This is a genomic window from Pseudomonas sp. MYb13, assembly GCF_002980075.1.
Taxonomy (GTDB): Bacteria; Pseudomonadota; Gammaproteobacteria; order Pseudomonadales; family Pseudomonadaceae; genus Aquipseudomonas; species Aquipseudomonas lurida.
This window is the reverse complement of record NZ_PCQI01000007.1, coordinates 1-114,532: the sequence shown is the minus strand read 5'-3', so window position 1 is coordinate 114,532 and position 114,532 is coordinate 1. Positions and strand designations below refer to the sequence as shown.

Below are 114,532 nucleotides of genomic sequence, written 5' to 3'. Positions count from 1 at the left end.
ATTACCGGCCTCAAGATCCTGCGCTCTGATGTGCATATCGATCTGTTGATCACCGATGTGGGCCTGCCCGGCGGGATGAACGGTCGCCAGATGGCCGACGCGGGCCGGGAAATGCGGCCCACGCTGAAAACCCTCTTCATCACCGGCTATGCCGAAAGCACCATCATCGGCGACAACAGCCTCGGTCCGGGCATGCAGGTGTTGACCAAACCGTTTGCGATAGACACCTTGACGGCGCGGGTAAGGGAGTTGATCGAGTCGTGACTATCCGCCCTGTTTAGCTGCAGGATGAAAAGACATTTAGGTACCCTGCTCAACGCTTATCTCACCAGCAACGCCTCGTGGATCTCAATCACTGGTACCCCCGTCTCCTTGCGCGCAGTGTCCAACCAGGCTCGGGTACCGGCGATGTCGAAAATCTGCCCCTGGTCCATCAATGCAAGAATCAGCTCGTCCGAGATGCGATAACGCCCGCAGTCCGGACAGTCTCGTTCTTCCCACGGGCCGTTGCACATCACGCGATCAGCAGCTGCCACACAGATCAGGCAATTCATCTCGATCACCCTTTTATTGGTGTAAACGGTTTGGCCCAGGCGATTCGAGACTGCCTGGGCCACCGCGCATCACTTGCTGTCGTCCGCCTTGCCTTCTTGCATCTGCACAGACGACTGGGTTCCACTGGTGTTGTCTTTGGTGGTGTTATCGGCGCTGTCAAAGCATCCATGCAGCATGAATACACTGCACAACCCCAGGCACATCCATAACGTTTTCATGATCGTTCACCTGCTGACGATAGTGTTCATTGCGCGATCCAGAGACAAGACGAAAAGGAATTTTCGTCAGCGCATGGTTTATCTGGCCAAGGGAACCCACCGGACGTTCAAGAAATCCGCTTCAAGGCTGACCAGCGGTATGAGGAGGCTCACACGCGGATCGCATTGGGATTTTGCCTGTGCTTGATGAGGAGGTGATTCACTGTGCACGCCTGACAGCAGGGCAAGCGCATTCCAATTATTGCATCGCTTCAAACTCGCGGTGACGGGGCGCACCGCTCACCTGAATGGAACGATACGGCGCCAGGGGCTCTCTATTCAAAAGACCGCCAACAGCCGGAATGAACGCAGCGCGTTTGCCGGAGAATCAATGCGGATACGTCCGCCCCTCATCCATATAAGGCCAGCCATCATGTCCTATGATTATCAGGGTATCGCCAGTGTCATCACTGCATCTCGCCACCTGGGAACACGCTCGGATGAATGCCTTAACGACTCGGTAAACATCCAACTGACCAGCAGCGGCAAGCCGACGATTGCGCGTTTGAATTTCGACACGCCACTTCAGTGGCCCGCCCACCCCAACTTTGTCGCGGTCAACCTGCCGGACGGTTCATCGGTAGGTGGGGTGATCGCCGAAATTGAAAAATCGACCGAGGGTCCTGGCTGGGTAACGTTTACCGTAGATGACTGACGCTTCAAGCCGGCTTGCCGCTGCTCGACACCTGACCGCGACCTCTTGGAGCCCCTTCTTCGGGGCTCTTTTTATTCCCCTCTGCGCGGCAAGCGCTGGGGCCATCAAGCATAGTCAAGCGGAGCTGTCTTCGTCAGCCTAAAACCCGTGTTTTGACAGCAAAAACACCTGTAAAAAAATATTTCACGCAGGCCCAAACCGCTTTCTACACTCACCTTAAAGGCCCCTGTTTAGCTTGCTCCAGACACCCAGGCAGGATCGCGCCCGCCCCACATAATCAGTAGTTTTTTCGCAACAGAGGACGAGGCTCATGCCATCAAGCAAAGGGGTTTCACAGCTGATTTGTGTGTTGTGGTCGAGGCGCAGGCTGCGCGTCCTCTCGGATGAGGAAGCACGCTTGGTCGAGCACTTTCGCGCACTGTCAGAAGCTGATCGCGTGGCCATGCGCTATTTGACCTGCGCCTTCAAGGAGATGTACCGATTTTGACAGGCGCATGTTTACTCACCGCCACGCGGACGATTGACGCCAGCGTGGCGAAGACCTCCTTCGCAGGTCGTCTGATTTGACCCACTCGGCAAGACCCATCCCACACCCCTGCACAGTATTACTGACAGACTTTTCCGAAAAACCCAACGGTCATGAAAAATGACAAGCCAATTCGTACGATAAACGCTATGTCCTTAGGTGTCTGGGCAAGAAGCCCATCGTTTTATCCACCTCATAAAGGACGAGGCTCATGCCAACCACCCCATTTACACCCTCACTGCGTACCGCCTCCACTACCTGCCTGCGCCCCCGCCAGCTCAATCGAGAGGAGGAGCGCCTGGTCCGCCACTACCGCTCATTGTCAATCGAGGATCGAAGTGCCGTACGTTGCCTGCTGTTCGCGGTATTCGCGAGTACGTCGAACGCCATCACCAGCAGGAATTAACGCCGAGACAAAGCTGGCGCAGGTTCAGCCACGCGCTGGACCTGTTATCGCAGCAGGGTGCCCGCAGCTCGCTGGCGCAGTCGTGCAAGGCGTCGCTGCGGATATCACAACGCTGAGTTTCAACAAGCTCGCCTGGGAAAACCTCAAGGTACGTGAGCCAAGCATGACGAAGATTCCGCACCGATGGCCACAGCCGCAACACGACACCCGCTTAAAATAAACATATACGCGAGCCACCTTAAACCATTAAACGTCTTTACTCCTGGCGATTAATTCCAGGACAGGCACTACTTTGATAGCCTTACTTTCCAACACTACAACTGCCGACCGCGCCGCCCCACGAGAAAAACATGAATAAAACGCAATAAACTAAACCTCGAGATGCCCATGTTTATTCAACGTACGATGCCAGGCACTTGCTGCGCTCTCTCAACCCCACTTACGACGAAACAGGTCTAATACTGCGCACCATGAACGACCGTCAATTAAACGAGCTGTTTACTGCATGACCCCTCAGGCACCCACCGCACTTAAACAATATCAAGATGACACCAATACACATTAGTGCGTAAAACAGATACAGATAACCAACGACAACTTTTTTCCACTACCACCTTTCGAATACTCAAGAACTTTCCTACTCTAATTAGAGAGACAACCCTCAACTCAACCAGAACTTTATGTACAAGGATAAATGCCATGGGATGGCGGCCTGCCAGTCAAGCGAATTGCCCAGAATCAAACCCAAACCACGACAAGATTTTCGAGTCGTTTCAACTCGGTGCCGCCGAACTCGGTTATGAATATTGCTCCATCCTCCTGCTGTCGAGCGATACGCCATCCGCCCCCCCACTGTTCTCGAAGAGCAGCTTTCCGGACATTTGGAACCAGCACTTCAGGCAGCACTACGACTACCAAAACAATCCCGTCGTCAGTCATTGCAAGACGTCTGTCTTGCCGATGCTTTGGTCATGGTCACTCTTCAACCCATTGCCCAGGCTGTGGGAGGATCTTTGCCTGTTTGGACTGCAGCATGGCTTCTCTCAAGCAGTGCATGACCCTCATGGCCTCACCGGCATCTTCTGTTTCGCCCGCAAATTGCCGGCGATCCATCCCGAGGATTTTTACGAAAAAGCGGGGTTGATGCTGTGGTTGACCCATAAAATCCATGCCCTGCTTGCCGAGAGCCTGTTCGTTGCCCCCCCGTTGGTCAGCTTGACCGCCAAGGAACTTGAAGTGCTGCGATGGACCGCAGAAGGCAAGACTGCTGAAGAAATTGCCATCATCCTGTCGCTCACCGCACGCACTGTCGGTTTTCATATGCACAGGATCATGTGCAAACTCGGGGTCCGAAACAAAACGGCGGCGGTCATACAGGCCACTAGGCGAAAGCTGCTCTGAAAACCACCTGAGTCATGCCTGCGATTCCGCAAAGGCTACGACAGCGGCAGCTTCTCAGGCGTATGCCGCAGAGCGGCGGTCACCGAAGAAAAAAAACACCAACGGTGTGCATCCGTTTTGCTGCCCTGCGCGTACATTCATTACCCTCATCCGGAGGGCAGAAGAACCCAGGAGATGCATCATGCAAACCTTTCTTCAACGAATCGCAGCAGCGGCCTGCTTCGCCGCCGTTTGTGTCACTGCCACCACCAGTTTTGCCGCCGATACCGTGATGGTCGGGGGGGCCGCGATGTACCCCAGCAAGACCATTGTGGAAAACGCGGTGAATTCAAAAGACCACACCACGCTCGTTGCAGCAGTCAAGGCAGCCGGACTGGTGGACACGCTGAACAGCAAAGGCCCGTTCACTGTGTTTGCTCCGACCAACGAAGCCTTTGCAAAATTGCCGGCCGGCACGGTCGATACACTGGTGAAACCCGAGCACAAGGCCGACCTGACGAAAATCCTGACCTATCATGTGGTACCGGGCACGCATACGTCGGCACAACTGATGGCCGAGGCCAAGAAGAACGGCGGCACGCTCATGTTGAAAACGGTTCAAGGTGAGTCGCTGACGATCAAATTGCATGAGGGCAAACTCTGGGTGATCGACGCAAAAGGCGGCAAGACCGGTATCAGCATTGCCGATGTGATGCAGTCCAACGGGGTCATCCATGTGGTCGACGCGGTGCTGATGCCGTAATGCGCGCCTCTCCCGGCAAACCAGGTGCGCCGGGAGAGGCCGTTGCCCACTATGCCTTTGCTCTATCCTGGGCATAGAAAAAACAACATCATAATGATGGCACTGTCTGATACCTTGTCGTGGGATCACAAGTACTCTGAGGATTATCATGGGCAAAGGCGCACCTATTCCGCCGAATGAAATTGAACGGCTAAAAGAGGTCGCGAAATTTTGTCCAACTGACAGCGATCACGATGATGTCTTCGATAAAATCGTTGAGATGGTCTCTGCTCATTACAACGCTCCGATAGCACTGATTTCCATCGTCGATGTACACCGGCAATGGTTCAAGGCGGGCGTGGGGCTCAACGATACCCAGACGCCTAGAGAGGTCTCTTTTTGCGCCTACTCGACGTTGGACAACACCCAGTTGGAGGTGTTGGACGCCACGCTCGATACGCGCTTTGACGACAACCCGTTGGTCACGGGGCCGCCGTATATTCGTTATTACGCAGGCGCCCCACTGATCACGGAAGATGGTTTTACCCTGGGAAGTCTCTGCATCATTGACACCGTCTCCCGCCCCGCGATGAGCCCGCGTGATAGTGCAATGCTCAACGGCTTCGCCGAGTTGGTGATGAAGCGCATACAGGGCGTGCGGTCGCGCAACTTTGTAGACCAACCCACAGGGCTATTCAATCGACTCAGGCTTGAGGAGGATATACGTCAAGCATTGAAGCTCAAACACGCGTGCCATGTGTACGCAGTCGATATTATCTCGCCAAAGTTTCTCAATGATATTGTAAAGGCCCTCGGTTATAGCTTTGCGGGGGACTTGATTCTGGCGATCAAATCGCGCTTGCAATCATTACTGCCCGCCCAGTGTTTACTTTATAAAATAAGCCCGACGCGATTTGGCTTCCTCCTTGAAGAGGATCAAACGACCGAGCCGGTCTGCGAACGTATTCTCAATGACTTCAAAAAGCCGGTTGAATGCCACGGCATCCCCATCCTCATGCAAGTGGGGATTGGTGTCCTGCCTATCCATGATTCCGGCCAGCAGGATTGGCTCCGACTGGTGGTGAGCGCGGCGGATGAGGCGCGTGACCGCAAGCTCGGATGGTCGCTCTATGAGCCCCATTTTGACGCCGCTCAACAACGTGCCTTTAGGCTCTTGAGTTCGTTGCCAGAGGCGGTCAACTCTAATGAGCAGTTCAGCCTGGTCTATCAACCCAAAATCAAACTGCCCTCAGGAGAGTGTCATTCGGTAGAAGCGTTGATACGTTGGACTCATCCATTGCTCGGCACCGTCAGTCCTGCCGAATTTATTCCATTGGCTGAAAAGACGGCGCTGATACCCTCCGTTGGCTTATGGGTACTCAACGCGATTATCCAGCAAGCCCTTGTTTGGAGAGCACAAGGCTTGCGTTTGCGGATCGCGATGAACATTACCGTCAGTGATCTGGAAAGCCCCGACTTCGTAGACGCGATGATTCATGAAATTCAGCACTACGGCCTGGACCCGGCCGGCTTTGAACTTGAATTTACCGAAAGCATGCTGATGACCCACCCTGAAGAAGTAATCCGGCAACTTGAGCGTGTTCGTCAGATGGGCATAGAGGTTGCCGTTGACGATTTCGGCACGGGCTACAGTAATTGGGCATATTTGAAAGAGCTCCCCGCCAACACCGTCAAGATTGACCAGTCCCTGATCAGCGGGCTGGGCACCAACCAAAATGACAAGCAGCTGGTTAAAACCCTCATCGGCCTGGCCAAGGGGCTCGGCTACCGAGTCGTCGCCGAAGGCGTAGAAAGCAAAGAAATCCTGGACCTTTTAATCGCGTGGGGGTGTTCTGAAGCCCAGGGCTACTTAATTGCAAAGCCTATGAACCCCACGGATCTGCAGGCCTGGATGGGACAAGGGAGCCAAGGCGAAGGGTTGGCATGATCCTGGAGAATGCATGCCTTGAATCATTTGTAGGATGCGTCGTTCGCCCATCGTCACCTGCCGGTCGCCAGCGGCAACATCGCGACCCGCCGCATCAGCCCTTTGAGCGCCTGCGCTCAACCTTCAGGCGGCAGCGTAATAGCAGGGCTGCCATCACGTCCGGTCTCTTGGAGTGTCGGCGCATCCAGGGTGCGCACGGCAATCCGTTGAGTGGGTTGGCAACCGGTTGAGCAGGCACCACAACCGCTGTTGCACCCTCCGGCCTTGGCCGGTGCCAAGCGTCGCCACACACTGATCACCGCGCCAACCAGCAGCACGGCGATTACAGCGTATTGAGCCATGAGTCCCAGTGTCATAAGGCGGCCTCAGCTATTCGATAAGTGATAAACGCGAGCGCATACGCGACGGCAAACATGTAGCTGAACGCCAAGGCGACCTGCCCCCAACTGGCGGTCTCCTTGCGGATCACCGCCAGGGTGGACATGCATTGCGGCGCGAACGCGAACCACATCATCAGGGCTAACGCGCTGGCCAGCGGTACCTGGGCGGCCAGCGTTTGGGTCAGCGACGTGAGATCGTCGCCGTTGGCCACGGCATACACCGTGGCCAAGGTCGCGACAGCGGTTTCGCGTGCGGCGAAGGCCGGAATCAGCGCCAGTGTGATTTGCCAGTTGAAGCCCAACGGCGCAAACAGATGCTGGAGCGTGGCCCCCAGGTAACCGGCAAAGCTGTAATCAATCGCCGGGTTGGTTGCGCCCACCGGTGGGTTCGGAAAGTTCGAGATGAACCACATGATCACCGTGAGCGCGAGAATGACGCCCGTCAGTTTCTTGAGAAACAAGTAACCACGCTCCCACAACATCACGATCAGGTCACGTGCGCGCGGCAGGCGGTAGGCCGGCAGTTCCATCATCAGCATGGGTTGCTGCTGGGTGGTCGGCCTGAAGCGCTTGCACACCCAGCCGACAGCCATGGCGCCGAGAATGCCCACGCCGTACAAACCCAGCAACACCAAACCCTGAAGGCCGAACACGCCGCCGACACGGATGTCTGGAATTACCGCACCGATCAACAGGGCATAGACCGGCAGTCGCGCCGAACAGGTCATCAGCGGCGCCACCAGTATGGTGGTGAGCCGATCATATCGATCACTGATACTGCGCGCCGCGATGATGCCTGGAATCGCACAGGCAAAACTCGACAGCAGCGGAATGAACGAACGACCCGTCAAGCCGACGGCACGCATCGGTCGATCCAGAATGAAGGCGGCCCGCGGCAGATAGCCAGACTCTTCCAGGATGAAGATGAAAAAGAACAGCACCAGGATCTCGGGCATGAACCCCAGTACGGTACCCAGCCCGCTGATCAACCCATCGCAGATCAGCCCGCGCAACGGCCCCTCTGGCAAATAGGCGCCTGCCAGCACGGACAGCGCGCTGAAACTGTCACCGATCCAGTCCGTGACGGGTTTACCGATCAGGTAAACGCCCTGGAACACCAGAAACATGATGGTGACCAGTGCCAACGGCCCTACCACCGGGTGAATCAACCATCGATCAAGCGCATCGACACGCTCATCGGACAGGTGAGGCGTTTTCACACATGCCTCGAGGATGTCACGCACGCGCGCATGTAAGTCGGCGCCCTGCTCCGGGGCTGGCGCCGGCTGGATGTCATCGCAGCCATCCACCGCCTTCAGCAACGCGGCGGCGCCATCGCGGCGAACGGCGACCGTCTCTATCACCGGCATCCCGAGCTCGCTAGAGAGCCGAGCGGTATCGATACGAATACTGCGGCGACGCGCAGCGTCAGCCATGTTCAGGACCAGGACCGCCGGTAATCCCAGGCGTTGCAGCTCCAGTACGAAGCGCAGGTGCAAGCGCAGATTGGTGGCATCGACCACGCACAGCAACAACTCGGGGCGCTCCTCGCCGGGGTACGAGCCCTGCAGCACGTTCAAGGTGACCTGTTCGTCCTGGCTAACGCAGGCCAGGCTGTAAGTCCCCGGCAGGTCCAGCACTCTGAATGTGCGCCCGCTGGCCGTACGTGCCACCCCCTCCTTGCGCTCCACCGTCGCACCGGCATAGTTGGCAACCTTTTGCCTGGCGCCGGTCAGCAGATTGAACAGCGCGGTCTTTCCACAGTTCGGATTACCCACCAAGGCTAAACGCAAGGTCGCCATTCAAGCGCTCACTTCGACGAAGATCATGTGGGCTTCGTTGCGGCGCAGCGCAAACCGACTGCCGCCCACTTGGATAAGCACCGGATCACCGCCCCAAGGTGCCCGCGCGACCACCGTAACCGGCTCACCCGGGACGAAGCCGATGTCTTGTAGGCGCTGGCTCAGCGGATCGGCGTTGCCGGTGCCTTCAACATGGGTTACGCAAGCTTTTTGGCGGCGAGGCAGGTCACACAAACGCATAGTGGCATCCAACGAAGATGGTAATGATTTCTGTTTGAGCGATGCTAGGTGCCGGACAGTCCAGTTACAAGCAGATGAAAATATCTTCATTTTCAGCGTGTCTGGCTGGGGTAAGAAGTGTTTGAGAGAGGGGGCGGTGCCGCCATGGTCTCGACATTTGGAGTCAAGACCGCTGGCTATCCGAGTTCAATCAAGAACGGCACACATGGTCGACGCAGGCAGCAACCTGACCGGATTGCCAGGATGTCAGTGGATTAGCGCAGATACGAAAAAAGACGCTGATGCGTCTATTCCTTAAATTTCAGGCAAAAAAAAGCCACTCTATTGAGTGGCTTTTTCTTTGTGTTTGGAGCGGGAAACGAGACTCGAACTCGCGACCCCGACCTTGGCAAGGTCGTGCTCTACCAACTGAGCTATTCCCGCGTCTTGGTGATGCGCATTCTATAGAATTATCAGAACCCGTCAACCCCTTGATTCAAAAAAGTTTTATTTCTTTTCCACGGTGGTGCGCAGATGCGGCCAGGCGGCGCGCAGATACTGGAGCATGGACCACAAAGTCAGGCCGGCGGCGATAAGCAGCAAGGCGTAGCCCAGCAGGACCCAGAAGGTGAAGTCCGACGGGTTGGCCAGAAGGATGACCAGCGCAAGCATTTGCGCAGCGGTTTTCCACTTGCCCATGTTGGAGACAGCGACATGGGCGCGGGCGCCGATTTCGGCCATCCATTCGCGCAGGGCCGAGACGACGATCTCGCGGCCGATGATCACCGCGGCTGGCAGGGTCAGCCACAGGTTGCCGTGTTCCTGCACCAGCAAGACCAGCGCCACGGCCACCATCAGCTTGTCGGCCACCGGGTCCAGGAACGCACCGAACGGCGTGCTCTGTTCCAGGCGGCGGGCCAGGTAGCCGTCGAGCCAGTCGGTGGCGGCCGCGAAGGCGAACACGGAACTTGAGGCCGCGTAGCTCCATTCGTACGGCAAATAGAACAACAAAATGAAAATCGGGATAAGCAGGACGCGTAGAACGGTGATCAGATTAGGGATATTCATCGGCACAACTGGCTACGAGGTGGAAAGGCATTCTATTCGCTATGCAGATTCGCATAAATCAACTCAGCGAGCTTTTTACTGATACCGGGTGCTTTGGCTATTTCGTCAATGCTGGCACGGGACAGCTCCTGCAAGCCACCAAAATGTTTAAGCAAGTCGCGACGCCGCGTCGGTCCGACCCCCGCCACCCCTTCCAGGGTTGAGGTTCGTCGGGTTTTGCCACGACGGGCGCGGTGGCCGGTAATGGCGAAACGGTGGGCTTCGTCGCGGATCTGCTGAATCAGGTGCAGTGCAGGTGAGTCGCCCTTCAAGGTGAACTCATGGGCGGCATCATTCAAGTACAACGTCTCGAAACCAGCCTTGCGCGTAGCGCCCTTGGCCACGCCGAGCAGGATCAGGTCGGGCACCGCCAGTTCGTTGAGCACGTCGCGGGCCATGGACAACTGGCCCTTGCCACCGTCCACCAGCAGGATATCTGGCAGCTTGCCCTCGCCGTCCTTCAACTTGCTGAAACGCCGCGTCAGGGCCTGGTGCATGGCCGCGTAGTCATCGCCAGCGGTGACGCCTTCGATGTTATAGCGCCGGTAATCGGATTTGATCGGCCCTTCCGGCCCGAACACCACGCAGGACGCCACCGTGGCCTCACCGCTGGAGTGGCTGATGTCGTAGCACTCGAGGCGCTGCGGCGGTTCATCCAGGTTGAGCACTTCGGCCAGGGCGTCGAAGCGTGCGGCGACGTGCTGTCGATTGGCAAGGCGTGCGCTCAGCGCCTGTTCGGCATTGGTCACGGCCAACTGCTGCCAGCGCGCGCGGGTACCCCGTACGCGATGGCTGATGTCCAGCTCGCGGCCGCGCAGTTCATGGATCGCTTCGATCAGGGTGGGGAAGTCTTCATGCACCACGTTGACGATCAGTTCCGACGGCAGGTCGCGCTCGGGGCTGCTGACGTAGTATTGGCCAAGGAAGGCTGCCATGACTTCGGCCACCTCCTCATCGATACCCGTCTGCGGAAAGAAATTCTTGCTACCCAGCACCCGCCCACCGCGCACGCTGATCAGGTGCACACAAGCGCCGCCCGGGTTGACGAAGGCCGCGATCACATCCACGTCGCCGCTGCCGCCCTCCATGCTCTGCTGATCCTGCACGCGGCGCAGCAGGGAGATCTGGTCGCGCAGCTCGGCGGCGCGCTCGAAGTCCAAGGTGCTGGCGGCCTGCTCCATGGCGCCGGAGAGTTCGTCAGTAAGCGCATTGCTGCGCCCTTCGAGGAACATCACCGAGTGGCGCACATCCTCGGCGTATTCGGCCGGCTCGACCAGGCCCACGCAGGGCGCCTTGCAGCGCTTGATCTGGTATTGCAGGCACGGCCGCGTGCGGTTCTTGTAGAAGCTGTCTTCGCACTGACGCACAAAAAAGGTCTTCTGCAGCAGGCTCAGGCTTTCGCGGATTGCGCCGGCGCTGGGATAGGGACCGAAATACTTGCCCTTCTGCTTCTTCGCGCCCCGGTGAATACTCAGGCGTGGGAATTGGCCGTCAGATAAAAACACGTAGGGGTAGGATTTATCGTCACGCAGCAGGATGTTGTAGGGCGGCCGCCATTCCTTGATCAGCGTCTGCTCAAGCAGCAGTGCTTCGGTTTCATTGGCGGTGATGGTGGTTTCGACCTGAGCGATACGCCCCACCAGCGCTGCGGTCTTGGGCGCAAGACCGCTCTTGCGAAAGTAACTCGCCAGGCGGTTCTTCAGGTTCTTGGCTTTGCCCACGTACAGAAGGCGTGCCTCGCTGTCGAACATGCGGTACACGCCAGGGCGGCCACTGCAGGTCGAGAGGAAGGCACTTGGATCAAACGGTGTGGTCATGTCAGGCGCTGGCGTCCACCATGCCGTGGCGCACTGCGAGCAGGGTCAATTCAACATCACTGCTGATGGCGAGCTTCTCGAAAATGCGATAGCGGTAGGTGTTGACGGTCTTGGGCGACAGGCACAGCTTGTCGGAGATCGTCTGCACCTTCTGGCAACCGACGATCATCAGGGCGATCTGGATTTCCCGCTCCGACAGCGCATCGAACGGCGAGTCGCTGGTGGGCTGGAATGACTTGATGGCCAATTGCTGGGCAATCTGCGGGCTGATGTACCGCTGGCCAGCAAACACCAGGCGAATGGCTTGCACCATCTCGGCCAGGCCTGCGCCCTTGGTCAGGTAACCGGCCGCACCCGCCTGCAACAGGCGTGTCGGAAACGGGTCTTCTTCACACACCGTCACCACCACGACCTTGATGTCCGGATGGCTGCGCAACAGTTTGGTCGTGGCGCCAAGACCGCCGATACCGGGCATCTTGACGTCCATCAGCACCACATCGGGTTTCAACTCCCGGGCCTTGATCAGGGACTCTTCCCCGGACTCGGCCTGGCCGACTACTTGCAGGCCATCGATGTCAGCCAGCATTCGTGTAATGCCTGTACGAACGAGATCATGGTCATCGACTACTAGCACCCTAATCAAGCAGACACCTCGCGATATGGTCTTATAGGTTGCTGAACACCTTAGCAAAAAACCAAGGCGCAGACCTAGCTGCAAGCGTCATATATATAGAGTTTGAACACACAGTAGCCGTCCACCGAGCGGTGAACGGCTGTAATTGTTGGGCAGCGGGTCAGGAATCCTGGGGCTGCGACTTGGTTTTTCCGTTCTGTGCAGCGGAGTGTTCGGCCAGGGAAGACGTCAAGCGGCGAATCGCAGCCTGGTCTTCCTCGAACATCGCGCGGTAGTCACCCAGGACTTTTTCTTCGATATGGCTGAGGTTTTCCAGTTGAATCGGCGTTGTCACACCGGTCAACACGTACAACACATCTACACCTCTTTTGGCGACACGCGACAAGTAGTCCGCTTTGGGCGCTCGCCCTCCGCTTTCGTATTTTCCTTGTGCGTTGGCTTCCACGCCTCCTATTTCACCGAAGACTTTCTGCGACAATCCGAGTCGCTCCCTTTCTTGCCTCAAACGCGAACCGATTCCACTCATTTGGATGTATGATCCTATTTGGCACACCCCGAGAGGTGACACACTCATCTCTTCGTTAAACAAACTTGAACGGTTTTGAACTATGCCCGGAATCCGTACTGCCGCACAAGCCAAGGCCTGGCTGGACCATCAAGGGAAGTCAGTTCAAGCGTTCGCTCGTGAACATGGCGTTGATCCGGCAACCACCTATCAAGTGCTCGCTGGGCGCAAAAAGGGACGGCGTGGAGAAGCCCACAAGGTGGCGGTCCTGTTGGGCATGAAAGAAGGGATCATCCTTGCTGAGGCTGGTAACCAGCATAACGTTCAGTAAGTCGTCTCCTGAAGGCAGTATGCGCTTATTAGCATCGGGTGCATGGTTTAGCTTGAATGGCGGCAAACACGCTCCATGCGCCAAAAGCACTCTTCTTCACCGACAATGCTAAAGCCGTGGCGCTGATAGAGCCGCCTGGCCGGATTGGTCTTGAACACGGTCAAGCGTAACAAGCCCTGGGCCTGGGCCTTGAGTGCCATCTGCTCCAACACCCAACTGCCTGCGCCCTGCCTGCGGCACGCTGGGATCATATGCAACTCGCGGATATAGAGCGCTCGGCTGTCACGGCTCAAACTGATGAAACCCATCACTGCGTCATCGTTGCAGACCAGCCAGTTCTCGCGCCCCGCCCAGGCGACGTCGAAACCATCGTTGGACCACACCAGACCGTATTGCAGGTAGTAGCGGGTCATGGCCTCAAAGGTCAGCGTCCGTGCGAACGGCAGGTCCTGGTCTGTCGCAGCGCGCAGGTGGAACGCCATTTAGACAGCTACCACTTGGCCAGCCCACTGCCCGTCCTCGCGACGGGCAATCACTAGCGCATCGCCAGCACCGGGGGCGGCGGCCAGCAAACCACCATCAGCCGTCCAGATAGCGCTACGACCGGCGCACACATACCCCCCCGATGGGCCGCCATGATTGGCCATCAACACCACCAGGCCATGCTCGGCCGCATAGCCCTGGAGCAACGCGCTGTCGGTGGCATAGCCGCCCTCGCTGATCAACACGCCGGCAGCGTAGACTGTGGCGCCGGCCTCAGCCGCCAGGCGCGGATGACTGGCATGGGCGAAGTCCGCACAGACCGCCAGCGCGATTCGGTCATGCCCCCACTCGAGGACCGCACCGCCCTGCCCCGGGACAAATGCCAGCTCTTCGCCAGGGTGCAGATGCTGTTTGGTGTAGACCGCCACGGAGCCATCCGCCGCCAGTACCAGCGCACCAATCAATACACCGGCCTCGGGCGCCAGGCGAATTGGCATTCCCACCACCGCCGTCAGCCGCAACTCCCGCGCCATTTCGCGCAAAGGCAACAGGACAGGGTCATCTGGCGCAATCGCCAACCCGGCTGCCAATGAAGGTTCATACCCAGTCAACGACAGCTCCGCAAACACCAGCAATTCCACACCTTGCTCGGCAGCCGCTCGCATGAACGCCAGGTGGCGTTCGATATTGGCCGGCAAGTCGCCCGCAATGGAAAGGGATTGAGCAGCAGCAAGGGTCAGGGCAGTCATGGTCGCGTCCAAGCAATCATCATCAAGTGGTTACAAGCATATCTCGCCCCATAGCAGTTGGTATCGGTGCGCGATAGAAATTACTGATTGAATCCTCCTGCATGCCTCTAGTAAGCTCCCCCCATCATTTGGAGACATACCATGTTGCAACTCACCCACACTCAGGTTTGCCCTGCTGCCAGCGCCACGCGCTCGGTATCGGCTACCCGCGTGACCGGTTCGAGCGCAGCTGTCAGCTTTTATTTTGGGTATTGGTTTAGCCACTGGCGCGCCTGATACCTGAAATCGGCGCCCACTACTCAAGGGGTCGCCTACCAGAGAAATCTAAACCCCCGGTCGGCTCCCCGACCGGGGGTTTTGTTTTTTCAGGCCCCTATCCATTTTGCGGAACACTTTAAGGACACACGACATGAACTACGCCACCTATTACCGCTACGACACCTCCACCGCATGGCGATTTAGCCAGCTCCGCTCGGGACAGCCTGCCGCCTCCGATCGGTCACCTATTGGTGGCAAGCCAACACACGTAGCCAATACGGCCAATTGTCGAACACCCCAGTAGGGCCAAGCGCGCGGGAACTGCCCGCCGCTTGCCCAGGAAGCCATGAACATGAATTCTGCCACCGCCGCTCTGCCCGTCTCCGCCCTGACCAGCGCCAATGAAGCCCTGACCCAGCGCCTGCCCAGCTCCCTTGAGCTCAAGCATCAGTTGCCTCTTAGCCCGTTCCTCAATGAGCAGGTCCATGCCCATCGCCAAGCCGTGCGCGCCATCCTCAATGGCCAAGACTCACGGTTGCTGGTGATTGTCGGCCCGTGCTCTATCCACGACCCGGAATCGGCCATGGAGTACGCACGCAACCTGAGAAAGCTCGCGCTGGAGGTCAGCGACCAGATGCTGCTGGTGATTCGCGCCTATGTCGAAAAACCGCGCACCACCATCGGTTGGAAAGGCCTGGCCTATGACCCGCACCTGGATGGCAGCGACGACATGGCCGCCGGCCTCACGCTGTCGCGCGAATTGATGCGCGAAATGCTGCGCCTGGGTCTGCCGGTCGCCACCGAGCTGCTGCAACCCATGGCCGCCGGCTACTTCGATGACCTGCTCAGTTGGGTCGCAATTGGCGCGCGCACCACCGAATCGCAGATCCACCGCGAGATGGCCAGCGGCCTGGGCATGCCCGTGGGCTTCAAGAACGGTACCGACGGCGGCGTGGCGATTGCCTGCGACGCGATGCGCTCGGCCGCCCACCCGCACCGCCACTTCGGCGTCGACAGCCAGGGCCATCCGGCGATCATCCAGACCCCGGGCAACGCTGACACGCACCTGGTGCTGCGCGGCGGTCACCGAGGGCCGAACTACGATGCACAGAGCGTGGCGCAGGTGAAACACGACCTGGCCAAGTCCAAGGTCGCGGCGCGGATCATGGTCGACTGCAGCCATGCCAACAGCGGCAAGGACCCATTGCGCCAACCGGCGGTGTTCAACGAGGTACTGGAACAGCGCCTGCAGGGCGACACCTCGCTGATCGGCATGATGCTCGAAAGCCACCTGTTCGAAGGCTGCCAGCCGTTGAGCGCGTCGATGAAATACGGCGTGTCGGTGACCGATGGCTGCCTGGGCTGGGATGGCACCGAGCAGTTGCTGCGCAGCGCAGCCGAGCGATTGCGGGAACAACACGACATCCCTGCGTGATGAACATCAACAGGTAGGCGCTGGCTTGCCGGCGCCTACACGTTGAACGTCGTGGGCTCAGGGAAGCGGATACAGCGCCTCATCGAACTGTGCCAGTTTCGGGAACACCAAAGGCTGCTCATCCGCCAGCCCTCGCAACCGCTGGTCATAACCCACCAGGAAGTCCTGTCGCGCATCTGCGCTGATGTAGGGCACATGCCACGCCACGAACGGCGCCAGCACGTCATAGCCGACATACGCCAGCGTGCCGCGCAGAATAGGCCGCAACATGTCTTCCAAGGGCCCGTGGACCGCGCCCTCACCAAACATGTGCTCGCGCCCGCCCAGGGTCACCGTCACCATCGCGCGCTTGCCGGCCAGCCCGCCTTGATCGTAGAAACGCTTGCCGCCATAACACACACCCGACACCAGTACCCGGTCGATCCAGCCCTTGAGCATCGCCGGTGCCGAAAACCAGAAGATCGGAAAGTTGAGGATCAACAGGTCAGCCCACAACAGTGTGTCCAACTCACCCTGGATATCCGCCGCGATTGACTGTTTCTTTACCCCCAGGCGTTGCTCCAGGGCATACACCAGGTAATCCGGATTTTCCCGCGACGAAAAGTCCGCCGCCGACGCCACCGGGTTCCACTGCATGGCGTACAAATCACTGACCTTTACCTCATGCCCCTGGCCCTCCAGCGTGGCAACCGCCTGATCGCGCAAGGCGGCAGTAAACGACTGCGGTTCAGGATGGGCGTGAACAATCAGAACCTTCATGTGCATACCTCAAACAGTGTGTGCGGCCGGTTGGGCCAGTGCATGATCGAACCCGTACGTCATCGTGTGGTTTTCGCCCATGGGCGTGTTCCTTCAAAGGTCAACAGGCACAGGCATGCCTGAGCTCGATCAAGGTCACACCATTGCGTCTGAACGCGTTGCGCAGGTCCACCTGCAATTCATCCAGGTTTCGGGGCTGGTTCACCGTGCAGCCGAACGCCTGGGCGAACAGGGCGAAATCCGGGTTGCGTGGCAACACGCCGAGGGGTTCGATGTCCAGGTTGAGCATGTCGTCGCGGATCTGGCCGAGGGCGTCGTTATTCCACAGCAGCACCACTAGCGGGCTGTCCAATTCCTCCACGGCGGTGGCCAGTTCCTGGGCGGTGTAGAGAAAACCGCCGTCGCCGACCAGCACCAGGCCCGGCCGCTGCGGCGCGCCGAACTTGGCGCCGATGCCTGCCGGCAGGCCATAGCCCAAGGTGCCGTAGCCGGTGGGGTGCAACCAGCTACGCGGGGCACGGCTGGGGTAGGCGTAGTTGCCGGTGTAGGCCAACTGGGTCATGTCGCTGCTGACAAACGCGTTGCTCGGAAGCTCGGCTTCGATGCGGTCGAGAATGGCTTGGTGAATGGACTGCAGCGGGCCGTGTCCCAACTCGACCGCCTGCAGCAATGCTGACACCTTCGCGATGGCGGCTTCTGCAGGGCGAGGCGTGGTCGGCAGGCGCTCCAGCAAAGCTTGGACCGTCTGCTCGGCATCGCCTTGCAACGCCACGGCACAGGGGTAGAAATCATTGAATTTGCGCGGGTCGATGTCTACCCGCAGCAAGTCGCCGCCCAGGGGCAAACGCTCGCGCCAATAGTCGGTGTCGGCCATTTCCGTGCCCACCGCGAGCACCACATCCGCTTCGCCGATCAGTTGCCAGCCAGGTTCAATGCACAGGGTGGAACCGGCATTCAACGGGTCATCGATCGGGAGCAGGCCCTTGCCGGCTACGCTGGTGAAAAACGGCGCCGCCAATTGCGTGCTCAAGCGCTGCAATACCTCGCCTGCCGCCAGCGCCCCACCGCCGGCGATGATCATTGGCCGCTTGGCGGCAGAGAGCTTGGCCGCGGCCTGGTCCAAGGCTTGCGCCGAGGGCAGGCCGCGACCCGGGCGACGCACCACTTCATGGCTCCAGTCACGCTTGACCGGTGCGGCCAACACGTCCAGCGGCACCGAGATGTGCACCGGGCGAGGTCGCTCGCTGTCGAACACCGCGTAGGCGCGGGCGACCAGTTCGGGCAAATCCTCGGTGCTCAGTGCTACGGCCGAAAACGCGGTGATGGGTGCGGTAATCGCGCGCTGGTCCTGGGTTTCATGCAGGCTGCCCCAGCCCTTGCCGAGACTTGCCGTGTGGTTCACGCTGGAGATCATCAACAGCGGGATCGAATCGGCGTAGGCCTGGCCGATGGCCGTTGCGGCATTGGTCACACCGGGGCCGGTGATCACGAAGCACACCCCGGGCTTGCCGCTCACCCGCGCATACCCATCGGCCATGAAACCAGCGCCTTGCTCATGGCGCGTGAGCACATGGCGAATGCCACTGCCGGGCAGGCCGCGATACAACTCCAACGTGTGGACGCCGGGGATACCAAACACCGTATCGACACCGTAATTGGCCAGCAACCGCACCAGGGCCTGGCCGCCGGTCATCGTTCTATCGTGCATGCTCATCTCCTAGACGGATCAATGCATCGACCGCGATGGCGCCCTGGGCATTGACCAACAATGGGTTCACATCCAGCTCCAGCAACTGCCCGGCATTGGCGCAGGCGTAATCGGCTACCGCTCGGATCGCCGCCACCAGTGCGTCCATATCCGCTACTGCTCGGCCGCGAAAACCTTGCAGCAACACGGCGCTGCGCAGGCTCAGCAAGGCATTGCGGATTGCGCTGTCGGTGGTGGGCAGCAACAGGCTGCGGCTGTCCTTGAGCAGTTCGACCAGGATACCGCCGGCGCCGATGACCAGCGCCAGGCCAAAATCGTTTTCGCGCTTGATGCCCACGATCAACTCCGCCAGCGGTGGCGCCGCCATGGACTCCAGCAGCAGTTGATCGAAGGCGACGTACGGCGCATGAGCGCCGATGTGTTCGCGCATCTGTTCAAGCGCAGCGCTGAGGGCCATGCCGTTTTGCAGGTTCAGCACCACCGCACCGGCTTCGGTTTTATGCGGCAATTGCGCGCTGACCGCTTTGAGCACCAAGGGATAGCCCAGCAGTTCTGCATCGCTGACCGCTCTTCCCGGTGTACTCAACACCCCGGCGGGCGTGGTCAGGCCGAACGCACGCAAGGCTTGCTTGGAGGCCCATTCATCAAGGGCCTCGCCGCCACCTTGCAGGCCGCGAGGGCACAGTGGCTGGAGAATCGATTCGCCCCGCTCCAGCAAGACCCGACGGGTGTTCTGGTAGCTGGCAATCCGTCCCCATGCGGCCAGCGCATCCTCCACGCCTTGCAACGCCGCGATGCCCTGGGCATGCAGGCGTTCACGGGCGGTGGCCGGCAACAGTTCGGGAAAAACCGAGGTGACAAACCCGCTCTTGCCATGGCGGTTGAGCGCGTCGCAGAACAGCTCCAGCAGCAGGTCGCACTCCTGGCGCTCTCCGGTGAACTCGGCCGGGTAATCCAGCACCAGCATCGCCGCATCGGCCTCGGTGCGAAGTACGGTGTCGAGCATGGCATCGAGGGCTTCACGTTCGCCCCAGATGGCGGTGGTGAAATCCAGCGGGTTGACCAGGTTGGCGTAGCTGGGCAACACCTGGGCCAGTTCACTGCGCTGGTCTTCATCCAGCGTGGGCAGGGCCAGATGATTGCGCTCGGCATAGTCGGCAATCAGCCCCGCATCCCCGCCGGAACAGGCCAACGCAATCAGGCTATTGCCCGCAGGGAGATTGCCACACGCCGCGGCTTTCAGGGTTTCGACAAAACTCACCGGCCCGCTCACGCGGATCACGCCCAGCCGCGCGAACAGGCTGTCGTACAGCGCATCGGAGCCGGACAGCGAACTGGTGTGACTCAACGCCAACTCGGCACCGATCTGCGACACGCCGGTTTTCAGCGCAATAATCGGAATGCCCTTCTCCAGCGCCTTGTGCGCCGCACGGGCAAACCCCGGCACATTCTTCAAGCCTTCCAGGTGCAGGCCGATGGCAGTGACGCGCGGCTCATCGAGCAGCACATCCATCAATTCGGCAACGCCCAGCTGTGCCTGGTTACCCACCGATGCCATATAGGCCACCGGCAGCGAACGGTCGCTCATCGACAGGTTATAGGCGAAGTTGCCGCTCTGGGTCAGCACCGCTACGCCCTTCTCCACCGCCTTGCCACCATGGGCTACCGGCCACAGCGCCGAGCTGTGCAGGTAGTCAAGCAGGCCGTAGCAGTTGGGGCCGAGCAAGGCCATGTCACCCGCTGCGTCTAACAGCTGCTGCTGCATGACGGCTCCGCTGGCACCGGTTTCGGCGAAACCCGAGGCGTAGCAAATGGCGCCGCCCGTGCCGATGGCAGCGAGTTCGGCGACGCAGGTCAAAGTGAGTTCACGGTTGGTGGCGATAAACACCGCATCTGGCCCGCAGGGCAAATCGGCCACGCTGCGCACGCAGGGAATACCGTCGAGGCTGTCATGCTGCGGATTGACCAGCCACAGCTGCCCGGCGAACCCGCCATCAGCGCAGCGCTTGAGCGCACGCGCCATGCTGCGCCCGCCGACGAAGGCCAGGTGCCGGGGCGCCAGCAGGCGCTTGAGGTTGTCGCCAATAGCCTGGGACATAAGCATTCTCCGCGCCGATCAGCGCAACAGCGGCCGCAACAATTCACGGGCGATGATATGACGCTGGATTTCCGATGTGCCTTCCCAGATCCGCTCGATCCGCGCGTTGCGCCAGATGCGTTCCACCGGCCCTTCATCCATCAAGCCCATGCCACCGAAGATCTGCACAGCCTCGTCGGCGACCTTGCCCAGGGTTTCACTGGCGAACAACTTGGCCATGCCGGCCTCGCCCTCGGTCATGCTGCCCTGGTCCATCTTCCAGGCGGTGTGCAGGGTCAGCAGTTCAGCCGCGCGGATCTGCGTGGCCATGTCCGCCAACTTGAAGCTCACGCCTTGATAAGTGCCGATGGGCTGGCCGAATTGCTTGCGGTCCGCCGCCCATTGCAGCGACACATCCAACGCACGCTGGGCCTGGCCGACGCAGTTAGCGGCAACCATCACACGGCCGGCGGTGAGCCAGGCGTTGGCCACGTCCCAGCCCTTGCCCACCTCGCCCAGCACCTTGGAGGCCGGCACGCGGCAGTCGTCGAAGAACATTTCATAGGTGTGGTAGCCACGGTTGCTGACGCACTTGGGGCCACGGCGAATGGTCATGCCAGGCGTGCCGCGATCGACGAGAAACGAGGTCACCGCATTGCGCTGCCGACCGTTGTGTTCGTAGGTATCGGTGACCGCGAACACGATGGCGAAATCGGCGTGCCCGGCATGGCTGATAAAGTGCTTGCTGCCATTGATCACGAAGTCATCGCCACTGCGCACTGCGCGGGTCTTGATGGCATTGGCATCGGAACCGGCGCCGGGTTCGGTGAGGGCAAAACAGTCGACTTTCCTGCCCTGCACACACGGCAACAGGTAATCGCCAACCTGTGATCCCGTACACGCCATGAGGATCTTGGACGGCCGCGCGACAAACACATGCAGCGCCCATGAGACCTTGGACAATTCCCGCTCGATCAGGGCCTGGGACAGGTAATCCAGGCCACCGCCACCCACCTCTTCCGGCATGTTGAACGCATAGAAACCCGCGGCAATCGCCTTGTCGCGAATCTGCGCAGCCAACTCGGGCGAGACCTCATCGGCACGGTCCACCGCCTCCTCATGGGGCAACAATTCCTTGGCAACAAAACTGCGTACCGCGTCCACCAACATATCTTGCTCTTGGCTGAGTTGGAAATTCATGGCGCTACCTGTTCGAAGGTGTAGTTGTTATTTGCCGCAGAAATTCGGGAGGCGTTTTTCCATGGATGCACGCAGGGCTTCGGCGCCATCGGCACTGCGCCCGCACAACAGGCCAGCAGCCAGTTCGGCCTGCAGTTGCTCGGGCAGGCTGCGGTCGGCACCTTCACGAATCAGGGTCTTGGCCTGGGCAAAGGCGAAGGTCGGGCCGTTGGCCAGGCGGGCGGCGAGGTCCGTAGCCTGGGCGTGCAGTTGCTCATCGGCGACGACTTCACCGACCAGGCCGGCAGCCAGGGCACGGTCGGCGCTCCACAGTTCGTCGAGGAACAGCAGGCGCTTGGCCTGCTCACTGCCTATCAGGCGCGGCAGATGCCAGCTGGCACCGGCGTCTGGCGAGTAGGCCATGCTGGTGTAGCCGGCCTTGAAGCGCGCCGATTGGGCCGCGATACGCAGGTCGCAGCACAACGCCAGGTCCATGCCCGCGCCGACGGCAGTGCCATTGATCGCGGCAATCGTGGGCTTATCGAGGGTGTGCAGGCGGGTCATCAAGGCGTGGGCAGTGTCGGTCCAGCCGTAGGTTTCGAGGGCTCCACGGGCTTCGGCGTCGGCCCACTCCGCCAGGTCTGCACCGGCGCAGAAGCTGCGACCGTTGCCGGTCAATACCACCACGCGCACTGCCTCGTCAGCGCTGAAGGCATCGAGCAAGGTGTGCAGGTGCTTGAGGGTGGGAATGTCCAAGGCATTGCGCTGCGGGCCACGGTTGAGAGTGATCCAGGCAACGCCTGCTTGTACCTGACTGAGCACGGGCGAATCGGTCGTCATGGCTTCCTCGAATTATTTTATTTGGCTTGAGGGGTGCGACATGAGGCGATACTAAACAAGTGTTCAGTAAGAAGGCAATGAGCACCCTGCAAATATTTTCAGAAGGGAAAATGCCGGCCTGGACGTTACGCCCAGGCGGACCGGGACAAATCAGGGTTTGACTTGAAAACGCTGGCGACCGCCCGCCTGCAGGCCGTCCACCCAGGCCTCGCAGATCTGGATGCCCTGCTCGGGCGTGAACGTGCCGGGGTTGAGCCCCGACTCCAGCCACAATCCATCGAGCAATGCGCTCAAGCCGATGGCGGCGAGGTCGGCGTCGAAGTGCTTCCAGCCCTCCTGCACGGCCATGTCGGTCAGGGCTGAACGCATGATGGTGCGGTACTCGCCGTAGGAGTGCTCGTGCGCCAGGTTGATCGCCGGAGCCGTCTTCACGGCACCCCAGAACACCAGCCAGGCGTCCAACAGGTGCGGGTCTAGCAATTCGGCGGAAAACGAGCCACGGAACAACGCCGACAGGCGCTCCCGAGGGTTCGGCGGCGCCTTGGCCATGGTCTCGCGCAGCAGGCTCATGACCTGGTCGGTGATGGTGCGATAGGCCTCGGCCACCAACTCGTCCTTGCCCGAATAGTGGTGGCTGATCAGCCCCACGGACACCCCGGCCTCGGCGCTGATCTTGCGGATCGACGCGCCTTGGAACCCATCACGCTTGAGGCACGTCAGCGTAGCCTGGACCAGCGTGGCCTTGCGCTCTTGCGGCTCCATCCTGGAAAAACGGGATTCCTGGGTCATGCGGCGGTTTCCTTGGGTTGAATCGGCAGCACGACTCTACATCAGTCACGATACACCGGCGACACCCGATCCAGCGTTCGCAACATCGCCGCCCAGGCCCGTTGCGTGGCGTCCACGTAACCACGTTGTGGGTGGGTGAGCGACACTTTCTGCTGGAGCCGGGCGACAGTTTCAGCGTAGCCCGCTGTTTGGAACGCCGACTCAGGATTGTGGGTGCAGCTCGATATTGCCAAGCAGAAAAACGGCACCCGGTAGGGTGTCCTGCTGCAGGAGAATATCGCCTGCGCCACGCGCTTCGACTTTACCACCTGGCACGCGGGCCAAGGCTGCAGGCTCCAACGTCAGTCAACCTTCCAGTTCAACCCGGCGCGCACCCTCTGCCCGTCGTTCTTGGACCTTGGAATCGTAGGCATAGGTTTTCCGACAAGGATGGGAGTGGTCAGGCCGCCGGCCATTCGTGACCTGCGGTAAAGAGTCCTTTTCGGATTCGGCGGTTTTTCCGAAGGAACGACGGGCGGATACTCGACTCCATTGTTCACATCTCTTCAGGAGCTACTGATGTCTATCGCTACGCAAAACGTTCCGGCCTTTGGCCTCGGCACCTTCCGCCTGCAAGGCCAAGTGGTGATCGATTCCGTCAGCACCGGCCTGGAGCTGGGCTACCGCGTGATCGACACCGCGCAGATCTACGCGAACGAAGCAGACGTCGGCCAGGCCATTGCCGACAGTGGCATCCCGCGCGATGAGTTGTTCATCACCAGCAAGATCTGGATCGCCAACTTCGCCGAAGGCCAGTTGATCCCGAGCCTGCGCGAAAGCCTGCGCAAACTTAAAACCGACTATCTGGACTTGACCCTGATCCACTGGCCGTCACCGGAAGACCAGGTGCCTGTGGCCGAATTCATGGGCCAATTGATGGAAGCCAAGCGCCTGGGCCTGACCCGCCAGATCGGCATTTCCAACTTCACCGTCGACCTGATGAAACAGGCGATTGCAGCCGTTGGGGCCGAGCACATCGCCACCAACCAGATCGAACTGCACCCCTACCTGCAAAACCGCAAGGTCGTGGACTTTGCCACTGCCAACGGTATCCAGATCACGTCCTACATGACCCTGGCCTACGGCGAAGTGCTGAAGGACCCGGTGATCCAGCAAATCGCCGAACGCCATCAGGCCACCCCGGCGCAAGTGACGCTGGCCTGGGCCATGCAGTTGGGCTACGCGGTCATCCCATCGTCAACCAAACGCGCCAACCTGGAGAGTAACCTCAAGGCACTGCAACTGAGCTTGAGCGCTGCCGACATGGCGCAGATTGCCGAGCTGGAACGCGGCCATCGCCTGACAAGCCCCAAGGGTATCGCCCCCACGTGGGATTAAACCCGTGCCACAGGCGTGCGGGATAACTCCCGCAGCCACGGCAAGACCCGCAGGCCGGTGGAGGCTGCGGGTGGGTCGATGATGTCCATGAAGTGTTCCAGATTGACGTTGTCCGGCACGCCGGGCAACCGCACCCGCACCGCCGCCGTTGCGTCGGCGGGTGCGTGCGGGTCCAGGTCAAGGTGATCATAGACCAGCACATGGTGCGCCTCGGGCTGAGGCCCGACTGTGTGGACCGCCAGCCCTGCGTTGATGATCAACACGTCAAAGGGCTGGGCCGGGATGGCGGTGAGCAGCTGGACCTCTTCTAGGGTTTGCACCGGGACGATCCGGTAATAACCCAACCGGTTGAGCATTTTCTCGATGTGCAGGCGTTGCAGATGTTGCTCATCGGCAATCAGGATGGTCAGTGCTTTGTTTGGCATGGCGAACCCCTGGGCAGGCTGTGCTCGTCAGTGAGCGTCGCCCATTTTCCTGACATATCCCGAGGACAAAATCAGGCTTGTTCCCGTTCCATGTAGGAGTTCTCCCAAATCAACCGAATGGCTACCTACCCCAGTCAAGCCTGCTTGCAGTGCTGGCTCAGACCATGATGCAAACCTTCGATGGCCGCATCTAACGCCTCGACAGCAGCGGCGAGCGCAGCGTGGTCGCGCCCTTCACACACCCCCTCCAAGGTTTCGCAACAAACGACCAGCACCTGTGCCTTGACCATGTGGGCCCCGCCTTTGACACGATGGGCCAGGTCATGCAGCTTGGCGAAATCCATCTGCTCACGCAGTGCCGGCAGCAATAGGCGGTCCTCTACAAGGCTACTGAGCAAGGGTGCCAGCAACTCGTTGAGTGCGGTCTTCTCGCCCCCGGTCAATGTGATCAACACGCTCAAATCAAACAGCGGCTCGACTGGGTGTGCTGCAGAACTGACCGTGCGCGATGCCAACGCGGCCCGCAAATCATCGAGACCGGTCGGTTTGAACAGGCAACCATCCATGCCCGCCTGCCTGCAGCGCTCCGTCTCCTCCGGCTGGGCATTGGCGGTGAAACCCAACAACAGGCACGGCACCAGGCCACGCAGGCGCTCTTGGGCACGGATATCACGTGCCAATGTGTAGCCATCCATGGTGGGCATGTTGCTATCGGTGATCACCCCATCAAAATGCCCGGCCTGCCACAATGCAAAGCCCTCCGCGCCATCTTCGGCCGTGACGATGTGATGCCCCAGGAAGCTTAGCTGCCGAGCCAGGAGCAAGCGGTTGGCCGGGTAGTCATCGACCACCAGGAGGTTCAACGCCTGCGTCGGTGGAACACGTGGGACAGGCGAAGAAACCGGCGCCGCCGTGGTCAACGCCAGCGTCAAGGTCACGTCTACCCGCGTTCCCTTGTCCAGCACGCTGCTCAAGTGCAATTGACCGCCCATCATCTCGCACAGGTTGCGGCTGATCACCAACCCGAGGCCGGACCCACTGCGCGCCGACTGTTCGTTATTACTGCCCTGGATGAACGGGTTGAACAAACGCTGCTGATCTTCGGCACTGATGCCAATGCCCGTGTCCTCCACAGACAAACGCAGAGTCAAGTGGTCGCCGGCCAACGCCGCTGCACACTGGGCGCCCAAGCGTACCTGGCCGGTGGCGGTAAACTTGATGGCATTGCCAAGCAGATTGGACACCACCTGTTTGAAGCGCATGGGGTCGATCAGTACCGATCGGTCGGTCAGCGGGTCGAGATCGACGTGCAGCAACAGGCCCTTGTCCCGCGCCAGCCCCTCGAACACCCGGGCCACAGAGGCCAACAATTCGTGGAGATTGGCGGGTGCCAGGGTCAGTGACAGGTGGCCGGTTTCGATCCGCGCAATGTCCAGGATATCGCCAATCAGCTCCAGCATGCTCCGGGACGCCATCGACGCCACCTCCAGCGCGTCCTGATCGACGCGACCTTGCTCGGCGTTTTTCTGGGCCAACTCGATCATGCCGATCACCGCGTTCATGGGGGTCCGAATCTCGTGGCTCATGGTCGCCAGGAACGTGGTCTTGGCGCGGTTGGCGGCGTCTGCTTCTTCCTTGGCCTCCTGCAACTGGCCCAGCAGGCGCTGACGTTCGCTGACGTCCACCCAACCGGCAATCATGCCCACCACATTGCCGTTGCTGTCACGGTACGGCAGCATCCATTGGTAAATAGTCAGCACGCCGCCACCGGGTACTTTGAGTACTCGGTCCTGGATCCGTGGCTCACCGCGCTCCATCAGGCCCAGGTAGTCAGCATGAAAGGACTGGGCCTGGGGCGGGTTGCCGGTGTCAGTTTCCACCACCGTCCTGCCGATCACGTCCTCCAGCTTGAAGCCGAACACATCGAGGTAAGCGTTATTGCACGCCATCAAGCGGCCCTGGCGATCACGCACGTAGATGGGGTGGGGGGTGCCGTCGATCAGCACGCTCATAAACCGCATCTGGTCGCTCAAGGCGCGTTCGGCCTGGGCGCGCTTGTGAATCAGGTTGCGCAGGTAGAGCACCCAGCCCAGGGTGACCAACAGCAGCAGTGCTGCCACGCCAAAGCCTTGGAGGATCACGCTGCGATGACGGATCCAGTAGCTGTCCTCGATGATGATTTCACTGCGCCAGTGGTTGGTCAGTTCGTCCATTTCTTCAGGCGTTATGCTCAACAGCGCCTTCTCGAGGATCGAATACAGCTCCAGCTCGCTACGGTTGACGCCGAAGGCAATCCGCGCGGGCTCAGTGCCGACGGTACTGGTGATACGCAAGCGATCACGGTAATGGCGCGCAATCATGTAGCGCGCGCTGATCAGCGAAACAACGGTGGCATCGACACTGCCTTTGGCGACCAACTCCAGCGCTTCCTCAGGGTTCTCGACATCCACGAAGACGATACCCGGATAATCCCGCGCGACCTGCACGGCAAGGCTGTTGCCGCCGATAAACGCCAGGCGTTTCCCGGGCATATCCTCCAGGGTCACCAGCCGCTCATCGCCGGCGCGCGCGACCAGCACATAGGGGTTGGAGAGGTAGGGTCGGGTGAACCGGACTTTCTCGGAGCGTTCGACGCTGGGCGTGATCACCGCCATCATGTCGACTTGTCCAGTACCGACCTCGTCAATCTGGCGAAGCAACGAACTGCTCTGCATCACCTCGAACTTCAAGCCCGTGCGCAAGCTGATCCGCGACAGCACCTCGTCACTCAACCCGACGAACTGCCCTTGCTCATTGAAAAAGGACAGCGGCATGAACTTGTCGAGTGCCGCAACTTTTACCTTTGGGTGCTTCTCCAGCCAGCGCTGCTCATTGTCACTCAAGCGTAACCGGTCTGCCTCCAGGAAGCCGCTGTCGCCGGCGCTCCAGCGTCGCAGGATTTGCATCTGCTGGCTGGTCGGTATAACGGCCAGCGCCGCATTGATGATGTTCAGCAGGCGAAGGTTTTCCTTGGTGAAGGCGAACCCGAACGGGTTGACCTCCAATGCGGAAAAATCAGCCATGCGCACGTTATTGAGATGGTTCTTGTTGATCAGATAGCGGGCGCTGATGGCGTCGCCCAGGTAGACATCCGCCTGGCCGAACGCCACGGAACCAATGGCTTGGTGGGTCGAGCCATACAACAGCAAATGCGCCTTTGGGTAAAAGGTCTGGACAGCGTCGGGTTGCATGTAGTGATAGAGCATCGCGACGCGCTTGCCGGCGAGGTCGGCGCTCAATGAATGACTGTCACCCGCGCGCGTCACCAGCACGGGTTGATCGTTGGCGTAGGAACGGGACAGCACCAGTTGCTTGTCGGCCGCTTCATAGCCATTGGCCGACCCCACGAAGTCTACCTCGCCGAGCTTGAGCGCCTCGATGACCTCATCACGGGTGTCGTAGCGTCGAACCTCGACAGGTACATTCAGGATAAGGCTGATCAGCCACGTGTAGTCAGCCGTGATGCCTTCAAAATCATTATCGTTGCTAAGGTCGAAAGGTGCGTAGTCAGGCGCCGACACCCCCATCACCAACAGGCGCCGTTCACGCAACCAGCGCCAGTCGCTTTCATCAAGCTCCAGGCGTGGGTTTTCGAGCGTGGAGTGACCAAACAGCCGCAGGTTGTGTGGCTTATCCAGGGCCATCGCCACGCAAGGCAACAGCCCCATCAGCAAGATGGCCGTGAGACGCTTCAGCCGGGAGGTGGTCATTTCAAATCAGGTGGTTGCGCTGGGCGAACTTGGACAGGTGCACGACCGAGGACATCCGCAGTTTCTCCTTGAGCCGCGTCTTGTAAGTGCTGATGGTCTTGTGGCTCAACAGCATGTCCTCGGCAATTTCCTTGTTGCCAAGGCCCAAGGCCAGTTTTTGCAACACCGTCAGTTCGCGGTCTGACAATGAATCCACCAGTTCTTGCTCGGTGGTCTGCAAATCGTCGCGGCGCACAGAACTGGTCGCCACGCTGGGGAAGCAACTGTAACCGGACCTGATCGCCCTGATCGCCTTCTGCAACTCGTCAAGCTCACCCGTCTTGGCAACAAAGCCCATGGCCCCGGCGCGCATGCAGCGGGTGGAGAAGAACACGGCAAGGTAGGAGGTCAGCACCAGGATCTTGCAATGCAGTTCCAGCGCCTTGATCCGGCTGATCACCTCCAGCCCGCCGAGCTTGGGCATTGCCAGGTCGAGGATGACCAGATCCGGGCGCTCTTCACGCGCAATCTGCATGGCATCGGCGCCGTTACCTGCTTCAAAGATTTCAACGAAACCTTCCTGCTTCAATAGGTACTTCACAGTAGCGCGTATAAAAGGGTGATCATCCACAATTAAAGCTTTGCTCATAAGACTCCCCCAAGGGATCAGTACGCTTACATATCACACGGGACCTATCTACCTGTGAAAAGTGACAGTCCCGACAAACGGTACTGAATATTCTGCGCGACGCGCCAGGCAGCCAAGGTCCCTCCTTTTGATAAAGCACGGTAAACACATAGCGCTGCGCCCTTGTTTCTGAGGCGCAAGCGCGCAACCTTAACAACAGCGTGTCTAACCAAATGAAGGGATAGTCTTGAATGCCTGTAGGACTTTTCCTTGCAATAGCATAGTCAGCTTTGCTCGGAACATCGCCTGACAGCCGGGGACTACTCGGTGGTACTCGGGCTCCAGAATGCCTGCACCACCAGGGTCGACATTGAGATACGCGCCACCAGTGCGTCCAACTCGTCACCGTCGACCGAGGTCACGGCCAGGGTGGCTTCGATTTCCACCTCCTCCGTGCCGAAGGGGCGCACGTCGACATCGCTGGCCGGGTAGTTGCACCGTGCCAGTTCAGCCTCCAGCAAGGCCAGTACGGCTTTTTGCTGGGTACGCCGGGCGATCACATACAGGATGTTGGTGACCTCTGCCGACACCACATCCAGCGGCTGGCGGTTGATGTTATTGACGATTGGCCGCAGCAAGGTGTTGGCCGCGAGCACGAACAACGTGCCCAGCAGCGCTTCAAGGATCAGGTCGGCGCCCGCGCAGGCCCCCACCGCTGCCGACGCCCAGAGCGTGGCCGCCGTATTGAGCCCGCGCACATTGCCTTCTTCACGCATGATCACGCCGGCACCGAGAAAACCGATACCCGACACCACATACGCGACCACCCGCACCGCGCCTTCCGCGCCACCGAGACGATTGGCCATGTCGACGAAAATCGCCGCGCCCACCGCCACCAGCACGTTCGTCCGCAGGCCCGCCGTGCGCTGGCGGTACTGGCGCTCGAAACCGATCAGGCCACCGAGGATAAAGGCCGCGCTGAGGCTGACCAGCGTATCGATCAGGGAATTGAGGTTGATGTTGTCGATTGCTTGCATAAAAAATCTCCTTGGCCACTGCCTCTTCTGGGCGCTGGCTTGCCAGCAAGCCGGCGCCTGCAAGGGGCCTTGTTACTGCCAGCCAAACTTACGGATGTAGTAGCCCTTCACCGCCTGGGTCAGGGCCATGTACGCCAGCAGGATCACCGGCAGGAACACAAAGTACAGCGACGGCAGCGCCTGCAATTTGAAGTAATGCGCCAGCGGCCCCATCGGCAAGAAAATCCCCACGGCCATGATCACACCGGTCATCACCATCAACGGCATCGCCGCACGGCTCTGCAGGAACGGGATTTTCGGGGTGCGGATCATGTGCACGATCAGTGTCTGCGTCAGCAGCCCCACCACGAACCAGCCGGACTGGAACAGGGTCTGGTGGTCGGGGGTGTTGGCATCGAAGACATACCACATGAGTGCGAACGTGGTGATGTCAAAGATCGAACTGATCGGCCCGAAAAACAGCATGAATCGCCCCACGTCGCCGGGCTGCCAACGTTGCGGTTTGGCGAGCATCTCGGCATCGACGTTATCGAACGGAATCGCAATCTGCGAAATGTCGTACAGCAGGTTTTGCACCAACAGATGCATCGGCAGCATCGGCAAGAACGGGATAAACGCACTGGCCACCAGCACCGAGAACACGTTGCCGAAGTTGGAACTGGCGGTCATCTTGATGTACTTGAGCATGTTGGCGAAGGTGCGCCGGCCTTCCAGCACGCCCTCCTCCAGGATCATCAGGCTCTTTTCCAGCAGGATGATGTCGGCGGCTTCCTTGGCGATGTCCACCGCGCTGTCCACCGAAATGCCGATATCGGCGGTACGCAGCGCCGGCGCGTCATTGATGCCATCGCCCATGAACCCCACCACATGCCCATTGGCCTTGAGCAGGCGCACGATGCGCTCCTTATGGGACGGCGTCAGCTTGGCGAACACATTGGTGGTTTCCACGGCCGTGGCCAGTTCGGCATCGGTCATGTCCTCGATGTCGTTGCCCATCAGCAGGCCTTGTTGCTCCAGGCCCACTTCGCGGCAGATCTTGGCAGTCACCAGTTCGTTGTCACCGGTCAGCACTTTAACCGCGACGCCGTGGGCCTTGAGCGCCTTGAGAGCAGGCGCAGTGCTTTCCTTTGGCGGGTCAAGGAAGGCTACGTAGCCGATCAGTGTGAGGTTGTTCTCATCCGCCAGGCTGTAGGTGTCACGCCCTGGTGTCATCGGTTGCGCGGCCACGGCGACCACACGCAGGCCTTCTTCATTGAACGCAGCGGTGACCTGGCGAATACGAGCCAGCAGGTCTTCGGTCAACGCTTCGTTGACGTCGCCATGGCGCACGTTGTTGCACACCGACAGAATTTCTTCCACCGCCCCCTTGCAGATCAACAGGTGCGGCTGGCCTTGCTCGGCGACCACGACGGACATGCGGCGGCGATTGAAGTCGAATGGGATCTCATCGACCTTCTGGAAGGCGGTGCCGACCTTCAGCTCGCGATGCACCTCCACGTGCTCCAGCACCGCCACGTCCAGCAGGTTTTTCAGGCCTGTCTGGTAGTAGCTGTTGAGGTAGGCCATTTCCAATACGTCGTCGGACTCTTCACCCCACACGTCCACATGCCGCGCCAGGAAAATCCTGTCCTGGGTCAGGGTGCCGGTCTTGTCGGTGCACAGCACGTCCATGGCGCCGAAGTTCTGGATCGCGTCCAGGCGCTTGACGATGACTTTTTTGCGCGAGAGAAACACCGCGCCCTTGGCCAGCGTCGAGGTGACGATCATCGGCAGCATTTCCGGGGTCAGGCCCACGGCGATCGACAGGGCGAACAGCAGCGCTTCGGTCCAGTCCCCCTTGGTGAACCCGTTGATGAACAGCACCAGCGGCGCCATCACGAACATGAAGCGGATGAGCAACCAGCTGACCTTGTTGACGCCATGCTGGAACGAGGTCGTCGCACGATCGGTGGCGGTCACGCGCTGGGCCAGGGCGCCGAAATAGGTGCTGTTGCCGGTCGTCAGGATCACCGCCGTCGCGGCGCCGGACACCACGTTGGTGCCCATGAACAGGATGTTTTCCAGGTCCAGCGGGTTGCGGGTGTTGGCATCCTGCTGCTGGGCGAACTTCTCCACCGGCATCGATTCGCCGGTCATCGCCGCCTGGCTGACGAACAGGTCCTTGGCGCTGAGCACGCGGCAGTCGGCGGGGATCATGTCGCCTGCCGACAGGACGATCAGGTCGCCCGGCACCAATTGCTTGATCGGCAGTTCGATGCGCTTGGCTGCGTCACGACGCAGCACCGTGGCGGTGTTGCTCACCATGGCCTTGAGCGCATCGGCGGCCTTGTTCGATTTGGCCTCTTGCCAGAATCGCAGCAGCGTCGACAGCACCACCATGGAGAAAATCACGGTGGCGGCCTTCATGTCTTCGGTCAGCCAGGAGATCACCGCCAGCAAGGTCAGCAGCAGGTTGAACGGGTTCTTGTAGCAATGCCACAGGTGAACCCACCCTGGCAGCGGCTGCTCATGCTCGACTTCGTTGAGGCCGTATTGAACGCGAAGCGCATCGGCTTCCTGGGTGCTCAAGCCTTCGGAGTGGCTGCCCAGGGTGCCGAGCAATTGCACGCTACTGCTGTTGGCCGAGACCACCAGGGTTTGCGCCAGGGTCGGTGGTACTTCGCGGCTGACGCTGGCGTCGGCCACGGTGTCGAGCATCGCCAGGCGACGGAAATGCCGGGCGATGTGCCGGGTCCGCAGGAAGCCGGCGAAGAACTCTTTCAACAGAGTGAGGTTCATGGTGTTACTCCTGCGCGAGGAAACGCTCGTGCAGGTACCGCCGTGCGCACCGCGCCCGTTTTAAAGGCACAGCCGGCTTGGCCCGCCTGCCGTAAAAGGCAGGCGCGTCCGTAGCATCCCGAGGTGAGTCAGGTGCTGGTCAGCGTCGATGAGAGGGATTCGGGCAGGCGCCAGGATTGGCTGCTGCCGGGATGCCGCTTCTCGCGTTTAGTGGCGAGACAACGGCATCGAGAAAATGCGCGTTACCTTGCCAAGCCTGTGCCGGTTACCGAAACCGGCCGACTACTGTCGCTCGAACAAGTACCCACTGAGGGTCTCCGCTATTGATGAAAACGCGCGAAGCTTACGCCCCGATGACAGGAGAGTAAACCGTAGGAAAGTTTCCGTATGGGGAATAAGAAGAATCTTCAGGATGGGTTCAGGAAGACACGTCTGGGGGCCTGCAGCTGCTGTACAGCCGCGCTATGGCATCGCGGGTCGATCGCGCTCGACGCGCTGCAGGTACTCATCAAGTTGCTCACCGACCAGCGCCTTGACCTGAATCGACACCCTGTTCACCTGCCGGCCCATCGTAATGCCCTCACGGGTACGCACTTGCACATAGCCAAGCCTGGGCCAGAAGCGTTCGGCCTTGGTATTGCCGATGACCACCGTCAAGCGCAGCCATTGGGCCCCGTTGCGTACAGCCCACGCCTCAAGATCAGCATGCAGCTGCTGCGCCAACCCAGTGCCATGCAAACGCGCATCCACCAGCAACAGGCCGATATGCCAGACACCAACCGCCAGCACATCCGCCGCGATGTTCACCACCGCAACCAATTGATTGTCCAGGTCGCGGTAACCCAGCCAATACATCCGCCGGCAGGCCCACCCCGGGGGCAGTTGCCCCAGCAATTCCTCCCGCGCTTCAGTCGGCGTGGCTGGCTCACCGTTCACCGCGATGAAGTAATCTGGCGCCCGCTCAAAAAAACGCTGCAACTGGGCCTCATCGCGACCACCCAGCTCCTTGACCTGAATACCCGCAACGGAACATCTGGGCAATCCGCCTGAATCAACGTCCATGATGACCCCCTCTCAATCGTCTCGGGTCAGCACTTCCAACAGCTCAATCTCAAAACGCAGATTGCTATTGGGCTTGATATGCGCGCCCATCGACCGCTCGCCATATGCCAAATGCGCCGGTACGAACAGGGTGCGCACGCCGCCTACCTGCATGCCCATCAACCCCTGGTCCCAGCCCTTGATAACCCGTCCGGTGCCAATCACACACTGGAACGGCTTGCCCCGCTCCCAGGACGAGTCGAACACCGTGCCGTCTTCCAGGGTGCCGGTGTACTGGGTGGTGATCAGCGCGCCCTTGACCACAGTTTTGCCGGTACCCAGGCGGACGTCGGTGATCTGCAGCTCTTCGTTGCTCATGGGGTGCTCACTGAATACTTGAAGGTTGGCGTTTTCCCAGAATCAATCGGGTTTGGCAAGTAAAAAGCCCCGACCGCAGGACGGTCGGGGCTTGGTGGCTATCAAGGCGCGGGGCGTAGCCCCATAAACTCCTGCAAGGCATGGATCAACTGATACTGATAGACATACCGCTCACTCCTGAGCGGCTCCCAACGATCGACGAAAAAGCGCCCGGTTTCGTCCACTTGAATAGGTGTGGTAACGATCTCACCCGTGCGCGAACGATGAATGAGCAAGGTCTGGGCAGGCGTCGGTCGGTCAATCAGGAAGTAGCCGGTTTGAGTGAGGCGTGACCGATCCGCAGGCGTGAACGCGTCCGGTGGTTTGTGTCCGGCCACCGCAACGTCGAGCGCAAAGTCGCTGCGCAGTGCTACCCACTCATCGGGACGCATGGCTTTATGGGCCGTTTCCCACCGACCAGCCCGCAGGCCAACAGGCTGGCTGAGAGCCACATCGTTGACATGCAGGCTGATAGCACCCTGCATATTGGCCACTCCCGGAATACCCAGGTAGGTGTCGGTATGGCTGTTGCCCACCAACGCCGCCCAGCGATGAGGGCCATGTGCAAGCTGGTCCTGGGTAATGACTTCGTTGGCGAAGTAGCTGAACATTGTCGCGCGGGACTGCGCTTTGTTCTGCATGCCTTCGACGCGGTAACTGGCCAGGCAATCCAGCGCGTGGAGGCGGATCTTATATTTGGCGGCGGTTTCTATCAGCGCCGTATACGTGTGCGGGCCGTCGTAACCCAGCATATGCCCGCGGTCCTGTATCCGCAGGTAGTCCTTGAGTGCCCTGGACATCGGCGCTCCGCGATACAGGGCATCCAGGTCCGCTTGATGCAGGTCCGTGAACAGGTGTTCAACGTAGAGCGTCTTGACCTTCATGGCCTTCAGTTCCTTGATCAACAACGCTTTGCTGGACCGCCCGCTGTGCGCTTCGCCAATCAACACCCCGTTTGACTGTGCGTATGCGCGCTCGAAGAACTCACGCGCGGTCAGGCCAGGAGACAAAAGCGGCTGTACCGGCTTGGCCGGTGGCACGTAGTCTTTGAAGTGGGCGGTAGCAGCAGCATCAAGCTTTTCGCGGGTTTGCTGGAAGACGCTATAGGCCGGTCGAAGTTCTGGGTCACCTGGAAAGTAACGGGAATCCAGACCTTTCGCCGTATCTTTGAGCCTGATCACCGCATCACGCATTTCGGCGGGAATTTCAAACGCGCTATAGCTGTGCTGAGCCGCGGGTGCCAGCACCTGCGACGTGGACTTGGAGTAAGCGGTCTGTAGGCTAATCTTGAAGTCAGCCTTGGCCATGGAGTCGCCCGCAATAGCGCCAGGCGTGTCCTTCCAGACGCCTGTCGGCGAGCCGGCACCCACGTCCTCGACTCGCAAGCTGACAGTATTGTGCAACTCTGCCAAGCCAGGCACCTGGTCGTGAGTATTCATCCGGCGATGATCCACCAAGGCCACCCAACTGTCGTCGGGGCTGGCCGCCACGTCGTTGGCGATCACCTTGTGGGAGTAGAAATTACGCAAGCGGTTTTCACGTGGCGTCAGCACCGACGTGGCCCCTGCGGACAACGCGTCATCCAGGAAGTAGGACGTGGACGCGTCCAGCGCCTTGACCTCGATGCCGTGCTCGCGCGCCGCCAGCACCAGTGCTCGGTAGGAATAGGGGCTGTCTGCGGGGGTCGCCATGGCCTTGTCGACTGCCTTGAGGTGCTGGTCGATGGTCTTGGATACCTTGGCGGTTTTCAGTTTATCCAGCTTGGCGCGGAATACGTCGGCAGGCAGGAACTCGATATACAGGCGCCGCACGCCTTGCTCATACAGGGTTCGCATCTGCTGGATCAACAGCTGCTTGCTGGCGATGGAGTCAACGCTCGCCCCGACGATCAACCCTTTGCTTTCGCTAAGCAGCCGCTGCAGCACGACCGGCGCCAGGGTATTACTGTCAAAGCTCAACACATCGGCACGCGGGACGAGCGGCGCCAGGGCATCGAAGTGGGCTTTCGCATCCAGGGCCAGGTTGGCCACCGCCTCGGCGTAGGGCTCTCGCAAGTGGGAGAGATTTTTGGCGATGACGCTCCTGCCACTGTCCGCCCCAAAATTATCGGCGATGCCCGCAACGGACGTCGCCACTGCGTTGGGGCTCACCACGTATTCAAGGTCTTTCAACAGTGCCGGTGGGGCTTCGTAGCGCTGCAATGGCGCCGCGACGACGGGGAGCTTTTCATATTTGGGCGCACCGCCCGTGACGCCGCTGCGCACCCAACGGCCTTGGGTATCCCGAATCGCCAGCCGTCCGGTGGACTGCCAACGCCCGGTCAGCGGGTCATGCCTCAATAGCAGGAAACGCCCGAGGGCGTCAGGCTGTTTGGTGGTCCACAACGCCTGGCCCTGGAACAACACGGCCTGCAGATCATCGATGGCAGTTGCCGGGGTGTGCAATTGCCTGACCAACGACAGCGCCTGTTCCTGCGATGCCGTGTGCAACAGCGGACGCATCGGCTTGCCCCAGGGCATGCTGAGCGCCGGGCGCAAATCGGTAAATACCGCGCCAGCGCTATTGAGCAGGTAGCCAAGGTAATGCCCGAACGCTTCGCCCATCTGCCCCTGGTTATACGCATGCAGCGCGAGCATGCCATCCTTGAAAGCCAACAGCATGCCCAGGCTCAGGCTCAGCACCGGATAAGGCGCGGTGGCGATGGCAACGAGCGGTTCGATAACAGCCCACACCACGTCCATGATCATCTGCGTGCGGTTGACGGTGGTGGCTTCCACATCGTCGATCTTGCGCTGCAGCTTGGCGTCGTACAGCGCCTGGCGCAGGTTGAGCAGCACCGTCTCGCGACGGATCGGATCATGCCGGCCAGGGCTGGGATGGGTGCGATCAAGTGTCTGCGGCAGTTGCTGTCTGGCGTTCTCCAGAAACGCCCGCACACGCACCTTTGACTGCATGCCCACGCGCTCGGCGAAATAGCCGACCATGCCATCCACATGCTTCAACATATAGTTGAACAGCCGCGCTTCGCGAAACGCAACACCATCGGGCGCGTTAGGCGTGTACAGCAGCACCGGGTCATGCCCACGCTTGAACAAGAAGGTGTCGATCACCCAGTCGCCGTCCACGAACAGCCGATGCACCTGATAGCTTTCACGCACCTGGGCCGAGGCATTGCCCAGGTTCTGCAGGCAGGTATCGAGCCATTCGAAATCCGCCTGGGCGATGTGGCCCTGCAGGCGTGATTCCAGTGCTGCATTGCGCATCTGCAATTGGCTGATCGCCAGTGTTGCATCACGCCTGAATCCATAGCCAGGGCTGCCCGGGCTCTGCAATTTTCCGCGCACTTCGTCGGCATAACGCTGGCCGACCCACACACCGCGCACCGAGCGGGCAACGGCCTCGGGCGTGAGACGGCTGAGGTCGACACCCACAGGCCCGGTGAAAGTGGCCGAGGTCTCAAACTTGGGGTCCAGGAAACCCACATTGTCTTGGTAACCGTCGCGGTACAGCTGCGTATACGTCATGGACGGCGGCGTTGTCAGGCCCGGGAACGCCTGGGGGTAATGGGCCCATACGGTGTCGGGGTCGACGTCCTGCTGCCCCAGCAGCGCGTTCAAGCGCGCCTTGGCTTGCCCGTGCACAAACGTCGCAAAGCTGGGGAACTGCGACGGGGACTGCGGGTGGGCGTTGTACGCGCGCAAGGCGCCCTCGGTGTCCTGCGCCAGGGTGGTGAGCGCCTGGCGCTGTGCCAGGCTGGCCGAGCGGTACCACAGGGGGGTGGCGAAGTTGCGATCATCGTCGCGTGTGGCCAGCAGGTGCTGGGCCATGGCCTTGAGGCTGGCGGCGTAGTCAGGCGCGAACGTGAAGCTGACCTTGTGGTGCTCCTGGGCATGAGGCATGAAGCTCAGGCCGGCGAGGATCTTGTGCATGGCCGGGCGAAAACGCAGCGCGAGCGTACTGATGACGTAATCCTTCATCGCGGGGTTCATGCACCAGCCCAGCAAGTGCGCCTTGCAGCTGGCCTCGTTGTCGAATGCCAGGAACTGCTGCGCGACAGGCGCTTGGGGTGTGCACAGCAGCAGACGCTGGGTCCCACCGTCAGCGTCCGTCTGGCGCAACAGCCAGAAGCCGTTGAGCTGCGCTTCATGGTACGACACGGTCGCGGCACTCAAGTATTGACCGGTGCCCTGGCGCAACGCCTGGATCAACGCATAGTCGCCCTCGCCCAGGTGGTTTTGCAGCAGGGCGGTATACGCCAGGGCACAAAGGCGGTGCTCCAGCATCGACTCAATGGCCTGCTTGACCACGGGGCTGGTGTGGCTGTCGCGCTGCACCGCGGCAAAGTCCAGGCGCGGTTGCAGGCGGCCCAGCAAAGTCGCGAGGTAGGTCGGGGTCAGGTCCTGATAGTCGCTGCTCAACGGCGCTCGGTCATAGGTCAGCGTGGTCTTGGTCAAAAAGGCCGAGCCTGGCGTTTCGTCGCCTGCGTGCAAGCCACGCAGCGCCAGCAGGCTCAGGCTTGGCGACTGCTCATAATCACCCACGCCCGCGACGGTACGCCGTGTACTGACCTGCAATCGGTCCGGGTCCAGGTCGTGGATATCCAGGTCTTCAGCCAGTTGCTCGATCAGCTGATAACGGGCCAGGGCAGGCGGCGTGGCGGCCGGCCCCATCAGGTTGATCACGTGGGCCCGCGCCTGGTCATAGCGCCTCAGCAACTCGGCCAGGGTGCCACGCCGCTGGGCGTCGGCGCTGCGATACCAATCGGGCGCACTGTAGCGCAGGCAGCGGTCGAGCAAGCGCTGGGCATGCAAGGCCAGGCGTGGCCCAAGGTCGGGTAATGTCGACTGGATGGCGAGGTCAAGGTCGGCCACCACTTCACGCGCGCTGCGTCCGGGGTTGTCGACCAGGTCGAGGGCCCACTCGATGTCCTGTTCGCGCTTGGCCTTGAGCGCGTCGAAGACATGCTCGAAAAGCGGCTCCCCGGTGATTGGCGTCAACGTCAGCGGCCAGATACCGGCCGGACCAAGGGATTGATAGCGCCTGGGCAACAACGCCAGGTATTCGGCTCGAGCCGCAGCGCTGTCCATGGAACCCCGCAGGTAACGGTCGAGTCCGGCCAGCGAATCGAACACCTCGATGCCCCGTAATGGGTGGAACAGCAACACATTGCCCACCGCGTCGTCACCGGTCAGCGAGGTCACCACGGGGCTGTTGCGCACCGTCAGCACGAACGCGCCGGCGAACGCTACGGGTTGGTACTGGTAGGCAAATGTCAACGCATACACCCCGGGACGAAACGCCGGCCCCAGGGAAACATTCGTGACCAGCCGAGCCATCTCGGGGTGCAGCAAACGGTCGGCGAGGTCACGCCGGGCCTCGTTTTCAAATGCGCGGATGCCGGCGTCGTGGCTGCTAAAACTGCGTAGCCCTTTGCCGTCGATGACGCTGCGCTCAAGCAGCGCCTGCACCTGCGCGTTCAACCCGCTGCGCAGTCGTGCCAGCAATGCCTTGCCGTCGGCGTGTTGCAGGTCAGCCTGTTCCAGGGCCTGGTACAACTCGCGAAGGCGTGCAGCAAGCACCTGGTTGTGGGCGCGCAACTTGTCGTTCAAACCCTGCAAATACAACTGCTCCGCGCTCGCCGATTGCTGGGGCAGCAGCGGTGCAGGTTGCTCAAACAGGTGATGACCAATCAGGTTCAGGTAGCCCTTGATTTCGCTGAACGAAGGGGCAGGTGCCGGGGGTATGACGGTGCTCATGGGGAGTGGGTCCATGTCGATGAAAGAAGCATCAGCATGGAGAGCGCCAGGGACGGACGGTGTTAGATAGATAGCGGCGCTGGGCGATTGATAAGTCCTTTCGGAACACACAACACTGAAGATAATAGAGCTGCTGGGTCAATCACATGTGCTAATCAACTTGGCCGCGTCACGTCACCTACGAAAAAACACGACATTCCCTAATCCAAAATCACAGGCTGCTTATTTTCGCTTCAGCGTGCGTGCATCAACCTGTGAGGAAACCATTATTACTAGAAAGTGAATATCAGCATGACGATTGGCTCTGACTTTAACTACCCAGCGGATATCGCCCGACACCATCGTCGCGAGAAACGTTCTCCGCCTGAACGCTGGAGGGCCACGTACCCGAATCCGCCAGACTTATGTTTTGACTACCGCGCCTTGGTAGAACAAACCAACGGAATCGCCCAGGCCACTCAACCCGATCATAAAATCTGCATTATTGGCGCGGGCATTACAGGCTTGACCACCGCGCGCGAACTTCACAGGTGCGGGTTCAACAACATCACACTGATTGAAAAGTCAAAGCGTATTGGTGGCCGGCATCTGACCGCACTGGGGAATAATTATACCAACAGCGTCGGCAGGCCACCTTTTGAAATGGGCGCAATGAGAATGCCATTCTTCAATAAATCGAATGAGCCACCTAAAGAGGGGCGATCGCTGATGGCCTATTACGCCAACGCATTCGAACTACGCCATTCAGACTTCCCGAACCCGGGCAGTCCTGCAGTCCGCTCTACTGGTATATATCTACGAGAGGGAAGCATGGACAACAGCACGGAACCCACCATGCTTATCTGGAAAAACACCGATGGTGCAACCCCTCCTCCGGGACCAACGTTGGGTAACGTCTTCGCAAGATGGAAAGCATTTGCCGAGCGAATGACTTTAATCGTCTCTGAGCATTATGGTTCTGAGCGCTGGGAGGAGATGTGGGCTTCGATAGTAAGAAAATATGAAAGTATTTCCTTTCGTGACCTAGTCAAAATGCCGAGCATCGAAAATTGGCTGCCAGGTGATCCTGGAAACTTTGGAGGCATGGGTATGAATGCACAGGAGTCCGCCGTTTTCTACTCCATCGGAATTGGTGACGGCAGTTGGGTAGCCTTCTACGACGTATGCTCGCTTTACCCGCTGCGCACGGCAATATTCGGATTCAGCAGTCATTTGCAGCTGATCCACGGGCGTGTGAACGCAGACGGCACGCCGATGGACTCGCCCTACTTAAACGCTGCCGCGACCGTCGATTCGAGAGGCATTGTATTCAACAAACCCAATTACATCGGACTTGGATCGCTGGCCGAATCCCTGCTTTTCATCAAACCGGATGAAACCCATGAATCTCTATACGAACATCTCCTGAAAGATCAGTTTGGCTTAATGACCAGCAGCGCAGTGACAACGCTGAAAAAACTTAACAACGGAAAAATACGGGTTTACTACGACTGGAACATCACAAAAAAAGAAAGGACCAGCAAAGCGTTCATCGATTGCGACTCAGTGGTAATGACACTTCCCTCCTGGCTGATCGAGACACAAATATCAATTGAGAATTTCAGCCAGGCAATGCTCCCATTCGAAATCACGGAGGCCTACAAATCGGCCCATTGGGAAACCAGCTGCAAGGTGTACGCTCCGCTTAAAAAGTCATTTCTCTCTCACAACAAAAACATTCCCCAGATCATTGTGACAGACAGCCTTGTCCATGATGTTTATACCTATCGTTACAACAACACCAACACCTATGATTGCATTCTCCTCAGCTATACGTGGGAGGACGATGCCACCAAACTGTCGGTCTTCAGCGATAAAGAACTCGTGGACAAATGCATTGAGGACCTTGACCGAATCCTTTTGAAGTCTACAAATATAAAGGAAAAAATATCCCCCTATATCGGACGAAAACAGGCAGTGGTCCAGCGTTGGATGAACGACAAAAATTCGCTCGGCTGCGCAAAGCTTTACCGTGCAGGCACTTATTACGACGCCATGAAACTGCTGAAATACAACAGGGACTTCTCTCCTACATCAGGCCTATACCTGTGCGGGGAGTCTTTTTCCGTTGACGCTGGCTGGACTGAACCCTGTTTCAGAGGAGCCATCGATACCGTGATCAATATCTGCAACAATACCCACGCACATTTCAACGGTGGGTTTACTATGCAGGACTACCCCACCTATAAAGCAGAGCCATAAAAGAAACAGACTACAACGCAACGGGAATCACCTGACTTTTAATTAAACACTCGCTCGCCTCTTATAAACACCCAGCCGATTTCCGGTTGTATAACAATAAGAGGTCACCTCCATGAGCGAACCAGCAAGCCCCGCACGCGTAGCAGTCATACAACTTGATCCGCAGGTTGGCATGCACAACCGGGCCAACAACTTGCGTCAAAGTCTTGCCCTGGCAACCGAAGCTGCAAACGGTGGAGCCAACCTGATCGTGTTGCCCGAGCTTACCAATTGCGGATATTTTTTTAGCAGTCGCCAACATGCTTTTGATCACGCCGAACGGGTTCCGGAGGGCGACAGCGTACAGGCCTGGATAGATTTTGCTTGCGAGCGCCAGGTGTATCTGGTGGCAGGCCTGTGTGAAATAGACGGCATGCAGTTATTCAACACGGCCGTACTGCTAGGCCCAGACGGGTTTATCGGCAAATACCGCAAAACGCATTTGTGGAACCTGGAAAAGCTTTGGTTCACCCCTGGCGACACAGGCATTCCGGTATTTGAAACACCTATCGGCCGTATTGGCTTGCTGATTTGCTGGGATATCTGGTTCCCAGAGGTACCACGCATTCTCGGTCAGCAGGGCGCTGATATTATTTGCAGCCTGAACAACTGGGTGTGGACGCCACCTCCCCTGTTCGATGACGCCGGCAAATGCATGGCGTCGTACCTGACAATGACCGCCGCCCACGTCAATAACGTGTTTATCGCTGCAGCGAGCCGCATTGGCGAAGAACGCGGAGCCCGTTACCTCGGATGCTCGTTGATTGCCGGGACCAATGGTTGGCCGATCGGAGCGGTTGCCTCGGCCAACCGCCAGGAAATCCTGTACGCCGACATCGATATCACCAGCGCACGCAGTGCTCCAATCTGGAACAGCCTCAACGACCTGCAACGCGATCGACGCAATGATCTCTACGATCAAATGCTCGGTTACTCCCAACACCCTGCCCTTCCGCGCTGATCGGAGGGCACGACATGAAAACGCTCAATACCGAAACAAGACACCACCGTTCCTGGGTGGACCTCACTGTCCTGATACTGGGGTTGTTCAGCGTGCTCCTGGTATTTTGGGTGGCGCTCGGCAATCAAGGCTCGTGGCCGGGCTACGCCGAGATGGTCGCGAGCCTGCCTCATCCTGTTGCCTGGCTACGGTGGATACTCGGGGATATCAGTGAAGTAGCCTTCTACAAGCATGAGCTTGCATCCCTTGGATTGCTGGGCGGCGCCTACCTCGCGTGGTGGGCGAGCAAGCACGGTAAAACATGGCAAGGATTTTCCATTTCCTATGGGACGGGACTGTGGCCCTGGCTGGTCACCAGTTCACTGTTAGGGCTACTGTTGAGCAATCTGCTGTGGGGCTGGAGCGTCACCGCACAAACGTGGCAACCGACGTTTGCCGCATTCGTTTCATTACCAGCGGCAATGGTGCTGATGTTCGGCGGAGGCTGGAAAGTTGCGGTAAACGGCGCGGTGTTGGGCGCATTGCTGGTAACGCCTGCGTGCTTGCTGATCGTGAACTTCGTGTGCGTACCGCTGGGCCTGCCCGCGGTGATCGGCAACGTGGTAGGCATGGCCGTGGGCAGCGTCATCGCATTTGTACTGTGTCGCAGTGTGCCTTCGCTGGTGCGTTCAGACTACATCGCCCTCGCCAAGCCTGCACCCGCGCGCCCCCCTGTCTACGGCATTACCTGGAGCCTGCGTCGGGTGCTGGCGGACTTTTCCGAAGCGCCATTTTTCGGGAATGAACTCGCCAGTCTAGGGTTGCTAGCAGGCGTATTGGTGGCATACGCTCTGAACCCGATCAGCCCGGTCTATGGCTCAGGCTTGGTCTTACCTCTACTGGTAGCGCAGGCGCTGACATCGTCGTTAGGTGTAGTGATCTGGCGAAAACAGTGGATCAAACGAGGCTGGTATCCGACCTATGTTCCGCTGGTGTCCGTAGTACCTGCGGCGGTGCTGACCCATGGTGGCAGCTGGGCAGTCATGGGCTCAAGTGCGCTGCTCGGGGCGCTGATCGCTCCGCCCTTGGCCTGTGAGCTTGCGGGGCGTTTGCCCGCGCACTTTCACCCGTACATAGGTAACGTCACGTCAATGGCCTTGAGTACGCTGATGATAGTGCCGCTGGTAGGCTGGTTAATCCAGGCGTAAACGCCCTTCCTACGCTGCACACCCTATGCAGCGTAGGACCCGCTTCTGATTCGTTATAACCAATGCCAGAACCGACTCCAGAACCCTCGCCCCAAATCATCCTTGCACCGCGCATATTGCGCCGCGTACATCTGCGAGCGCGCCTGCACCTTACTGGCCACTGGCGGCAACCACGCCTTCGCGGCATAGGTGCGTTGGCGATAGCCGCCCCAGCCTTCGTGGTAGTTCAGGTATTGGCCATACGCGTCGTATTTGTAGACCCCGTTGAGCGTGTAGGTCTTGTCCATGTACCAACCGACAAAGTCGATGGCGTCGTCGAAGTCCTGCCGGCTGGCGCCGCTGCGACCGGTGCTCTTGCGGTAGTCGTTCCACACCTCGTCCTTGGCCTGGGCGTAGCCGGCGGCGGTGGAGACACGGCCCCAGGGGATAATCCACAGCAGGTATTTGCGTGGAGCCAAGGCGTCCTGTCGGAAGCCGGACTCTTGATACATGATGGCGAACGGCACCTGGATCGGCACGCCCCAGCGCTTTTGCGTGACTTTGGCGGCGTCGTACCAGTCGTCCTTTTCGCGGAAGATGCCGCAGATGTCATTGGGCGTGCGTGGCGGCGAAGTACCGCAGGCCGACAGCAGAGAAGTGAGGAGTAACAGTCCGACGGCTTTGCCTGCGCTCAAGGGGCACCTTTACGAGAGACACGTAAAAGGTCGGCATTTTACGCGTTCATTGAGGCAGGTGGAAAAAAGGAAGGCGGCCTCCTGGCCGCCCTCCTTCGTTATCAAGCCAACATCAAGCCAACGGCACGCGACGGTTGGTCAGCGCGAGGCGACCAACAAAGAAGCTCAGCGCTGCACCCAGCAGCAGCATGGCCAAGGTGCTCCAGGCTGCACGGGACAGTTGCTTGGCTGCCACTTCACCTGCTTCACGAGCCTTCTGTTCAGCCTGTTGTTTCAGCTCATCGACCTTTTGCATGGCTTGCTGATAGGCCTGGGCATAGTTGTCGACGATCTGGGTGGCCTCTTCCTTGCTCTTGCCGGTACGGGCAGCAACGATGTTAACCAGTGCGTCCTTGTCGGCCGCATTCAGTGCTGGCTCACCGGAAGCCTTGACGCGTTCGAACCACTGCTTCAAGGCATCACTCGCCTGGGCAGGATCAGTCGCTGCGGCGGTAGCCGATTGCTTGCCATCAGCGGCAGCCTGGTCGGCCTTCTGCTCGACGTTGGCCGGGTCCAATTCAGGCTTGCCACTTTGCTTGAGCAGCGTATCCAGCTCACCTTGCAGGCTGTTCCAATCCAGCTGGATGCCTTGCTCGTTCAACTGTTGTTTGACGCTGTTACCGATGCCTGGCGCTGCAGCCGCAATGCCGCTGCCGGCAGCCGACAGGCCCTTGCCCACAACGTTACCCGCCGTACCGACCACGCTGGCAGCCAAACCCGCCAGCAACCACGTGGTCAACAAGGTGGTGACCGTCCAGGTCAGCACACCGTGCAGGCCGCCGCGATCCGGCGCGGTGCGCCCCGCCACGAAGGCGCCCACGCCAATCGCGATCAATGTCGACACGAACAACCAGATCCCGGCGCCCGTGCCGAAACCGCTCAGTGGGTTACCGGCCTGCATCGGGTCGACAGCACTCGCGCCGATGGCCGTGCCCAGCACACTCAGCACCAGGTAGGTGACCAGTGCAATTGCACTACCGGCCAATACCGAACTCCAGGACACGCGAAACAGCGAACGATTGGTTTCATAGACAGTGGTCATACAAAGGTCCTTAACAAGTTATGAGAGCAAGGCAAAGTGCCTTGATGGTTGGGAGTGTGGCGAAAGGACATACGTTCAGTCGTGGGCCAAATGCACCAGGTCAACTGGTGCATTCGCACTCCCCCGATGCGACTTTCTCTGCACTATCCTCAACCCCAGGTGTCGTACCCCCATGTGCTGTCTACCGGGAGAAACCATGAGCCAGGATGTCCTTGCCAAAGAAACCAACCGCCGCCAATTGCAGCAGATCATCTCCGGGCTGTCCGACGGCGTGATTCTGGCCGAGACCGACCAGACCCTGCTCTGGGCCAACGAAGCGGCGCTGAGCATGCATGGCGTCAGTGAGGTCGAGCAGCTCGGTGCCAACACGCAGGAGTACGCCAAGCGTTTCTCGCTGCGCTATCGCAATAACCATCCGTTGCAGCTGGACAGCTACCCACTCAGCCGTGTGGCGGCGGGTGAAGAGTTCAGTGATGTGATCGTGGAGGTCACCCCCACGGCCGACGCAGATCGCAGTTGGGTGCATCGCTTGCGAAGCCTGGTGCTGAGCGACGCTCACGGAGAACCGGAACTGCTGGTACTGATCCTCAGCGACGCCACCGAGTGGGCCAGCGCCGAGCAACGCTTCGAGAAAACCTTCAATGCCAACCCGGCGCCCGCGGTGATCTGCCGCTTGAGCGACCTGCGCTACATCAAGGTCAACCAGGGCTTCCTTGAGATGACCGGCTACAACCGTGACCAAGTGATCGGCCGCTCGGTGTATGAACTGGATGTGCTGGAGCAGGCCGAGCGTAAAGACCTCGCCATCCAGCGCCTGGGTGACGGCGCGACCATCCCGCAGATGCAGGCCGAGCTACGCCTGCCCGAGGGTGGCAGCAAACTGGTGATCGTCGCCGGCCAACCGTTGGACATGAATGAAGAAGACTGCATGCTGTTTTCCTTCACCGACCTGGAACCGCGGCGCAAAGCGGAAATTGCCTTGCGCCAAAGCGAGGAGCGCTTCGCCAAGTCGTTCCGACTGACACCGGTGCCGACCCTGGTATGCAGCGCCGCCAACCGGCAAGTGCTGGATATCAACGAAGCGTTCATGAACATCACCGGCTTTACCAGTGAAGAGCTGATCGGAAAATCCATCGAAGACATCAATTTCATCGACAGCCCCCAGGCCTGCGCGCAACTGTTCGCTACCCTGGAGAAAGCGGGCAACCTCGACGGCCAGGACCTCAAGGTCCGCAAGAAAGGCAGTGAAGTGATCGACTGCGTAGTGTCTGCCGACACCGTGATCATCCAGGACGCGCCGTGCTACCTGCTGGTGATGATGAATATCACCGAACGCAAACGCTCGGAACTGGAACTGGTGGCGGCCATTGAAGAAGTGATGCAGGACGCCTCCTGGTTCAGCCAGACACTCATCGAGAAGCTGGCCAATGCCAAAAGCGTCAACAGCCCCAACGCGCCGAACGTGGCGTTCACCGACCTGACCGCCCGTGAACGCGACGTACTGGGCTTGATCTGTGAAGGCCTGGCCGACAAGGAAATCGCCTCGCGCCTAAAACTGGCACCCAATACCGTGCGCAACCATGTGGCCACGGTCTACTCCAAGCTCGGCGTGCACAGCCGCAGCGCGGCAATCGTATGGGCCCGTGAGCGCGGACTGTTCGCCGGTGAGTTGCGGGTAAAAAGCAAGAAATAGAGTGCAAATGCACTAGTGCGACCAGTGCAAATTCGCCTTATTCCCGCGTGATGCGTTGCATAACCTTGAAGAGTGGGCACAGGCCTTGGAGCCCGTGCCGTAATGATTTGATCTCTTGAGGAGATGCACCATGAAAAGCGAACAAGTCAAAGGCGCGATGGAGAAAGTTGCAGGCAAGGCCCAAGGTTTTCTTGGCGACCTGACCGGTGACGAGCAACTGCAAGCGCAAGGGCTTGCCCGCGAAACCGCCGGGCAATTGCAGCAGACCTATGGCGACGCACTGGACACCGTGAGTGATTTTGCCAAGCAAAAACCCCTGGCGACGGTCGCCGTGGTTGCGGGTCTTGGCCTGCTGGTGGGCCTGTTGTTGCGTCGTCGTTGAGGAGGCTGAGCATGTTCAGCCTCTCTCAATTACGCAACTGCATCGAAGAAGCGCTGTTGCCGCTGACCTGTGAATTCACCCTGTGCCGGGATGCATCGTTGACCTTGAAGGTCTTCGATGCCGACACCGGCCGGGTCGACTTGGTGGTGACGGGTATCAGCGTCAATAAGTTGCAGTCCGCTCAGGCCGTGGAAAAAATGGTGGAAGAGCTGCGCTATGAGCTGCAGAGCAACACCATGGGGCATCTGACGCTGGATGACTTGCCGCTGTCGCCCTCGGCGCAGTAGCAGCGCCTTTTTATGGCAATGGCCGCGGCTTCAGCGAGGCGCCGATGTAATAAAACACCCCGCCCCCGACAATGAACGCCCCCAGCATGTAGAACATGGCGAGCGCCGGCCAACTGGCAAGCACCAGCCCACACAGTACAGGCCCCAGGGCGGCGCCCAGGTTGGACAGGTTCTGCGCGCCGTAGTACATGCCGCGCAGGTGGTCTGGGGCGATACGGTCAATGAACATGTATTCGGCCGGGAACACGATGATCTCGCCTACCGTGAATACCGCCATCGCCAGCACCCACCACAACACGCTGGTCGACAATGCAAACCCGATCACCCCCAGCATGAACATGCCCAGGCCCGCGATCAGCCACTGGCCCAGGTAGCGATGGGAGATGCGCCGTCCGATCACGTACTGCAAGGCGATCACCAGCACCGCGTTGGTGGTCAGCACGGCGCTGACCACGGTGTAGGTGTACTCCGCGCTGGTGGTGGTCACCAGGTACTGCGACAGCCACGCGGTGAATTGACCGAACACCACGGCACTGAGTACGCCACCCAGGGTGAAGCAGACCAAGCGGTGATCGCGCAGCAATACACGGCCGACGGCGAGGAAAGGCACCGGTTTTTGCGCGGCATCGACGGTGGTCAGCGTGCGGTCTCCCCAACGCCAATACAGCACGAAAAACCCCATCCCCAGCAGTCCCGACAGCACAAATGGCAAGCTGATATCCAACCTCGCCACCATCGCCCCGAACGCAGGCCCAACGGCATAGCCGATATTGGTAAGGGTGTACTTGATGGAAAACACTTCGCTGCGCGCATCTTCGGGCAAAAGGCTCGCAAAGCCGGCTTTGACAGCGATGTCGATCACGGCATAAGCCAGGTTGATCAAGATCAGGCAGGCATAGAACGCCCAGATATTCTGCACCAGCACCGTGCCGATAAAGCCCAGCACAAACAGCGCGCTCAAGCCGAGTAACAACCGATAGCTGTTAGTTCGGTCAACCAGGAAGCCGCCATACACGCTGAGCAGAGAGCCGACGATCAGCGAACTGCCGATGACCAGGCCAACGTGGGTAATGTCGAGTGCAAAGCGGTGGGTGAGGTAAATCACCAGGTACGGAAACGTGATCGCCTTGGCCAACGTGAGCATGAGCGTGGCCGACAGCAACAGGTTTACGGTGCGGGGGTAATTTCTTATTGTGGCAAGCATCCTGCTCTCGATCTTTGAAGGTAACGCGGCGTCGATGGCCGGTTACCTTAACCCAGAGCAGTCGCGACAGACACGATCATTTCTTGACCGGGGTGATCTCCAGGATGGTGCCGTTGGTGGTCTTGAGCAGCACGAATTTATCGCCTACCCGCGCCCATTGGCTGTCTTCCTCAGGCTGCTTGAGACCGCGTTTTTTCCAGTCACTGACGGCCGACTCCTTGCGCATCAGCATGTCCGGCGCACGGTCACCTTCTTTCAGGTCACGGGTATTGATGTTCGAAGGTTGCACGGTTTCCTGTGGAGTATCACCGGCCTGCACAATGAAGCTGGCGGTGGACAGGCTCGTGGCGACCAGCAGGCTGGCGATCAGGGATTTCGATTTCATGGGTGCTCCTTCAATGAATGATGCGTACCCAGGTTCGGACCGCTGCCACGCGTGATCATTCAATCAAGCCTCGCCACGCGAGGGCCTATTCAGGGGCCGCCGGTGTGCCTTGATGGAACACCATCTGCCACTGCCCTTTCTCCTCCCGCCATATCGAGCTGCGCAGTGAAGTCCCGACACCACTCCGGTGGCAGCGATAAGTCACGAGCGCCACGCCCTTGCTCAACAGCTTTACGGCGAATTCGGTGATGCGACGCGCCGCGAACACCTCATCCTGCAGCCCGTCGATGACCTGTGCGCGACTGCCCCACACATTGCCGCTGGCACCGTACTCAACAAAATCTTCAGCCAGCAATTGTGCCAACCGAGTCGCATCCGAGCGGGTAGTGCTTTGCTGTAGCGCCTGTTCAAGCCCCAGCAAATGCGCGTGTAAATCCATTCCCATTGCCTCCGTGAAATAAATCCTGTAATTTTTCATGAAATTAATCGAAATAAATTTCATGAGCCAACAAGAAGAACTCGCCACCCTCGCCACGCTGATCCACGACCTGCGCAAGCACAAGAAACTCACCCTCGCTCAGTTGGCGCAGAAAATCGAGCGTTCCGTGGGTTTCCTGTCTCAGGTCGAGCGCGGCCTGTCGCGCCCGACCGTGGCTGATCTGACTGCCATCAGCCACGCCCTCGATGTGCCCACCACCTATTTCTACAGCCAGCCCAAGCCCAAGGCCGTGGACTGGATCACCCGGCCCAACGAGCGGCGCACGGTGTATTACGCCAATGGCATCACCGACATCCTGGTCTCACCGAGCATGAACGGCGCGTTCTCGATACTCGACAGCCTGCTGGCTCCCGGCGCCAACAGCGGCGAACAAACCATGAGTGATCGGGCCGAGCAGGCCGGCTTTGTGCTGGAGGGTGAGTTGACCCTGTGGGTAGAGGGCGAGGCCGGTTCGGTCACCCTCGGCCAAGGCGACAGCTTCCACTTGGCCAGTTTCGCCTATTGCCGCTACGCCAACCTGACCGACCTGCCCGCCCGCGTGCTGTGGGTTTACAACTAGGAGCAACCCCCGTGAAAAGCCCCGCCTCCACGTTACTGGCCGAAGTACGGACCTTTCGCCAGAACCATCCCGACGTGCGTTATGTCGACCTGATCGCCCTGGACATTCCCGGGCACTTCTACGGCAAGCGCTACCCCATCGAGATGCTGGAAAAAGTCGCCGCCGGCAGCCCGTTGAAGCTGCCGCAGAACGCCGTATTGCTGGGGGTTCAGGGCGGGTTGTTCAAGATTGGCGATTATTGCTTCAACGACGGTGACCCAGACGCCAACCGCCGCCTGGTGCCGGGCACGCTCAAGCCGGTCAGCTGGGAATCACAGCCGTTGGGCCAGATGCTGATCACCTCGGACGGCACCGAAGCCCCCATCCCATTCGAACCCCGCGAAGTCCTGGCCAAGGTGCTGGAGCGCTTGCAGCACAAGGGCATCCACCCGGTGGTGGCGTTTGAACTGGAGTTCTACCTGTTCGATAAAAAGCTGGACCAGGGCCTGCCGCAATTTGCCCGCGACCCGCTGAGCGACGATGCCGACGACCAACCCAACCTGCATATCGAACGGCTGTCGCGGTTCAGCGCAGTACTCGACGATATGGCGCAAACGGCCAAGGACCAAGGCATCGATATCACGGTGATCACCGCCGAAATCGGCCCCGGCCAGTTCGAGATCAACTTCGGCCACCTCGACGATGGGATGCGCGCCGCCGATTGGGCCGCCCTGTTCTGCCGCAGCACCCGCGGTGTGGCGCTCAAGCACGGTTACCGCGCCAGCTTCATGGCCAAGCCTTACCTGCAATTCCCCGGCAGCGGCATGCATGTGCATGTCAGCCTGTATGACGCTGCGGGCAACAATCTGCTGGCGGCCCATCAACAGCAACCCCTGCGCCATGCCGTGGCCGGATGCCTGGAATTGCTGCCGCACTGCATGCCGATCTTCTCGCCCAACCACAACGCCTTCCGCCGCCTGGGGGCGGCGGTCAATGCCGCAACCCGCGCCAGCTGGGGCTTTGAAGACCGTGACGCCTGCCTGCGCATTCCCGAATCCGACCCGCGCAACCTGCGTATCGAGCATCGCCTCGCCAGCGCCGATGCCAACCCTTACCTGGTGCTGGCGGCGATCCTGGTGGGCCTGGAGCACGGCCTTGAAGCCCAGCGCGAACCCATCGCACCGCTCAACCAGGACCGCAGCAGCGGCACCGACTTCCCCCTCGAAATGCTCGAAGCGGTGCGCGCCATGCAGCACCAGGCGGTATTGCGCGATAAGCTGGGCGCCGAGTTTGTCGACGTGTACTGCGAGAACAAACGCCAGGATCACCTGGCCTTTCAACAAGAGATCAACGCGCGGGAGTACCGCTGGTTTCTTTAACCTCCCCTGGAATCACCGATGACCGATCAAGCTGCCCCGGCGCTGAAAGAACTATTCAACCTCGAACGCCTGCAACACATCGCCAGCGAGATGACGGCGGTGTACCCGGCGTTCGACGCCAAGGGCTTCCTCAAGCACGCCAAGGCGGGGCTGGCCGATTTATCGGTGATGCAACGCATGGCGCGGGTCAGCGAAAGCCTGCATGCGGTGATTCCCCTGGACTACCCGCAAACCCTCAAGGTGCTTTATGCGCTGGCCCCGCGCCTGAACAGCGCGTTTGTCAGCCTGTTCCTGCCACACTTCGTGGCGAGTTACGGGCGGGATGATTTCAAACGCTCCATGGCCGCCCTCAAATACTTCACCACCTTTGGCTCCGCCGAATTCGCCATTCGCTATTTTTTGCTGCACGACTTTCAGCGCACGTTGGCGGTGATGCAGGAATGGTCGCGCGATGACAACGAACACGTGCGTCGCCTCGCCAGCGAGGGTTCGCGGCCGCGCTTGCCCTGGTCATTTCGCCTAGCCGAAGTCCAGGCCAACCCTGAGCTGTGCGCGTCGATCCTCGACAACCTCAAGGCCGACAGCAGCCTGTACGTGCGCAAGTCCGTGGCCAACCACCTCAATGACATCACCAAGGATCATCCCGACTGGGTGCTCGGCCTGATCGAAGGCTGGAACCTGGATAACCCTCACACCGCCTGGATCGCCCGCCACGCCCTGCGCAGCCTGATCAAGCAAGGCAATACGCGCGCACTGACGGTCATGGGTGCCGGGGCCAAGGCCGAGGTGCAGATCCACCACCTGCAGGTGACGCCGGCGGTGATCAACCTGGGTGAACGCATCAACCTCTCCTTCACCCTGGAATCCACGGCCGTCGCCCCGCAGAAGCTGGTGGTGGATTACGCCATCGACTATGTGAAAAGCGCGGGGCACAGTGCAGCCAAGGTGTTCAAACTCAAGGCATTCACATTGGCCGCGGGCGAACATCACCGCATCAGCCGCGGGCAACACATCCGCGAACTGACCACGCGCAAGCACTACCCCGGGAAACACACGGTGCATGTGTTGATCAATGGCGAGAAACTTGCCAGCGTAGATTTTGAATTGAGAAATGGCTGACACAAATCAAAGAAAAGGCTCTAGGACGGGCCTCTAAGCCTGATAAATTGTCGAACAATCCTGGCATTGCCCATTGAGATCCATTATCATCCGGCGCCTTCTCGCTACCCGTCGGGTAGCTGTTTCAATGTGTCACCCGAGGCGCCCATGTACCGTTTTTCGTTCCACCGCCCCCTGATTGCCCTCAGTCTGGGGCTTGTCAGCCCTTGTGTTTTCGCAGCAAAGCAACCCTTGGCCGAAGCCCCGCTGGCCAGCGACACGGACCTGCAGTGCCACTTCAACCGAGACGCAAGTACCGACTGCACCACCACCTACCGCTATACGATCCTCAAGCCCAACGGCCGCGAAATGCTCTCGCGCATCGACTTCGACTACTCCGAAGGCGATACCTTTGAAGTGATCAGCGCGCAGTCCACCCAGCCCGGCGCCAAGCCGGTGGCCTTGGACGCCACGCAGATCGACACCCGCACCGCGCCCAACCCGGACCAGGGTTTCAGCCGTGATAAACAGACCTCTTTGGCCTTCCCCAACCTTCGGGTCGGCACCCAGATCCGCTACACCGTGCGCGAGCATCACCCTGCCAAACCGCTGATGACGCAGTTTCACTACGTGCTCAAATTCGGCCCTAGCGCCGCGCGCCGCGACCACTTCAAGGCGCGCTTCACTGCCGAGCAGCCGATCCACTGGCGCAGCGAACTGTTCGACGGTTTCAGCGTGACTGCTGCGCCAAATGGCAAGTCTCTGGACGTGGTGCAAAAGGCCCCGACCTATCTCAATTACATCAATGAATCGTCCAACGCCGCGCTGCTGCGCATCCCGCGTATCGAGGTAGGCAGCACCCTGGAACGCCAGGCGTACTTCGGTGGTTTCGCCCAACGCTACAACCAGATCCTGGGCGCCAGCCTGCCGCCGCAGAGCACCGCTGCCGTGGCTGCCGCACGCAACCTGGCGCCAGCGGAGCAGGTCGCCGCCCTGATGCAGCATATCAACGACCACTACCGCTACCTGGGTGACTGGCGCGCCACGGAACGCGGCTATGTGCCGTTCGAACTGGCGGAAATCGAGCAGCACGGTTATGGCGATTGCAAAGACCTGGCGATCCTCCTGACGGCCCTGCTCAAGGCCAGTGGCATCCAGGCCGAAACCGCCTGGGTCAGCCGTGGCGACGTGGCGGAATCGTTGCTGATCCCCGGCACCCATGCCCCGAATCACGCGATCGTACGTGCCGAGGTGGAGGACCAGGTCTGGTGGCTAGACCCGACCAACCCGGTGTTCGCGCCGGGCCAAGTCATGCCCGACATCCAGGACCGCTGGGTCCTGGTCAGTGACGCCCAAGGTCAGGTGCGCGAGGAACATATTCCCCTGGAGCGCCCCGAAACCAGTCTGCGCCTGGACAAACAGGTGCACTACGACAAACACGGCAACGGCGCGACCCAGGCCAGCATCACGTTCAGCCGCCTGCCGCTGATGCGACTGAGCGTCGCCGACCGCCAGCAAGGCAGCACCGCCACCGACCAGAACATCTGCGCCAACTTTGGCAACGAGATCAGCGACTGCCGCATCACCCGCCCGCAGACCGCCTTTGTGGTGCAGGATGGCTATACCGTCACAGCGCACATGAACGATCAGCGCGCACTGGAAAAACTGGCGAACGACTACGTCTATACCGATGAGTCGCTCAAGGGCCGCTGGGATGGCTTTATCAACTACCGCCGCCAAGGGCAGCAAGCCGACCTTGATATGGGCAACCCGGAAACCAATGACTACACCATCACCCTGAGCGGTGGGCAAATGGAAAAAACCATACCCGGTTGCCAGGTTCGCTCGCCGTGGTACGACCTGGATCTACAGGGCAAACGGGAAAATGGCGCGTTGCGCTATCACTATCGGCTGAGCCAGAAAATGCGCTGGCTGACCCATGATGAGATTGTCAGCGAGGCGTTTGGCCAGATGATTGACGACGCGCGTGCCTGTGCGGAGCAGGTGCATCAGGTGGTGAAGCTCTAGGGCATACCTGACACGACCCCAAACTGTAAGCGCTGGCTCGCCAGCGCTTACAGCTCGAGCTGGCTTCTTCAGGTAGGCTCGCCGAGGAGCAAGCGCTGCTCCCGCGCACACAACTCCACCACGTAATCCCACAACACCCGCAGCCGCACCGACTTGTGCAGCTCACGGCGCGAGCTGATCCAGTAGCTGCGCTGGATCCCCTCCCCCGGCAGCAACGGCACCAGTTCCGGGTCGCCGGCTGCCATGAAGCACGGCAACACCGCAATCCCTAGCCCGGAACGTGCCGCCTGGTGCTGGGCGATCACGCTGGTGCTGTGGAACACCACCTTGGGGTTGCGGCAGAAGCTGCTGAGGAATTTGAGTTCCTGGCTGAACAGCAAGTCATCCACGTAATCGATCCACGCATGCGCTGCAAGGTCTTCACGTTTTTCAATCGGCGGGTTGCGATCCAGGTAGGCGCGGCTGGCGTAGAGGGCCAGGCGGTAGTCGGTGAGTTTGCGGGTGACCAGTTGATCGACGCTCGGGCGTTCGAGGTGGATGCTGATTTCCGCTTCGCGGTTGAGGATGCTGACGAAGCGCGGCACCGCCACCAGTTCCACTTCCAATCCGGGGTAGCGCTCGAACAGCCCGCCCATGCGGCTCGCCAGGAACATCACGCCCAACCCTTCGGCCACCCCGAGGCGGATCTTGCCCAGGGGCGCGGCGGAGTGGGTCAGTTCGTCTTCGGCCAGCAGCGCGACGTTTTCCATGGCTTCGGCGTGCTTGAGCAGGGCTTCGCCGGCGGGGGTCAATTCGTAGCCCTGGGCATGCTGCACGAACAGTGCGGTGCCGAGGCTTTTCTCAATCGCTTCGATATGCCGGGCCACCGTGGCGTGGGTGGTTTTCAGGCGTTGCGCGGCAGTGAGCAAACGGCCGCTGCGCTGTAGCTCGAGAAAGTACCGCAGGTCGTTCCAGTCGAACATGACGCCTCCATTGCATGAGCCTGGGCTACGCTGTTTAAAAACGCACAGCAGCTGGGTAAAAACTAACATTTTTAAGACGAAAACTAACAACTAGGATGGAACCAATAAGAAAAACAAGCGAGGCCTCAGATGCCCATTCCAACTGCTGAATACGATTACATCGTCGTAGGCGCCGGCCCCGCGGGTTGTCTGCTGGCCAATCGACTGTCCGCCAACCCTGCCCATCGCGTGCTGCTGCTTGAAGCCGGTGGCCGTGACAATTACCCCTGGATTCATATTCCCGTCGGCTACCTGTTCTGCATTGGCAACCCGCGCACCGACTGGTGCTTCAAGACCGAAGCCCAGGAAGGCCTGCAAGGCCGCGCGCTGAGTTACCCGCGCGGCAAGGTACTGGGCGGATGCTCGTCGATCAACGGCATGATCTACATGCGCGGCCAGGCCCGTGACTACGACGGCTGGGCGGCCGAAGGCAACGCCGGTTGGGCGTGGAAAGACGTGCTGCCGCTGTTCAAACACAGCGAAAATCACTTTGCCGGCGGTTCGCAATTCCATAGCGACGGCGGTGAATGGCGGGTCGAGCAACAGCGCCTGCACTGGCCAATCCTCGATGCGTTCCGTGACGCGGCGGCGCAAAGCGGCATTGCCGCGATCAGCGACTTCAACCAGGGCGACAATGAAGGCTGCGGCTACTTCCAGGTGAACCAGAAGGCCGGAGTGCGCTGGAACGCGGCCAAGGCGTTTCTCAAACCGGTTCGCCAACGCCCCAATCTCACCATACTGACCGACGTGGACGTTGACCGCGTACTGCTGGAAAACGGCCGCGCGTCCCAGGTGGTCGGGCGCCAACATGGCCAGCCGGTGAGCTGGAAGGCGCGCAAGGAAATCGTTTTGTGCGCCGGCTCCGTGGGTTCGCCGGGCATCCTGCAACGCTCGGGGATTGGTCCATCCAATGTGCTCAAGCCATTGGGCATCGATGTGTTGCACGAATTGCCAGGCGTCGGCGGTAACCTGCAGGATCACCTGCAACTGCGGCTGATCTACAAGCTGGAAAACGCCCGCACCCTGAACCAGATCGCCGGCACGTTGTGGGGCAAGATGGGCATGGGCCTGCGCTACCTGTATGACCGCAGTGGCCCGCTGTCGATGGCGCCAAGCCAGTTGGGCGCGTTTGCCCGCTCCGGCCCGGAACAGGCCTCGGCCAACCTTGAATACCACGTGCAACCGTTGTCACTGGAGCGCTTTGGCGAACCGCTGCACGCGTTCCCGGCGTTTACTGCGTCGGTCTGCGACTTGCGCCCGCAAAGTCGCGGGCGTATCGACATTCGCTCGGCCAACCCGGCGGACGCACCGCTGATCCGTCCCAACTACCTCAGCCACCCGGAAGACTTGCGCGTGGCCGCCGATGCGATCCGCCTGACGCGCCGCATTGTTGCGGCACCCGCCCTGAGCCAGTTCAAGCCGGTGGAATATCTGCCGGGCGACTCGCTGCAGACGCAAGAGCAACTGCACGAAGCCGCTGCGCGTATCGGTACGACGATCTTCCACCCGGTCGGCACCTGCCGCATGGGCAGCGACAAAGACGCGGTGGTCGACGCCGAACTGCGGGTGCATGGCGTGCCCGGATTGCGCATCGCCGATGCCTCGATCATGCCGCGCATCACGTCCGGCAACACCTGTTCACCTACGCTGATGATCGCGGAGAAGGCCGCGCAGCTGATCCTTTCGCCGAATACAAGGAACCTTGCCCCCGAAAGAGCAATGAGCGCACCCGCATAACCTGCAGGACACCGGCGCTGAGTTTGGCGCCGACAGTGGAACAACAATAAATAATCACTGTGAGGGCTACCCGATGTCAGAACATGCTCAACCCCTGGGCTCGTCGATAGACGCGAGCACCAGCAACGACTCTAAGAAGGTCATCTTCGCTTCGTCCCTGGGGACGGTGTTCGAGTGGTATGACTTTTTCCTCTACGGCGCCCTGGCGGCGGTGATCAGCAAACAGTTCTTCGCCGGGGTCAACGACACCACGGCGTTCATCTTTGCCTTGATGGCCTTCGCGGCCGGCTTCGTGGTGCGGCCGTTCGGAGCACTGGTGTTTGGGCGGCTGGGCGACATGATCGGGCGCAAATACACCTTTTTGGTCACAATCATTTTGATGGGCGTGGCGACGTTCTGCGTCGGCCTGTTGCCCACCTACGCCAGCATCGGCATTGCGGCGCCGATCATCCTGATCGTACTGCGGATGCTGCAGGGCCTGGCGTTGGGCGGCGAATACGGCGGTGCAGCGACCTACGTGGCGGAGCATGCGCCAGCGGGCAAGCGTGGGTTCCACACCAGCTGGATTCAGTCCACCGCGACCCTCGGCCTGTTGTTGTCGTTGCTGGTGGTGCTGGCGTGCCGTTATTTCACCGGTGACCAGTTCGAAGTGTGGGGCTGGCGCATTCCGTTCCTGTTTTCCATCGTGCTACTGGGTATTTCCACCTGGATCCGCATGAGCCTGCACGAGTCGCCAGCGTTCCTGAAAATGAAAGAGGAAGGCAAGGCCAGCAAGTCGCCGATCCGCGATTCTTTCGGCAAATGGGACAACCTCAAGATCGTGCTGATCGCCCTGTTCAGTATCAACGGCGGCCAGGCGGTGACCTTCTATGCGGCGCAGTTCTACGTGCTGTTCTTCCTCACGCAGTTCCTGAAAATGGACCCGGCCCTGGCCAACATGCTGCTGATCATCAGCGTGGTGATTGGCGCGCCGTTCTTTATCTTCTTTGGCTGGCTGTCAGACAAGGTCGGCCGCAAGCCAGTGTTGATGCTCGGCCTGCTGCTGGCGACCGCGTTGTACTTCCCGATCTTCAAGAGCCTGGCGCACTACACCAACCCGGCGATGGACCAGGCCAGTCACCAGGCCCCGATCACCGTGCTGGCCGACCCGGCGACCTGTACCTTCCAGTTCGACCCGGTGGGCAAGGCGAAATTTGACAGCCCATGCGACAAGGTCAAGACCTTCCTGGTCAAGCAAGGCCTGCCCTACAGCAGCGCTGCGGCACCTGCCGGCAGCCCGGTGCAGGTGAGCGTGGGCGACGTGCGTATCGACGGGTTCGACGAAAAAGCCCTGCGTGGCGCCGTGACACTGGCCGGCTACCCGTCTTCGGCGGATGTGGCCCAGGTCAACAAGACCATGGTGGTGGTGCTGATCGTGGCACTCATCCTGATTGCCGCCATGTGCTACGGCCCGCTGGCGGCGTTGATGGTGGAACTGTTCCCGACGCGCATCCGCTATACCTCGATGTCCCTGCCCTACCACATCGGCAATGGCTGGTTTGGCGGGTTCCTGCCGACCGTGTCGTTTGCCCTGGTGGTGTACACCGGCGATATTTTCTATGGCCTGTGGTACCCGGTGGTGGTGACCGGCGTGAGCCTGATTGTGGGAATGATCTGCCTCAAGGAAACGCGGCATGTGGATATCGATAAGAACTAACCCGGTCTCCTGAACACAGGGACACCCCGGTGGGAGCGGGCTTGCTCGCGAAGACCATGGATCAGTCGCAGATGAGTTGACTGATCCACCGCCTTCGCGAGCAAGCCCGCTCCCACATTGTTTTGTGATGACCACACAAATTGCTGTACATCCATACAGATAATGGTTGATCAAAGCCTTCCGACTGAGCATCCTGCAAGGCATCAACCCGATCTGACGTGATGACCATGCGGCTGTACCTCTGTGAAAAACCCTCCCAAGCCAAGGATATTGCCGCCGTGCTCGGCGCCAACCGCCGTGGCGACGGTTGCTGGCTGGGCAGCGGAGTCACGGTCACCTGGTGCATTGGCCACTTGCTGGAAACTGCCCCGCCAGACGCCTACGACGCCAAGTACAAGCGCTGGGTATTGGCCGACCTGCCCATCGTCCCGGAAAAATGGAAGATGCGCGTCAAACCGAAGACCGCCAGCCAGTTCAAGGCGGTCAAGCGGCTGCTGGGAGAAGCCCAGGAACTGGTGATCGCCACCGACGCCGACCGTGAAGGCGAGATGATCGCGCGTGAGTTGGTGGAGCATTGCCGCTACCGCGGGCCGATCCAGCGACTGTGGCTGTCGGCCCTGGACGATGCTTCCATTCGCAAGGCCCTGGCGGCACTCAAGCCCGGCGCCGAGACCTTCAGCCTGTATCACTCGGCCCTGGGTCGCTCCCGTGCCGACTGGCTGATCGGCATGAACATGAGTCGCCTGTTTACCTTGCTCGGGCGCCAGTCCGGTTACCAGGGCGTATTGCCCGTGGGTCGGGTGCAAACACCCACTTTGCGCCTCGTGGTGGACCGCGACCGCAGCATCGCCGATTTCGTGCCGGTGGCTTACTGGGCCATCGACGTCGACCTGCGCCACGAGCACATGACGTTCACCGCCCAATGGCGCGCGGCCGAGGATGCCTGTGATGACCAGGGCCGTTGCCTCAACCCGCAACTGGCGCGGGAGGCAGCCGACGCGATGAGCAATGCCGCCAACGCGCGCCTGACGAAACTGCGCACCGAGCGCATGCGCGAAGTCGCACCCTTGCCCTTTGACCTGGGCACCCTGCAGGAGATCAGCTCCAAGAAACTCGGCCTTGGCGCCCAGGAAACTCTGGATATTGCCCAGTCGCTGTATGAAACCCACAAAGTCATCACCTACCCACGCAGCGATTGCGGCTACCTGCCACTCAGTCAGCACGGCGAAGCGCCGAAGATTCTCGCGGCATTGGGCCGGGCGGATCCAGCCGTGAACGCGCTGATGCGGCATATTGATCCCCAGCGCCGCTCACGGGCCTGGAACGATGCCAAGGTCAGCGCTCACCACGGCATCATTCCTACCGGCGCCGGCAAGGATGTCGGGCAACTCACGGGCAAACATCGTGCGGTCTACACCCTGATTCGCGCGCGCTACCTGGCGCAGTTCCTGCCCAACCACGAATACGATCGCACCCAGGCGGATTTCGACTGTGCAGGCCAAGCGTTGCGCGCGGTGGGCAAGGTGGTGATCGAACCGGGCTGGAAACGCGCCCTGCCCGAGGCCCTCGCACCGGCCAAGGGGCGTGAAGCACCGCCGCCACAAGCGCTGCCGACATTGGTGCAGGGCCAGGATTACGCGGTCGCCAAGGTCAACCTCAAGGACCTGTGGACTCAACCGCCCAAGCCCTTCACCGAAGGCGACCTGATCAAGGCGATGAAAAACGTCGCCAAGCTGGTGGAGGACCCGCTGCTCAAGCAAAAGCTCAAGGACACCACCGGCATTGGCACCGAAGCCACCCGCGCCGGAATCATCCAGGGGCTGCTGGACCGGGGTTACCTGGTGAAGAACAGCAAGGCGTTGTCCGCCACGCCAGCGGCGTTCAGCCTGATCGACGCGGTGCCCCGCGCCATTGCCGACCCGGGCACCACCGCAATCTGGGAGCAGGCATTGGATATGGTGCAAAGCGGCGAAATGAGCCTGGAGGCATTCGTCGCCAAGCAGGCGGCCTGGATGAGCAAGCAGGTAGCCCGCTGCAACGGTATGCGCATGACCATCACCGGTCCGGCCAGCCCGGCGGGCCGAGGCGCCACGCCGTGGAAAAAGAAACGCAAGAGCGCACCACGCCAGACGGCAGCCAGCCCCAAGCGCGCGAAAAAGCCGACAAATACCGGATAAATACCGAAAAAATCCGGTGAATGACGTTTTTCGACGGGTTTAACGCCGCTTTGGACCTTGCCGCGGCGTGGGCCGTCTAGGATTCTGTAAGGGGACCTGACTACCTAACAACAACACCGGAGTGGCCGCCATGAAAACCGTTGCACAAGTGCTCAAAGCCAAGGACCAGAAAAACCAGGACGTCCATACCATCCAATGGGACCACACCGTTTTTGAAGCGCTGGTGCGGATGTCGGAGAAAAACGTCGGGGCCTTACCGGTTGTCAAGGAAGGCGTCGTTGTAGGCATCATCAGCGAACGTGATTACGCACGTAAACTCATTCTCAAAGGTCTATCTTCGGTCACCACCCGGGTCGATGAAGTCATGAGTTCTCCAGTGATCACCGTCGACTCGCATAAAAAGGTCGATGAGTGCATGAACATCATGACCGACAGTCACCTGCGCCACCTGCCCGTGGTCGAAGACGGCAAACTGCTGGGCCTGCTGTCCATCGGCGACCTGGTAAAAGAGGCCATCGCCGATCAGGCGGACCTGATCAAACAGCTGGAGCAGTACATCCGCGGCGAATAGGGGAACTCATGCTCGACACGCTGGAACATCAAGAGGATCACCTCGACACGTTGCAACGGGCCATGGCCGACCGGCGCTTCCTGGTGCTGACCGGTGCGGGAATCAGCACATCATCGGGCATTCCCGATTACCGTGACAGCGAAGGCGTGCGCCGAGGCAAGGCTCCGATGATGTACCAGGAGTTCCTCGCCACCCCGCAGGCACGGCGCCGCTATTGGGCGCGGGCGATGCTGGGGTGGCCTCGCGTACGCATCGCCCAGCCGAACACTGCACACCGTGCGCTGGCGACCTTGCAACAACGCCAGCGGATCACCGGGTTGATCACGCAAAACGTCGACACCCTGCATGACCAGGCCGGTAGCCAGGGTGTGATCGAACTGCATGGCAGCCTGCACCGGGTCTTGTGCCTGGACTGCCAGCAACGCAGCGAGCGCGGTGTGATCCAGCGGCAGATGGAAATCGACAACCCCTACCTGGCGCAGGTCCACGCCGTGCAGGCACCCGATGGCGACACCTTGCTCGACCCCACCTTTGAAGAACACTTTCAGGTCCCCCGCTGCCCCCATTGCAATGGCGAGCGCCTTAAGCCGGATGTCGTGTTTTTTGGCGAGAACGTAGCACCGGCAACGGCCGCCAGGGCGATGGCCGCGGTAGATCATGCCGAGGGACTGTTGGTGGTGGGGTCGTCGCTGATGGCCTATTCGGCCTTCCGCTTGTGCAAGGCCATGGTCGAACAGGGCAAGCCTGTCATTGCCATCAACCTGGGCAAGACGCGTGCAGATGACCTGCTGCAGGTGAAAATCGAGGCGTCCTGCGAGCGGTTGTTGCCTCTGCTGACCGACCGTTTGAGATAACCCCTGCACCACGGCTCAAAACTGGAGCAGCCTGCAAGCCAGCGCCTCCAGCGTTTTGCGTCGAATTCATCCTCTCGGGCATACGACCCCTACCTCCAGAAAATGACGCCCAAGTCACGTTTTCCCGCATTCTCCCGCCCCCACAAGCATTTATGTAGTGATCAAAAATAATCACTACATAATCGTTGACGTAACGTTTTTGTCCTTGCATTATCGAGACGTCTCCCGGATCGGGAGCGTTGGCAACAAGCGTTTTGAACAAGCTCGTCTGACCGCCGAGCTGTTTTTTCCGGATGTGCACTGCCCACAAGGCGGATTGATGAAGCTGACCGACCCGGAGGGTTCGGTACAAGGCGCTCAAATGCGACTTGTCTTCGTTATGAAAGCATTGCGTAGCAGTTCATCAGCAACACTACATGCATCAGGTTCAAGACCCTGCCCGTATTCGGCAGACAGTCGCTGACGCCCGGTTTTCAGAACCGGAGACACCTTAAACATGTACTAACGAACTATTTGATAGATCGCCAACTGGTCAAGGGGCTTACACATGAATCTGAACAACCAACCAACTATCGATGAATTGGCTGAGATGTTCGCAGCGCAGAAAGACACACTCGACGACCATATCCTGTGGATTGGCAAATCGGGCGAAGTCCAAATTGACTGCCTGGCGCCCCACACCGAAGAAGCCGAGTTCGACCGCAATAACCGTGAACTGGCAGCGCGCCTGAAGATGTACCGCCGTGGCCAGGGTTATGTCGGCAAGAAGGCGGCCGCCGATCGCAACTTTATCGAGCAGGTTTTCGACACACTTAACAACGCATGGGAATCTTTCAAAGATAACGCCCAAGTCAAAGTGATCGACCGCTACTACTAAATAACAACGCGCTCACGGTGGGAGCTGGCTTGCCTGCGATAGCGGTTTAACGATCAACCCTGTTGTTGAATGTTAAATAGCGATCGCGGGCAAGCCAGCTCCCACCGTTGTTTGCGGCAGTATCAAAAAGTGGGAAACCGGCCTTTCGCAGCTTCATCGCGAAAAATATCGAACAGCACCTGCGCTGCCGCCGACAGTTCGTGCCCCGGCTTGGTCAGCACACCAATCGGTCGCTCGATCACCGGGTCGGTCAAGGTGATGCAATGAGCACCCGCCTCTTCCATTTGTTGTGCACACAACGCTGGGACCGCGCTGACACCCAGGCCGCTGGCAACCATCTTGCCCACCGTCGCCAATTGATGGCTCTCCAGTGCTACCGGCAGCTTCCTCTGCAGCGCGCCCAGATGTTCCTCCAGCATCACCCGTACCGTGGACGGCCGTTGCAAGGTGATGAAAGGTTGCTCCAGCAAGGTGTTCCAATCGATCTCGGCACACGCGGCCAACGGTGAATCACCGGGCACCACGGCAATGAAGCGGTCCAGGTACAACGGGGTGAACGCCAGCGACGAACCTTCTGGCGGCTCGAACGCCACGCCCAGTTCCACCTGGCGGTCGCGCACCATCTCCAGCACCTGCTCGTTGATCAAATCGTGCACCGTGACATTCACCTGCGGGTACCGTGCGCGGAATATCTTCAGGATCGGAGGCAACAGGTTGCCCGCAAAGGAGGGCATCGCTGCCACCGTGACCCGTCCACGCTGGAGGGTGAAGCGCTGGCGCAGCTCGTCTTCGGCGTTGTCCCAATCGGCAATCAACCGGCGTGCCAGGGGCAGCAATGACTCACCTTCAGGTGTCAGCGCAACGTTGCGGGTATTACGGCTGAACAACCGTCCGCCCAGTCCTTCTTCCAGCCCCTTTATGGTCAGGCTCAGCGCCGACTGGGAAAGGTGCAGGCGCTCACAGGCGGCGGCAAAACTCAGGCTCTGGGCCACAGCGAGAAACGCGCGCATCTGTTTAACGGTCATGGGTAAGCTCCAAATGACAAGTTGAAAGCTGCAAGTGAAAGCGGCCGCTAACGGTGTGTGAAGCATGCGGCTTGACGCTTATTATGCTGTTTTCTAGATCAATCAACCTTAAAAAACAACTTAACAAATCAATCCGCCGGAGCAACACTCGGTTCATTGGCTGGCCCACATACAATAAAAGAGGTGCATATGGCAGGTTTCGATAAACGCGTGGCGTCCTATGAAGAAGCACTGGCAGGCCTGGAAGACGGCATGACCGTACTCTCCGGTGGCTTTGGCCTGTGCGGTATTCCAGAAAACCTCATCGCCGAGATCAAGCGCAAAGGCACCCGCGACCTGACGGTGGTTTCCAATAACTGCGGCGTCGATGGCTTTGGCCTGGGCGTGCTGCTCGAAGAGAAGCAGATCAGCAAGGTGATTGCCTCCTACGTCGGTGAAAACGCACTGTTCGAGAAGCAATTGCTCAGCGGAGAAATTGAAGTGGTGCTGACGCCCCAAGGTACCCTGGCCGAGAAAATGCGCGCCGGTGGCGCCGGTATCCCGGCCTTCTTTACCGCCACCGGCGTCGGCACCCCGGTAGCCGAAGGCAAGGAAACCCGCGAGTTCAACGGTCGCCCGTACCTGATGGAAGAGTCCATTACCGGCGACTTCGCCATCGTCAAAGGCTGGAAAGCCGACCACTTCGGCAACGTTATCTATCGCCACACCGCCCAGAACTTCAACCCGCTGGCCGCCACCGCCGGCAAGATCACCGTGGTCGAAGTCGAGGAAATCGTAGAGCCGGGCGAGCTGGACCCGGCGCAGATCCACACCCCTGGCATCTATGTCGACCGGATCATCTGCGGCACGTTTGAGAAGCGCATCGAACAGCGCACCGTGCGCAAATAATCCGCCCCCAGCCCGAACAATAAGGACTCATAAAATGGCGCTTACCCGCGAACAAATGGCTCAACGCGTTGCCCGCGAAATGCAGGACGGTTTCTACGTCAACCTTGGCATCGGCATTCCGACCCTGGTGGCCAACTACATTCCCGAAGGCATGGAAGTGATGCTGCAATCGGAAAACGGCCTGCTCGGCATGGGACCGTTTCCTACCGAAGAAACCATTGATGCCGACATGATCAACGCCGGCAAACAAACCGTGACCGCGCGCATCGGCGCCTCGATCTTCTCCTCCGCCGAATCCTTTGCAATGATCCGTGGCGGCCACGTTGACCTCACCGTGCTCGGTGCGTTTGAAGTCGACGTACACGGCAACATCGCTTCCTGGATGATCCCCGGCAAGCTGGTCAAAGGCATGGGCGGCGCCATGGACCTGGTGGCCGGCGCAGAAAACATCATCGTGATCATGACCCACGCCTCCAAGGATGGTGAGTCCAAGCTGCTCAGCCAATGCAGCCTGCCGCTGACCGGCGCGAACTGCATCAAGCGCGTGCTGACCGACCTGGCCTACCTGGAAATCGAAAATGGCGCTTTTGTCCTCAAGGAACGCGCACCTGGCGTCAGTGTTGAAGAGATTGTGAGCAAGACCGCCGGTAAACTGATCGTCCCGGACCACGTTCCAGAAATGCACTTCCAGTGAGGACAGATTCCATGCAAGACGTCGTGATTGTTGCTGCCACCCGCACCGCCGTGGGCAGCTTCCAGGGTTCACTGGCGAACATTCCGGCACCGGAACTGGGTGCCGCTGTGATCCGTCGCCTCTTGGAACAGACCGGCCTGGACCCGGCCGAAGTGGATGAAGTCATCCTCGGCCAAGTGCTCACCGCTGGCAGCGGCCAGAACCCGGCGCGCCAGGCCTCGATTCTCGCCGGCCTGCCACATGCGGTGCCCAGCCTCACCTTGAACAAGGTCTGCGGCTCGGGCCTCAAGGCCCTGCACCTGGGCGCCCAGGCCATTCGTTGCGGTGACGCCGACGTGATCATCGCCGGCGGCATGGAAAACATGAGCCTGGCGCCGTATGTGCTGCCCGCCGCGCGCACCGGTTTACGCATGGGCCACGCCAAGATGGTCGACAGCATGATCACCGACGGCCTGTGGGATGCGTTCAACGATTACCACATGGGCATCACCGCTGAGAACCTGGTGGACAAGTACGGCATCAGCCGTGAAGCCCAGGACGCGTTCGCCGCAGCGTCCCAGCAAAAAGCCGCCGCTGCCATCGAGGCCGGGCGTTTTGTCGATGAGATCACGCCGATCCTGATTCCCCAGCGCAAAGGCGACCCGGTGGCCTTCGCCGTGGATGAACAGCCACGCGCCGGCACCACCGCCGAGTCCCTGGCCAAGCTGAAACCTGCGTTCAAGAAAGACGGCAGCGTCACCGCTGGCAACGCTTCCAGCCTCAACGACGGCGCCGCAGCAGTGCTGCTGATGAGCGCCGACAAAGCCAAGGCCCTGGGCCTGCCGGTATTGGCGCGCATCGCCAGCTACGCCAACGCCGGCGTCGACCCAGCCATCATGGGCATCGGCCCGGTCTCGGCCACTCGTCGTTGCCTGGACAAAGCCGGTTGGAGCCTGGGTGACCTGGACCTCATCGAAGCCAATGAAGCCTTCGCTGCGCAATCCCTGGCCGTCGGCAAAGAGCTGGAATGGGACGCCGACAAGGTCAACGTCAACGGCGGCGCCATCGCCATTGGCCACCCGATCGGCGCCTCAGGCTGCCGCGTGCTGGTGACCCTGCTGCATGAAATGATCAAGCGCGATGCCAAGAAAGGCCTGGCGACCCTGTGCATCGGTGGCGGCCAGGGCGTCGCCCTCGCCCTCGAACGCAACTGATTCAACGAGCAACACGGAAAAGGCCTGGTTCCACGAAAACCAGGCCTTTTCTTTATGCGACCCTACTGAAAAAAGCAGTTCAAAGGCCCCCGCCCACATTGGTTCTGGATTGTCAGCCCGTCCGGGGCACCGCAAACACCGCATTCGCCCGCGCCACCACTTTCTCTCCTACCTGCAGGCTCACTGTGGCAAACGCCATCTGCCGCCCGCGCTTGTGGTGCTCCAACCGCACCACAATCCACTCGCCCACCTGCACCGCGCCCAGGTAATCCAGGTTCATGCTCGCGGTAATCAACGGCAGCGGCGGGTCACTGGAAAACGCCATCGCGTACCCCATGCCAATATCCGCCAGGGTCGCCAACACTCCCCCATGCACTGTGCCCCGCCCATTGGCGTGGCGATTGTCGGCCCGCAAGCCGATCTCCAATTGCAGGCCCTCCCCCCGGCAATACGCCGGGCCTAACAGATCAAGCAGGGGACTGCTGCGGGGTAGCGAGACAAAACCTTCAGGCACGGTGTGGCAATCATGGCGGATTCTTCCTTGGAGTCGGGCTTGAGGTGTACGCCAGGCCACACGTGGCAACCATCACCATCAGCCACGCAAATCCCCCACGATGCTTTGCGTTAATCCACCAGACCCGCTTTAATCGCCGTCAATTCCCCCTGATCCCAAGGAACAGCAATGCGCCATCTGGACGGCAAACTCCATTCCTACCTCGTGCTCTTGCTGGCAGCGTTGGCCATGGCCGGCTGCTCGCCCAAGGACCACTCCCGCGCACGGGTGATCAACGGCGAACAAAGCCAGGCCGGCGCTCAATTGGCCTACGAGCACGAACTGAGCCTGGCCCTGCCCGGCGCCCTGCTCGCCCCTCGTATGCAAGCCACCCGCGAAGCGTGTGAAACAGCACGCTTTGGCGCGTGCAACATCCTCGGCATCACCGAAGACGGCAGCGGCGGCCAGATCATCCTGCGCATCGCGCCCACCGGGGTGGAACCGATGGTCGCGATGGCTGCTGAAGGCGGCAGACTGGGCCAACGCATCACCACCGCCGAGGACTTGGCCGATGCCGTCGCCGACGTGCGTCGTCGCCAGGATCGGCTGCAAGCCCAGCAACAGCGGCTGGATGAGTTGGCCAAACGCAAGGACATTACCGTCAGTGACCTGATTGCCTTGAGCAAGGAACAGGCGTCCATCGAAAACGAGCTACAGCAACTGGCCCAGGTTGCCGCCGGCCAGCAACGGCGTATCGACACCAACCGCGTGACGCTGAACTTCCGTTCCTCTGATGGTGCCAACCAGCCGTCACGGTTCAGCCGGATGTTCAGCAATTTGGGCGAAAACCTGGTGGAAGGCACTGCCGACGCCCTGGAGCGATCAAGCTATGTGCTGCCGTTCGTCATCCTGGCGTTCCCGGTCGTGTGGTTATGGGTGTGGCTGTGGCGGCGCTTTGTCAAACGCCGCAGCTGATCAGCGCTTCATGCAACGCTGATAGCGCTCGTCGACCCGCTTGGCGAACCACGCCGTGGTCAGGTTGCGGGTGATCTTGGGGCTCTTGAGCACGATGCCCGGCAGGATTGCCCGTGGCATTGGCTTGCCCGCGGCCTTGTCGGCCAGGGCAAACACGCGCTTGTAGAGTGGGGTGTCCTCGAAGTCCAGTTGCTCGCCCTGCTCCAGCTGGCTGCGGATGCTGGGGTTGCGCATATCCAGCTTCGCGCCCAATGATCGCACCGCCAGCTCAGTGGTACCGGGGAGCAAAGAACCGTAGCGAATCAAGTCCCCATCCAGCGCCAACTCGGTGCCCGAGGCGCGGCTGACGGCGGCCTGGAACGCGGCGTTGCGACTCGCGTACCAACCGGCATTGAAGTCGGCGAAGCGATACAGCGGTTGGTCATAATTCACCGGGTAGCCGAGCAAATGCGCGATGCCGAAGTACATGCCGCCACGGCGGGTGAAGACCTCGCGGCGAATGCTGCCATCCACCGTGTAGGGATAACCCCGGGCCTGCTTTTGCGCAAAGTCGATACTCACCTGCATCGGGCCTGCGGTGTGCACCGGGTTGAAACCACCAAACAGCGTGTTGCCCAGGGGCACCATGCTGATGAAGTCATCGAAGATGCCGCTCAGGTCCCTCTCAGTGCGTGCGGCGCTCAGGCGGTCGGCATACGTCTTGCCGGTGGGCGAACGCAGTTGAAGGGCGCTGCGTACCACAAAGGCGGGCACATGGACCTTGGCGGCGCGACGTTGGATCTCGTCCTGGGCGATCTTGCCCATGTTCGGCACGGGCGGGTCGACCTGATAGGTGGACTCCTGCTCGGTGACCGCCAGCACGGCGCAGATGTTTTCTGTGCTGGGGTAGATTTTCTGGGTGTCAAAGGCGGTGTAGATGTCCTGCGCCCAACCATTGCGGTCCGGCACTGTGGCCGGCAGCAGGCGCACAATCTGCGCCTTCACCTCGGTCTCGCTGCGCTCCGGCTGTTGCGGGTTGCGCGTAGTGGAGCAACCGGCCAGCACCAGCAAGGTGGCAAGGCAGAGGATCAGGCGGCTTGAATACATGGGGCTTCCTTGGGTGACGACGGGCCGGGCATTGCAGATATCGACCGATAAGTCTGAGCAGGGTTCGCCAACCTGATGCGCTCGCCAGGGGCCAACAGAACGTGACAGGATCGGTCATGGACCATGCGTACACGGAGTTTGAATGCCATGCCCAGCCTGAACTTCCTGATGACCTGCCTGATTGTCGTATTGATTCCCGGCACCGGCGTGATAAATGCTGGTACTGAGCGCTGTATTCATGGCGATGACGCTTGCGGTGTTCGTGGTGTATGGCCTGCTGGCCAATGTCTTTCGCCGTGCAGTGATTGAGTCACCACGGGTTCAACATTGGTTGCGCCGCAGCGTTGCGGCGGTCTTTGCGGGGCTGGGGTTGAACCTGGCGTTTGCGCAGCGCTGACACCAGGCAAAAAAATGCAGGCGCTGGCTTGCCAGCCCCTGCAGTGGCTGTGGGGGGGGTTAGATCCCTGCCAACGCCAGGTCCATCGCGAAGTAGGTGAAGATCAGGTCCGCACCCGCGCGCTTGATCGATCCCAGGGTCTCACGCACCACTCGGTCCTCATCGATCGCGCCGGCTTGGGCGCCGAACTTGATCATCGCGTATTCGCCGCTCACCTGATACGCCGCCACCGGCAGGCGCGAGGCTTCGCGGATGTCGCGGATGATGTCGAGGTAGGCACCGGCGGGCTTGACCATCAGCGCATCCGCGCCTTCCTGTTCGTCCAGCAGCGATTCGCGCACGGCTTCGCGGCGGTTCATCGGGTTCATCTGGTAGCTTTTGCGGTCACCCTTGAGTGCGCTGCCGCCGGCTTCGCGGAACGGACCGTAGAGCGCCGAGGCGAATTTGGTCGAATACGCCATGATCGGGATATGGGTGAAACCGGCGTCATCCAGGGCGCGTCGAATCGCCTGGACCTGGCCGTCCATCGCCGCCGAGGGGGCGATGACGTCGGCTCCGGCACGTGCCGCCGCCACGGCTTGCTTGCCGAGGTTGACCAGCGTCGCATCGTTGTCGACCTGGGCGCCGTGCATGACGCCGCAGTGGCCGTGGTCGGTGTACTCGCAGAAGCAGGTGTCGGACATCACGATCATCTCAGGCACCGCGTCCTTGATGATCGAGGACATGCGCGAGACCAGGCCGCGCTCTTTCCAGGTATCGCTGCCGCTGGCGTCCAGGTGGTGGGACACGCCAAAGGTCATCACCGACTTGATACCGGCACGGGCATAGCGCTCGATCTCGCCGGCCAGTTTTTTCTCGGGGATACGCACGACGCCCGGCATGCTGGTGATGGGCACGAAGTCGTCAATTTCTTCTTCGACGAAGATCGGCAGCACCAGGTCGTTGAGGGTAAATTCGCTTTCCTGGAACAAGCCACGCAGCTCCGGGGAGCGGCGCAGGCGGCGTGGACGGGCTTGGGGGAACTGGCTGGTCATGGCGGTCCTGAAAAAAATGGCAGAAAACTTTGGGGCGAAAGCTTATGCCCCCAGGGCCCCGCAGCACAAACGCCAAGGGGCCAACAGTGTATTGCGTGGGCCGTAACAATTTATTGATCTAGAGCTGTACTCGTCCGTCGATGCACACCGCGACGGCGCCACCAACCCAGATTTCATCGCCCTGGCGCTCAACGAGGATTCGCCCCGCACGTCCTATGGCCGTGCCCTGGCTGACCACATAGCGCTCGGGGGCCAGCCCCTCACCGAGCAACCATTGAGCGAGCCCGGCGTTCAAGCTGCCAGTGGCCGGGTCTTCCTGGGCCCCGTCGCCGGCGATAAAGGCACGCACTTCAAAGTGCGTCTCCACATCGTCACGAGCCGGGTCACAAGGGGCGATCACACCCACGGCCAAACCCAGCAATTGCGAGTAATCCGGTTGCAACGCCAGCACCTGGTTGCGCTCGGCCAGCATCACTGCCAGCCAGCCCGCGCCGTTGTCGACCCACTGGCTACGAAGAATCGCTCCAGGCGCCAACCCCAACGCCACGCGCACGCGTTCTATCACGCTGGCCTCCACCGGTCCTGCGCGCAACAGCGGCGGCGCGATAAACGCCAGTTCATCGCCCTGGCGGCGGATACGCACCAGGCCGATTTCGCACTCCTGGATGATTTCGTCGCCTGTAGGAATGCCACCGGCCTGCAGCCACGCGTAGCAACTGCCCAGCGTCGGATGCCCGGCGAACGGCAGCTCCTTCAAGGTGGTGAAAATGCGCACCCGGTAGTCAGCCCTGGGATCGCGGGGCGTCAGCAAGAACGTGGTTTCGCTGAGGTTGGTCCAGTTGGCAAAGTCCGCCATCTGCTGGTCGCTCAGGCTGTCGGCACCGAACACCACCGCCAGCGGGTTGCCTTTGAGCGACACGCGGCTGAATACGTCCAGCTGTTTGAAATCGAAAGTCGGCATGGTTCAACCCGGAATATTAAGGCCACGTATCACTGCTGGCCGTGCGACGAAACCGTCCAGCGCGCGCAGTACATTGGGGAAGTCGGCAATCCCTACAAGGTCACCGGACTCGTAGAAGCCGATCAGGTTGCGGATCCATGGGAAGGTCGCGATGTCAGCGATGCTGTACTCGTCGCCCATGATCCAGGTACGGCCCAGCAGGCGCTTCTCCAGCACGCCCAGCAAGCGCCGGGACTCGGCGGCGTAGCGGTCGCGAGGGCGCTTGTCTTCATAGGCCTTGCCGGCGAATTTGTTGAAGAACCCCAGTTGGCCAAACATCGGGCCGATCCCCCCCATCTGGAACATCAGCCACTGGATGGTTTCGTAGCGGGTGGCAGGGTCTTCGGAGAGCAGCTGGCTGGTTTTCTCGGCCAGGTAAATCAGGATCGCGCCCGACTCGAACAACGCCAGTGGCACGCCGCTGGGGCCATTGGGGTCGATGATCGCGGGGATCTTGTTGTTGGGGTTCAGGGACAGGAACTCGGGAGACAACTGGTCCTGGGTCCCGAAGCTGACTTTGTGCGCCTCATAGGGCAGGCCCAATTCTTCGAGCATGATCGACACTTTTACCCCGTTGGGCGTGGGCAGTGAGTACAACTGCAAACGCTCGGGATGGTGAGCCGGCCATTTGCTGTTGATCGGGAAAGCGGCGAGTGGGTTCATTGGGAAGTCCTCAAGGCAGCATGCGCCGTTAAGCTCAGAAAGCCCCCATGATAGTCATCCCCACGGTGTCCTGCATGGGTCATCAATGCGCAACATCGGCTGGCTATTATCCCGCATGGGCGAACCAATAGGCCCACATGCACTCTCAAGTGCGCTCGTACGGTGAATGGAGGCGCCTCGCTCTATCGACAGGGAAAACCGCAGGACGCCGGATGCGTCACTGGGGCCGGGCTTGTCCGCCTTAATCCGATGCACTGAAGACTCGACACCCATGACAATCAAGCCTCTGTGCCTTGCGCTGCGCCTGAAGCGATATTCATACATCATGTTGCCGCTGTTATTAGTCGGCGGCGCTCTCGGCCTGACCCTGGAGTCGCGCGTCAGCAGCGCCGACCAGGTGGACGGCGTGCAAACCCTCGTGTTCCTGCGCCATGGTGAAAAACCCGCCGGCGGCCTGGGGCAACTCAATTGCCAGGGCCTCAACCGTGCGATGAACCTGGCCACGGTATTGCCGGAAAAATTCGGCAAGGCCAATTTCGTCTTCGCCGCCAACCCGACACGCAATGTGGAGGAAGGTGAGCTGGACAATTCCTACAGCTACATTCGACCGCTGATGACCATCAGCCCCAGCGCGATCAAGCTGGGCCTGCCGGTGAACATCAAGTTTTCCGCGAATGACACCAGCGCCCTCGCCGATGAACTGGTGGAAGACAAGTATCACAACGCCATCATTTACACCGCCTGGTCCCACGGCTACCTGCCGGAGTTGATCAACAAGGTCGCCAGTGAAGCCTCGGGCGAAAAGCACACCATCACCGACGACTGGTCCGGCAGTGACTACGACACCCTGTATGTACTGACGCTGACCTGGCACAACGGCAAGGCTTCCCTGCTGAGCCGCAACTACAAGCAAGGCTTGAACGATGGCGACCAAAGCTGCCCGGAACCGACACAGGTGAGTGCCGACAGCTGACAGCGTATGATGCGCCGCTACTGACTCACCTGCGGATCATCACCATGCCCAATCTCACCTCCTCCAAGCCTGACAGGGGCTGGTCTTTCTGGTGGAAACCTGCGCTATTCCTGCTGGTCGCCTGCGTGGGCCTCTACTATGTGAAATGGTCGCCCTACTACCTCAAGGCCTTCGTTGCCGCCGACAGCCACAGCATTGGCGCCTCCATTCTCAACGATCAGCAAAGCGCGCCACTGGCCGCCGCGCTGGCCTATGCTCAGGTGTATTTCCTGGCGATCTGGAAGGCGGCCGTGCTGGCGGTGGTCCTTGGCTCACTGCTGCAAGTACTGATCCCCCGCGACTGGCTGCTGCGCCTGTTTGGCCGTGCTGGGTTGGGATCGACCTTGCGCGGCGGGCTGTTCGCCCTGCCTGGGATGATGTGCAGTTGTTGCGCAGCCCCCGTCGCCGCGGGCATGCGGCGCCAACAGGTGTCAGTGGGCGCGGCGCTGGCATTTTGGATCGCCAACCCGGTGCTCAACCCTGCCACCCTGGTGTTCATGGGCTTTGTGCTCGGCTGGGGCTTTACCGCGTTGCGCCTGGTAGCAGGCGTGGTGCTGGTGGTGGGCGTGTCCCTGGTGGCACAGCGCATTGCGCGGCCAGACCAGCTGCCGCAAGCCGCACTGGGCGCCGTGGCAGAGGTCAGCGCAGGCGAGTCGCAACCGTTCCTCAGCCGCTGGTTGCGTACCCTGTGGCAGCTGTTCTGGAACACCATTCCGATCTACATCCTGGCGGTGCTGATATTGGGCGCGGCACGGGTCTGGCTGTTCCCGCATGTGGATGGCGCCATGGCCAGCAGCCTGATATGGCTGGTGCCACTGGCGATTGTCGGCACGCTGTTCGTGATTCCAACGGCCGCGGAGATCCCTATCGTCCAGACCATGATGGCACTGGGCATGGGCACTGGACCCGCGGTGGCCCTGCTGATGACCCTGCCCAGCGTAAGCCTGCCGTCACTGCTGATGCTGCGCAAGGATTTCGATACGCGCGTGCTGGTGACGGTGGCTGGGTTGACCATGCTGGTGGGGGTGCTTTGCGGGCTGATCGGATCGGCTATCCTCTAGCCAGCAAACGCTCGCGCAGATACGCCACCACAGCCCCTTGCTCTCCTGCAAACTCGATCCGTGCGCCTTTGCTTTCACGCTGGAAGGCGTACATCGGGTCGTAATACTCGCGCAACAGCCCTTCGATCCACACCCGGTGCAAATCCACTGCGCCGGTGCGCGCCTGTTCCGCCAGCGCATCCTGCATAACCGCCTGAAGTCTCTGGAAACGTTCACCGCCCAAGCGTTTGTGGATGTTGGACAGGCTCTGGGTCAGGCGCTCGGCAAACACTGCATGGCCCTGCTCGCCAAATGCCTCGATGAACTCGGCACACAGGTCCACCACGTAGTCACGCAGGATACGCTCGACCCGCCCTTCAACGCTGTCCTCCAGCCACACCATGGGGAAGGCCTGCATGCCTTTGTGCAACGGCAACGATAATGCACAACTGCCAATCATGCGGCTTTCGTCCTCGACCACGAACTGTTCGATGCCGTTCGCGCGCTTTTTCAGCAGGTCTATCGCCAGGCGGTTTTCGAAGTCGATGTTGGACGGCTGCGCCGTGGCACGCTTGCCAAAGCTGGAACCGCGATGGTTGGCATGACCCTCCAGGTCCAGGGCATTGTTTAAATGGCCGAGCACTTCGGTCTTGCCGGTGCCGGTCATACCGCCCAGCAACACGAAGTCACACTGCGTGGCAGCTTGCTCGACAGTCTCCAGCAAAAAGGTGCGCATGGCTTTGTATCCGCCACCGACTCGCGGGTAATCGATGCCCGCCTCCGTCTTCAGCCATTGCTGAACGATCTGCGAACGCAAACCGCCGCGAAAGCAATACAGGTAACCCTGCTGATTCGCCTGGGCGAACCGCGCCCACTGTTCGATGCGCTCGGCCTTGACCCGCCCGGACACCAGCTCGTGCCCCAGCACGATTGCCGCCTGCTGGCCTTGCTGCTTGTAGCAGGTGCCGACCCTCTGACGCTCGTCATCGGTCATCAGTGGCAGGTTGATCACACCCGGAAAGGCGCCCTTCGCGAACTCGACCGGCGCACGGGTATCCATCATCGGCCGGTCATTGAGGAAAATATCGCGGTAATCGGTGATGTCCGGCGCCATCAAAACACCTCTACCGCGTGGGTCTGTCGCTCGACCAGCTCACCAATAGGCTCAAGGCTCAGGCCCAGTTCGGCCGCCACGGCCTGGAACTCGGCATCGCCTTCGGGGGTCACCGCGATCAACAGGCCGCCGCTGGTCTGCGGATCGCACAGCACACGCTTGTGCAACTCCTGCAGGCGCCCGAGCTTGCTTGAGTAACTGTCGAAGTTACGCAGGGTGCCACCTGGCATGCAGCCTTGGTCCAAGTAGTCCTCGATCCCCGGCAGGCGTGGAACGCTCGCGTATTCGATACGTGCCGACACACCGCTGCCATCAGCCATTTCCACCAGATGGCCCAAGAGGCCGAAGCCGGTGACGTCGGTCATGGCCGTGACACCCGCCAATTTACCGAAACGGCTGCCAGGCTTGTTCAAGGTACACATCCAGTCACGAGCCAGGCCGATGTCCACCTCACGCAACTTGCCCTTCTTCTCAGCGGTGGTGAGGATGCCGATGCCTATGGGCTTAGTGAGGTACAACCGGCAGCCAACCGTGGCGGTATCGTTGCGTTTCATGTGGCGCTTTTGCACGATGCCGGTCACGGCCAGCCCGAAGATCGGCTCCGGAGCGTCGATGGAGTGGCCGCCCGCCAGGGGAATACCGGCTTCGTCGCACACCGAACGGCCACCACGGATCACCTCTCGGGCTATCTCCGGCGCCAGTACGTTTACCGGCCAGCCGAGAATGGCGATCGCCATCAGCGGGTCACCGCCCATGGCATAGATATCGCTGATCGCGTTGGTGGCGGCAATCCGGCCGAAATCGAATGGGTCATCGACAATCGGCATGAAAAAGTCCGTGGTGGAGACCACGCCGCGTTCGTCGTCAATGGCGTACACCGCTGCGTCATCGCGTGAAGCATTGCCCACCCACAGGTTGGGGTCGAGGTTCTGTGCGCCACTGCCGGCGAGGATCACTTCCAATACCTGGGGCGATATTTTGCAGCCACATCCCGCGCCATGGCTGTATTGGGTAAGACGAATCGGCTCGTTCATGTAGGACCTCACGCTATCAAGTGCACGAATTCTAACAGACAGCAAAAGGCCGGCTGAGCACTTGTGTGCGCAGCCGGCCTTTTGGTTTCAGCCGTTATTGCCGGGCAGCGAGCAAACGCTTGTGGCGGTTGCGACGGGCAATGTTCAAGCATTCGATAGCCGCCGAGAACGCCATGGCCGCGTACACGTAGCCTTTAGGCACATGGGCGCCGAAGCCTTCGGCGATCAACGTCATGCCGATCATGATCAGGAAGCCCAGGGCCAGCATCACCACGGTCGGGTTGTCGTTGATGAACTTGGCCAACGGCTCGGCCGCCACCAGCATCACGATCACCGAGGTCACTACGGCGATGATCATGATCGGCAAGTGCTCGGTCATGCCCACGGCGGTGATGATGCTGTCGATGGAAAACACCAGGTCAAGCAACAGGATCTGCCCGATAGCCGCAGCAAAGCCGATGGCTACGGTATTGCCGACGCTGGCCTTCTCCTCGGGCTCCGGGTCCATGCTGTGATGGATCTCGGTGGTTGCCTTCCACACCAGGAACAGGCCACCGGCGATCAGGATCATGTCCTTCCACGAAAACGCCTGGCCAAACACTTCGAACACCGGCGTCGTCAGCTGCACGATGAACGCGATGGTGCTGAGCAGGCCCAGGCGCAGTACCAACGCCATGCTGATACCGATGCGCCGCGCCTTGGCCCGGTGCTTCTCCGGCAATTTGTTGGTAAGGATCGAAATGAAGATCAGGTTATCGATGCCCAGCACGATCTCCATGACGATCAGGGTAGCCAGGGCAATCCAGGCGGTGGGGCTGGCGGCCAGTTGTAAAAGGTAGTCCATAGGTCAGTCCTGACGTTGTACGGGAAATTAGGTGCGGGTAATTACGCTTCTTTGCTGTTCGATTCTGCTTCTTTCTCTTGCTGATCATCCTTCTTCTGCGGGGTGATCAGGCCATTTGTGGCTTCGCTCAATGCCTGCTCGGCGGCTTTGTGGGTGTCATCGATCGCTTGCTTGGCCGACTCGGTGGCTTTGCCCAGCACCTGCTGCGCGCTTTTCTCGACCTGATCGCAACCGCTGATCACTACCAATGAAAGCGCAAGTAACGACGCCGCGCCCAGGGAATTGAGTTTCATGATGTCTTCCTCGTTAGAACCATTGGGTCCAAATAGTGGCCCCGCGATAGCGAGGCATTCTATGCAGGCGAACAGTTCAGGAAAATTCGTATTTTTCTCGCGTATACTTCGGTTTTTACGAAGTGATGGGTGCCATGCTCAATTACCGACAACTGCACTACTTTTGGGTGGTGGCCAAGACCGGCAGCATCGTGCGCGCCTGTGAGCAGCTCAACCTCACGCCCCAGACTATCAGCGGGCAGATCAGCCTGCTGGAGGAGACCTATGGCATCGCCCTGTTTCAGCGCGTCGGGCGCCAGCTTGAACTGACCGAAGCCGGGCGCCAGGCCCTGCCCTACGCCGAACAAATGTTCCAGACCGGTAATGAATTGGAGGCCATGCTGCGCGCGCAGCCTGATGAGCAGCAGATCCTGTTCCGTGTCGGGGTGGCGGACGTGGTGCCCAAGTCCATCGTCTACCGGCTGATCGCGCCGACCATCGAGTTGAGTGAGCCCATCCGCATTACCTGCCGCGAAGACAAACTCGAACGCCTGCTCGCCGACCTGGCGATCCAGCGACTGGACTTGGTGATTTCCGACAGCCCGATGCCCACGCACCTGGACATCAAGGGCTACAGCCAGAAACTGGGCGAATGTGGCATCAGCTTTTTCGCCACCCAGGCCCTGGCTGACGCATACGGTGGTGATTTCCCGCACTGCCTGCACGGCGCGCCACTGTTGATTCCGGGGGCGGAAACCGTTGTGCGCAGTCGCCTGCAGCGCTGGTTTGCCGAGCAGCAGATTCAGCCGAAGATCATCGGCGAATTCGATGACAGCGCCTTGATGCAGGCGTTTGGTCAATCCGGTAGCGGGATCTTTATCGCCCCCAGCGTGATCGCCGATGAGGTGGTGCGCCAGTACGGCGTGGCGCTGATTGGCCAGACCGTGGCCGTGACTGAGTCGTTCTACGCGATTTCGGTGGAACGCAAGGTCAAGCACCCCGGCATCGTGGCGATTACCGAAGGTGCCCGGCGGGAGCTGTTCACCACCCTGCCCTGACTATTCAGGCGTTGGAGGCGACTGGTTGCTTGGCGGTCATCAGCCACAACGCCAGCAGGATCGACACCAGGATAAACCCGGAAGCCGCAAAGCCCAGGCTGCCCAGGCCGAGGGTATCGATCACATGGCCACCTACCATGGCGCCCAGGCCGATCCCCAGGTTGGCCCCGGCGATATTCAGCGACGCGGCAAACGCAGGCGCGTGGGGCGCGGCCTTCATCAAGCGCACATGGCTGACCAGAAACATCGCTGCCTGAGTCACGCCCCACACGGCCATCGCCGCCGCCAGGCCGACGGTGGAGTGAATCGCCGGCACCAGCGCGACCATGCCGGCGATCATGAAGCCGCAGAACACCATGGAGGCGATCAACGGGTGGCGATCCACCGCACGCCCGCCCAGCGAATTGCCAATCAACCCGACCGCGCCGAAGCCCATCAGGCACCAGCCCACCAGCGTGCCGTCGAAACCGGCGAGGCGCTCAAGGATGTCCGCCAGGTAGGTGTACGCCGTGAACATGCCACTGAACACCAGGATCGACAGCAAAATATGGCCCTGCATCAGCGGGTTGCGCAGGATCTTGAACTGCGCGCGCAACGTCACTTCATTGTTCTTCGGTTTTGTCACCGGCAAGTAGATAAACAGCAGCAAGGCCTTGGCCACCGCCACGACCGCGAGGATGGCAAACGCGGTACGCCAGCCGAACATATCGGAAATCAGCGTGCCCACCGGAATGCCGAACACCGTGGCGCAGACGATACCGAAGCCGATCTTTTCTATAGCGCGCCCGGCGTATTCGGGGCCGACGATGTCCACCGCCGTTTCACTGGCCAAGGCCCAGAACACCGGCAGGCCAAGGGCCGGGATCAACCGAGCCAACGCCATCACCCAAATGTTCGGTGCCAGTGCCGCCACAGTATTGGCCACGCCGAACATGATCAAGATGCTGATAAACAGCCGCTTGCGTGGGAAACGCGCGCAGTAGGCCGTGAGAAATGGGCCAAAAGCCGCCACGGTAAACGCGAACAATGTCACCAACAGCCCGGCCTGGGACACGCTGACGTGTAAATCACGGGCAATGGACGGCAGCAGGCCGACGATGACGAATTCTGTGGTCAGCACGGTAAAGCCGGCGGCCGACAGCAGCAGGATGGGAAACAACATGAAAACTCCAGAAACGACGACATCAACGACTGCCCTGGGGGCTCGCTGAAGGATAGGAAAAATGAGAGGACAGAATCTTAACAGGATTTTGCGAAAGCTTGGGTACGTGGCGACGCAATGCCGCACCGCCAGGGAGGTGCCCTTCCGCATGCTAGACTTCGCGATCCGCGTCCTACAGCCCTTTCCGCCTGTGCCGCTGTGCCTCCAAAAACTAGAGACAAGTGTTTATGACTGCTGCCCCTTCCCTCCTGCATCGACTAGCGCGCGTCAGCCTGGTCACACAAATCGTCATCGGTTTGATCGCCGGCATTCTGCTGGCCCTGCTGCTGCCCGAGGCGGCCAAGGCCACCGGTTTTATCGGCAAGGTCTTTGTCACGGCACTCAAGGCCGTGGCACCGATCCTGGTGTTTGTGCTGGTGATGGCGTCGATCGCCAACCATAAGCATGGCCAGGAAACCCACATCAAGCCGATTTTGTTCCTGTATCTGCTGGGCACCTTTGCTGCAGCCGTGGTCGCGGTGATTGCCAGCATGTGGTTCCCCTCCTCACTGGTGCTGGCGACCCATGACGCAACGGTCAGCGCGCCGGGCGGCATTGGCGAGGTGTTGCAAAGCCTGTTGCTGAGCGTGGTGGACAACCCCGTCAGCGCGCTGATGAATGCCAACTTCATTGGCATCCTGGCCTGGGCCATCGGCATGGGGATTGCCATCCGTCATGCTGGGGAAACCACCCGCACCGTGCTCGACGACCTGTCCAATGGCGTCACGTTGATCGTGCGCGTGGTGATCCGCTTCGCCCCCCTGGGCATCTTCGGCCTGGTGGCCTCGACCCTGGCCACCTCCGGCTTCGGCGCCCTGCTCGGCTACGCCCACCTGTTGGTGGTGCTGATCGGCTGCATGCTGTTCGTGGCGCTGGTGATCAACCCGGCCATCGTGTTCTGGAAACTGCGCCGCAATCCGTACCCACTGGTGCTGATGTGCCTGCGTGAAAGCGGGATCACCGCGTTTTTCACCCGCAGCTCGGCCGCGAACATTCCGGTCAACCTGGCGCTGAGCAAACGCCTGGGCCTGCATGAAGACACCTACTCGGTGTCGATCCCCCTCGGTGCCACCATCAACATGGCGGGTGCCGCGATTACCATCACAGTCCTGACCCTGGCCGCCGTGCACACGTTGGGTATCGCCGTCGACCTGCCGACTGCGGTGCTGCTCAGTGTGGTCGCCGCCATCTGTGCCTGTGGCGCCTCTGGCGTGGCGGGTGGTTCGCTGCTGCTCATTCCCCTGGCGTGCAGCCTGTTTGGCATCCCCAGCGACATTGCGATGCAGGTGGTGGCTGTCGGTTTCATCATCGGCGTGCTGCAGGACTCGGCCGAAACCGCGCTCAATTCGTCCACCGATGTGCTGTTCACCGCGGCCGCGTGCCTGGGCAAGGAACAGCAGCCGGCTTAACAGTCGCGCACAAAAAAACCGGGGCGGCTCGTGTATGAACCGCCCCGGTTTTTTATGCGCGCTTAGAAAGCGCCCATGTAGTCACGCTTGCCCACTTCCACGCCGTTGTGGCGCAGCAAAGCGTAAGCCGTGGTGACGTGGAAGAAGAACTGCGGCAGACCGTAGGTCAGCAGATAGGACTGGCCGCTGAAGCGCTTCTCTTTCGGCGTGCCAGGACGGGTGACGATCTCGATGCCTTCCTTGCCGTCGATTTGTGCAGGCTGGAGGGTGTCGATAAACGCCAGCACCTTGGCGATCAGCGCTTGCAGGTCAGCGAAGGTGACTTCGGTGTCTTCATATTTCGGCACTTCGATCTCGGCCAGGCGCGCGGAAACGCCCTTGGCGAAATCGACGGCGATCTGCACCTGGCGCACCAGTGGGAACATGTCCGGGAACAGGCGCGCTTGCAGCAAGGCGTTCGGCTCGATGTTCTTGGCGGTTGCGTGGGCTTCGGCCTTGGTCAACACGCCGCTCAGGGCGGTGAGCATTTGCTTGAAGACCGGGATGGAAGAGGCGTACAGGGAAATAGTCATGGCAGTCTCATGGGTAATGGCAGGTTTGAACCAGCGACGATTATAGGCATGCCGGGCGCTTGTCTTTTATTTTTTCGGGATTACGCTAAGGACCTTCAATGCATAGGGAAAGCGCGATGACCGCCGAGCACGACACCGACACCCCTGAGCCGCGCCTGAACAGCACGGAAATCCGCATCCTGGGCTGCCTGATCGAAAAACAGGCGACCAACCCGGAAACCTACCCCCTGACGCTCAATGCCCTGGTCCTGGCCTGCAACCAGAAAACCAGCCGCGAACCGGTGATGAACCTCAGCCAGGGCCAGGTCGGCCAGAGCCTGCGTGTGCTCGAGGGCCAGGGTTTCACCCGCCTGGTAATGGGCAGCCGTGCCGACCGCTGGGAGCATCGTGTGGACAAGGCGCTGGAACTGGTGCCGGCCCAGGTGATCCTGACCGGGCTACTGTTTTTACGCGGGCCGCAGACCGTCAATGAGTTGCTCACCCGCAGCGGGCGCATGCATGACTTCGAAGATGCCGAGCAGGTGGTGCACCAGCTCGAGCGCCTGATTGCCCGCGGGCTGGCACTGTTGGTGCCGCGTCAGGCGGGACAGCGGGAAGATCGCTACACCCACGCACTGGGAGATCCGGCAGAGATCGAGGCAATTATCGCGGCGCGAGGGAGCCCGGTGGAGCGTGGGGCTGTCAGTGGCGTGTCTGTAGAACGCATCGAAGAGCTGGAAGCACGGATTGCGGCGCTGGAAGAGCGGCTGGCACAGCTGGAACAGGCCTGACGCGATCCAAAAATGTGGGCGCGGGCTTGCCTGCTCCCACATTGGATGTTCCGTATTCTTCAGTGGCGTGCAAATGCCACGGCTTTTTCGAACTGCTCCTGCGTCGGTCGCACACCGGTATAGAGCACAAACTGCTCCAGCGCCTGGATCGCGATCACTTCCAGCCCGGTAATCACTCGCTTGCCCTTGGCCCGTCCGCGCACGATCAATGGCGTTTCGGCGGGGATCGCCACTACATCGAACACGGTCTCTGCAGCATCCACGGCTTCGGCGTCAAATGCCAGCGCATCCGCCTCGGCGCCGCCGGTCATGCCGATGGGCGTCACGTTGATCAGCATCTGCGGGCGCAAGTCGCCCAACTCGGCCTGCCACTGATAGCCCAGGTTTCGCGCCAACGCCCGGCCCGCCGTCTCGTTGCGCGCCACGATCACGCCATTGGCGTAACCGCCATCGCGCAAGGCACTGGCCACGGCCTTCGCCATGCCACCGCTGCCTCGTAGGGCAAAGGTCGATGCTTTCGGCACGGCATGCTTTTTCAGTAACTGCTCGATCGCGATGTAGTCGGTGTTGTAGGCCTTGAGGTGCCCGTCGGTGTTAACGATGGTGTTCAGGGAGTCGATGGCTTGAACCGAATCGTCGAGTTCATCCACCAAGGCAATAGCGGCCTCCTTGAACGGCATGGAAACCCCGCAACCCCGCACGCCCAGCGCCCGGATACCGCCGATCGCGCCGGGCAAATCCTGGCTACTGAAGGCTTTATAGTAGAAGTTCAGACCCAGCTGTTCGTACAGGTGGTTATGAAAACGCAAGCCGAAATTCCCGGGGCGCGCCGACAGTGACATGCACAGCCGGGTGTCCTTGTTGGGGTGCATCTGCATGGGTAACTCCTTTGAGTAAGCAAATCGGTACAGACCTTACACAACCTTTACCTAGCGGCTGTGCTGTTTTTCAGAAATACGTTGTCTTAAAAGTATCCCCGCGACATTACTTGAGTCTATTGATTGCAGACCACAAGCGCTGGGGCTAACCGAGGAATGACCATGATTCGTACAATCCCCAAGATCGCCTTGCTTGTTGGCGCACTCGCTATGGCAGGCCAAGCCTCCGCCCACGGTGGTGGTTGGGGTGGCCCGGCTGTATTGGGTGCTTTAGTCGGCGCAGCAGTCGTAGGCTCCGTCGTTGCCAGCCAACCACGCGAGGTCTACGTGCAGCAGCCGGTGTATGTGCAACCGCAGCCGGTCTATGCAGCGCCGCCACCGGTCTACTACGCACCGCCACCTCCGGTGTATGTGCAAGAACAGGTTTACTACCGCCCGGCGCCGGTCTATTACGGCCCACCCCGTGGCTACTATGGCCCTCCCCACGGCTATTATCGCCGCGGCTGGTAACCGGCAATCGTCACCTCAAAAACAGGCCTCGCCCGACAGCGGGGCCTTTTTTTGCGTGAAAAGTCCGGATTCAGGCTGCCAAGGTCGCTCTGAGGACAATGTTCGAGGCCAAATCGCACATCATCGACACCAATGTCTACTTGCTCGACCTGGCCTTACGCTGTCATGTTTGTGTCACGACACACTCCCACTATCGAGCCTGTCCACCCAATAACAACAAGGACGACTGACCATGCCCACGCAAAACCCGCACCGCACCGCTGGCCTCTGTACGTCCAGCAAGGTCTACAGTGCCCTCACGGAGCTCAAGCACCTGGAGGGACACCGCAGCGCCAAATTCCTTGCGTTGCTGGCAGAAAACCTGGTGCGCAAAGGCCTGCTCAGCGAGCAGGAAGTGGTGAACATGCTCGATCAGGTCGTGGACTGACGTCTCGCGTCGATGTCGACTATCGAGCCAGGTGATTTTTCCTTAGCCGTCCAGACCCGTAAGGTGACCTCCATAGCGATTGGAGGTCCTTATGCCCACTGTTCAGATCATGTCCGTCATTGGCAGCGCCGTCCCCGCCGCTCTTCGAGCGTCGGGATTACTCGCCTGCTGGTACCTGGTTCGCGATGGCGAAGCCATCAGCGGCCCTTTTAAAAGCAGCCGTGAAGCCGCTGCAAGCCTGAAGCCTGAAGCCTGAAGCCTGAAGCCTGAAGCTTGAAGCGTGAAGCGGCTTCTAAGGTAATGGCAACTTGACTCGCGGCTTGCTCTCCACGAACAACGCCCAACTCGACATGAACAACGCCGCCACCAGCGGCCCGATCACAAAGCCGTTCAGGCCAAACACTGACAGACCGCCCAGAGTCGAGATCAGGATCAGGTAGTCCGGCATTTTGGTGTCCTTGCCCACCAGAATCGGGCGCAGCACGTTGTCCACCAGGCCGATCACAAACACGCCGAACAGCGCCAGCACCACGCCCTGCCAGATCGAGCCGCTCAACAGGAAGTACGCGGCCACCGGCCCCCATACGATCCCCGCGCCCACCGCTGGCAGCAACGACAGAAACGCCATCAGCACCGCCCAGAGCAACGCACTGGGGATATCCAGGAACCAGAAGATCAACCCACCCAGCGCACCCTGGGTCACGGCCACCAGTACGTTGCCCTTGACCGTGGCACGCACCACCCGATTGAACTTGAGTTGCAACCGGCGCTTCTGCGGCTCGGCCAAGGGCACTGCCGTGCGCACCTTGCGCACCAGCTCCGGGCCGTCGCGCAGCAGGAAAAACAGCAAATACAGCATGATGAAAAAACTCACCAGGAAATCAAACGTGCCCTGCCCGAAGCTGAACGCCTGGGTCGCGAAGAACTGGCTGCCCTGCATCGCACTCTTGACGATGTTCTCCCGCAAGCCTTCCAGATTGCCCATGCCAAAGCGGTCCAGCAGGTGCTGGAAGTAGGGCGGCAGCACGTTCTTGAACTGCTCGATATAACCGGCCACATCCAGCTTGCCGCTCTCGATGTTCTTGTAGAGCGTCGCACCCTCTTGCACCAGCAAGGCGCTGGTGATGATCACCGGCAAGATCGCGATGATCAGGCAAGCCGACAAGGTCGCCAGGGAAGTGAAATTGCGGTTCCAGCCAAAGCGTTGCTGCAGGCGACGCTGCATCGGGGCAAAGATGATGCCGAGGATGACCGCCCAGAACACTGCGCCGTAGAACGGCAGCAGTATCCAAATGAAAGCGACGGTTACCAGGCCCAGCAGTAACAGCAGGGTTTTGAATTGCAGGTTGGTTTGATTCATGTCCGGTCCATGTCAGAAAAGCATCGGGCCCTTGTAGGCCCTGTTGCTTAGTCCGCAGCGAAACCTGGGAGTGCCCTCGTTTATCGAACAAGCATAGACCGCTTCACTTGGGGGCTTTGGCCTCATCCAGCAAGGTCTGGATCATTTGCTCCTGAGCCTCATAACGACCTTCGCCAAAATGCGTGTAACGCACTTGCCCGCTGGCGTCGATCAGGTAATGGGCAGGCCAGTACTGGTTGTCGAAGCTGCGCCAGATCGCGTAGTTGTTGTCGATGGCCACAGGGTAGGTGATGCCCAGCTTGCGCACCTGGTCCTTGACGTTGCCAATGATGCGCTCGTAGCCGTATTCCGGGGTATGCACGCCGATCACTACCAGCCCGTCCTTTTCGTACTTTTTCGCCCACGCTTTGACGTATGGCAGGGTGTGCTGGCAATTGATGCAGTCGTAGGTCCAGAAGTCGACCAAGACCACTTTGCCTTTCAAGGATTCGCGGGTGAGTTCGGGTGAATTGAGCCACTCGACTGCACCCGCCAGTGGCGGCATGGCACCCTGCGTGTTGGCCCGTTCGGGATCGGCCTTGACCTTGCTTACCACGTAGTCCACCACTTTGGGGACCGTTTCGAGCACGCCTTTCTCCAGGCTACTGAGGCCTTCGGACGACGTACCGGCCAGCAGGGTTTTGTCGGCGCCGCTGGAAATCAACACCGCCGCCGCCAACACCGCCACCCCTGCCCCACGGCGCAGCCAACCGGTGACCGGGATTGACGCCTTGAGTCGATTGACCAGGCCGCGCCCGGCAAACATCAAGGTGCCCAGGGACAATGCACTGCCCAGCCCATAGGCCACCAGCAACAGGCTGGTGTGCGCATTGGCACCTTGCAACATCGCGCCGGTGAGGATCACTCCCAGGATCGGCCCGGCGCACGGGGCCCACAACAGGCCGGTGGCGACGCCGATCAACAGCGCCCTGAGTGGCCCGGACAGCGTGCGGCGGTCCGGATCGATGCGGTTGCCCAGCACCACGAACGGACGGGCCAGCCAGCCGCCGACCCGCGCAGAGATCAACGACAGCGCAAACAGCACCATCACGATCAGTGCCACGTGGCGGCCGGTGTTACTGGCCTGGACCACCCACTCACTGCTGACCACCGCCAGGCTGGACACCAGCGCGAAGGTCAGGGCCAGGCCGCCAAGAGCCAGCAGGATCGAGCGGCGGGTTCGGTCAGCGGCGGCGAACAGAAACGGCACCACCGGCAGGATACAAGGGCTGAGGACGGTCAGGATGCCGCCCAGGAATGCGATCAATAACATGCTGTTCACCTTATGGCCGCGAAGACTCAGTTATCGCCAATGCAACCGTCGCCAAACTTGAGGTAGTCCAGCACCTGGGGCGTATCGTGGGAGTCCAGGTAGGTCATCCGCGCATTGACCACGCCGCAGGCAGGCACGGAATCCTGGCTCATCGACACGACACGCTTGATATCCAGGTGAGTGCCGTAGTCGTAGGCGTGCGCTGTGACGCTGGCTTCGGCGCGGGCCGACAGCGTGCAGATGTTCAGCGCGGCAAACAGGCAGGCGGCGTAGACGGCTTTCGTGTTCATGGTGTTTAGCTCCAGGCTTCAAGGTTGGAGGCGATGTGCCTCGTTGCCATCCATTAGAAGCCCCCGGGGTATCGCGCCTGTGTCGAAAACCCGCGCGTGTAAATCCACACGTATCCAGGCTGCCTGCCGATACACAGCGATACAAAAAGCCCAAAGAACGACGTGGATCAATAAACCGCCATTGCAGCTCGGCTAACGTCGTGACCTTTTGCGATCCCTACCCATGCCTTCCCTGCTCGCTCCCGAACTGCTCGCCCCCGCTGGCACCCTGAAAAACATGCGCTACGCCTTCGCCTACGGTGCCGATGCGGTCTACGCCGGCCAGCCGCGCTATAGCCTGCGGGTGCGTAACAACGCGTTCGACCACGCCAACCTGGCCTTGGGCATTCAGGAAGCCCATGTGCTGGGCAAGCGTTTCTACGTGGTCGTCAACATCGCCCCGCACAACGCCAAGTTGAAGACCTTCCTCAAGGACCTGGCCCCGGTGATCGCCATGGGCCCGGACGCGCTGATCATGTCCGATCCCGGGCTGATCATGCTGGTGCGCCGGCACTTCCCGCAGATGCCGATTCACTTGTCGGTGCAGGCCAACACGGTGAACTGGGCCAGCGTCGAGTTCTGGCAACAGCAAGGGATCTGCCGGGTCATCCTGTCACGGGAATTGTCCCTGGAAGAAATCGGTGAGATTCGCCAGCAAGTGCCGACCATGGAACTGGAAGTGTTTGTGCACGGTGCCTTGTGCATGGCCTATTCCGGACGGTGCCTGCTCTCGGGCTATATGAACAAGCGCGATGCCAACCAGGGCTCCTGCACCAATGCCTGCCGCTGGAAATACCAGGCGACCCCGGCGATGGAAGACGCCACGGGCGACATCGTCCAGCTGTTTCAGCCGGAACCTGCCCTGGGAATCGGCGCACCGACCGACCAGGTGTTCCTGTTGCAGGAAGCCAACCGTCCCGATGAGCAGATGCCCGCCTTCGAGGACGAGCACGGCACCTACATCATGAACGCCAAGGACCTGCGCGCCGTGCAGCATGTGGAGCGCCTGACTCACATGGGCGTGCATTCGCTGAAGATCGAAGGCCGCACCAAATCGCACTTCTATTGCGCGCGCACTGCCCAGGTGTATCGCCAGGCCATCGACGATGCGGTGGCCGGCCGCGCCTTCGACCGCAACCTGATGACCGACCTCGAGTCCCTGGCCCAGCGTGGCTATACCGAAGGTTTCCTGCGCCGGCACGTGCACGATGAATATCAGAACTACCAGAACGGCAGTTCGGTGTCGGAACGCCAGCAATTCGTCGGCGAGCTGACCGGAGAACGTCGCGGCGAACTGGCCGAGGTCAAGGTGAAGAACCGTTTTGCCGTGGGCAATCATCTGGAGTTGATGACGCCCGCTGGCAACTTCCACTTTGACCTGGCCTCGCTGCACAACGCCAAGGGCGAGGCCGTCGACGTCGCGCCAGGGGACGGGCACACGGTGTATGTGCCGCTCCCGGCCGAGCTGGACTTGCGCTTCGGCTTGCTGATGCGCGACCTCTAGCGCTGTCGCGTTCAACCAGACGCCGAAGCTTACGTTGATCAGATCCGGAACTGGCCGACCAACTGCCCCAGGCGCTGACCCAGATCCGCCAGGCTACGGGAGGTCTGGGCGCCCAATTGGGTTTCGTCGGCAACGCTGTCCACCGCCACGGCAATCTGATGCACGCTGCGGTTGATCTCTTCGGCCACGGCCGTCTGCTCTTCGGCAGCGCTGGCGATCTGGGCGTTCATCGAATTGATGGTGCCGATCAGTTGGGCCATGGTGTCGAGGGACGCACCGGCCTCATTGGCCTGGGCCGAGGTGCCGTCACCGGCATCGCTGGAGCGGCGCATGGCATCCACGGCGGCTTCGGTGCCTTTTTGCAGGCGATCGATCATGCCCTGGATTTCCTGGGTGCTGGTCTGCGTGCGACTGGCCAGGGCACGCACTTCATCGGCCACTACCGCGAAACCACGCCCGGCCTCCCCTGCCCGTGCAGCCTCGATCGCGGCGTTGAGCGCCAGCAGGTTGGTCTGCTCGGCGATGGAGCGGATCACGCTGAGCACACTAACGATGGAAGACACGTCCTGCTGCAAGCTGTCGAGGGACACGCCGCTGCTGCGGATGTCGTTCACCAGCGCATGGATCTGCGCGATGCTGCCGTCCACCACGCGCTTGGCGGCCTGGCCTTCGGCGTCGGTTTGCTGGGCCGCCACTGAGGCACCCTGGGCACTGCGCGCCACTTCCTGGGCGGCCGACGACATCTGGTTGATCGCGGTGGCGACCTGGTCGGTCTCGTGGCGCTGGCGCTCCATGGCCTGTTCGGAGCGCTGGGCCTGGTCGGAGACCTGGCTGACCAGGCCAGTGAGTTGGGTGGTCATCTCGGTGATCTGGCGTACCAACCCATGGATCTTGTCGACAAAACGGTTGAACGCGCCTGCGAGGTCGCCCAGCTCATCCTGGCTGGTGATGGCCAGGCGGCGGGTCAAGTCACCTTCGCCGGCAGCGATGTCGTCGAGGTTGGCTTTCATCAGGTGCAGCGGACGCAGCATGGTATTGGCCAGGACGATCCCCACGGCGGCAATCACCAACAGCACCACTACGGCCACGCCGAGAATGCTCAGCAGCACGCCTTCCATGCGTTTTTGCACCTTGGCCTCGACCACCGCCACCTGGGCTTCGATGCCATCCAGGTTCACCGAGGTACCGATGACCATGTCCCACTTCGGCAGGTATTCGGTGTAGCCCATCTTGGGCACCAGCTCGGTCTGGCCCGGCTGGGTCGAACTGTATTGGAGGTAGTGGGTGCCGTCCTTGCCGACCTTGACCAGGTCACGGTTGACGTACACGCCGTTGGGGTCGCGGTTGTCCTTGAAGCTCTTGCCCACACCGTCGGGGCTGTTGCCCTTGAACAGGCGGATGGTCTCGGAGTCGTAGCCGAAGAAGTAGCCGTCCTTGCCGTAGCCGGTGTTGGAGAGCAGCTTGACGACCTGGGCGCGCGCAGCGGTATCACCGGGGGCTGCCGCATCGTAGAGTGGCTTGATGGTGGTCATGGCCACCTCGACATAACTTTGCAGGGTGGCCTTGGCGTCATTGAGCAGGCGCTGGCGGGTTTCGTCGACTTCGTTGCGCGCCTGGCCCTGCAGGATCCAGACGGTGGTCAGGCTGATGACCACGGCAAACAGCAGCACCGGCACTACGGCGAGGGACAGGACTTTGGCCTTGAGGCTCAGACGCATGGCTTTTCTCTCTCTTATTAGTGGCGACTTGAGAGGTTATCGGCCATTTGCCCGGGATCTGTAGGCGCCGGGGACGTCAACGCCTACAGCTGGGGAGGTGTCAGAGGGTCATGGCCGCCAGCCAGCCGAAAGCCAGCAGTGGAAGGTTGTAGTGCAGGAAGGTTGGCACCACCGTGTCCCAGATGTGGTGGTGCTGGCCGTCGATATTCAGGCCCGAGGTGGGGCCGAGGGTTGAGTCCGAGGCGGGCGAACCGGCGTCACCCAAGGCACCGGCGGTGCCGACAATGCACACGATCGCCAGCGGGCTGAAGCCCAGTTGCACACACAGCGGCACAAAGATCGCGGCCAGGATCGGCACCGTGGAAAACGACGAACCGATGCCCATGGTCACCAGCAAACCGACCAGCAACATCAGCAACGCCCCTACCCCACGGCTATGGCCGATGAAGGCCGCCGAGGTTTCCACCAGCGAGCGCACATCGCCGGTGGCCTTGAGCACTTCGGCGAAGCCCGAGGAGGCGATCATGATGAAGCCGATCATGACCATCATCTTCATGCCTTCGGTGAACAGGTCGTCAGTGTCGCGCCAGCGCACGATGCCCGACACCGAGAAAATCAGGAACCCGGCCAGGGCGCCAATGATCATCGAGTCCAGCCACAGCTGGATGATGAACGCCGAGGCAATCGCCAGGCCGGCCACCAGCAGGGTCAGTGGGTTGTACTGCACCGCCACCTGTTCGACCCGTTCGATTTTCTCCAGGTCGTACACGCGTTTCTTGCGGTAGCTGACAAACACCGCCACCAGCAGGCCCACCACCATGCCCAACGCCGGCAGGCTCATGGCGTGGGTGACGTTGACCTGGCTGACGTCCACACCGCTCTTGGCCACGTTGGCCAGCAGGATCTGGTTGAGGAAGATATTGCCGAAGCCCACCGGCAGGAACATATAGGGCGTGATCAAGCCGAAGGTCATCACGCAGGCGATCAGGCGACGGTCCAGCTGCAGCTTGGTCAGCACGTAGAGCAGCGGCGGCACCAGCAACGGAATGAACGCGATATGGATCGGCAGGATGTTCTGCGAAGCAATCGCCACCACCCACAGCAGGCCGATCAGCAGCCATTTGACATGGCTGCCGCCGGTGGCTTCCTGGCGGTCTACCAGCAGTAGCGCCTTGTCGGCCAGGGCGTGAGCCAGGCCGGATTTGGCAATTGCCACGGCGAAAGCACCGAGCAAGGCGTAGGACAGCGCCACAGTAGCCCCCCCTCCCAAACCGCCATTGAAAGCCTTGAGCGTGGCGTCGATACCCAGGCCGCCGGTAAGGCCGCCCACCAGGGCCCCGACGATGATGGCGATGACCACATGCACGCGGGACAGGCTGAGCACCAGCATGGTGCCGACCGCGGCAATGACTGCGTTAATCATGGTTACCTCAAGCAGAAACATAAAAAACAGGCATGCCCGCGCCCAGGCAGCCATCGGGTGGCAGCCAGCGTGCAGGCTTGAAGGAGGTCTTATTAGAGGGCGCGCACTTTGCAGCAGGTGGGCGCTCATGTCAAAAAACCCGTGGTGAGCGAGTGTGCTCGCTCACCAAAAAAGCAGGTTTAAATTGATCGTTTGAATAAAGAAAGATCGGCACCGGCCGATACCTTGGCTCTATGTGTTTTCAGGTAAGGATGTACCGATGTCGCTTAGGCAGCTCTCCATTCAATGGAAAATCACCCTGCTCGCCGGCCTGTGCCTGCTGGGAATCGTGACCCTGCTGGTGGGTCTGTCGCTGTATCGCATGGAGCAGAGCTCGCAGCAGGTCAAGGCTTCCAGCATGCAGATGCTGGATGAAGCCGCCCAGGCGCGCATCGAGGCCCAGGGTGAAGTGCAGGCACTGGGCATTCGTCAACAGTTCATGGACGCCTACCAGTACGGCCATGGTTTCTCCCGCCAAGTGCTGTTCCTGCGCGAGCAAGCCGAGAAGCGCTTTCTCGACGCCTTCGACACCCGTGAAGACCTGACCCGCCAGGTCAAGGCCGCGCTGCAGGCCAACCCGGATTTGCTCGGTCTGTCCCTGGTGTTCGAAGCCAATGCCCTGGATGGCAAGGATGAACTGTTCACAGGCCAGGCGGAGCTGGGCAGTAACGACAAAGGCCGCTTCGCCTTGTACTGGTCGCAACCGACGCCTGGCACGCTGACCTCGATGGCATTGCCAGAAAGCGACATGTCCGATACCAGCATCAGCCCCAGCGGTGAAAAGGCCAACGCGTGGTTCACCTGCCCACGCAGCACGCTCAAGCCATGTGTGATCGAACCGTACTTTTACAAGATCGACGGGCAAAACGTGCTGATGACCAGCATCGTCTTCCCGCTGATGGTCAATGGCAAAGTCATCGCCTCGCTGTCGGTGGACATCAACCTCAACAGCCTGCAGGCGGTGAGCCAACAGGCTAGCCAAAAACTGTACGACGGCCAGACCCAGGTCAGCATCCTCAGCCCCACGGGTTTGCTCGCCGGCTACAGCGCGGACGCCAGCAAGCTCAGCCAGCGCCTGGACCAGGTCGACACCGCCAACGGCGCACAGGTGATCAGCGCCCTGGCCGGCAGTACCCAGATTCGCAGCCTGCGTACCGACCATCAGCTCAAGGTACTGGCGCCATTCACACCGATCCCGGGCGGCAAGCCGTGGGGCGTGTTGCTGGATGTGCCAGAGAAAGTCCTGATCGCCCCCGCCGAAGCACTGAAGGCGCAACTGGATACCGACAATGCCAACGGCACCCTGCTGGAACTGGGCCTGGGCTTGATTGCCGCCGTGGTCGGCTTGATTCTGGTCTGGTTGATGGCACGCAGCGTGACACGGCCGATCCTCGGCGTGGCGCACATGCTCGAAGACATTGCCAGCGGCGAAGGCGACCTGACCCGCCGCCTGGCCTACGACAAACAGGACGAATTGGGCCAATTGGCCGGCTGGTTCAACCGCTTCCTCGACAAGCTGCAACCAATCATCGCCGAGGTGAAACGCTCGGTGCAGGACGCCCGTGGCACCGCCGACCAGTCCGCCGCCATTGCAACTGAAACCAGCGCTGGCATGGAGCAGCAGTACCGCCAGGTCGATCAGGTGGCCACCGCCTCCCATGAAATGAGCGCCACCGCACAGGACGTCGCGCGCAGTGCCGCACAGGCTGCGCAAGCGGCACGCGATGCCGACCAGGCCACCCGCGACGGCCTCACGGTGATCGATCGCACCACCCGCAACATCGGGGAGTTGGCGGCAGATATGAGCACAGCCATGGCCCAAGTCGAAGGCCTGGCCGCCAACAGCGAGAAAATCGGTTCGGTGCTGGAAGTGATTCGCGGCATCGCCGAGCAGACCAACCTGCTGGCGCTGAACGCTGCCATCGAGGCCGCCCGCGCGGGTGAGGCCGGCCGTGGCTTTGCGGTGGTGGCCGATGAAGTGCGCAATCTGGCGCGGCGTACCCAGGAATCGGTGGAAGAAACCCGCCTGGTGATCGAGCAATTGCAAAACGGCACCGAAGAGGTCGTCGGCTCGATGGGCAACAGTTATCGCCAGGCCCAGGGCAGCGTCGAACAAGTCGGACAGGCCGTGACCGCCCTGCGCCAGATTGGCGATGCCGTCACAGTGATCAGCGACATGAACCTGCAAATCGCCAGTGCCGCCGAAGAGCAAAGCGCGGTGGCCGAGGAGATCAACAGCAACGTCGCTACGATCCGCGATGTGACTGAGTCGCTGTCGGAACAGGCGAATGAGTCGGCGCGCGTGAGCCAGGCATTGAACAGCCTGGCGAATCAGCAGCAGGGGTTGATGGATCAGTTCCGCGTCTAAAAACACAGACCTGCAGGAACCGGCTTGCCGGTTCCTGCAGGGTGTGCGTTAACGCTTGGGCAATTCGATCAGCACTTTCAGCCCACCCAACCCACTCTCCTGCAACTGCAACACCCCGCCCCACACCTCGACAATATCCCGCACGATTCCCAGCCCCAGGCCATGCCCGTCAATCTGTTCATCCAGGCGCGCGCCCCGACTGAATACCTGGTCACGCTGGGTTTCGGGGATGCCAGGGCCGTCATCTTCCACCACCAACCGATAGCTGTGCGCCGCCTCGGTGACGGTCAGGCGCACATCGGCATCCGCCCACTTGCAGGCGTTATCCAATAGGTTGCCGAGCAGCTCCAACAGGTCTTCACGGTCCCAGGGCAGTTGCAGGCCGGGCGCGGCGTGGTAGCTCAGGTCCAGGTGCTCACCGTGGATCATGCTCAGGGTGGCGAGCAAACCGGGCAGTTCTTTCTCGCAGTCGAACAAAGCGCCCGGCAGCGTTTCCCCGGCCAGGCGAGCGCGGTTGAGTTCGCGGTTGAGGCGTTGCTGTACTTGCTCCAATTGGTCACGCAGCAGTTTGCTCAGCGCCGGGTGATCCCTGAGCGCCTCGCTCGAGGCCGCGCTCAACAGCACCGCCAGTGGGGTTTTGAGCGCGTGCCCGAGGTTGCCCAGGGCGTTGCGCGAACGCTTGAGGCTGTCTTCGGTGTGGGCGAGCAGGTGGTTGATCTGCGCCACCAGCGGCTCCAGCTCCAGCGGCACCTGGGTATCCAGTTGCGAGCGTTGCCCCTGTTGCAGCTGGGCAATCTGGTTGCGCGCGGTCTCCAGCGGGCGCAAGGCGCGGCGCACGGTGACCCGTTGCAGGATCAGCACCAGCAGCAGCGCCGCCAGCCCCAGCACCAGGCCGATCTGGCGCATCAGGCGAAAGCTTTCGCGCACCGGGGTGTAGTCCTGGGCCACGCTGATGGAAATCGATTGGCCAAAGCGCTTGTAGTCCGAACGCAACACCAGCAATTGCTGGCCTTCCGGCCCCAGTTGCAGGTTGCCCTTCAGGCCGGCCTCGGGCAGGCGCGGCAGTTCCTGGTCCCATAGCGAGCGGGAGCGCCAGTGGGTATCGGCAAAATCGATGCGAAAGTAATGCCCGGAGAACGGTCGCTGATAGGCCGGCGACAGGCGTTGCTCATCCAGTTGCACGCCATTGGGCCCGCGCACCAGCGCCACCAGCAGGTTTTCGGCGTCATTGCGCAATCCAGCTTCCAGGTACCGCTGCAACCCGGCTTCGAACAACCACAAGCTGGTTTGTGCCAGCACCACGCCGACGATCACCATCACACTGATCAGGCCCAGGCTCAGGCGCCGCTGGATCGACTTCATGCAGGGTTGGCGCCGAACCGATAACCCTGGCCGCGCCGGGTCTCGATCACGCTGCGGCCCAGTTTGCGGCGCAGGTGGTTGACATGGACTTCGAGCACGTTGGAATCGCGCTCGGTCTCGCCGTCGTACAGGTGCTCGGCCAAGTGGCTTTTAGACAGAATCTGTTCGGGGTGCAGCATGAAATAGCGCAACAGGCGGAATTCGGCGGCGGTCAGCTGGATCTCGGCGCCGTCGCGCAGCACGCACTGGCGGCCCTCATCCAAGTGCAGGCCGGCAGCTTGCAGGGTGGGCTGGTTGGCCTGGCCATGGGAACGACGCAACAGTGCCTGGATGCGCAGGTGCAATTCTTCCGGGTGAAAGGGCTTGGCCAGGTAATCGTCGGCGCCGGCCTTGAGCCCTTCGATACGCTCGGCCCAGGAATCGCGGGCGGTGAGGATCAGCACAGGCGTCGCCAATGCGGCGGCACGCCATTGCGCCAGGACCTCCAGACCAGGCAGACCGGGCAGCCCAAGGTCGAGAATGATCAGGTCGTAGGGCTCGCTTTGCCCCTGGTAGGCGGCATCACGCCCGTCGGCCAACCAATCGACGGCATAGCCCTGGCGCTGGAGACCCGCTAACAGTTCATCCGCCAAGGGTACGTTGTCTTCCACCAGCAGCAGGCGCATCAGTCTTCCTCGTCTTTGATCAGCACACCGGTGCTCGCGTCCAGCTTGATCTCGCGCACCACACCTTCGGTAGTCACCAGTTCCACTTCATAGGCATATTGCCCGTGCTTCTTTTCCAGCTCGGCTTCCAGCAGGCGTGAGCCGGGATAGCGCGACATGGCCTGCTGCAACAGTTGCTCCAGCGGCAGGATCACCCCCTGCTGGCGCAGCGCCAAGGCTTCATCCTGGTTGAGGTCGCGGGCTGCCAGGCTGGAGCAAAATGCCATGAGCACCAGCGCCACGCGACTGCAGGCGCGTAAATTTACCTTCATTACGTATCCTGATGATTCTTGAGAACCTGCCCGGTGAGCGCGTCCAATTCAACATCCCATTCGATGCCGTGGGCATCTTCCAATTCAACCTCATAGACGTACTTGCCATAGGCCTCGTCGAGGTCGGTATCCAACAGTGTCGATCCGGGATGCAGGGCCAGGGCCGCAGCTTCCAGTTGGTCAAAGGCGACGATAGTAACAGTGGCAGGCACTTTCAGTGGCTTGTCGGGGTCCACGGCTCGGGCCTGGGTCGCCGTGAGGGCAATAATACCGGCGGCGACCAGAGCGGTGAGGCGCTTCATGATATGTCTCCGTTACAGGATGTTTTCCTACGCCAGCCACCGTACGCGCTGCAACTTAACTGAAACTGAATTGCCACCATGGCAATTCCCGCCAAGGCCTTTTCCCCCACATCCCGCGAGATTTTCTATAATGCCCCGCTCGCTCGACCAGAGACCGGTATGACAGCCATCCACATCAAGTTTCCCGCCCTGACGCTCAAGGCCGGCAAACGCGCCTTTGCGCGCATTCGTGAGCAAGGTCTCAAGCCTGCCGATGTCGGCATCCTGCCCGGCGCGGCTGGCGGCCCCAAGGCACTGGGCATCCAGGGCCTGGACCTGGCGCTGTTCGGCGACTGGCTGCCCCGCGCGACACGGGAGCGCGCGCTGATCGGCGCGTCCATCGGTTCCTGGCGGTTTGCCAGCGCCTGCCTGCCCGACCCGGTGCAAGGCCTGCTGGACCTCGGCCGCCTGTACAACGAACAGCGTTTTGCCAAAGGCGTGACCATGGCCGAAGTCAGCCAAAGCTGCCAGCGCATGCTCGACGACCTGCTGTCCGGGCGCGATGCGCGGGTGCTGGACAACCCGGACTATCGCCTCAACATCATGGTGGTCAAGAGCCACGGCCTGCTTGCCGATGACCACCGCGGTCGCCTGGGGCTGGGCCTGTCGTCGGTGATTGCCGATAACCTGCGCGGCCGTGCGCGGCTGTCGCGGCACTTCGAACGCCTGATTATCCACGATCCGCGCCAGGCCCCGCCGGTGCATCCGTTGACGGATTTTCCCTCGCGCTTCCTGGCCCTGGAGCTGGGCAACCTGCGCCAGGCATTGCTGGCGTCGGGCTCGATCCCCATGGTGATGCAAGGCGTGCGCGACCTGCCAGGCGCCGGCGCCGGTACCTACCGCGATGGCGGCCTGCTGGACTACCACCTCGACCTGCCCTATCACGGCGATGACATCGTGCTGTACCCGCACTTCACTGATCGGGTCATCCCCGGCTGGTTCGACAAGGGCCTACCGTGGCGGCGCAGCAACCAGCAAGGCCTGCAAGACGTGTTGCTGCTGGCGCCCTCCAAGGACTACCTGGCCCGCCTGCCCCACGGCAAGCTGCCCGACCGCAGCGACTTCAAGCGCTTCTTGGGCGACGACCCGAGCCGCAACAAGTACTGGCAGACCGCAATGAGCGAGAGTCGGCGGCTGGGGGATGAGTTTCTGGCGCTGGCGGATAACGGCCAATTGGGCGAAAGACTAAGCGTCCTTTAGTCGCTGGCTTGCCTGCGAAGGCAATAAGCACCTGCACAACGCCTTAGGCTGGGCCGGCGTTCCGGGCTCTTTTCCATAAGTGACCCGCTGCAAGAGCGGAACCCATGGCAGCCGTTACCGCAGAAATGGACAGGTACCCGGTCTGATCCATCACCCAGGTCAGTTGCTAGCCCGCTCCCCCATGTTTGGATCGCGGGAGGCGTGGATAAATGCGGCGCCTATCTATTTTTCACCTGCAAGCCGGCGCCTACAGAGGGACGGTATGCGCGGCAAGGGTTCAAGCTGTTAAACTCGCCGCCTGCCAGACATCGACCGAGCTGAAAACACCGTGGAAATCTTCAAAGAGTTTACCTTCGAATCCGCCCACCGCTTGCCTCATGTACCGGAAGGCCACAAATGCGGGCGCCTGCATGGGCACTCGTTCAAAGTGGCGATCCACCTGAGCGGCGACCTGGATCCCCATACCGGCTGGATTCGCGACTTCTCGGAGATCAAGACGATTTTCAAGCCGCTCTATGAACGCCTTGATCACAACTACCTCAATGACATTCCAGGCCTGGAAAACCCGACCAGCGAAGTGCTGGCCAAGTGGATCTGGAATGAGCTCAAACCCCTGCTGCCGGAGCTCAGCGCGATTCGTATCCACGAGACCTGCACCAGCGGCTGCATCTATCGCGGCGAATAAGCCTGCGATATGAAAAAACCACCCATGCGGTGGTTTTTTTGTGCCCGTCTCCCTTACAGTCGTGGCTTCCTGCCCACAAGGAGCACGCGGCAATGATGCGCCCCGCTACGAGTCATGATGTCGCTGCTATCGAGGCCATTGTCCAGGCGGCCTACTCGCCGTATATCGAGCGGATTGGCCGCAAGCCGGGGCCGATGCTGGAGGACTATCACCAGCAGGTGAACATCGGTGGCGTGCATGTGCTGGAGCAAGCCGGGCAGCTTCAGGGCTTTATTATCCTGCGGGATATCGACGGCGCGCTGTTGCTGGATAACCTGGCCGTCGCCCCGCACGCCCAGGGCCTGGGCTTCGGGCGGTTGCTGATGGATTTTGCCGAACAACAGGCCCTCGACGCAGGCTTCACCGCCATCCGCCTGTACACCAACGAAACCATGACCGAGAACATCGGGCTGTACACGCGCCGTGGTTATGTCGAAACCCATCGCGCTGAAGAACACGGCCTGCGCCGCGTATACATGACCAAGCGACTGCGGGAGCCACCCATGGAAAACACCTGGCTGGCCCAAGCCAAACGCCTGCAGGCACTGGCCTCCACGGGACTGCACTTTTGCACCGATGATTTCGAGCGTGAGCGCCTGGAAGAGATTGCCGAGATTGCCCACAGGATGCTCGCGCAATTGGGCAATGTGCCCTTGGAACGTATCACCGGGTTGGTCACCAACTTCGCCCAGCGCTACTCGACGCCAATGGTCGACGTACGCGGTGCGGTCATCGAGGGCGACCGGATTCTACTGGTGCGCGAGTTGACCGATGGCTGCTGGGCGTTGCCGGGAGGTTATGCCGACATCGGCTTGTCAGCGGCGGAAAACATCGTCAAGGAGATCCGCGAGGAAGCCGGGCTGACGGTGACCGCACGGGCACTGTATAGCGTGACGCACAAGGCCAAGGGGTTGTATCGGCCGGACATACGGGACTTCTACAAGCTTTACTTCCTGTGTGAACCGCTGGATCGGTCGGCACCGATGGCGGGCTTGGAGACCACCGATGTGGGCTTTTTCCGCCTTGATGAGCTGCCGCCACTGTCGCGCGGACGCACCATCGAAAGTGACCTGGAAGCTGCATTCGCCTTCCACCGGGGTGCGACGACCTACACGCTGTTCGACTGATCCATTTTGTATCACCGCTGCACTGCTTTCGTGCCCAACTGGGCACTGCGAACAACCCTCGCTGCGTTCCCGCCCTGTTTGGCTATAAATACTGTGCACGGTGCACAGCCACAACCGTGCGCCTGTCACTGCTGCCGGTTTGGCACGCACGGTGCAATACGCCTGCGTCACTCATTCAGGAGCACGCCACATGACGCAGCAAGAACCGGGCAATGATTACCCCCTCAGCGAAGTCCCGATGCATGCGCGCAAAGGCCTGGCGTCGACCGCCATGGTGCTGCTGGGCTTTACGTTCTTTACCGCGACCATGTTTGCCGGCGGCAAGCTGGGCGTGGCGTTCAGTTTCACCGACATGCTCGGCGTCGTGGCCCTGGGTAACCTGCTGCTGGGTATCTACGCCGCAGGCCTGGGGTACATCGCGTTCAAGAGCGGGCTGAATTCGGTGCTGATGGGGCGCTTCTGCTTCGGTGAAGTGGGCAGCAAGCTCAGCGACTTGATCCTCGGCTTTACCCAGATCGGCTGGTACGCCTGGGGCACCGCCACGGCCGCCGTGGTGTTGGGCAAATATTTCGAGCTGGGCCAGGGCAGTGTGCTGGCGCTGATGGTGCTGTTTGGCCTGGTGTTCTGCGCCACGGCCTATATCGGCTATCGCGGGCTGGAGATTCTGTCCTACATCGCGGTGCCGGCAATGGGCATTCTGCTGTTTCTGTCGATGTGGGTAGCCACGGTAAAAGTCGGCGGGCTGGAGGGGCTACTGGCGGTGGTGCCGACCGCTGAACTGGACTTGTCCACGGCGATTACCCTGGTATTCGGCACCTTTGTCAGCGGCGCGACCCAAGCCACCAACTGGACGCGCTTTTCGCGCTCGGCCAAGGTGGCGGTGCTGGCCAGCCTGATCGGTTTCTTTATCGGCAACGGCTTGATGGTGCTGATCGGTGCCTACGGCGCCATCGTCTATCAACAACCGGACGTCGTCGAAGTGTTGCTGCTGCAAGGCTTTGCGATGGCGGCGATGGCCATGTTGCTGCTCAATATCTGGAGCACTCAGGACAACACTATCTACAACTTCGCAGTGGCTGGCTGCAACCTGCTGCGCACCAAGCGGCGCAAGACCGTGACCCTGGCCGGCGCGGTGATCGGCACCCTGCTGGCATTGCTCGGCATGTACGACATGTTGGTGCCGTACCTGATTCTGCTGGGTACGGTGATCCCACCGATTGGCGGGGTGATCATGGCGGACTTCTTCTACCGGTATCGCGGCCACTATCCGCGCCTGGCCGAGGCACGCCTACCTGCGTTCAACTGGACAGGGCTGGTGGCCTATGCGGTGGGCACTGTGCTGGCGTTCAATTCACCCTGGGTCGCGCCGTTGGTGGGCATTGTTGCCGCGTCGCTGACCTACATCGTGCTGACCGCCGTGCTCCGGGTGCGCGCGCCCTTGGCTGATGCCCAGGCATGAGCCTGACCATTGCCGATGTGCTGGCCTTGCCGGGCCTGGAGTCCATGTGCCTGCGCGCCGGTGAGGCAGGCTTGGAGAATGGCGTGCGCTGGCCCTACGTGGCGGAAAACAGCGGGATTGCCGAATGGGTGCTCGGTGGCGAACTGGTGTTCGTCACCGGAATCAATCACCCGCGCGACGAAGCCAACCTGCTGCAACTGCTGGAAGAAGCCTGCGAGCGTCAGGTGGCTGGATTGGTGATTCTGACCGGGCCGGCGTATATCCAGGCGATTCCCCGGCGCTTGCTGGAGGCTGCCGAAGCTGCCGGCATGCCGCTGATCGAGCAACCTTACTCGTTAAAAATGGTGCTGGTGACCCAGGCCATTGGCTCGGCGCTGATCCAGTCCGAGCAATTGGGGCGCTCGCGGCACGATGTGCTGGAGCGCTTGCTGACCGGCGACTATCAGTCCCTGGATTTGCTGCTGCACCGTGGCGTGCAATTGGGCCTGTCGCTGGCCGGGCATTGGCAGGTTGTGCAACTGCAACTGGAAGGCAGTGAACTGCTGTTTGCCCAGGGCGATACTGCGGAGGTCGAAGCGCAACTGGCTCGCCAACACGACGGAATCAGTCGGCGTTTGCGCCAGGTGTCGGCGAGGCTGCCGGTACTCGGGCGGGCCGGGCAATGGACACTGTTGCTGCCGGCCCCGGACGCTGTCGCTGCCCAGGCCAACCGCCAGCAGTTGGCCAGTTGGCTCAACCCGCTGAACCTGCGCCTGGCGCCGCTCAAATTGTTTATCGGCCTCAGCGCCGCTGCGCACCCACCGGCACGCCTGGCCCAGGCGCAGGATGAGGCACGCCAGGCACTGGCGGCCGCGCGGCGTTTCAGCGAGCGGGCCGGGCTGTGCGTATACGATGAGCTGGGCGTGCTCAAATTGCTCAGCGGGGTACGCGATCGGGCCCTGCTCGATCAGTTCCTGAATGAACGCCTCGGCCCATTACTGCGCCACGATATGCACCATGGCCCCAGCCTGATGCCCACCCTGGAAGCCTGGTTTCACGAGAATGGTAACCTTGTGGCCGCCGCCCAGCGGTTGGCTGTGCACCGCAACACCCTGACGCACCGCGTCCAGCGCATCGAGGCCTTGTGCGGCCTGACGCTGGATAATGCTTATGATCGCCTGGACATCGGTATTGCACTGATGATCTGGCGACTGTCTGCCTGATTGTCTTTAGCCAAGAGGAACTTGCCCATGCACATCATCAACGCCCGCCTGCGCAACCGTGAAGGCCTGCATGATCTGCACCTGGAACACGGCCGGATCGCCAGTATCACCCCACAATCGAGTGCCACGATTGCGACGGCCGACGACCTGGACGCCGCCGGCAACCTGGTGATCCCCCCTTTTGTGGAGCCCCATATCCATCTCGACGCCACGCTGACCGCTGGCGAACCGCGCTGGAACATGAGCGGCACCCTGTTCGAAGGCATCGAGTGCTGGGGCGAACGCAAGGCCACCATCACCCAGGAAGACACCAAGACCCGCGCCAAGAAGACTATCCAGGCCCTGGCCGCCCACGGCATCCAGCATGTGCGCACCCATATCGACGTCACCGACCCGGATCTGACCGCGCTCAAGGCCATGCTGGAAGTGCGCCAGGAAAGCACGCACCTGATCGACCTGCAGATCGTCGCGTTCCCCCAGGAAGGCATCGAGTCGTACCGTAACGGCCGTGAGCTGATGGAAGAAGCCATCCGCCTGGGCGCCGACGTGATCGGCGGCATCCCTCACTTTGAATACACCCGCGACCAGGGCGTGAGCTCAGTGAAGTTCTTGATGGACCTGGCCGAACGCACCGGTTGCCTGGTGGACGTGCACTGTGACGAAACCGACGACCCGCATTCGCGCTTCCTCGAAGTACTGGCCGAAGAGGCTCGCAGCCGTGACATGGGGGCCCGTGTCACCGCCAGCCACACTACGGCCATGGGCTCCTACGACAATGCCTACTGCGCCAAACTCTTCCGCCTGCTGGGGCACTCCGGTATCAGCTTCGTCTCCTGCCCCACCGAGAGCATTCACCTGCAAGGCCGCTTCGACGCCTTCCCGAAACGTCGCGGCGTCACCCGGGTCAATGAACTGCTGGAAGCCGGCATGAACGTCTGCTTCGGGCAGGACTCCATCGTCGACCCCTGGTACCCCCTGGGTAACGGCAACATCCTGCGGGTGCTGGAAGCCGGTTTGCACATCTGCCACATGCTTGGCTACCGCAACCTGCAAAGCGCCCTGGACCTGGTGACCGACAACAGCGCCAAGGCCATGGCCCTGGGTGACCGCTACGGCCTGGAGCCTGGACGGCCCGCGAACCTGTTGATCCTCTCGGCGGACAGCGACTACGAGGTCATCCGCAGCCAGGGCCTGCCGCTTTACTCGATCCGCAACGGCAAGGTGTTGATGAAGCGCCAGCCAGCGCACGTCGAGTTCGTTTAAACGCCTGGTTCAGACGATCGAGTCGATATCCAGTGTTTGCGCCCTCCCCGATTCTTCATGGATGGCGGGAGGGATACTCGCGAGCGGGGCCGGCTCGCGGTTTTCACGGTGGCCGAACCAGCGCTTGAGGCTCGCTTGCAAGTTGGCATTGTGGGCGTGACTGCCATAGACATCCCGGGCTTCCAGACGGCGCCAACGCAGGCTTGCAAGGCGCTCGCGGCTGGTATGCAAGCGGTCGATCTCGGCGTTCAAGGCTTCGTTGTGCTCATAGCCACGGTCATTGGCGGGCCTCAGGCGGGCCAGTTCACGACGCTTGTTGCGCAGTTGCTGGCGCATGGTCTCGAGTGCGTGGTCGAGCAGGTCAAATTCTCTCGGCGTTACCAGGGGCCCGTTGCTTTCCTGGGTTTGTTGCCATCGCCGTAGTGTCGCCCAGGCGGCCGGGATGTAGCTGGCGGTCATGAAGTGCTGGTGGGCCTGGAACAGCTGCCGGAGCAGGTTGTCACGATTGGGCATGTCGCCATGCAGTTGCAACGCTCGGCTGCAGCCGGCTTCCTGGATGGATTCACAACCCGGCTTCCACAAGACCGAGGAATGCGTGCCATCCGCGAGCACGATCGGCATGAAGTGTTGCTGTTCGCCATGGTGCTGGTAGGGATTGCCACCGAAACGTACCAGGCCTGCGGCGAACAACAGTCCACCCGGCGCGGGTGCGCTGAACAGTGTGACGGCGCCGGGGACCCAGAGTTTGGCGGTGGTGTTCATCCACGGGGCCGGCACACTGGGGACGGGGTCGTTATGGTTGACGATGCGGTGGTGGACCAGGGCTGAGGCGCCGAGGGTAAATTCGGCGTCGGCCGCGCGGGGGGCGCCGTAGGTGTAGAGGAGGATGTTGTAGGTACGATTAGGAATACGACGTAGGCCTTCTGCCAACAACAACGCGATTGCGCCGCCCAGGCTATGGCCGCAGATGACGATTCGTTGCCCTATATGAAACTGAGTGAGGTAATGCAGCACGAAATCACGCATCGCCCGGTAAGCCTGATAAAAGCCTTCGTGTGCCTTACCGACGCCCTCGGCGAAAGCCACCTGATGGGCATTGGCATCCCTTAACCCATCCGTTGCGCTGGCGGTACCACGTATTGCAATCAGGATTACCTCCTCATGGTGGCTGATAAATGCCTGAGTATCGGTACCAAACTCTTCATCATCGAAAAAGTGCAAACGTGCCGGGTGCTCCTGCTTAGCCCCCAACTCCGGTCGGTTTTGCGGATACAACGCCGGATCGAATGGCAGTATCTCGAAGCGCCTGGAGTACGGGACTTCTTCGTATAGGGGATAGAAACATTGCTGTTGCTCCGCATCGACTCGCCAGGCCTCGTGATAACCCGAGAGTTTTTCAGCAAAAAAATGACTGACGCTGGGATCGAGGGGAAATCGAACTTCGTCTTGAGGCTGTTGAGGTGGCTCCTGGCCGAAATCGCAATAACTCAAGGTGGACATCAACGCCAACTGGTACAGGTTCAAGGCACAGAAACGGTCTTCGGTCGAAAGCATCGGACGTAAAGCTCGCAGTGGCCGAACCTGAAGAACGGTGTGGTTGTTGGGAAACAACACGATCCCCGCCAAAGTCGGTTGGGATGGTCCAAAGCCAAGATCCGCCAGCATCTTTAATGCATGCCGCTGGGGTTGATGAGTTCGCTGCGCAATCGGTGGCAAGTGGGCGACATGACGGACCAGATCGCGAACTTCAACTTGATAAAACCGACAGGCTGTTTGTTGAACCGGATCATCTTCGGTACGCCGACCGTCGGAGCGAGCAAATCGGGTCTGTTCGGCACGAATTTGAAGCTCGGTGATCGGCAGCTTGTATGTGGGGCGCGACATCAACTGACGATACAATGGCTCTGTGCCTGAGTACAGGTCGTCGAAAACAAGGACTACAGGCCCGCAGTACATATCTTTTAACTCCGCGAACCCGTCTCCATTCAGCCGACCTTTGTATTGTTGTCCCGCACTGTCGTGAAGGGTGTAAGGCAATCCACCGTAGGCCGTCCCAACGCCGAGTTCATCCACCAGGCAAAAACTCACCCAATGCCCGCGCAATGCACAGGCCGGCTTGTTATCACTGAAAAAAGGTTGCTTCCGTGCGTCCAGCTTCATGAGCTTGCTCCTTGTTAATTACACGATGGATAGACATCACAGATGCGACCATCCGGCATTGTTATAGGCTTGAAGTCGGTGGTATTACCGTCGCAAAACGCATACAGGTCTTCAAAACTTTTACCTTTGCAACGCTTCCATCCGCCGGGAACGGCCACCCACCTATCGTCAAAGTAGGGAGCTTCCTCACCAGTCAATACAAACGTCGCCCTGAGGGCCTTTCCCGATAACTGATCTCGTTGCACTGCAACGCCTGCTCGTTGTTCTTGCGGCTGACTCGCCAGCCCGAAAGCGCTGCATGTAAGGGCCTTAATAATTGCGTGCTGCGGCCCCGCAGTCCGAAACCTCCACTGACATCGCCGGTGTAGTTCCTGAACTCTCGTCTCTGGCATCCCCGGTCCATCAGAGTCCGAATAATCTCGAATTGAGAAACTTGAATTGTCTCCTCCAACGTCTGAATCTCGAGGTCCCCACTTCGCATACGTTCTAAAATCCACACTGCGCAAAACCGTAGGGCACCCTTCAATGACCTCAGTCAGCGGTAGCTCAACACTCACGCGCTCAGCCATCGGTTTGTACCGCGCAATAAAGATTTTCCTCTCAGGTCGCTTGCCTCGACGCCTCGGCAACGTGCAAGTTTCCCCAGTCGCGGGCCCATAGTTGGCGCCGCCGATGAAGCGAAATTCCGCCGGCAAATCCACCTCCAACGTAAACCGCTCGACCGGCTTCCCCACGCACCCCGTCAGCCCAACCACCCCTAAGGCAATTAACACACCCCACCTTCGCCTACTCATCCTTTCCCCCCGTTAATGCCCACTGCGCTACCACCCGTTCAAAATGGTCCCCTGGTGCTTCCCCAACCAGTGGTTGCCACCGAATGACACTGCTGCGCGTGGCCTCTTCCAGCCGTCGCACCACCAGGAACTCCAGCTGTTCCGGCCTTCGCCACTGCCAGGTACGAGCCTGTTTCAGCAGCTGTTCCAGCCAGATTCTCGGGTCTTGGAATTCCGCCAACGCGACCAGGTCTTCACTGTGCTCGGCCAACAGGTAACGCAGGATATTGGCGTGCAGGATGGCTTCGGCGTTCGGGTTGGGCGTGTTCAACCAGGGCGCGGGATCCGGCACGGGATACTCGCCGGGCTGCGGGTTGTCAGCCGTGCGCCAGCGCTCTTCGTGCCAGTAGCACACGCTGACCAACGGGCCGAGGAAGGCCGGTAAGTGTTCCGGTTGCAGGTACGCCAGCGCACGCCCCAGGGTGCGGTTGTCGTGAAAGCGGTACATCGACGGCGCGCCGGTTGTCCCCACCAGCAGCCTGTCACGCCAGTGTCGAGTCACGGCCGCCAAGTCTTCGCCTGGGAGACTGCCCAGCCAACCCCAGTTGTTATCGGGCTGCTGCACAAGGGCGAGCAGTGCAGGTTCGCTCATCTGCTCGAGCAGCAAAACCACGGGGCCTTCCCCCGCCAGTTCCGCCAAGTCGGTCTTGGCGTAGAGGCTGCAATACCCTGAAACATCGCGCGTCGCCAGCAGTGGCTGACAGGCGTCGTCATGCCCCTCAAGGATCAAGCACAGGCGGCGTCCTGCCTGATGCTGTTGATCCATCCATCGGCCTGGCATGTTCTGCATCAAGCGGCCCTCCCCGGCAGATCACATAGGCCTTCGCCGCAGCGCTCGCACACCGGGCAGTAATCGGCCCCCAGTTGCCTGGCCAGTTTCATCAGGGTGCCTTGCACCGTGGAGAGCCTTGGCCTGTCGGCCGCCGCCAGGGCACTTGCCGCCCAGGTGACGGACGGTGTGCCGCCAAGGGTGATGGGACGACTGCTGAAGATGCCGCCCGCCTGGATGACCAGGTGCTCGCCACCTGCCTTGAGGCTCAGTTGCGCCCCGGCGTCGATCACGAGGCTGGCTCCGGACTTGAGATGAAGCTGCTGCCCAGCCTCGACGAACAGGGTCTGGCCAACACGGGTCTGACTGTCGCCTTGGACATCGAGGTGGTCGCTGGCCTTGAGCACAACACGGCGATCACCGGTGACGTGGCGATGCTCCTCACCGCCCAGGTGAGTGGTGCTCATGCCCTGAATGACCTCCCGCCGTTCGCCCGCCACCTCCAACCGGCTGTCATGGCCAACCTGCTGCTCCAGGTCCCGCTGCGCACGCAGGTAGATCAGTTCCTCGCCACGCCGGTCTTCCAGGTACAGCTCGTTGGCGCCTGCGCCGCCGAGGGAGCTGCAGCTGCGCAAGACGCTGCGGGTCTTGTGCTGCGGCAAGGGATACGCCGGCCTATGCGACGCATTCGGCAGGCAACCGTTGATCAATGGCTGGTCCGGATCCCCCTCCAGGAAGGTCACCAGCACCTCCATGCCCACACGCGGGATCATCGTTGCACCGAACCCGTCGCCGGCCCATCCGGATGCCACCCGCACCCAGCAACTGCTTTTGTCATCCGACTTGTCCAGGCGGTCCCAGTGAAAGCGCACCTTCACCCGGCCATAGGTGTCGCAATGCACGTCCTCGCCAGGCGGACCGGTCACGGTGGCGGTCTGGCTGCCCTGGATGGTCGGCTTGGGATGCTTGAGCGGTGGTCGATGCACCGCTTGCCACGGGGTCGCGGTAAAGCGATTGCGATACCCCACGAATGCGTCCGTCGTGGGCAGCGACTCTTCCAGCACCTGCGGCTGATACCCCTCGTGGCGCACCGACGTGATAAGCCACAAGTCGTTGCAGGACGGATCGGGGTGATCGTGTAACTCGAGGAAGTGCCCACTGCGCAGCGCGGGTTGATCACTCTTGCCCAGTGCCCGGAGACGGTCGCGCTGGTGACGCTCCAACCCCCGCCGTGCCAATCGCTTGCCCCGGGCATGATCGGTGAACCCTGCGGGGTAGTGATAGTCCTCGAGAGGTTGCGCCGGAGCAGAGCCGGCGGTGTCCTGCAGGCACAACGAAGGGCGTTCGAAGTCATGGTCGCGGCGTACCGTCTTCTGGCTGCGCGTGGCCAGGCGCACATCGAAACGCTGGATAACCCGGGTATCGGCTTGCGGACCGCCCGCAGCGCAATAGCGCTGCGCGGGCAAGCGGCGAAACACCGTCTGGTCATCACCAAACACCAGTAGATGGGCGTCCGCGCTGTGACGGAAATGGTAGTGAATGCCCTCCTCTTCACACAGCCGCTGGATGAAGTGCAGGTCGCTTTCCGCGTACTGCACGCAGAACGTGCGCGGCGGATACACCACGGGACCCAGCTCGAACGCATAGGCATCCGCCAGGATGCCATGCTGTTCAAGAACCGCTGCGATGATCTGCGGCACGCTGCGTTGCCGGAAAATCCGCTGGTTGCGCCGGTGGGCAAGGTAGGCCAGCCGGGGCACGAGGGTCAGGTGATAGCGAGTGATGCGCCGGCCGGGGTCATCTCGACCAATGGCATAGACCTGCCCATGCAGGCCCTCTTGCGCGTCACCGAAATCCAGATAGGCGGGTTGGTGGAGCAACGATTCCAGGTCAAGGGAAGGGTTGTCACTCACGACCTGTACCTGGATGAAAAACGGTTGATCCAAGACTTCACTGCCTTTGAATGCCAGCACTTGGAAGTCGATATGCATGTGTGGAAGAATCAGTTTGAAACGTGACGAAACAAACGCGTTAACCATCCGTTGTTACCCGCCATTGATGAATGAATCCCCTTGAAATACTCCCTCTCGTTAAGCACGGAAAAGTTGCCGAGAAAAAGTGCCTGAACGCCTCGAAGCTTAGCGATTACGGGCAAAAATCGGCCTTTAAAAAATAAAAAAGAAGTTTCGTACGTCGAAACTGGAAGTATCTTTTACAAAACAAGAAAGCGAGCCAATGTGCCACTTCTTAATAATAAGAAATGCCCTACATCAACTTTTCTAACAACAACTAACTAACAGAGAAACGGCCGACATCGATTAACCGCATCGGCCGTTGAAAAACCTCACACTTGCAGCCGCGCAGTGCCGAACAGACTGACGCTCAGCAGCCTCTCGCCCTCAGTGTGCAAGCGTACCGGCGCAATGCCACCCGGCATCACCACGGCAACTTCACCGCTCTGCACCCAACCCGCACGCCATGCCGCGCAGGCGACGGCACTGGCACTGGTTCCGGAAGACGCCGTGGGACCTTCCCCGCGCTCGAACACGCGCGCGATGACGCGGTTGCCAGGCTGGCGCGCGGCCCATTGCAGGTTGACCCCGGCAATACAGGGGTGACCTCTACCCGCCGGGGGCGCGAAGGCAATCGCCTTCAAGGCGTCGAACAGAGCCGGCTGCTGCATCTGTGCGTTGCCTGGCAATGCCGACACCTGCTCGACCAACGTTACACAGTGCGGGTTACCCACCCGCACGAATTGACTGGTTGCCCACTGTGGGTTGACCGCGGCCAGCTCACTGACATGGCTCAGTTCGTTGCCTGCCAGAAACGCCTGACCACCCCCCTGCGCGCCCACCGCCGCAGGCCCGAATGCAGGCAAACCCAGTTCGAGCCAGAACCCCGTAACCTGGTCACGAATGGCGGGCTCCACCCGAGTGGCAACTGGTGATACGGCATCCGATTTGTCGTGATGAACGCGCAAGTCGCTGGCGTCGTTCATCAGGCCCTGTTCAGTTAGCGCCTGGGCAAAAATCGTCAAGCCATTGCCGCTGCGCTCGGCCAGGGAGCCATCGGTATTGACGATGAGCAGGTCAAACGGCGGCGCGGCCTGGAACGGCCCGACCAGCAAGCCGTCACAGCGGTGGGCCTTGGCGCCGGCCGGGCGTGGCGTCGGGCCCCAATCGCATTCGGAGGCGATGGCCGATGTCGTCCAGAGGTTGCGAGTAGACGCGGCCAAGGCAGCGTTCTCGGGGACAGCAATGCCTTTGTTCCTCAATGAGGTCGGGCTGACCACGCCATAGATATTGCCGCGCGCGTCGTAGAATAGGGTCATGGCGTTGCTTGCCGCAAATGCATCATCGACGGGTCCGTCCCATGGGCCTAAAGATCGGGACTACAGCGTATTACAGAACCTACTGAAAATGGGAGGCGGCCTTGAAGGTGGTAATCACCGCAAGCGCCCTGGGGTTCAAAAGCCCTCAAGGGGATTACGCACCTTCAAGACCGCCTCCTACGAACTCGATACTGCTTACGTGGCAACAAACCGCCCTAGCGTTCCAAGTGTGTAAAAATAAAATTCACAGCAGGCGGATACCGGGGGAACCCAGGTCGCGCACCAAGGCCTGATGTGCAAGGATGTCGCGCCGGACATCGTTCGTTGAACGCAAAACCAAGGATTTTTCATGACTGCCATCCCCACCTCAGCGCCCGTGGTTCCCGGGCGGCTGGAGCAAATGTCGACCCGTATCGCTTTCTTCATTGCCGGTTTCGGCATCGCCGCCTGGGCGCCGCTGGTGCCGTATGCCAAGGCCCGCGCCGACCTGAGCGAAGGCACACTGGGCCTGCTGCTGTTGTGCCTGGGCGTCGGCTCGATCATCGCGATGCCGGCAGCCGGCGCGTTGGCATCGCGTTATGGCTGCCGACGAGTACTGAGTGCAGGGACCATCATGATCTGCCTCGCCTTGCCGATGTTGGCAACGGTCAGTTCGATTCCGTTACTGATGGCAGGGTTGTTCCTGTTTGGCGCCGGCCTGGGCACGGTGGATTCCACGGTCAACTTGCAGGCGGTGATCGTCGAGCGCGCCAGTGGCAAGACCATGATGTCCGGTTTCCACGGGCTCTTCAGCCTGGGGGGGATTATCGGCGCGGCGGGGGTCTCG

The 114,532-nt window shown here is 60.6% G+C and carries 103 protein-coding genes, 1 tRNA gene and 4 pseudogenes (1 of these 108 cut by a window edge); 48 read left to right on the top strand and 60 right to left on the bottom strand.

Translation table 11 applies throughout. The annotated features are described in order from the left end of the window. A protein-coding gene (locus tag CQ002_RS15165; RefSeq protein ID WP_234010476.1) for an ATP-binding protein crosses the window boundary here: on the top strand, positions 1–264 show its end. The gene continues 1,842 nt to the left of window position 1, outside the view; the window shows 264 of its 2,106 coding nt (coding positions 1,843–2,106); its start codon lies off the left edge, out of view; the stop codon is at positions 262–264. 56 nt (positions 265–320) lie between these two features. On the opposite strand, the gene CQ002_RS15160 is transcribed toward CQ002_RS15165, so the two are convergent. Further along, the gene (locus tag CQ002_RS15160) at positions 321–554 is read right to left on the bottom strand and encodes a hypothetical protein (protein ID WP_105163118.1); all 234 of its coding nucleotides are present in this window, start codon (positions 552–554) and stop codon (positions 321–323) included. Positions 555–623: 69 nt separating this feature from the next. Further along, positions 624–773 (bottom strand): hypothetical protein, encoded by a 150-nt coding sequence (locus tag CQ002_RS28330; protein WP_164403648.1) that lies wholly within the window; start codon positions 771–773, stop codon positions 624–626. A gap of 412 nt (positions 774–1,185) precedes the next feature. On the opposite strand from CQ002_RS28330, the gene CQ002_RS15155 reads away from it, so the two are divergent. From CQ002_RS15155 to CQ002_RS15140, 4 genes are all read left to right on the top strand, one after another. After that, the gene (locus tag CQ002_RS15155; RefSeq protein WP_034103773.1) at positions 1,186–1,467 is read left to right on the top strand and encodes a hypothetical protein; all 282 of its coding nucleotides are present in this window, start codon (positions 1,186–1,188) and stop codon (positions 1,465–1,467) included. Between the two features lie 1,631 nt (positions 1,468–3,098). Further along, positions 3,099–3,800 (top strand): autoinducer binding domain-containing protein, encoded by a 702-nt coding sequence (locus CQ002_RS15150; RefSeq protein WP_098466228.1) that lies wholly within the window; start codon positions 3,099–3,101, stop codon positions 3,798–3,800. Between the two features lie 181 nt (positions 3,801–3,981). Next, positions 3,982–4,542 (top strand): fasciclin domain-containing protein, encoded by a 561-nt coding sequence (locus tag CQ002_RS15145; protein WP_034103771.1) that lies wholly within the window; start codon positions 3,982–3,984, stop codon positions 4,540–4,542. 148 nt (positions 4,543–4,690) lie between these two features. Beyond that, positions 4,691–6,469, top strand: coding sequence for an EAL domain-containing protein (locus CQ002_RS15140; protein ID WP_098466226.1), 1,779 nt, complete (start codon positions 4,691–4,693; stop codon positions 6,467–6,469). 116 nt (positions 6,470–6,585) lie between these two features. Here the strand turns inward: CQ002_RS15140 and CQ002_RS28160 are convergent, their stop codons facing one another. The 8 genes from CQ002_RS28160 to CQ002_RS15105 all read right to left on the bottom strand — a co-directional run bounded on the left by CQ002_RS28160 (position 6,586) and on the right by CQ002_RS15105 (position 12,954). After that, positions 6,586–6,825, bottom strand: a complete 240-nt coding sequence (locus CQ002_RS28160; protein ID WP_122712319.1) for a FeoB-associated Cys-rich membrane protein — start codon at positions 6,823–6,825, stop codon at positions 6,586–6,588. Next, positions 6,822–8,651 carry a ferrous iron transporter B gene (locus tag CQ002_RS15135; RefSeq protein ID WP_034103767.1) on the bottom strand — a complete coding sequence of 610 codons (1,830 nt, stop codon included), beginning with the start codon at positions 8,649–8,651 and terminating at the stop codon, positions 6,822–6,824. The genes CQ002_RS28160 and CQ002_RS15135 overlap by 4 nt, the downstream gene beginning before the upstream one ends. Next, positions 8,652–8,891 carry a FeoA family protein gene (locus CQ002_RS15130; protein ID WP_034103765.1) on the bottom strand — a complete coding sequence of 80 codons (240 nt, stop codon included), beginning with the start codon at positions 8,889–8,891 and terminating at the stop codon, positions 8,652–8,654. Between the two features lie 347 nt (positions 8,892–9,238). Further along, a tRNA-Gly gene (locus tag CQ002_RS15125) sits at positions 9,239–9,314 on the bottom strand. 63 nt (positions 9,315–9,377) lie between these two features. Further along, positions 9,378–9,938 (bottom strand): CDP-diacylglycerol--glycerol-3-phosphate 3-phosphatidyltransferase, encoded by a 561-nt coding sequence (pgsA, locus tag CQ002_RS15120; protein ID WP_099492790.1) that lies wholly within the window; start codon positions 9,936–9,938, stop codon positions 9,378–9,380. A 32-nt stretch (positions 9,939–9,970) separates the two neighbouring features. Continuing rightward, complete coding sequence (gene uvrC, locus CQ002_RS15115; protein WP_069022996.1) at positions 9,971–11,794, bottom strand: excinuclease ABC subunit UvrC; 1,824 nt, start codon at positions 11,792–11,794, stop codon at positions 9,971–9,973. 1 nt (position 11,795) lies between these two features. Then, positions 11,796–12,437, bottom strand: a complete 642-nt coding sequence (gene uvrY, locus CQ002_RS15110; protein WP_003190387.1) for a UvrY/SirA/GacA family response regulator transcription factor — start codon at positions 12,435–12,437, stop codon at positions 11,796–11,798. A 151-nt stretch (positions 12,438–12,588) separates the two neighbouring features. Next, positions 12,589–12,954, bottom strand: coding sequence for a helix-turn-helix domain-containing protein (locus CQ002_RS15105; RefSeq protein ID WP_034103760.1), 366 nt, complete (start codon positions 12,952–12,954; stop codon positions 12,589–12,591). A gap of 82 nt (positions 12,955–13,036) precedes the next feature. Here CQ002_RS15105 and CQ002_RS15100 point away from each other — a divergent pair, with 82 nt between their 5' ends. After that, complete coding sequence (locus CQ002_RS15100; RefSeq protein WP_069022994.1) at positions 13,037–13,264, top strand: DNA-binding protein; 228 nt, start codon at positions 13,037–13,039, stop codon at positions 13,262–13,264. A gap of 47 nt (positions 13,265–13,311) precedes the next feature. Here CQ002_RS15100 and CQ002_RS15095 read toward each other — a convergent pair whose 3' ends face one another. Both CQ002_RS15095 and CQ002_RS15090 read right to left on the bottom strand, forming a co-directional pair. Further along, on the bottom strand, positions 13,312–13,746 hold the full coding sequence (locus tag CQ002_RS15095; protein ID WP_034103758.1) for a GNAT family N-acetyltransferase: 435 nt from the start codon (positions 13,744–13,746) through the stop codon (positions 13,312–13,314). Then, on the bottom strand, positions 13,747–14,496 hold the full coding sequence (locus CQ002_RS15090; protein WP_105161971.1) for a carbon-nitrogen hydrolase family protein: 750 nt from the start codon (positions 14,494–14,496) through the stop codon (positions 13,747–13,749). A gap of 610 nt (positions 14,497–15,106) precedes the next feature. Here CQ002_RS15090 and CQ002_RS15085 point away from each other — a divergent pair. Continuing rightward, complete coding sequence (locus tag CQ002_RS15085) at positions 15,107–16,189, top strand: 3-deoxy-7-phosphoheptulonate synthase (protein WP_034103754.1); 1,083 nt, start codon at positions 15,107–15,109, stop codon at positions 16,187–16,189. Between the two features lie 57 nt (positions 16,190–16,246). Here CQ002_RS15085 and CQ002_RS15080 read toward each other — a convergent pair whose 3' ends face one another. The 6 genes from CQ002_RS15080 to CQ002_RS15055 form a co-directional block, all read right to left on the bottom strand. Continuing rightward, complete coding sequence (locus tag CQ002_RS15080; protein WP_105161970.1) at positions 16,247–16,948, bottom strand: NAD(P)H-dependent oxidoreductase; 702 nt, start codon at positions 16,946–16,948, stop codon at positions 16,247–16,249. Between the two features lie 100 nt (positions 16,949–17,048). Further along, positions 17,049–18,656, bottom strand: coding sequence for a 5-guanidino-2-oxopentanoate decarboxylase (locus CQ002_RS15075; RefSeq protein WP_105161969.1), 1,608 nt, complete (start codon positions 18,654–18,656; stop codon positions 17,049–17,051). After that, positions 18,646–20,754 (bottom strand): acetate--CoA ligase family protein, encoded by a 2,109-nt coding sequence (locus CQ002_RS15070; protein ID WP_105161968.1) that lies wholly within the window; start codon positions 20,752–20,754, stop codon positions 18,646–18,648. Before CQ002_RS15070 ends, CQ002_RS15075 begins: the two co-directional genes overlap by 11 nt. Before the next feature lie 18 nt (positions 20,755–20,772). Next, positions 20,773–21,933 (bottom strand): acyl-CoA dehydrogenase family protein, encoded by a 1,161-nt coding sequence (locus CQ002_RS15065; protein ID WP_034103746.1) that lies wholly within the window; start codon positions 21,931–21,933, stop codon positions 20,773–20,775. A gap of 27 nt (positions 21,934–21,960) precedes the next feature. Further along, positions 21,961–22,752 (bottom strand): enoyl-CoA hydratase/isomerase family protein, encoded by a 792-nt coding sequence (locus CQ002_RS15060; protein WP_105161967.1) that lies wholly within the window; start codon positions 22,750–22,752, stop codon positions 21,961–21,963. 150 nt (positions 22,753–22,902) lie between these two features. Continuing rightward, complete coding sequence (locus CQ002_RS15055) at positions 22,903–23,541, bottom strand: TetR family transcriptional regulator C-terminal domain-containing protein (RefSeq protein ID WP_069022982.1); 639 nt, start codon at positions 23,539–23,541, stop codon at positions 22,903–22,905. 558 nt (positions 23,542–24,099) lie between these two features. Between CQ002_RS15055 and dkgB the strand changes: the two genes are divergently transcribed. After that, on the top strand, positions 24,100–24,918 hold the full coding sequence (gene dkgB, locus CQ002_RS15050; protein WP_034103740.1) for a 2,5-didehydrogluconate reductase DkgB: 819 nt from the start codon (positions 24,100–24,102) through the stop codon (positions 24,916–24,918). On the opposite strand, the gene CQ002_RS15045 is transcribed toward dkgB, so the two are convergent. The 8 genes from CQ002_RS15045 to CQ002_RS15005 form a co-directional block, all read right to left on the bottom strand. Then, a complete protein-coding gene (locus tag CQ002_RS15045) occupies positions 24,915–25,343 on the bottom strand; it encodes a chemotaxis protein CheY (protein ID WP_105161966.1) in 429 nt (142 codons plus the stop codon). The genes dkgB and CQ002_RS15045 overlap by 4 nt on opposite strands. A 134-nt stretch (positions 25,344–25,477) precedes the next feature. Further along, positions 25,478–29,092, bottom strand: a complete 3,615-nt coding sequence (locus CQ002_RS15040; protein ID WP_034103736.1) for a transporter substrate-binding domain-containing protein — start codon at positions 29,090–29,092, stop codon at positions 25,478–25,480. Position 29,093: 1 nt separating this feature from the next. Next, complete coding sequence (locus tag CQ002_RS15035) at positions 29,094–29,720, bottom strand: response regulator transcription factor (RefSeq protein WP_034103734.1); 627 nt, start codon at positions 29,718–29,720, stop codon at positions 29,094–29,096. 299 nt (positions 29,721–30,019) lie between these two features. After that, complete coding sequence (locus CQ002_RS15030; RefSeq protein WP_034103732.1) at positions 30,020–30,736, bottom strand: MgtC/SapB family protein; 717 nt, start codon at positions 30,734–30,736, stop codon at positions 30,020–30,022. Between the two features lie 72 nt (positions 30,737–30,808). Next, positions 30,809–33,514: a magnesium-translocating P-type ATPase gene (mgtA, locus tag CQ002_RS15025; RefSeq protein WP_069022976.1), complete on the bottom strand. Its 2,706-nt coding sequence runs from the start codon at positions 33,512–33,514 to the stop codon at positions 30,809–30,811. 462 nt (positions 33,515–33,976) lie between these two features. Beyond that, positions 33,977–34,576: a GNAT family N-acetyltransferase gene (locus CQ002_RS15015; RefSeq protein WP_105161965.1), complete on the bottom strand. Its 600-nt coding sequence runs from the start codon at positions 34,574–34,576 to the stop codon at positions 33,977–33,979. A 12-nt stretch (positions 34,577–34,588) separates the two neighbouring features. After that, on the bottom strand, positions 34,589–34,933 hold the full coding sequence (locus tag CQ002_RS15010; RefSeq protein WP_034103729.1) for an FKBP-type peptidyl-prolyl cis-trans isomerase: 345 nt from the start codon (positions 34,931–34,933) through the stop codon (positions 34,589–34,591). 101 nt (positions 34,934–35,034) lie between these two features. Then, positions 35,035–40,728: a membrane-targeted effector domain-containing toxin gene (locus CQ002_RS15005; RefSeq protein ID WP_105161964.1), complete on the bottom strand. Its 5,694-nt coding sequence runs from the start codon at positions 40,726–40,728 to the stop codon at positions 35,035–35,037. A 291-nt stretch (positions 40,729–41,019) separates the two neighbouring features. Between CQ002_RS15005 and CQ002_RS15000 the strand changes: the two genes are divergently transcribed. The 3 genes from CQ002_RS15000 (at position 41,020) to CQ002_RS14990 (ending at position 45,156) form a co-directional block, all read left to right on the top strand. After that, a complete protein-coding gene (locus CQ002_RS15000; RefSeq protein ID WP_105161963.1) occupies positions 41,020–42,969 on the top strand; it encodes an FAD-dependent oxidoreductase in 1,950 nt (649 codons plus the stop codon). 112 nt (positions 42,970–43,081) lie between these two features. Then, positions 43,082–43,969, top strand: coding sequence for a nitrilase family protein (locus CQ002_RS14995; protein ID WP_034103726.1), 888 nt, complete (start codon positions 43,082–43,084; stop codon positions 43,967–43,969). 14 nt (positions 43,970–43,983) lie between these two features. Then, positions 43,984–45,156 carry a hypothetical protein gene (locus CQ002_RS14990; RefSeq protein ID WP_164651219.1) on the top strand — a complete coding sequence of 391 codons (1,173 nt, stop codon included), beginning with the start codon at positions 43,984–43,986 and terminating at the stop codon, positions 45,154–45,156. A 53-nt stretch (positions 45,157–45,209) separates the two neighbouring features. Here the strand turns inward: CQ002_RS14990 and CQ002_RS14985 are convergent, their stop codons facing one another. Further along, positions 45,210–45,830 (bottom strand): hypothetical protein, encoded by a 621-nt coding sequence (locus CQ002_RS14985; RefSeq protein ID WP_069022966.1) that lies wholly within the window; start codon positions 45,828–45,830, stop codon positions 45,210–45,212. 112 nt (positions 45,831–45,942) lie between these two features. Further along, the gene (locus CQ002_RS14980) at positions 45,943–46,911 is read right to left on the bottom strand and encodes a hypothetical protein (RefSeq protein ID WP_034103720.1); all 969 of its coding nucleotides are present in this window, start codon (positions 46,909–46,911) and stop codon (positions 45,943–45,945) included. 196 nt (positions 46,912–47,107) lie between these two features. On the opposite strand from CQ002_RS14980, the gene CQ002_RS14975 reads away from it, so the two are divergent. From CQ002_RS14975 to CQ002_RS14965, 3 genes are all read left to right on the top strand, one after another. Then, entirely contained in the window at positions 47,108–48,604 is a 1,497-nt protein-coding gene (locus tag CQ002_RS14975) for a PAS domain S-box protein (protein ID WP_034103718.1), read from the top strand. 130 nt (positions 48,605–48,734) lie between these two features. Then, positions 48,735–48,986, top strand: coding sequence for a CsbD family protein (locus CQ002_RS14970; RefSeq protein WP_034103716.1), 252 nt, complete (start codon positions 48,735–48,737; stop codon positions 48,984–48,986). Positions 48,987–48,997: 11 nt separating this feature from the next. Further along, complete coding sequence (locus tag CQ002_RS14965) at positions 48,998–49,273, top strand: DUF1652 domain-containing protein (protein WP_034103714.1); 276 nt, start codon at positions 48,998–49,000, stop codon at positions 49,271–49,273. A gap of 10 nt (positions 49,274–49,283) precedes the next feature. On the opposite strand, the gene CQ002_RS14960 is transcribed toward CQ002_RS14965, so the two are convergent. The 3 genes from CQ002_RS14960 to CQ002_RS14950 form a co-directional block, all read right to left on the bottom strand. After that, on the bottom strand, positions 49,284–50,477 hold the full coding sequence (locus CQ002_RS14960; RefSeq protein WP_034103712.1) for an MFS transporter: 1,194 nt from the start codon (positions 50,475–50,477) through the stop codon (positions 49,284–49,286). Between the two features lie 76 nt (positions 50,478–50,553). Continuing rightward, the gene (locus CQ002_RS14955; RefSeq protein ID WP_034103710.1) at positions 50,554–50,862 is read right to left on the bottom strand and encodes an RcnB family protein; all 309 of its coding nucleotides are present in this window, start codon (positions 50,860–50,862) and stop codon (positions 50,554–50,556) included. An 85-nt stretch (positions 50,863–50,947) separates the two neighbouring features. After that, the gene (locus tag CQ002_RS14950) at positions 50,948–51,364 is read right to left on the bottom strand and encodes a DUF4440 domain-containing protein (protein ID WP_234010415.1); all 417 of its coding nucleotides are present in this window, start codon (positions 51,362–51,364) and stop codon (positions 50,948–50,950) included. Between CQ002_RS14950 and CQ002_RS14945 the strand changes: the two genes are divergently transcribed. From CQ002_RS14945 to CQ002_RS14930, 4 genes are all read left to right on the top strand, one after another. Then, entirely contained in the window at positions 51,363–51,920 is a 558-nt protein-coding gene (locus tag CQ002_RS14945) for a helix-turn-helix domain-containing protein (RefSeq protein ID WP_034103707.1), read from the top strand. The two genes, CQ002_RS14950 and CQ002_RS14945, sit on opposite strands and share 2 nt — an antisense overlap. A gap of 11 nt (positions 51,921–51,931) precedes the next feature. Then, complete coding sequence (locus CQ002_RS14940; protein WP_034103705.1) at positions 51,932–53,278, top strand: glutamine synthetase family protein; 1,347 nt, start codon at positions 51,932–51,934, stop codon at positions 53,276–53,278. Positions 53,279–53,296: 18 nt separating this feature from the next. After that, positions 53,297–54,397 (top strand): DNA alkylation repair protein, encoded by a 1,101-nt coding sequence (locus CQ002_RS14935; RefSeq protein ID WP_105161962.1) that lies wholly within the window; start codon positions 53,297–53,299, stop codon positions 54,395–54,397. A gap of 147 nt (positions 54,398–54,544) precedes the next feature. Next, on the top strand, positions 54,545–56,404 hold the full coding sequence (locus CQ002_RS14930; RefSeq protein WP_034103701.1) for a DUF3857 domain-containing transglutaminase family protein: 1,860 nt from the start codon (positions 54,545–54,547) through the stop codon (positions 56,402–56,404). Between the two features lie 68 nt (positions 56,405–56,472). Here the strand turns inward: CQ002_RS14930 and CQ002_RS14925 are convergent, their stop codons facing one another. Beyond that, positions 56,473–57,366, bottom strand: a complete 894-nt coding sequence (locus CQ002_RS14925) for a LysR family transcriptional regulator (RefSeq protein WP_034103699.1) — start codon at positions 57,364–57,366, stop codon at positions 56,473–56,475. A gap of 129 nt (positions 57,367–57,495) precedes the next feature. Here CQ002_RS14925 and CQ002_RS14920 point away from each other — a divergent pair, with 129 nt between their 5' ends. The 6 genes from CQ002_RS14920 to CQ002_RS14895 all read left to right on the top strand — a co-directional run bounded on the left by CQ002_RS14920 (position 57,496) and on the right by CQ002_RS14895 (position 65,317). Then, on the top strand, positions 57,496–59,142 hold the full coding sequence (locus tag CQ002_RS14920) for a GMC family oxidoreductase (RefSeq protein WP_105161961.1): 1,647 nt from the start codon (positions 57,496–57,498) through the stop codon (positions 59,140–59,142). A 73-nt stretch (positions 59,143–59,215) separates the two neighbouring features. Further along, the gene (locus CQ002_RS14915) at positions 59,216–60,838 is read left to right on the top strand and encodes an MFS transporter (RefSeq protein ID WP_034103695.1); all 1,623 of its coding nucleotides are present in this window, start codon (positions 59,216–59,218) and stop codon (positions 60,836–60,838) included. Positions 60,839–61,065: 227 nt separating this feature from the next. Then, positions 61,066–63,015: a DNA topoisomerase III gene (locus CQ002_RS14910; RefSeq protein WP_105163116.1), complete on the top strand. Its 1,950-nt coding sequence runs from the start codon at positions 61,066–61,068 to the stop codon at positions 63,013–63,015. Between the two features lie 130 nt (positions 63,016–63,145). After that, complete coding sequence (locus tag CQ002_RS14905; RefSeq protein ID WP_034103692.1) at positions 63,146–63,586, top strand: CBS domain-containing protein; 441 nt, start codon at positions 63,146–63,148, stop codon at positions 63,584–63,586. Between the two features lie 8 nt (positions 63,587–63,594). After that, on the top strand, positions 63,595–64,440 hold the full coding sequence (locus tag CQ002_RS14900) for an NAD-dependent protein deacetylase (protein ID WP_069022953.1): 846 nt from the start codon (positions 63,595–63,597) through the stop codon (positions 64,438–64,440). A gap of 547 nt (positions 64,441–64,987) precedes the next feature. After that, positions 64,988–65,317 (top strand): hypothetical protein, encoded by a 330-nt coding sequence (locus CQ002_RS14895; RefSeq protein WP_034103689.1) that lies wholly within the window; start codon positions 64,988–64,990, stop codon positions 65,315–65,317. Positions 65,318–65,439: 122 nt separating this feature from the next. Here CQ002_RS14895 and CQ002_RS14890 read toward each other — a convergent pair whose 3' ends face one another. Further along, positions 65,440–66,342 carry a LysR family transcriptional regulator gene (locus CQ002_RS14890; RefSeq protein ID WP_034103686.1) on the bottom strand — a complete coding sequence of 301 codons (903 nt, stop codon included), beginning with the start codon at positions 66,340–66,342 and terminating at the stop codon, positions 65,440–65,442. A 189-nt stretch (positions 66,343–66,531) separates the two neighbouring features. Between CQ002_RS14890 and CQ002_RS14885 the strand changes: the two genes are divergently transcribed. The 3 genes from CQ002_RS14885 to CQ002_RS14875 are packed head-to-tail and all read left to right on the top strand — an operon-like array spanning position 66,532 to position 69,117. Then, a complete protein-coding gene (locus tag CQ002_RS14885; protein ID WP_010211319.1) occupies positions 66,532–67,230 on the top strand; it encodes a CoA transferase subunit A in 699 nt (232 codons plus the stop codon). A gap of 34 nt (positions 67,231–67,264) precedes the next feature. Further along, positions 67,265–67,924 carry a CoA transferase subunit B gene (locus CQ002_RS14880; RefSeq protein WP_032886654.1) on the top strand — a complete coding sequence of 220 codons (660 nt, stop codon included), beginning with the start codon at positions 67,265–67,267 and terminating at the stop codon, positions 67,922–67,924. 11 nt (positions 67,925–67,935) lie between these two features. Further along, positions 67,936–69,117, top strand: coding sequence for an acetyl-CoA C-acetyltransferase (locus CQ002_RS14875; RefSeq protein ID WP_034103683.1), 1,182 nt, complete (start codon positions 67,936–67,938; stop codon positions 69,115–69,117). Positions 69,118–69,229: 112 nt separating this feature from the next. On the opposite strand, the gene CQ002_RS14870 is transcribed toward CQ002_RS14875, so the two are convergent. After that, on the bottom strand, positions 69,230–69,631 hold the full coding sequence (locus tag CQ002_RS14870; protein WP_234010413.1) for a PaaI family thioesterase: 402 nt from the start codon (positions 69,629–69,631) through the stop codon (positions 69,230–69,232). 168 nt (positions 69,632–69,799) lie between these two features. Between CQ002_RS14870 and CQ002_RS14865 the strand changes: the two genes are divergently transcribed. Beyond that, positions 69,800–70,585, top strand: coding sequence for a DUF4349 domain-containing protein (locus CQ002_RS14865; RefSeq protein ID WP_105161960.1), 786 nt, complete (start codon positions 69,800–69,802; stop codon positions 70,583–70,585). Here CQ002_RS14865 and CQ002_RS14860 read toward each other — a convergent pair whose 3' ends face one another. Further along, on the bottom strand, positions 70,586–71,671 hold the full coding sequence (locus tag CQ002_RS14860; protein ID WP_034103677.1) for a DUF1615 domain-containing protein: 1,086 nt from the start codon (positions 71,669–71,671) through the stop codon (positions 70,586–70,588). 214 nt (positions 71,672–71,885) lie between these two features. On the opposite strand from CQ002_RS14860, the pseudogene CQ002_RS14855 reads away from it, so the two are divergent. Further along, positions 71,886–72,068 (top strand): annotated as a pseudogene (locus CQ002_RS14855) (LysE family translocator); the annotation flags it as partial. A 59-nt stretch (positions 72,069–72,127) separates the two neighbouring features. Here the strand turns inward: CQ002_RS14855 and hemB are convergent. The 3 genes from hemB to CQ002_RS14840 all read right to left on the bottom strand — a co-directional run bounded on the left by hemB (position 72,128) and on the right by CQ002_RS14840 (position 74,765). Beyond that, positions 72,128–73,102 (bottom strand): porphobilinogen synthase, encoded by a 975-nt coding sequence (gene hemB, locus CQ002_RS14850; protein ID WP_034103675.1) that lies wholly within the window; start codon positions 73,100–73,102, stop codon positions 72,128–72,130. Between the two features lie 118 nt (positions 73,103–73,220). Further along, complete coding sequence (locus CQ002_RS14845) at positions 73,221–74,063, bottom strand: PhzF family phenazine biosynthesis protein (RefSeq protein ID WP_098466208.1); 843 nt, start codon at positions 74,061–74,063, stop codon at positions 73,221–73,223. A 3-nt stretch (positions 74,064–74,066) separates the two neighbouring features. Beyond that, a complete protein-coding gene (locus tag CQ002_RS14840; RefSeq protein WP_105161959.1) occupies positions 74,067–74,765 on the bottom strand; it encodes a glutathione S-transferase N-terminal domain-containing protein in 699 nt (232 codons plus the stop codon). A 271-nt stretch (positions 74,766–75,036) separates the two neighbouring features. On the opposite strand from CQ002_RS14840, the gene CQ002_RS14835 reads away from it, so the two are divergent. Beyond that, a complete protein-coding gene (locus CQ002_RS14835) occupies positions 75,037–75,738 on the top strand; it encodes a hypothetical protein (RefSeq protein WP_034103669.1) in 702 nt (233 codons plus the stop codon). A 44-nt stretch (positions 75,739–75,782) separates the two neighbouring features. After that, positions 75,783–76,838 carry a permease gene (locus CQ002_RS14830; RefSeq protein ID WP_034103667.1) on the top strand — a complete coding sequence of 352 codons (1,056 nt, stop codon included), beginning with the start codon at positions 75,783–75,785 and terminating at the stop codon, positions 76,836–76,838. Here CQ002_RS14830 and mnmH read toward each other — a convergent pair. From mnmH to CQ002_RS14810, 4 genes are all read right to left on the bottom strand, one after another. Continuing rightward, positions 76,828–77,931 (bottom strand): tRNA 2-selenouridine(34) synthase MnmH, encoded by a 1,104-nt coding sequence (mnmH, locus tag CQ002_RS14825; RefSeq protein WP_105161958.1) that lies wholly within the window; start codon positions 77,929–77,931, stop codon positions 76,828–76,830. The genes CQ002_RS14830 and mnmH overlap by 11 nt on opposite strands. Beyond that, the gene (gene selD, locus CQ002_RS14820) at positions 77,931–78,965 is read right to left on the bottom strand and encodes a selenide, water dikinase SelD (RefSeq protein WP_105161957.1); all 1,035 of its coding nucleotides are present in this window, start codon (positions 78,963–78,965) and stop codon (positions 77,931–77,933) included. The genes mnmH and selD overlap by 1 nt, the downstream gene beginning before the upstream one ends. Before the next feature lie 94 nt (positions 78,966–79,059). Beyond that, a complete protein-coding gene (locus CQ002_RS14815) occupies positions 79,060–79,809 on the bottom strand; it encodes a TerC family protein (RefSeq protein ID WP_034103661.1) in 750 nt (249 codons plus the stop codon). 41 nt (positions 79,810–79,850) lie between these two features. Beyond that, positions 79,851–80,102 carry a hypothetical protein gene (locus CQ002_RS14810; RefSeq protein ID WP_034103659.1) on the bottom strand — a complete coding sequence of 84 codons (252 nt, stop codon included), beginning with the start codon at positions 80,100–80,102 and terminating at the stop codon, positions 79,851–79,853. Between the two features lie 134 nt (positions 80,103–80,236). Between CQ002_RS14810 and nhaR the strand changes: the two genes are divergently transcribed. Further along, the gene (gene nhaR, locus CQ002_RS14805; RefSeq protein ID WP_105161956.1) at positions 80,237–81,139 is read left to right on the top strand and encodes a transcriptional activator NhaR; all 903 of its coding nucleotides are present in this window, start codon (positions 80,237–80,239) and stop codon (positions 81,137–81,139) included. A gap of 4 nt (positions 81,140–81,143) precedes the next feature. Here nhaR and CQ002_RS14800 read toward each other — a convergent pair whose 3' ends face one another. Further along, positions 81,144–82,301 carry an MFS transporter gene (locus CQ002_RS14800; protein ID WP_034103655.1) on the bottom strand — a complete coding sequence of 386 codons (1,158 nt, stop codon included), beginning with the start codon at positions 82,299–82,301 and terminating at the stop codon, positions 81,144–81,146. A 227-nt stretch (positions 82,302–82,528) separates the two neighbouring features. On the opposite strand from CQ002_RS14800, the gene sstT reads away from it, so the two are divergent. After that, positions 82,529–83,749, top strand: a complete 1,221-nt coding sequence (gene sstT / locus CQ002_RS14795; RefSeq protein WP_034103653.1) for a serine/threonine transporter SstT — start codon at positions 82,529–82,531, stop codon at positions 83,747–83,749. 62 nt (positions 83,750–83,811) lie between these two features. Here the strand turns inward: sstT and CQ002_RS14790 are convergent, their stop codons facing one another. After that, entirely contained in the window at positions 83,812–84,321 is a 510-nt protein-coding gene (locus tag CQ002_RS14790; protein WP_105161955.1) for a DUF1993 family protein, read from the bottom strand. A 116-nt stretch (positions 84,322–84,437) separates the two neighbouring features. Between CQ002_RS14790 and CQ002_RS14785 the strand changes: the two genes are divergently transcribed. Then, positions 84,438–85,091 (top strand): YceH family protein, encoded by a 654-nt coding sequence (locus tag CQ002_RS14785; protein WP_034103649.1) that lies wholly within the window; start codon positions 84,438–84,440, stop codon positions 85,089–85,091. A 59-nt stretch (positions 85,092–85,150) separates the two neighbouring features. On the opposite strand, the gene CQ002_RS14780 is transcribed toward CQ002_RS14785, so the two are convergent. After that, positions 85,151–85,969, bottom strand: coding sequence for a shikimate 5-dehydrogenase (locus CQ002_RS14780; RefSeq protein WP_069022931.1), 819 nt, complete (start codon positions 85,967–85,969; stop codon positions 85,151–85,153). A gap of 156 nt (positions 85,970–86,125) precedes the next feature. Here CQ002_RS14780 and CQ002_RS14775 point away from each other — a divergent pair, with 156 nt between their 5' ends. The 3 genes from CQ002_RS14775 to CQ002_RS28325 all read left to right on the top strand — a co-directional run bounded on the left by CQ002_RS14775 (position 86,126) and on the right by CQ002_RS28325 (position 87,162). After that, on the top strand, positions 86,126–86,479 hold the full coding sequence (locus CQ002_RS14775; RefSeq protein ID WP_034103645.1) for a hypothetical protein: 354 nt from the start codon (positions 86,126–86,128) through the stop codon (positions 86,477–86,479). A gap of 232 nt (positions 86,480–86,711) precedes the next feature. Beyond that, on the top strand, positions 86,712–86,906 hold the full coding sequence (locus CQ002_RS14770; RefSeq protein ID WP_010211349.1) for a hypothetical protein: 195 nt from the start codon (positions 86,712–86,714) through the stop codon (positions 86,904–86,906). Between the two features lie 91 nt (positions 86,907–86,997). After that, complete coding sequence (locus CQ002_RS28325) at positions 86,998–87,162, top strand: hypothetical protein (RefSeq protein WP_034103643.1); 165 nt, start codon at positions 86,998–87,000, stop codon at positions 87,160–87,162. A 36-nt stretch (positions 87,163–87,198) separates the two neighbouring features. Here CQ002_RS28325 and CQ002_RS14765 read toward each other — a convergent pair whose 3' ends face one another. The 3 genes from CQ002_RS14765 to CQ002_RS14755 form a co-directional block, all read right to left on the bottom strand. Then, a complete protein-coding gene (locus CQ002_RS14765; protein ID WP_034103641.1) occupies positions 87,199–88,266 on the bottom strand; it encodes an AI-2E family transporter in 1,068 nt (355 codons plus the stop codon). A gap of 103 nt (positions 88,267–88,369) precedes the next feature. Then, positions 88,370–89,578: a cytochrome c biogenesis protein DipZ gene (locus tag CQ002_RS14760; protein WP_105161954.1), complete on the bottom strand. Its 1,209-nt coding sequence runs from the start codon at positions 89,576–89,578 to the stop codon at positions 88,370–88,372. Positions 89,579–89,604: 26 nt separating this feature from the next. Next, positions 89,605–89,868: a DUF2790 domain-containing protein gene (locus tag CQ002_RS14755; RefSeq protein ID WP_034103637.1), complete on the bottom strand. Its 264-nt coding sequence runs from the start codon at positions 89,866–89,868 to the stop codon at positions 89,605–89,607. A gap of 223 nt (positions 89,869–90,091) precedes the next feature. Here CQ002_RS14755 and yegQ point away from each other — a divergent pair, with 223 nt between their 5' ends. Next, the gene (gene yegQ / locus CQ002_RS14750) at positions 90,092–91,411 is read left to right on the top strand and encodes a tRNA 5-hydroxyuridine modification protein YegQ (RefSeq protein ID WP_105161953.1); all 1,320 of its coding nucleotides are present in this window, start codon (positions 90,092–90,094) and stop codon (positions 91,409–91,411) included. 38 nt (positions 91,412–91,449) lie between these two features. Here the strand turns inward: yegQ and CQ002_RS28885 are convergent, their stop codons facing one another. The 3 genes and pseudogenes from CQ002_RS28885 to CQ002_RS14740 all read right to left on the bottom strand — a co-directional run bounded on the left by CQ002_RS28885 (position 91,450) and on the right by CQ002_RS14740 (position 94,549). After that, entirely contained in the window at positions 91,450–92,205 is a 756-nt protein-coding gene (locus CQ002_RS28885; protein WP_371919457.1) for a methyl-accepting chemotaxis protein, read from the bottom strand. Positions 92,206–92,307: 102 nt separating this feature from the next. Further along, a pseudogene (locus CQ002_RS28880) lies at positions 92,308–93,129 on the bottom strand (cache domain-containing protein); the annotation flags it as partial. A gap of 100 nt (positions 93,130–93,229) precedes the next feature. Continuing rightward, positions 93,230–94,549, bottom strand: coding sequence for a Na+/H+ antiporter family protein (locus tag CQ002_RS14740; RefSeq protein ID WP_177431172.1), 1,320 nt, complete (start codon positions 94,547–94,549; stop codon positions 93,230–93,232). A gap of 262 nt (positions 94,550–94,811) precedes the next feature. Between CQ002_RS14740 and CQ002_RS28875 the strand changes: the two are divergent. Next, positions 94,812–96,101: pseudogene (locus CQ002_RS28875) on the top strand (HAMP domain-containing protein); the annotation flags it as partial. A gap of 102 nt (positions 96,102–96,203) precedes the next feature. Next, positions 96,204–96,959: a methyl-accepting chemotaxis protein gene (locus tag CQ002_RS28870; RefSeq protein ID WP_371919456.1), complete on the top strand. Its 756-nt coding sequence runs from the start codon at positions 96,204–96,206 to the stop codon at positions 96,957–96,959. Positions 96,960–97,007: 48 nt separating this feature from the next. On the opposite strand, the gene CQ002_RS14730 is transcribed toward CQ002_RS28870, so the two are convergent. The 4 genes from CQ002_RS14730 to CQ002_RS14715 are packed head-to-tail and all read right to left on the bottom strand — an operon-like array spanning position 97,008 to position 99,599. Further along, a complete protein-coding gene (locus CQ002_RS14730; RefSeq protein ID WP_034103626.1) occupies positions 97,008–98,321 on the bottom strand; it encodes a sensor histidine kinase in 1,314 nt (437 codons plus the stop codon). Beyond that, entirely contained in the window at positions 98,318–98,986 is a 669-nt protein-coding gene (locus CQ002_RS14725; RefSeq protein WP_105161951.1) for a response regulator transcription factor, read from the bottom strand. Before CQ002_RS14725 ends, CQ002_RS14730 begins: the two co-directional genes overlap by 4 nt. After that, a complete protein-coding gene (locus CQ002_RS14720) occupies positions 98,986–99,297 on the bottom strand; it encodes a PepSY domain-containing protein (protein WP_034103622.1) in 312 nt (103 codons plus the stop codon). Before CQ002_RS14720 ends, CQ002_RS14725 begins: the two co-directional genes overlap by 1 nt. Then, positions 99,297–99,599: a PepSY domain-containing protein gene (locus CQ002_RS14715; RefSeq protein ID WP_012723360.1), complete on the bottom strand. Its 303-nt coding sequence runs from the start codon at positions 99,597–99,599 to the stop codon at positions 99,297–99,299. Before CQ002_RS14715 ends, CQ002_RS14720 begins: the two co-directional genes overlap by 1 nt. Positions 99,600–99,758: 159 nt before the next feature. On the opposite strand from CQ002_RS14715, the gene CQ002_RS14710 reads away from it, so the two are divergent. From CQ002_RS14710 to codA, 7 genes and pseudogenes are all read left to right on the top strand, one after another. Further along, on the top strand, positions 99,759–100,838 hold the full coding sequence (locus tag CQ002_RS14710) for a patatin-like phospholipase family protein (RefSeq protein WP_105161950.1): 1,080 nt from the start codon (positions 99,759–99,761) through the stop codon (positions 100,836–100,838). A 328-nt stretch (positions 100,839–101,166) separates the two neighbouring features. Then, complete coding sequence (queD, locus tag CQ002_RS14705; protein ID WP_034103617.1) at positions 101,167–101,523, top strand: 6-carboxytetrahydropterin synthase QueD; 357 nt, start codon at positions 101,167–101,169, stop codon at positions 101,521–101,523. 92 nt (positions 101,524–101,615) lie between these two features. Beyond that, positions 101,616–102,053 (top strand): annotated as a pseudogene (locus CQ002_RS14700) (GNAT family N-acetyltransferase); the annotation flags it as partial. Between the two features lie 12 nt (positions 102,054–102,065). Continuing rightward, a complete protein-coding gene (locus CQ002_RS14695) occupies positions 102,066–102,689 on the top strand; it encodes an NUDIX hydrolase (protein WP_105163114.1) in 624 nt (207 codons plus the stop codon). 190 nt (positions 102,690–102,879) lie between these two features. Then, on the top strand, positions 102,880–104,148 hold the full coding sequence (gene codB / locus CQ002_RS14690; RefSeq protein ID WP_069022764.1) for a cytosine permease: 1,269 nt from the start codon (positions 102,880–102,882) through the stop codon (positions 104,146–104,148). Continuing rightward, positions 104,145–105,350 carry a PucR family transcriptional regulator ligand-binding domain-containing protein gene (locus tag CQ002_RS14685; protein ID WP_105161949.1) on the top strand — a complete coding sequence of 402 codons (1,206 nt, stop codon included), beginning with the start codon at positions 104,145–104,147 and terminating at the stop codon, positions 105,348–105,350. The genes codB and CQ002_RS14685 overlap by 4 nt, the downstream gene beginning before the upstream one ends. 27 nt (positions 105,351–105,377) lie before the next feature. Continuing rightward, positions 105,378–106,613: a cytosine deaminase gene (gene codA / locus CQ002_RS14680; RefSeq protein WP_034103610.1), complete on the top strand. Its 1,236-nt coding sequence runs from the start codon at positions 105,378–105,380 to the stop codon at positions 106,611–106,613. Positions 106,614–106,622: 9 nt separating this feature from the next. Here the strand turns inward: codA and CQ002_RS14675 are convergent, their stop codons facing one another. The 5 genes from CQ002_RS14675 to CQ002_RS14655 all read right to left on the bottom strand — a co-directional run bounded on the left by CQ002_RS14675 (position 106,623) and on the right by CQ002_RS14655 (position 113,706). Next, positions 106,623–108,773 (bottom strand): lipase family protein, encoded by a 2,151-nt coding sequence (locus CQ002_RS14675; protein ID WP_105161948.1) that lies wholly within the window; start codon positions 108,771–108,773, stop codon positions 106,623–106,625. Positions 108,774–108,787: 14 nt separating this feature from the next. After that, entirely contained in the window at positions 108,788–109,567 is a 780-nt protein-coding gene (locus tag CQ002_RS28560) for a hypothetical protein (protein ID WP_105161947.1), read from the bottom strand. Beyond that, on the bottom strand, positions 109,560–110,396 hold the full coding sequence (locus tag CQ002_RS14665; RefSeq protein WP_105161946.1) for a DUF4123 domain-containing protein: 837 nt from the start codon (positions 110,394–110,396) through the stop codon (positions 109,560–109,562). Before CQ002_RS14665 ends, CQ002_RS28560 begins: the two co-directional genes overlap by 8 nt. Further along, positions 110,396–112,414 (bottom strand): type VI secretion system tip protein VgrG, encoded by a 2,019-nt coding sequence (locus tag CQ002_RS14660; protein WP_105161945.1) that lies wholly within the window; start codon positions 112,412–112,414, stop codon positions 110,396–110,398. Before CQ002_RS14660 ends, CQ002_RS14665 begins: the two co-directional genes overlap by 1 nt. A gap of 305 nt (positions 112,415–112,719) precedes the next feature. After that, positions 112,720–113,706, bottom strand: coding sequence for a diaminopimelate epimerase (locus CQ002_RS14655; protein ID WP_105161944.1), 987 nt, complete (start codon positions 113,704–113,706; stop codon positions 112,720–112,722). 349 nt (positions 113,707–114,055) lie between these two features. Here CQ002_RS14655 and CQ002_RS14650 point away from each other — a divergent pair. Next, positions 114,056–114,532: MFS transporter (locus CQ002_RS14650; protein WP_146118038.1), on the top strand; the 477-nt coding region annotated here is incomplete at its 3' end.

Bases quoted from the DNA above. Each gene is read 5' to 3' on its own strand.
- CQ002_RS15160 (WP_105163118.1), bottom strand. From the start codon at position 554: ATGAATTGCCTGATCTGTGTGGCAGCTGCTGATCGCGTGATGTGCAAC.
- CQ002_RS28330 (WP_164403648.1), bottom strand. From the start codon at position 773: ATGAAAACGTTATGGATGTGCCTGGGGTTGTGCAGTGTATTCATGCTG.
- CQ002_RS15155 (WP_034103773.1), top strand. From the start codon at position 1,186: ATGTCCTATGATTATCAGGGTATCGCCAGTGTCATCACTGCATCTCGC.
- CQ002_RS15150 (WP_098466228.1), top strand. From the start codon at position 3,099: ATGGGATGGCGGCCTGCCAGTCAAGCGAATTGCCCAGAATCAAACCCA.
- CQ002_RS15145 (WP_034103771.1), top strand. From the start codon at position 3,982: ATGCAAACCTTTCTTCAACGAATCGCAGCAGCGGCCTGCTTCGCCGCC.
- CQ002_RS15140 (WP_098466226.1), top strand. From the start codon at position 4,691: ATGGGCAAAGGCGCACCTATTCCGCCGAATGAAATTGAACGGCTAAAA.
- CQ002_RS28160 (WP_122712319.1), bottom strand. From the start codon at position 6,825: ATGACACTGGGACTCATGGCTCAATACGCTGTAATCGCCGTGCTGCTG.
- CQ002_RS15135 (WP_034103767.1), bottom strand. From the start codon at position 8,651: ATGGCGACCTTGCGTTTAGCCTTGGTGGGTAATCCGAACTGTGGAAAG.
- CQ002_RS15130 (WP_034103765.1), bottom strand. From the start codon at position 8,891: ATGCGTTTGTGTGACCTGCCTCGCCGCCAAAAAGCTTGCGTAACCCAT.
- pgsA (WP_099492790.1), bottom strand. From the start codon at position 9,938: ATGAATATCCCTAATCTGATCACCGTTCTACGCGTCCTGCTTATCCCG.
- uvrC (WP_069022996.1), bottom strand. From the start codon at position 11,794: ATGACCACACCGTTTGATCCAAGTGCCTTCCTCTCGACCTGCAGTGGC.
- CQ002_RS15105 (WP_034103760.1), bottom strand. From the start codon at position 12,954: ATGAGTGGAATCGGTTCGCGTTTGAGGCAAGAAAGGGAGCGACTCGGA.
- CQ002_RS15100 (WP_069022994.1), top strand. From the start codon at position 13,037: ATGCCCGGAATCCGTACTGCCGCACAAGCCAAGGCCTGGCTGGACCAT.
- CQ002_RS15095 (WP_034103758.1), bottom strand. From the start codon at position 13,746: ATGGCGTTCCACCTGCGCGCTGCGACAGACCAGGACCTGCCGTTCGCA.
- CQ002_RS15090 (WP_105161971.1), bottom strand. From the start codon at position 14,496: ATGACTGCCCTGACCCTTGCTGCTGCTCAATCCCTTTCCATTGCGGGC.
- CQ002_RS15085 (WP_034103754.1), top strand. From the start codon at position 15,107: ATGAATTCTGCCACCGCCGCTCTGCCCGTCTCCGCCCTGACCAGCGCC.
- CQ002_RS15080 (WP_105161970.1), bottom strand. From the start codon at position 16,948: ATGAAGGTTCTGATTGTTCACGCCCATCCTGAACCGCAGTCGTTTACT.
- CQ002_RS15075 (WP_105161969.1), bottom strand. From the start codon at position 18,656: ATGCACGATAGAACGATGACCGGCGGCCAGGCCCTGGTGCGGTTGCTG.
- CQ002_RS15070 (WP_105161968.1), bottom strand. From the start codon at position 20,754: ATGTCCCAGGCTATTGGCGACAACCTCAAGCGCCTGCTGGCGCCCCGG.
- CQ002_RS15065 (WP_034103746.1), bottom strand. From the start codon at position 21,933: ATGAATTTCCAACTCAGCCAAGAGCAAGATATGTTGGTGGACGCGGTA.
- CQ002_RS15060 (WP_105161967.1), bottom strand. From the start codon at position 22,752: ATGACGACCGATTCGCCCGTGCTCAGTCAGGTACAAGCAGGCGTTGCC.
- CQ002_RS15055 (WP_069022982.1), bottom strand. From the start codon at position 23,541: ATGACCCAGGAATCCCGTTTTTCCAGGATGGAGCCGCAAGAGCGCAAG.
- dkgB (WP_034103740.1), top strand. From the start codon at position 24,100: ATGTCTATCGCTACGCAAAACGTTCCGGCCTTTGGCCTCGGCACCTTC.
- CQ002_RS15045 (WP_105161966.1), bottom strand. From the start codon at position 25,343: ATGCCAAACAAAGCACTGACCATCCTGATTGCCGATGAGCAACATCTG.
- CQ002_RS15040 (WP_034103736.1), bottom strand. From the start codon at position 29,092: ATGACCACCTCCCGGCTGAAGCGTCTCACGGCCATCTTGCTGATGGGG.
- CQ002_RS15035 (WP_034103734.1), bottom strand. From the start codon at position 29,720: ATGAGCAAAGCTTTAATTGTGGATGATCACCCTTTTATACGCGCTACT.
- CQ002_RS15030 (WP_034103732.1), bottom strand. From the start codon at position 30,736: ATGCAAGCAATCGACAACATCAACCTCAATTCCCTGATCGATACGCTG.
- mgtA (WP_069022976.1), bottom strand. From the start codon at position 33,514: ATGAACCTCACTCTGTTGAAAGAGTTCTTCGCCGGCTTCCTGCGGACC.
- CQ002_RS15015 (WP_105161965.1), bottom strand. From the start codon at position 34,576: ATGGACGTTGATTCAGGCGGATTGCCCAGATGTTCCGTTGCGGGTATT.
- CQ002_RS15010 (WP_034103729.1), bottom strand. From the start codon at position 34,933: ATGAGCAACGAAGAGCTGCAGATCACCGACGTCCGCCTGGGTACCGGC.
- CQ002_RS15005 (WP_105161964.1), bottom strand. From the start codon at position 40,728: ATGAGCACCGTCATACCCCCGGCACCTGCCCCTTCGTTCAGCGAAATC.
- CQ002_RS15000 (WP_105161963.1), top strand. From the start codon at position 41,020: ATGACGATTGGCTCTGACTTTAACTACCCAGCGGATATCGCCCGACAC.
- CQ002_RS14995 (WP_034103726.1), top strand. From the start codon at position 43,082: ATGAGCGAACCAGCAAGCCCCGCACGCGTAGCAGTCATACAACTTGAT.
- CQ002_RS14990 (WP_164651219.1), top strand. From the start codon at position 43,984: ATGAAAACGCTCAATACCGAAACAAGACACCACCGTTCCTGGGTGGAC.
- CQ002_RS14980 (WP_034103720.1), bottom strand. From the start codon at position 46,911: ATGACCACTGTCTATGAAACCAATCGTTCGCTGTTTCGCGTGTCCTGG.
- CQ002_RS14975 (WP_034103718.1), top strand. From the start codon at position 47,108: ATGAGCCAGGATGTCCTTGCCAAAGAAACCAACCGCCGCCAATTGCAG.
- CQ002_RS14970 (WP_034103716.1), top strand. From the start codon at position 48,735: ATGAAAAGCGAACAAGTCAAAGGCGCGATGGAGAAAGTTGCAGGCAAG.
- CQ002_RS14965 (WP_034103714.1), top strand. From the start codon at position 48,998: ATGTTCAGCCTCTCTCAATTACGCAACTGCATCGAAGAAGCGCTGTTG.
- CQ002_RS14960 (WP_034103712.1), bottom strand. From the start codon at position 50,477: ATGCTTGCCACAATAAGAAATTACCCCCGCACCGTAAACCTGTTGCTG.
- CQ002_RS14955 (WP_034103710.1), bottom strand. From the start codon at position 50,862: ATGAAATCGAAATCCCTGATCGCCAGCCTGCTGGTCGCCACGAGCCTG.
- CQ002_RS14945 (WP_034103707.1), top strand. From the start codon at position 51,363: ATGAGCCAACAAGAAGAACTCGCCACCCTCGCCACGCTGATCCACGAC.
- CQ002_RS14950 (WP_234010415.1), bottom strand. From the start codon at position 51,364: ATGAAATTTATTTCGATTAATTTCATGAAAAATTACAGGATTTATTTC.
- CQ002_RS14935 (WP_105161962.1), top strand. From the start codon at position 53,297: ATGACCGATCAAGCTGCCCCGGCGCTGAAAGAACTATTCAACCTCGAA.
- CQ002_RS14930 (WP_034103701.1), top strand. From the start codon at position 54,545: ATGTACCGTTTTTCGTTCCACCGCCCCCTGATTGCCCTCAGTCTGGGG.
- CQ002_RS14925 (WP_034103699.1), bottom strand. From the start codon at position 57,366: ATGTTCGACTGGAACGACCTGCGGTACTTTCTCGAGCTACAGCGCAGC.
- CQ002_RS14920 (WP_105161961.1), top strand. From the start codon at position 57,496: ATGCCCATTCCAACTGCTGAATACGATTACATCGTCGTAGGCGCCGGC.
- CQ002_RS14915 (WP_034103695.1), top strand. From the start codon at position 59,216: ATGTCAGAACATGCTCAACCCCTGGGCTCGTCGATAGACGCGAGCACC.
- CQ002_RS14910 (WP_105163116.1), top strand. From the start codon at position 61,066: ATGCGGCTGTACCTCTGTGAAAAACCCTCCCAAGCCAAGGATATTGCC.
- CQ002_RS14905 (WP_034103692.1), top strand. From the start codon at position 63,146: ATGAAAACCGTTGCACAAGTGCTCAAAGCCAAGGACCAGAAAAACCAG.
- CQ002_RS14900 (WP_069022953.1), top strand. From the start codon at position 63,595: ATGCTCGACACGCTGGAACATCAAGAGGATCACCTCGACACGTTGCAA.
- CQ002_RS14895 (WP_034103689.1), top strand. From the start codon at position 64,988: ATGAATCTGAACAACCAACCAACTATCGATGAATTGGCTGAGATGTTC.
- CQ002_RS14890 (WP_034103686.1), bottom strand. From the start codon at position 66,342: ATGACCGTTAAACAGATGCGCGCGTTTCTCGCTGTGGCCCAGAGCCTG.
- CQ002_RS14885 (WP_010211319.1), top strand. From the start codon at position 66,532: ATGGCAGGTTTCGATAAACGCGTGGCGTCCTATGAAGAAGCACTGGCA.
- CQ002_RS14880 (WP_032886654.1), top strand. From the start codon at position 67,265: ATGGCGCTTACCCGCGAACAAATGGCTCAACGCGTTGCCCGCGAAATG.
- CQ002_RS14875 (WP_034103683.1), top strand. From the start codon at position 67,936: ATGCAAGACGTCGTGATTGTTGCTGCCACCCGCACCGCCGTGGGCAGC.
- CQ002_RS14865 (WP_105161960.1), top strand. From the start codon at position 69,800: ATGCGCCATCTGGACGGCAAACTCCATTCCTACCTCGTGCTCTTGCTG.
- CQ002_RS14860 (WP_034103677.1), bottom strand. From the start codon at position 71,671: ATGTATTCAAGCCGCCTGATCCTCTGCCTTGCCACCTTGCTGGTGCTG.
- hemB (WP_034103675.1), bottom strand. From the start codon at position 73,102: ATGACCAGCCAGTTCCCCCAAGCCCGTCCACGCCGCCTGCGCCGCTCC.
- CQ002_RS14845 (WP_098466208.1), bottom strand. From the start codon at position 74,063: ATGCCGACTTTCGATTTCAAACAGCTGGACGTATTCAGCCGCGTGTCG.
- CQ002_RS14840 (WP_105161959.1), bottom strand. From the start codon at position 74,765: ATGAACCCACTCGCCGCTTTCCCGATCAACAGCAAATGGCCGGCTCAC.
- CQ002_RS14835 (WP_034103669.1), top strand. From the start codon at position 75,037: ATGACAATCAAGCCTCTGTGCCTTGCGCTGCGCCTGAAGCGATATTCA.
- CQ002_RS14830 (WP_034103667.1), top strand. From the start codon at position 75,783: ATGCCCAATCTCACCTCCTCCAAGCCTGACAGGGGCTGGTCTTTCTGG.
- mnmH (WP_105161958.1), bottom strand. From the start codon at position 77,931: ATGGCGCCGGACATCACCGATTACCGCGATATTTTCCTCAATGACCGG.
- selD (WP_105161957.1), bottom strand. From the start codon at position 78,965: ATGAACGAGCCGATTCGTCTTACCCAATACAGCCATGGCGCGGGATGT.
- CQ002_RS14815 (WP_034103661.1), bottom strand. From the start codon at position 79,809: ATGGACTACCTTTTACAACTGGCCGCCAGCCCCACCGCCTGGATTGCC.
- CQ002_RS14810 (WP_034103659.1), bottom strand. From the start codon at position 80,102: ATGAAACTCAATTCCCTGGGCGCGGCGTCGTTACTTGCGCTTTCATTG.
- nhaR (WP_105161956.1), top strand. From the start codon at position 80,237: ATGCTCAATTACCGACAACTGCACTACTTTTGGGTGGTGGCCAAGACC.
- CQ002_RS14800 (WP_034103655.1), bottom strand. From the start codon at position 82,301: ATGTTGTTTCCCATCCTGCTGCTGTCGGCCGCCGGCTTTACCGTGCTG.
- sstT (WP_034103653.1), top strand. From the start codon at position 82,529: ATGACTGCTGCCCCTTCCCTCCTGCATCGACTAGCGCGCGTCAGCCTG.
- CQ002_RS14790 (WP_105161955.1), bottom strand. From the start codon at position 84,321: ATGACTATTTCCCTGTACGCCTCTTCCATCCCGGTCTTCAAGCAAATG.
- CQ002_RS14785 (WP_034103649.1), top strand. From the start codon at position 84,438: ATGACCGCCGAGCACGACACCGACACCCCTGAGCCGCGCCTGAACAGC.
- CQ002_RS14780 (WP_069022931.1), bottom strand. From the start codon at position 85,969: ATGCAGATGCACCCCAACAAGGACACCCGGCTGTGCATGTCACTGTCG.
- CQ002_RS14775 (WP_034103645.1), top strand. From the start codon at position 86,126: ATGACCATGATTCGTACAATCCCCAAGATCGCCTTGCTTGTTGGCGCA.
- CQ002_RS14770 (WP_010211349.1), top strand. From the start codon at position 86,712: ATGCCCACGCAAAACCCGCACCGCACCGCTGGCCTCTGTACGTCCAGC.
- CQ002_RS28325 (WP_034103643.1), top strand. From the start codon at position 86,998: ATGCCCACTGTTCAGATCATGTCCGTCATTGGCAGCGCCGTCCCCGCC.
- CQ002_RS14765 (WP_034103641.1), bottom strand. From the start codon at position 88,266: ATGAATCAAACCAACCTGCAATTCAAAACCCTGCTGTTACTGCTGGGC.
- CQ002_RS14760 (WP_105161954.1), bottom strand. From the start codon at position 89,578: ATGTTATTGATCGCATTCCTGGGCGGCATCCTGACCGTCCTCAGCCCT.
- CQ002_RS14755 (WP_034103637.1), bottom strand. From the start codon at position 89,868: ATGAACACGAAAGCCGTCTACGCCGCCTGCCTGTTTGCCGCGCTGAAC.
- yegQ (WP_105161953.1), top strand. From the start codon at position 90,092: ATGCCTTCCCTGCTCGCTCCCGAACTGCTCGCCCCCGCTGGCACCCTG.
- CQ002_RS28885 (WP_371919457.1), bottom strand. From the start codon at position 92,205: ATGGAGCGCCAGCGCCACGAGACCGACCAGGTCGCCACCGCGATCAAC.
- CQ002_RS28870 (WP_371919456.1), top strand. From the start codon at position 96,204: ATGGAGCAGCAGTACCGCCAGGTCGATCAGGTGGCCACCGCCTCCCAT.
- CQ002_RS14730 (WP_034103626.1), bottom strand. From the start codon at position 98,321: ATGAAGTCGATCCAGCGGCGCCTGAGCCTGGGCCTGATCAGTGTGATG.
- CQ002_RS14725 (WP_105161951.1), bottom strand. From the start codon at position 98,986: ATGCGCCTGCTGCTGGTGGAAGACAACGTACCCTTGGCGGATGAACTG.
- CQ002_RS14720 (WP_034103622.1), bottom strand. From the start codon at position 99,297: ATGAAGGTAAATTTACGCGCCTGCAGTCGCGTGGCGCTGGTGCTCATG.
- CQ002_RS14715 (WP_012723360.1), bottom strand. From the start codon at position 99,599: ATGAAGCGCCTCACCGCTCTGGTCGCCGCCGGTATTATTGCCCTCACG.
- CQ002_RS14710 (WP_105161950.1), top strand. From the start codon at position 99,759: ATGACAGCCATCCACATCAAGTTTCCCGCCCTGACGCTCAAGGCCGGC.
- CQ002_RS14695 (WP_105163114.1), top strand. From the start codon at position 102,066: ATGGAAAACACCTGGCTGGCCCAAGCCAAACGCCTGCAGGCACTGGCC.
- codB (WP_069022764.1), top strand. From the start codon at position 102,880: ATGACGCAGCAAGAACCGGGCAATGATTACCCCCTCAGCGAAGTCCCG.
- CQ002_RS14685 (WP_105161949.1), top strand. From the start codon at position 104,145: ATGAGCCTGACCATTGCCGATGTGCTGGCCTTGCCGGGCCTGGAGTCC.
- codA (WP_034103610.1), top strand. From the start codon at position 105,378: ATGCACATCATCAACGCCCGCCTGCGCAACCGTGAAGGCCTGCATGAT.
- CQ002_RS14675 (WP_105161948.1), bottom strand. From the start codon at position 108,773: ATGAAGCTGGACGCACGGAAGCAACCTTTTTTCAGTGATAACAAGCCG.
- CQ002_RS28560 (WP_105161947.1), bottom strand. From the start codon at position 109,567: ATGAGTAGGCGAAGGTGGGGTGTGTTAATTGCCTTAGGGGTGGTTGGG.
- CQ002_RS14665 (WP_105161946.1), bottom strand. From the start codon at position 110,396: ATGCAGAACATGCCAGGCCGATGGATGGATCAACAGCATCAGGCAGGA.
- CQ002_RS14660 (WP_105161945.1), bottom strand. From the start codon at position 112,414: ATGGTTAACGCGTTTGTTTCGTCACGTTTCAAACTGATTCTTCCACAC.
- CQ002_RS14655 (WP_105161944.1), bottom strand. From the start codon at position 113,706: ATGACCCTATTCTACGACGCGCGCGGCAATATCTATGGCGTGGTCAGC.